Genomic DNA, 115,343 nt, shown 5'->3' with positions numbered 1-115,343 from the left:
TGGGCCCTACAAAATAACCGGATTCACTTGTTGCCTGATCTTTGCGTCCATCCCGGATCAAAGCCGCGCCTTCCTGCTCTCCGGCTTCAATGTAACTGAGTGTGCGCTCTTTATGTGGTCCACGGATGACAGGTCCGAGGAACACGCCCTCATCCATACCGTTACCGATGGTAATGCGGTCTGCTGCTTCCACCAGCTTTTGTACCAGTTCGTCAGCCACATCACCCACAGCCACAACAACCGCACATGCCATGCAGCGTTCCCCTGCTGAACCAAAAGCTGCACTCGTAATCTCTTTCACCGTCAGATCGAGATCGGCGTCCGGCATAACGATGGAGTGATTTTTGGCACCAGCCAGTGCCTGTACCCGTTTGCCATGCTTGGATGCAGTGGTGTAGACGTATTCAGCTACAGGTTGTGAGCCGACAAAGGAGATCGCTTGAACATCCTTATGTTCCAGCAACCCGTTCACAACATCATGCGAACCGTGAACAATGTTGAGCACGCCGTCCGGAAGCCCTGCTTCCTTGAACAGCTCTGCCAAGCGGCCTGCCAGCAGCGGTGTACGCTCGGATGGCTTCAGAACAAAGGTGTTACCACACGCAATAGCAAGCGGGAACATCCAGCACGGCACCATCATCGGGAAGTTGAAAGGGGTAATTCCCCCAATAACACCGATCGGGTAGCGATACATGCCCGACTCCAGCCCTGTAGCGATGTCAGGCAGTTGTTTGCCCATCATCAGATTCGGGGCACCTGCCGCGAACTCGACGCATTCAATGCCACGTAATACCTCGCCGTACGCTTCGGCATAACTTTTACCGTTCTCCAGTGTCACCAGGCGAGCGAGCTCTTCCCAATGTTCAACCAGCAACTGCTGGTAGCGGAACAGAATACGTGCACGGCGTGGAACCGGTGTGCTGCTCCAGGATTTGAACGCTTCTCGTGCTGTCTGAACCGCCAGATCCACGTCCGCTTGTTCGGACAGTGGCACATGTGCAATAACCTCTTCTGTAGCCGGATTCACCACTGGCTCCGTACGAGTTGACACTGGGGTTACCCAGGCACCTCCGATCCAGTTTTGTACCATTGTCGCTGTTGCAGACGCTTCAGAAATTCCTTTTCCCATAGCCCTGTCTCCCTTCGCTTATGTGTGATCCCTTATGTTCAACATGTTCATTGTTATAGATCTGTATGAGTGTGTTATTCAAAGTATTGCAACGAGCTTCAAGACACGGTGATCTCGCCCCGATTGCAACGTTCAATGTAGTCATTTACCTGTTCGACCGTTGGCATTGCATCCGAACAGCTGTGGCTTGAAATAACGATACTTGCTGCGCCACTGCCATAGGCCATGCTGCGCTCAATCGTCCAACCCTGCATCAATCCATACAGGAACCCGGCTGCGTAGGAGTCGCCTGCACCAAACGTTTTTACAACTTTTGCCGGGTAGCTATCCGCACGGTGGGAAAGCCCTTCACGCGTATAAGCAATGGACCCTTCCTTGCCGTGTTTGATTACAACGATGTTGGCTGAGAAATCAAACCATTTCTGTGCAGTTACCTGATCGCTATGATCCGGATTATGGTCGAATGTCTCCATCATGTCGAACTCCTCACGTGTGCCCAGGATGATATCGCATTTCTCGGCTGCAAGGTTGTAATAGACCGCTGTCTCTTCATCTGATGTCCAGGTGTATGGGCGATAGTCCAGATCAAACACAATAACTGTGCCATGTTTTTTCGCATACGTTAGTGCCTGTAATACAGCTTCACGGGATGGGCTTTGCGCGAGGGCTGTGCCTGAGATTAGCAGCACTTTGGAGTCAGCAATCAACTGCTCTTGTACTTCTTGCGCTTGTAATAACAGATCCGCTACATTGTCCCGGTACATCAGGATACTGCAATCCGTTGGGCTTTTGATTTCGGTAAAAGCAAGCCCTGTCACCGCTCCGGTGTCATCTGTAACTACATTCGATGTGTCGATGCCGTTCTTCTCCAAATAACTCTGGATGAATCTGCCCATCTGGTCACCCGCGATCTTACCGATAAAAGCCGTCTCCATACCCAGTCTGGACATGCCAATCGTAATATTGGCCGGAGAGCCGCCAACATACTTCGTGAACGTCATCGTCTCTTCCATCGGGCGATTGATCTCATTGGCGTTCAAGTCGATGCACAAGCGGCCAATCGCGGTGAAATCCTTCTTCCTGGATACCGGAAAGGATACATAGGTCATTGCATGTGAGCCCCTTTCTGTGTTGGGATTTTACATGTTGTATATGGATATCTAGACTAGTTACTCATTCCATCGTAAGGACTCGTAAACGGCTAGAGTAAATCAGTTTTATTTTCCAATCGTAACGTTATACTCTTGCTGGCCTTCTTCCTTTTTCAATTCATAGGTGTGGCCTCTGACCGCTGCAATGCTAAACGAATCAGCTGTGTTGGTATAACGACTCCATATAGTTCAAAGATCGCTTCGCATACTCATACGGGTTATGAATCGCAGGGTCCTGCTCTCCTTCAAGCATCGCCCAGCCATCGTACCCTCGTGTGATCAGTTCCTGCAGAATTGGTGCAAAATCAATGCATCCATCCCCTGGTACGGTGAACACCCCTCTACGAATACAGCCGACAAAGTCAGAGTGCTCCGCGCGTGCTTCATCCAGCACATGCGGGCGGATATCTTTCAGATGGATATAGGCGATCCGATCATAATGTTTGCGCAGCAGTTCAAGTGGATCGGCTCCGCCATAGTAGGCATGACCTGTGTCATAGAGTAGATACACGAGAGAAGGGTCCGTCAGCTCCATCAGTCGATCAATCTCATCCGGTTGCTCTACCACTGTGCCTCCATGATGATGGTATGTGAGCTTCAACCCGTGTTCGCGGGCAATAGCTCCTGCTTCGTTCAATCCTTCAGCAAGGATATGCCATTCAGATTCACTGAGTCTGAGCACTTCTTTTTCGTGCGGAGTACGTCTTGGATCAAAATGAAGTGACCCACCTACCTCCGCCGTACTAATCACCTTACTGCCCATGGATTGTAGAAATTCCGCATGTCTGCGATAACTGTCCAGCTCCGACTGACGATACGCCGGATCGGAGAGAAGTACCGATTTCCACTGGGAGACCAGCTTGATATTCCTCTTACTCAATTCCTCACGCAATATATCAGGATCGGTTGGATATTTACGCCCCATCTCTGTACCTGTCAGCCCAAGACGCTGAATGTCATCCAGAATCTGTGCACACGTTGTCGCGTCACCATGCTCTTTCACATCTTCACCGACCCAATTGATCGGATGAATCCCAAGCTGGAATGGCAGCTTGCTCATTGCTCCACGTCTCCTTTGTCGTTCAACATTGTGGTTCACTATATTAAACTGGATTAAATCGGTCTTGCTTTAGCACGGTTGGCTTGCATGGTTTGATGAGCATGAACTACCTTTTCTTCGGCAGATACCTCAGGTACACCCACATTCCACCATGACTCGTATCCACCTGCGTTGGTTCCAGGCACGACCGGAATCTCAATCAACGTACTCACTGTTTCGTTCTTCGCATCTCGGAGTGCCTGTTCCAGCTGTTCTGCTGTCTCCGCTCTATAGGATTTGGCTCCCATACTTCGGGCGTGTGCAGCAAAGTCCATTGGCATGTAGTCCCCGGTCAGTCGTCCACTCTCGGATTCCCGATAACGGAACTCATTGCCGAATCCGTCACTACCATGTTCCCGCTGCAAATTATGAATACACTGGAATCCATTGTTGTTGAATAATAGAACAGTCATCTTCTTCTGTTCCTGCAGACTGGTCACAAACTCCGAATGCAGCATCAGATAACTGCCATCCCCTACCATGGCGTACACTTCACGATCCGGCTCGGCAAGTGCTGCTCCGAACGCTCCACTTACCTCGTACCCCATACAGGAGAACCCATACTCCATGTGATACGTCTTTGGTTCAGCCGCACGCCACAGACGATGCAGATCACCCGGCAGACTGCCCGCCGCACACACAATAACGGAGGATGGATCAATTGTCCGGTTAACGATGCCAACTGCTGTAGTCTGTGCCAGCCCTGCTTCATGTTGAGCTGCATACAGCCGATCCACTTCTGCATTCCACTCAGCCCGGAGATCAGCGATTTCGGATGCGCCATATGCACATCGGTATTGTCTTTCCTGCAATTCCTTCTGCAAAGCCTGCAATCCTTCGCGTGCATCTGCCAGAATGGCTTCCCCGCCTAGCTTGGCTGCATCCATGCTGTTCAAGTTGATGTTGATGAATGAAGCTTCCGGATGTTGAAAAGCAGAGCGGGACGCCGTCGTGAAATCCGAGAACCGCGTACCGACGCCGATCACCACATCCGCTTCTCTCGCCAGCCTATTGGCTGCCAGAGAGCCGGTAACCCCGATGGCCCCCACATTTAGTGGGTGGTCCCAAGAGATTGCGCTCTTGCCCGCCTGCGTTTCGGCGATCGGAATACCAAATGCCTCGGCGAACTCCACGAGCTGGGCGGATGCCTCAGAGTACAACACACCGCCGCCTGCAACGAGCAGCGGCTTACTGCCTCGGGCAATCTGCTCCGTTGCCCGCTCAATGGCTGCCTGTACCGGGGGGCGACGATCCAGATAATGTACTTTGCGGGCAAAGAACGATTCTGGATAATCGTACGCCTCTGCCTGCACATCCTGCGGCAGTGCGAGCGTTACTGCTCCCGTCTCTGCTGGATCGGTTAGCACACGCATGGCCTGTGTAACAGCAATCATCAACTGTTCGGGACGAACAATGCGATCCCAGTACTTGCTGACGGCTTTGAATGGATCAGTGGCTGAGATTGTATAATCATTGCTCACTTCCAACTGCTGAAGTACCGGGTCTGGTTCCCGTGTAGCAAAGTTATCTCCAGGCAGCAATAAAACTGGAATTCGGTTCACCGTTGCGGTAGCTGCGGCTGTAATCATATTCAAAGCACCAGGTCCAATCGATGTTGTACATGCATAGATCTGTCTACGATTCTTCTGCTTGGCATAAGCCGCTGCCGTATGCACCATGCCTTGTTCGTTCTTGCCTTGCATATACGTCAGGCTTCCCGGACTGCGCTCCAGCGCTTCTCCAATGCCTGTTACATTGCCATGTCCAAAAATACCGATGATTCCCTTCACAAACTTGGTTTCCACCCCGTCAACCGAGATATATTGCTGATCCAAGTATCGAAGCAGTGCCTGAGCCATCGTTAGTCGAATTGTTTTCATGAATTGATCGCCGTCCTTTCCTTTACGGGTTAAGCGCTTAATCTACGTTAAGTTTAAGCGCCTTACCCCTAAAGGTTAAGCGCTTAATTGATATGGTATTACAGGTTAATGATTTACGCAAGCTATTTTTGTAAGCGTTTTTATGAAATGCGGTAAAGGAAAGATATTCTTGTGTTCGAACATGCACTAGACCTTCTCTGTTTGAACACTTCCATAATGACTAAGAACAGACTTAAAAGGGGGGGAAATATATCATGAGGATGGGATACATGCTGGTACATGCTAATCAGCCATATAATCCGTGATCTTTGTATACAATTATGATCAATATGCCTGTGAATGCAAAAAAAAGAAAGAGACGGTGAATACCATCTCTTTCTTATCAATATTTAAGCGGGTGATGGGAATCGAACCCACGCTATTAGCTTGGAAGGCTAAAGTTCTACCATTGAACTACACCCGCATAACAACAATCGGGATGACACGATTTGAACATGCGACCCCCTGGTCCCAAACCAGGTGCTCTACCAAGCTGAGCTACATCCCGTTATCTATACCGGCGAGAGGACTCGAACCTCCACGGTTTCCCACTCGATTTTGAGTCGAGCGCGTCTGCCATTCCGCCACGCCGGCAAAATATGAAGTTATAATGGCGCGCCCTGAGAGATTCGAACTCCCGGCCTTTTGATTCGTAGTCAAACGCTCTATCCAGCTGAGCTAAGGGCGCAAAATATTGGAGCGGAAGACGGGAATCGAACCCGCGACCCTCGCCTTGGCAAGGCGATGCTCTACCGCTGAGCCACTTCCGCAAATAAGGGATGCGCGTGGAGGGACTTGAACCCCCACGTCAAAGACGCTAGATCCTAAGTCTAGTGCGTCTGCCAATTCCGCCACACGCGCATATAATGGTGAGTCATGAAGGGCTCGAACCTTCGACACCCTGATTAAAAGTCAGGTGCTCTACCAACTGAGCTAATGACTCATAGAAAAACTGGTGGAGGATGATGGATTCGAACCACCGAACCCGTACGGGAGCAGATTTACAGTCTGATGCGTTTGGCCGCTTCGCTAATCCTCCAGGATTACATGGTGCCGGCGAGAGGACTTGAACCCCCAACCTACTGATTACAAGTCAGTTGCTCTACCAGTTGAGCTACACCGGCGTATTACATAGTGTTATAAATGGTGGCTCGGGACGGAATCGAACCGCCGACACGAGGATTTTCAGTCCTCTGCTCTACCGACTGAGCTACCGAGCCTTACTACATTAAAAAATGGCGGAACCGACGGGATTCGAACCCGCGATCTCCTGCGTGACAGGCAGGCATGTTAGGCCAACTACACCACGGTTCCAGATCACTTTCTCAAAGGAAAGTATAATTGCGGGGGCAGGATTTGAACCTGCGGCCTTCGGGTTATGAGCCCGACGAGCTACCGGGCTGCTCCACCCCGCGTCGTTATAAAGTTTATATGGTGGAGGCTGAGGGGATCGAACCCCCGACCCTCTGCTTGTAAGGCAGATGCTCTCCCAGCTGAGCTAAGCCTCCATATTATGACCCGTAGGGGATTCGAACCCCTGTTACCTCCGTGAAAGGGAGGTGTCTTAACCCCTTGACCAACGGGCCTTACTGGCTCCCCGAACAGGGCTCGAACCTGTGACAACTCGATTAACAGTCGAGTGCTCTACCAACTGAGCTATCAGGGAATGGTGGAGCCAAGCGGGATCGAACCGCTGACCTCCTGCTTGCAAGGCAGGCGCTCTCCCAGCTGAGCTATGGCCCCATACTCTGGTGTATTTCTTGTTGTGGTCTTGCTATGGGCCCTGGTGGACTCGAACCACCGGCCTCACCCTTATCAGAGGTGCGCTCTAACCAACTGAGCTAAGGGCCCTTATCAATTTTCGAAAAAAAATACCCCAATGGGGTTTCGCTTGGCGGCGTCCTACTCTCCCAGGACCCTGCGGTCCAAGTACCATCGGCGCTAGAGGGCTTAACGGTCGTGTTCGGGATGGGTACGTGTGGAACCCCTCCGCCATCGCCACCAAACGCGTAGCTTACATTTCAGAGTGTTGTTCTCTGAAAACTAGATTCGAAACGAAACATGCGAATTATCACTTGCTATTGGATAAGCCCTCGACCGATTAGTACTGGTCAGCTCCATGCATTGCTGCACTTCCACCCCCAGCCTATCTACCTCGTCGTCTTCAAGGGGTCTTACATACTGGGAAATCTCATCTTGAGGGGGGCTTCACGCTTAGATGCTTTCAGCGTTTATCCCGTCCGTACATAGCTACCCAGCGGTGCTCCTGGCGGAACAACTGGTACACCAGCGGTACGTCCATCCCGGTCCTCTCGTACTAAGGACAGCTCCTCTCAAATTTCCTACGCCCACGACAGATAGGGACCGAACTGTCTCACGACGTTCTGAACCCAGCTCGCGTACCGCTTTAATGGGCGAACAGCCCAACCCTTGGGACCTACTTCAGCCCCAGGATGCGATGAGCCGACATCGAGGTGCCAAACCTCCCCGTCGATGTGGACTCTTGGGGGAGATAAGCCTGTTATCCCCAGGGTAGCTTTTATCCGTTGAGCGATGGCCCTTCCATGCGGTACCACCGGATCACTAAGCCCGACTTTCGTCCCTGCTCGACTTGTAGGTCTCGCAGTCAAGCTCCCTTATGCCTTTGCACTCTTCGAATGATTTCCAACCATTCTGAGGGAACCTTTGGGCGCCTCCGTTACTCTTTAGGAGGCGACCGCCCCAGTCAAACTGCCCACCTGACACTGTCCCCGCACCGGATTACGGTACCAGGTTAGAACCTAGATACGATCAGGGTGGTATCCCAACGTTGCCTCCATGCAAGCTGGCGCTCACACTTCAAAGGCTCCCACCTATCCTGTACAGATCGTACCCAAATTCAATATCAAGCTGCAGTAAAGCTCCATGGGGTCTTTCCGTCTTGTCGCGGGTAACCTGCATCTTCACAGGTATTAAAATTTCACCGGATCTCTCGTTGAGACAGCGCCCAAGTCGTTACGCCATTCGTGCGGGTCAGAATTTACCTGACAAGGAATTTCGCTACCTTAGGACCGTTATAGTTACGGCCGCCGTTTACTGGGGCTTCGGTTCACAGCTTCGGGATTACTCCCTAACCACTCCCCTTAACCTTCCAGCACCGGGCAGGCGTCAGCCCGTATACTTCGCCTTACGGCTTCGCACAGACCTGTGTTTTTGCTAAACAGTCGCTTGGGCCTTTTCACTGCGGCCCCCTCGTGCTATTCACACTACCGGGGCACCCCTTCTCCCGAAGTTACGGGGTCATTTTGCCGAGTTCCTTAACGAGAGTTCTTCCGCGCGCCTTAGAATACTCTTCTCGCCTACCTGTGTCGGTTTGCGGTACGGGCACCATCACCTGGCTAGAGGCTTTTCTTGGCAGTGTGAGATCATGACCTTCGCTACTATAATTTTCGCTCCCCATCACAGCTCAGCCTTACAATGTGCGGATTTGCCTACACATCAGCCTCACTGCTTAGACGGACATCCATCAGTCCGCGTCACTACCCTACTGCGTCCCCCCATTGCTCATAACGGCTTACGGTGGTACAGGAATTTCGACCTGTTGTCCTTCGACTACGCCTTTCGGCCTCGCCTTAGGTCCCGACTTACCCTGAGCGGACGAGCCTTCCTCAGGAACCCTTAGGCTTTCGGCGGATCAGATTCTCACTGATCTTTTCGTTACTCATACCGGCATTCTCACTTGTATAATGTCCAGCGCTCCTTACGGTACACCTTCAACCCTTATACAACGCTCCCCTACCCCTGATGCAAAGCATCAAGCCATAGCTTCGGTGGTGTGTTTAGCCCCGTTACATTTTCGGCGCAGAGTCACTCGACCAGTGAGCTATTACGCACTCTTTCAATGATGGCTGCTTCTAAGCCAACATCCTGGTTGTCTGTGCAACTCCACATCCTTTCCCACTTAACACACACTTGGGGACCTTAGCTGATGGTCTGGGCTGTTTCCCTTTTGACAATGGATCTTAGCACTCACTGTCTGACTCCCGGAAGTAAGTCTATGGCATTCGGAGTTTGACTGAGCTTGGTAACCCTTGCGGGCCCCGCACCCAATCAGTGCTCTACCTCCACGACTCTGTTTTCCGAGGCTAGCCCTAAAGCTATTTCGGGGAGAACCAGCTATCTCCGAGTTCGATTGGAATTTCTCCGCTACCCCCACCTCATCCCCGCATTTTTCAACATGCGTGGGTTCGGGCCTCCAGTGCGTGTTACCGCACCTTCACCCTGGACAGGGGTAGATCACCCGGTTTCGGGTCTACGTCCACGTACTAAGTCGCCCTATTCAGACTCGCTTTCGCTGCGGCTCCGGCTCTTCACCTTAACCTTGCACGGGAACGTAACTCGCCGGTTCATTCTACAAAAGGCACGCCATCACCCCTAAAACGGGCTCTGACTTTTTGTAAGCACACGGTTTCAGGTTCTATTTCACTCCCCTTCCGGGGTGCTTTTCACCTTTCCCTCACGGTACTGCTTCACTATCGGTCGCTAGGAAGTATTTAGCCTTGGCAGATGGTCCTGCCGGATTCATACGGGGTTTCACGTGCCCCGCACTACTCGGGATCCGTCTCGGAGGGAACAGACTTTCAACTACAGGGCTTTTACCTTCTTTGGCGGGCCTTTCCAGACCTCTTCGCTTAACCGGTTCCTTTGTAACTCCATGTGAGACGTCCCACAACCCCAAAGAGCAAGCTCTCTGGTTTGGGCTTCTCCGCGTTCGCTCGCCGCTACTGACGGAATCACTATTGTTTTCTCTTCCTCAGGGTACTTAGATGTTTCAGTTCCCCTGGTATGCCTCACACTAACCTATGTATTCAGTTAGGTGTAACTGGAAATTACCCCAGCTGGGTTTCCCCATTCGGACACCCCCGGATCAAAGCTTGCTTACAGCTCCCCGAGGCAGTTTCGTTGTTCGCCACGTCCTTCATCGGCTCCTAGCGCCTAGGCATCCTCCGTGTGCTCTTAGTAGCTTAACCATTTTGTTCCGGTTTTGACTGCTCGCTTCCCTTGTTTTGCTTGCGCAAAGCCAAAAGTCACTCCCATTCAATACCATCACAAAAGCAATTTAACTACCGTTTTTATTTAAACTTGTTTAACACAAGTTCAGCTAAAAAGGAATGTTCTAATTCGCGTTTGTTTCGTTTCGATATCTAGTTTTCAAAGAACAAGCTCCATGCAAAAGCAAGCTGTTTTGAGAGTTTGAGCTCTCAAAACTGAGCAACGAGTGAGTGTTTTGCAGCTAAGCTGCAGTTTTGAATGTTTCCACTCGGGAAACGATTCTCCATAGAAAGGAGGTGATCCAGCCGCACCTTCCGATACGGCTACCTTGTTACGACTTCACCCCAATCATCTATCCCACCTTCGGCGGCTGGCTCCTTGCGGTTACCCCACCGACTTCGGGTGTTATAAACTCTCGTGGTGTGACGGGCGGTGTGTACAAGACCCGGGAACGTATTCACCGCGGCATGCTGATCCGCGATTACTAGCAATTCCGACTTCATGCAGGCGAGTTGCAGCCTGCAATCCGAACTGAGACCGGCTTTGTTGGGATTGGCTCCATCTCGCGATTTCGCAGCCCGTTGTACCGGCCATTGTAGTACGTGTGTAGCCCAGGTCATAAGGGGCATGATGATTTGACGTCATCCCCACCTTCCTCCGGTTTGTCACCGGCAGTCTATCTAGAGTGCCCACCCGAAGTGCTGGCAACTAAATATAAGGGTTGCGCTCGTTGCGGGACTTAACCCAACATCTCACGACACGAGCTGACGACAACCATGCACCACCTGTCTCCTCTGTCCCGAAGGAAAGGTACATCTCTGTACCGGTCAGAGGGATGTCAAGACCTGGTAAGGTTCTTCGCGTTGCTTCGAATTAAACCACATACTCCACTGCTTGTGCGGGTCCCCGTCAATTCCTTTGAGTTTCAGTCTTGCGACCGTACTCCCCAGGCGGAGTGCTTAATGTGTTAACTTCGGCACCAAGGGTATCGAAACCCCTAACACCTAGCACTCATCGTTTACGGCGTGGACTACCAGGGTATCTAATCCTGTTTGCTCCCCACGCTTTCGCGCCTCAGCGTCAGTTACAGCCCAGAGAGTCGCCTTCGCCACTGGTGTTCCTCCACATATCTACGCATTTCACCGCTACACGTGGAATTCCACTCTCCTCTTCTGCACTCAAGTCACCCAGTTTCCAGTGCGATCCGGGGTTGAGCCCCGGGATTAAACACCAGACTTAAATGACCGCCTGCGCGCGCTTTACGCCCAATAATTCCGGACAACGCTTGCCCCCTACGTATTACCGCGGCTGCTGGCACGTAGTTAGCCGGGGCTTTCTTCTCAGGTACCGTCACCTTGAGAGCAGTTACTCTCCCAAGCGTTCTTCCCTGGCAACAGAGCTTTACGATCCGAAAACCTTCATCACTCACGCGGCATTGCTCCGTCAGGCTTTCGCCCATTGCGGAAGATTCCCTACTGCTGCCTCCCGTAGGAGTCTGGGCCGTGTCTCAGTCCCAGTGTGGCCGATCACCCTCTCAGGTCGGCTACGCATCGTCGCCTTGGTGAGCCGTTACCCCACCAACTAGCTAATGCGCCGCAGGCCCATCCCCAAGTGACAGATTGCTCCGTCTTTCCAGTTTCCTTCAGGCGAAGAAAACAACTATTCGGTATTAGCTACCGTTTCCGGTAGTTGTCCCAAACTTGAGGGCAGGTTGCCTACGTGTTACTCACCCGTCCGCCGCTAAGTATCAAGGAAGCAAGCTTCCTATCAACTCCGCTCGACTTGCATGTATTAGGCATGCCGCCAGCGTTCGTCCTGAGCCAGGATCAAACTCTCCAATAAAGTATTGAAAAGAGCGATAAGCTCATTTTGAATCTGACGAGATTAAAAATCTCATTTGTGCTCCAGTCAATTCAAGCCAAGGCTTGTCTCAACTTTCGCGTTCATTCTGCAAGCAGAATGTTTACTCACTCGTTGTTCAGTTTTCAAAGATCAAACTTATTTTGTTACCGAGCGTTGTTCTCCTCAGCAACTTTTATATCTTAACACTTCCGAACCAACTTAGCAAGCTCTTTTTTTAAGTTTCTTTCGAAGCTTATTTGTTTCACCTGCAACACTTTGTTTCTCGTGTTTTTTGGCCGGATATAGAATATATCATATGTACAATACAATTACCACTTGTAAAATATCCCATTACCAAGCCAACTATATATCTAGTTCAATTTCTTTATAATCTCTTTTTCCAATGGCAATATCCTTTTACTATACCCTATATACACTCACTGGTCTAATCTATCTCAATATAGGTTGTAAACAGTCTCCTTCATCATCATTACATTCGTTCTATAAGATAAGAAACATAATACTTCTACTAAATAACGCTGCTATCTATTATGTCGGTATCAAATCTAACAATAGAACTCCATATCCTGTGGGCTTATATAGATTTTACTTTCACTTTTTATACTATTAGTCTCTGAACCTGCCCATCACTATCGTGTCGTGATACTGTCCATCCGTGTGTCGCCGATCCCTTTTCAAAATGCCTTCGATCCCGAAGCCTCTCTTTTGATATAACTCGATTGCCTTATCGTTGGATGCCAGCACGTTCAACGCAATCTTCTCTACACCAGTCTGGTCTGCCCATTCTATCGACTTCTCCAGCAGGTTCTTACCAATCCCATGTCCCCAGAACTCTCGGGCTACACACACGCCGAACTCAACTTTATGGCAAAAGCGCTTCAACTCTGTACCTTCACATCGGGAGTATCCCACAATCTCGCCCGCCGCCACAGCAACAAGGAACAGATTCCGTGACTTCTCAGTGTCCAAATGGATGATCCGCCTAAACCCGGCTGCGTCGATATACGCCTCACCCTCTTCACGATCCATGTTCTCGGTTTCCCCATCGATTTGTACACGTAGTAAAGACAAGGCCTCAGCATCCTTTTCCTCTGCTGATCTAATGGAGTAAGATAAGCCTTTAATGTTATATTCCTGCCGATCGATCATCATAAGAACCAGATCTCCTCTTCCGCTCTGTATAATTACTGTACCTGTATCGCCCTACCCCACCTCAGACGGACTCTTGCCCGTAAGCATTTTGAACACCTGGCTGAAATACGTCGCATTACGGAACCCCGTCATCTCGCTCACCTCATATACCATGTAATGTCCCGACTGCAACAGTTCCAACGCTCTCTGAATCCGGTACCCGTTCAAATAACTCACGAAATTCTCACCGGTCACCCTTTTGAACAATTGACTCAGATACTTCGGATGTACAAACAGCCCCTTGGCTATCGCTTCAAAACTAATCTCTTCGGCGTAATGAAGCTCTACATACTGTTTCACCTGCTCGATAAGTTTATTGCTTTTCTTCTCGCCCATCTCCTTACGTATCTGTTCCAGCCAGTCGCAGATAATACGATCCATCCAGTTTACCAGATCATGCAAAGCATATTTCGATTGAATTTCACGCAGAAAATCACTCATCGCCAGCGGCGGCGTTAACATAGGGTGAAGTCGGTTCCAGCTATGCATCAATGTGTCAAACAAACTGACGGCCACAACCTGTACATCCTGTATCCCAACACATTTCCCCTCTTTCAGCAAAAGGCAAATATGATGCCATATCTCTTCCGCCAGGTCAGGTCGAATATCCGTCCAAGCCTCATTCCATTGACGAAGCAATAATGAATAATCGGTCACACTTGGTTCTGTTTCCTTTGATGTTTCATAATGGTAGATACGACTTCCACCTTGAAACTCTGCTGTTTCCACCGCTTCCCTGCTCTCGAGATAGGAATCTATCACCTCACATGGGTGACTCTTGGATCTTCCGATTCCAGCACTCACTTCAATTTTCAGATACGTAAAGATCTGATCGATCATCCGCTCCACAAGTGGCAGACATTCCTCCAGATAATCTTTATCTCCTAATAGAAGCAACACAAATACCTGATCCGAATAATCAACAATCTCTACCTGACCATTTAGGCACGCCGCTTGCTCCTTCACCGTCTCCTGAATAATATCGGCCGCCCCATAGCGGAGAAGCTGCCAATCCCGTTCTTTCATTCGAGTCAAAAACACGGGGCGATTCAGTTGCAGACTAATGGCGCGTGTCTGTGAGGACATATGAATACCTATATAGTCCATGCGTTCTTTAGGCAGCTCGTCAGCCCGATATCGCGTAGTCAGCAGTTCGTGAAGAAATTGTTTGCGCAAATACGGAAGTACCCGTCCGACCTCCTGCTTGTATGTCTGCTCCAGCCGCTCATGCCGCTCTCTCACATCTTGTTCCAGTAGCACCTCCCGCAGCACAGATTCAATCTCCTCAACCTCTGCCGGCTTCAGCAAAAAGTGATTCACACCCCAACGCATGGCTGCCCGGGCGTTCTCGAATTCGTCATATCCACTAAGAATGATGATCGGCAAGTGGGGATGATCACGGCGCAACGTCTGTGTGATCTCAAGCCCGGTCATCCCCGGCAGGTAGACGTCAGTCATAACGACATCTGGATGCATGCGGTGAAACAGCTCCAGCGCATCCAAGCCATTGGAAGCAGTGCCTGCAATGCTGAGGCCTAGAGAAGGCCAATCGATATGATCTGTTAATGCCTTTACAATATGAGGATCGTCATCAACAAGCATAATGGTCTTCATCATTTTTCACCGTCCAGCCATAGATTTAATTGCTCGTCGGTCTCAATACGCGGCAGCGTAATGGTCACTTCCACGCCACCTGACGCTCTATCGCTCAGTTGAACACCATATCTCTTCCCACAATAAAGCTGAATGCGCTGATGTACATTCCGTACGCCGATGCCACACGTCTCTTCGAGTTTCCACCCCTCCGGCAAACCCCGCCCATTATCCGTGATACGAATGACGATATCCTCATGCGGGCCAACCTCTTCGTGCATATACACCTGAATTCGAAGTGTGCCTTCTTCAGGGTGCCCGTGCATAACGGCATTTTCGATGAAGGGCTGCAAAATGATTTTGGGAATGTAACAACCGCGAATATGCGGATCGATCTGCTCCTGATATTGAATGGAGAACGGTAGCCGCTCTGACTGGATGTTAACGTAGCAACGGGCATGTTCCAACTCATCACGAACCCGTATAAACAATCTCCCTCCACTCAGTCCGATCCGTAACAGCTTACTGAGTTGTACAATCATACGACTGATATCCTTGGCTTCGTAATCGAGTGCGCGCCAGTGGATCATGTCGAGGGTGTTGTATAGAAAATGGGGTTTGATCTGGGCCTCAAGCAAGCCCGTCTGGGCTTCACGCTTGGCCCGGCTCTCATCCTTCACCTGTTCCATCAGCGTCGTGAGCTGTGAAGCCATATGATTAAAGCCATTAAGCCAAGTGGGCATATTCCTCCGTAAATGAGAGTTGGACCCGGGTATCGAAGTCCCCTTTCTCCAGTTGTCTCATTCGCTTGATCAATTGTCGTAAAGGCCGGATGATCTGCCTTACAAACAGGTACGCCAGCACAGCCGAGCATAATAGTCCAAGTACGGCGATGCCAAGGATCTGCCAGCCCGCTTGTCTGAGCGGAGATAACAGTGTATATACCGGAATAGTCTGTACAAGGCGCCACTGAAGCATGGCTGGCCTGGAGTACAGCACCAATTGAGCACCTCCGGGTTGGCCGGAAACCACTTCGTATCCGTCTGCACCAGGTTGGACATGTTCCTGAATCCATGCACTATCTATAATAGAAGAAGATGAATTTACAGCTCCACCCGGTTCCTGTACTGTACTCGCTTCATTTCTTCTATCCGCTCGTTCCTTCTCCCCTGCTGGATCAACTCTCCCCATCTGCATTACGACATTACCAGCGGTATCTACCAACAGGACTTTTCCATCAAGCACCATGGGTACATCGGCAAACCTGCGTACGATGTCCGCTCTGCTCAGTCGAATGAGCACATAGGCAACCGTCCCTCCACGACTGTCGAAAATCCGTTGGGCGTATCCGACCAGGGATTGGCCTGATTCGTTCTCACGCAGCGGAACCCAAGCGGCATCAGCCTTTTCAAGCGTAGCAAACCAAGAGTCGTGTGCGATGGTGTCCACCGGAAATATGCGATCAGCCATAGTCACTGTCACTTCATTAAAGACATCCGTATACAGTTCAATGGAAGTGATGCCTTCACTCACGACCATGGTATGATCCAGAATTCGAGAGACCTCTCTCCGCTGGTGAATCTGTGCAAGCCTGCCCGTATCAGCCGTTTCGAGCAGACTGGACAGTTCCCGATTGCTTGCCAAGGCATAAGCGGTTCCAGTTACCCCTGTGATAAAATCAAATCCCCGACGTGTGCTTTCGTTCAGAAGAGCCAGACGTGCTTTGCTAATCTCGGCAAATGTGACCGTGGAGAAAGACTGATATGCCAGCCAGACCACAACCGAGACGAGCAGGAGGTTAAACGCAATAAAGCAAGTCACCATCAACGTGGAGAGCTTGCTTTGTTGCAGCTTTTGATTAATGAATGAAGACCATCTTCCTTTCCCCATGGAAAAATCAACTCGTTTCGTCTTGGAATTACCCTTTGAGCCCAGAGGTCGCGATTCCTTCCACGAAGTACTTTTGACACACGATAAATACGATAAAACATGGCACCAGTGACAACACCGACATGGCAAACATCGGACCCCAATCGGATTGAGAGCTGGAATCAAGGAACAAACGCAGACCCAGCGGCACGGTGTATTTGCTCACGTCACTCAGGTAGATCAACTGACTGAAGAAGTCGTCCCATGTCCACAAGAACGTAAAGATCATCGTGGTAACCAGCGCTGGGAAAGCAAGTGGAATGATGATTTTGGTGTATATTTTCACAGGACCGCATCCATCGATGGTGGCCGCCTCATCCAACTCTTTGGGCAATCCCCGGAAGAACTGTACCATGAGGAAAATGAAGAAGGCGTCAGTCGCCAACCATTTTGGCACGACAAGCGGCAGATACGTATTCACCCACTCCAGGTGGTTGAAAAGGATATACTGCGGGATCAGCGTCACATGATGGGGCAGCATGATTGTCATAAGCATCAGGCCGAAACAGATAGCTTTGAAACGAAAATTCAGCCGAGCGAACGCATACGCCGCCATAGAGCAGGAAATCACATTACCCAGCACAGCTCCAAGCGACAGGATGACAGAGTTGGTCAGGAAGCGGGAGAATGGATTGCCCTGAATACCCGACCAGCCATTCATGTAATTTTGCCAATTCCATTCCTGTGGCCAGAACCAGGTCTCTGTAAAGATCATATGTCCCGGTTTGAATGAGCTGCCCAGCATCCAGAGGATCGGGTAGAGCATGATAAAGGCGATGCCTGAGATCAACACATGTTTGCCGACGACCCATGCTGTAGAGTTCCGTTGTCCAATCATGATTTCCCACCATCCTCATAGTGCACCCACAGCTTGCTGCTGCGGAATACGAGCAATGTAAATACGCCAATCAGGATGACCAGCACCCAGGCCATCGCGGAAGCGTAGCCCATCTGAAAGAATGAGAATCCTTTTTTGTACAGATACAGAGAGTACATTAAGGTTGAATTCACTGGCCCTCCGCTACCGTTACTGATAACAAAAGCCTGTGTGAACGATTGAAACGATGTAATCAGCTGCATCACGAGATTGAAGAAGATGACAGGTGACAGAATCGGCAACGTTATATAGAAGAATCTCCGAAGAGGACCTGCACCATCTACCGCTGAGGCTTCATCATACTCGGGTGGAATCTGCTTCAGGCCAGCCAGAAAAATAATCATCGACGATCCAAACTGCCATACGGATAACAGGACGATGGAGTACAGGGCATACTTCGGATTCGCAACCCAATCGGGAGCTTTAATACCTACCATGGCAAGGACACTATTGAGCAGCCCATCCCCACCCAGCATTTTACGCCACAACATCGCAATCGCCACGCTACCCCCAAGCAATGTCGGGATGTAATACACCGTCCGGTAAATACCGAGTCCTCGAATCCCTTTGTTGAGCAACATGGCTACCAGCAGCGCAAAGATCAACTTGACCGGTACGGATACAGCGACATACGTGAAGGTGACTTTGAGCGACTGGGTAAACAGTTTATCCGATGTAAACATCGTGGTGTAGTTATCCAGACCGACCCAGGAAGGGGCGGCCAGGATACTGTAATCAGTGAACGAGAAGTATAACGATACCAGCATGGGACCAAGGGTTAGAAATAACAATCCGACAAGCCATGGGGCGAGGAACAGAAGCGCTGCTCCATTGTGGGCATATCTCCGTTTCACCCGCCGGGTAGTTACACGCTCGATTCGGGCTTGACTGACCTGTGATGTCGTCATCTTCGCAACCTCCCCGCAGAATTAGAAGTCTGAGACAGTTTCAATTATTATTGACTCGATCCAAGCGTAGCCTTGGCTCCTTCAATAAACTGGGCAATGACATCTGGAGTACTGCCTTGACCGAAGGCGATCTGCTCGCTTGCGCTCTTGAAACTCGTGTCCACTTCAGCAAATCCTTGCGGGTATGGCGGGTCAATCTCGCTGGAGTTCTTCGATACCGTATCGATAAATTGGAAAATGACTTGCTCTGCTTCCGGCAGCGTAGGTTGCATCTGTTCACGAATACTGGAATTGACCGGTACCCCACGTTCAGAACCAAGAATAGCGGTTGCTTCTGGATCATTGACCATGAAATCAATGAACATGGCAACTTCCTTTGGATGTTTGGTTTTGCCATAACCGGAGAGGAACTGGCCTGGCTTCAGATATTCACCGATTTGCTTTTCACCTACACCATGCGGAAGAACCTGTATGCCAAGCTTATGATCCTGGTTTTTGTTCACCTGCTGGAATGTCAGCAATTGATTAGACCATGCAAAATCCATCGCAGCTGTACCCAGCGAGATCGGGCGTGTCTCCAGCGCATTGGTTGTGGATGCCGTTATCTCCGCTGTGGTCACTCCACCATTCTCGCGTAGTGCGCTCCACATATCGAACCATTGCTGAAGCTCCTCGCTGGTAGCTGTCATTGTGCCACCATCGAACAATCCTTTTCCGGATTGCCGGATAAACACTTCAAACATGTTCGTTGTACCGGAAATGTCTGCAGATCCATAGAACCCCTCACCTTTGGCTGCGGCGATCTTAGTCGCAATATCCCCAAAATCCTTCCATGTCCAGCTCTCTTGTGGTTCTTCGATTCCTAATTCCTGAAATACGGTGGCATCATAGATGACACCCGGTGCGTTAACTCCGAGGGTAATCGCATATAATTTATCGTCAATTGATCCGGCTGTAATCATGCTCTGATCATGGTCCTCTGTCCGCAGCTCTTTGCTCTCTGCAAACGGGGTCAGGTCAAGCAAGGCCCCACGCCGGGCAAAGTCAGTCAGAAAGGCGTAATCCATCTGGATGATATCAGGTGCATTCGAACCAGCTACCTGTGTAGTCAACTTGTCAAAGTAACCGTCCCAACCGGAATATTCAGGTTTAATGGTGATTCCCGGATGTTTCTCTTCAAACAATTGGATGACTTTGGTCGTCAGATCATGTCTAGTCTGTGATCCCCACCAGGTCATGCGCAGTTCAATCTTGCCTGATGAATCTCCTTCACTTCCACTTGCTTCTCCAGAAGAAGATGGTGTATCGGTGGCCTCTCCAGAACAGGCTGTAGCGAACAATAACAGGGACAGGCAGAACAGGGTTACCCACTTTTTTGTAATCATCATAAATGAATTTCCTCCCCTTCTTGCATTTATGGAATCGCTTACAAAATCTATTGTATCGATCCATTGCTGCACATGACATAAACAAAAGTAAGCTTTCCTGTCAAAAAAGTAAGGAGTTACAGGAATCAAAAACCACCAGGAATGATATTCCCGGCGGTTCCGTTCCCGTATCGGTATGATTATGGGTATACATGCATGATACGTGAGAAAAAGATAGCGGGTTGATATGGAACGAAAGTATGAACATCAAATCACGGCATTTCTTTCTACGGGCCATTGAATGGTCGGAAAAGCTCGATGTTCAGCTATAAAAATGTGTTTCCTGCGAGTCTGTCAGGAATGTGAGACGGCAGGTGAAGACACCCTGTGCTCAGCCAGATGTTTCTTCATTTTTGCCACTTCAGTTCCTGCCAGCATCATAATGCCTATTCCGTGATTGTCATTGGTGACGGTACGCAAGTCCTGATCATAATACTCTGCCGTAAACGCATATCTCGAACCGCTGCACACACCATGCACATTCCCTTGACGATCGATTGCTTTGCAGATGAGTCCCTTCCAAGCCCGCTCGGCAGCTGCGACATAAACTTCAGGGTCTTTGAACCAGCCAAAACGCACACCTCTCGCAAAACCATAGGCAAACATCGCCGTGCAGGAGGCTTCTTCATACGTCTGCGGAACATTCAACACCTGATGCCACAACCCGCTTTCCCCTTGAAGCGCTGCGTACCCTTCACACAGCTCATTGAAGAAATCTATTAAGGCTGGACGCTCGGGATGCTCTGCCGGCAAAGCTTCCAATACCTCCGTCAAGGAAAACAGTGTCCAGCCATTTCCCCGTCCCCATGGAATCTGCGTTGCCTGTTCGTATTTGAAATCATACACATGGGACATGATCTTGAACTCAGGCATAAACAGATACTTCCGATACAGTGAAAATTGTCTGGCGGCTTCATCCAATGCGGCCGAGTTGCCTGTCACCCGTGCATAACGAACGAGAAACGGCGTACTCATGTAGAGATCATCTGCCCACATGGTATTCTCGGCATACTCCCCTACACATGTGCGATAAAATGCCCCATCCTCCTGTCGTTCCAAACGGAAAAGCATGAAATCGGCGATCCGTTCAGCAATCGGAAGAAACGTTGGTTCATGACACTCGGAATACGCTTCCAGCATGGCTGAACCAAAAGAACCGCAGTTATCCAGCATTTTCAGCATGACCAATTGTTGATTGACTGCCGGGAAACCATACTGCTCCCGATCCCATAATGAGTACTCATACATCTGGGTACATGCCTGCACATGCTCAGCCGCATAACGTGTAATGTCCGGTCTTTGCAAATAACGCCCCGTCCGTAATAGACCATATACAGTGACACCCAATGGATAATCCCAGCGACCATAATTAGTCACACTGCCCACTGTCCATTTGTTGCTTAACATCGCGTTCTCATAATAAGGTCTGATCCAAGCATCCGGTCGATCTAAGCGCCAATACGTCTGTTCTAGACCCGTTTGATACACTCGGTCCGTTCGAGTCAGATCCGCCAAGTCCGGTTCAACCTCCGATTCAAAAGGTCCAACATATAACCAAGACTCTCCATTAGCACCGTGCACACGCTGAGGAAGTTCCAGTGAGAGCGGCTTGCCCGACACGGTTGCGTTCAAATTAAAATGCCAAGGTCCCGCCGCCGTATCATTGCATTCACTTCGGACAATCAGGTCACTCCGCCCAAAAGAGGCTGGTACATCCACCTCGAACGAACCCGCTTCCTTCACTTGCGCCACAGGCTTGCCACTAATCCATATACTCAGAGAACCGGAAGATTGACCTGACAATCGCACCGCATTCCCGGTTGAATCGTTATTGTTCAGATGGGTCCAAGCATAAGCATGTTTTCCAGGAAGATTTCCGAATATTCGTTCGAAAGCTGGCTTGGTTTTATCTTCATCAGACCAGCCTGTCTCAGGCAGCCAGTTCAAGCTGTAGTCCGATTCTTTTCCAAGCAGGTCCGGTTGTTTACTCGTGGCTGGGTTCGGTTGGGAGAACACCCACCCCGCTTGCCCCTGTCTCTCCTGAAATGGAGCAAATACATTCAAAATGCGCACTTTTCCTTCATCTGACCCAAACTGGCAGCCAAATCCGGCAGGGGTGTTTTTCATCTCCAGCCAAATGGTGTTCCAACCAGGCTTGATATCGATGCTGAGCTTCACCGTTGCGTCTGGACTAATCTCATCCATTACGGTAGAGCGATAGACCAACTGCTCATTGAAATAGAAACGAACAGGCCCATAACAGCGGACCAACACGTCCAGATTCCGGTCCTCGTCCCCCCAAACCAGTGCAGCTGCGTAGGATATATGGTCTTTAGGCGTACCAGGAAAGCGTTTACCTAAATTCAGATCATAAAGCCCTTTTTCATTTTGCAAAATACCAGACTTCTGGAATACCCGATATACAAAATCAGCCTGCGCATTGGCTCCAATATACCTCTCGGCTAGTACCTTCAACACCTGATCCTGATCTTCTCCAAATCGGTAATACATGCTCTGCGGTTCACTGAAATAGGTCGTCATCGATGGCACACATCCTTCTTCTGTTGAAATAAATTCTTATATCATAGCATTCATACCGTCCACACTAGAGCACTAAACTAATATGCAGTAATAAAGTATAGCGCTTAACCTAGGTGGGTAATCCCCTTACCGGGAAATAGGTATGTCCCTTGGTTATCTTCTGAATAGCCGAATAATAATCCCAGTATAACTGACATGTTCTGTGGTGGCTACAGATTTTTGATTACGCTTACAATTATATTGGATTTAGTCGCCTTTTCTCTCTAGGTTAACTTAAATTTAAACAATGGTTTAAAAACAAGAAAACGTTACCGATATAAATACTAGATTGAAAAATTCCACTTTTTGTATCGGGAAGGAAAGATGCACATTGAATACTCTTGAATCTCTGGTAAATGCTATGCCTTTTGTTAGCCAAATGTTCCGTGACGACATATCCATATCCATTAATGATCATGAGAAAGTATTGTATTTTTCCGAGGCAAAAAGTCTGGAGATTGGCGTGAAGGTTGGGGATGAGCTGCATGATGATTATAAACATTTCAAAATGCTGACTAACAGAGATTCCCGTACCGTGGCACGTATGCCTGGTGATCTGCAGGGTAGACCTTTTGATTCCATTCTAATCCCTATTAAAGAGAACGATCAGGTTGTGGGTATATTGGGTGTAAACTACGCGTTGGATAGTCATATGACACTGGAAAATCTGATTCGTGAAAATGAAACAACCATTAATGCTCTCGTTGGTGGCATTCAGCAGATTGCTGCACATTCCGAAGAACTCTCCGCAACCTCGGAAGAGATTCTGCGTAACTCCAAAAAAGCTTCAGAGAACTCGGTCAGTGTAGGTAAAGTAACAAACGTCATTCGTGAAGTATCGGAACAAACCAACCTGCTTGGACTCAACGCCATGATAGAGGCAGCTCGTGTGGGCGATCAGGGAGCCGGCTTCGGTGTAGTTGCCAGTGAAGTACGCAAGCTGTCCGATCATACGAAACAAGCAGCGGCTGATATCGAAACATCCCTCGGTAGTGTACAAGATTCCATGAAGCATATGGAACAAGAGATCGGTCAGATTACAACCGCAACAGTGGATCAGGCCAAGCTTGTTACCGAGTTCATGGAAAGTATCGAACAACTTAGCGAGACAAGCGCGAATCTGAAAAAGTTTGTACATCAGATGCTGTCGCTCGAGTAACAGTCCAGTTCCGCAGCAGAAAGAAAGAATGAATGATATGATATGAAATGTACATAGACACAGAAAATGATTTAGAATGTGAAAAGCCTCCGGCAACTTCCCTTAACAGGAAGTCAGCGGAGGCTTTGTTTCGTATTTGCGGTGATATCACCTTTATAGTTTATGGTCACACGGCTGTTATATCTCTACAGCGACACCAAAATGGTCGGACACGACCGGCCCGTTTTTACCGTTCAAGACCACGGTAGAAGATTTAGCCTGAATCGGACGATTGGAGAAAATATAGTCGATCCGAAGATCGCGTTTGTTATCTGCCCAGCCGGCAATGGCCTTCACCACAGTTGCTCCTTCATCCTTTTGCAATGCTGTGGTGTACAGGTCATTCCAGCCTTTGCTCATCATATAATCATAACCTTCATCACGCACTTCCGCGACATTATTGAAATCACCCATTATATATAACGGCTGATCCATGTAGGGGGCAAGCTTGCTCTCCGTTAACTCCCACTGTCCCTTGAAAGGTTCCTGCGCATCATCCCACCAGTTATAATGTCCGTTCACAAACCAGGTTGCTTCACCTTGGACGACCGTCTGGATTCCCACAATCTTGCGTGTACGATAGTTGTTATAATCCCGCATGTGGGACACGTATTCCCCAAAAGCCTGCTTAATCGGCGTCCGGCTAAGGATCGCCAGTCCTTCATCGTACTTTTGGAACCCAACATGAGCGGGAATCCACGTCCAGTAATATTGCTCTGTCAGCTGCTGAAGCAGGACGTAGGCATAGTTGTCTTTTTTAATCACAGCGTCGGATTCAGTAACATAATACATCTTCAGTTCTTCTTCAGAAAGCGCCGCTTCCTGCATGGATTGGTTGACCTCCTGCATGGAGATTACATCGAATTGATGTGTATTAATAAAATCAGCCAGTTGACTGATCTTGTTCAGTTGATTCTCTTCCGCCCAAGCGTGTGTGTTTAACGTAAGTATTTTCATATGCTCTCTCCTGTTGTGTGTAATATGGCCGTTTCCCCGGCCTGCATCGTTCCTGAAAGGAATACATACCATAAGCATACACAATATGGTGTAATCATGCATTCCGTCCGCCAGCAGAACCGACGTGTTCATCCTGATTCCAGTTGGTCTAAAATAACTTCAAATTCTTCATAACCCATGCACGGATTGGCTCATAACTGATATGATGGATACAACAAATTTACAACATCACGTCATAGACGTGGTGATTACTGAACCTATGTTTACCCCAGGAGATGGAATGATGAACATACCGAATAACATGAGGATGGATGATGCGCAGTGGCGACAGTTGATCAGGCAGGTTGCGGAGCATTTTAATAACCTGACGATCATGCGCGGATTCCAATATTATAAACAGAAACGTGTCGGACCATTAACCTATTCCGAACAACAAGGGATCTCGGCCGTTGTACAAGGATCGGAAGAGTACGAGGTCACACTAAGCATGCAGTCCCTGACTACAAGTCATTGTACCTGCCCGGTGAGTTCCGTATGCAAACATATGACGGCTGTATTAATGAGTTATGCCGAGCAACTGGAGCGACCTGTGCATGCGATTGTGAATGCGCACTCCAGTACTGCGCTCAAACAAACGACCAAACCCGTCGGTGCCATGTCCGCAGGACTATCCAGCTATACAGATGCCGATGAACAGCAGGATACGGACATTCCGGACAACCAATACAGCCAGATCAAGGAACGTGCAACAGAGCTTGCTGATCTCGAAATCTCGGAATGGCACGAGCTATTCCACTCCTGTCTGAGACGGCTGGGTACTGGCACAGCAAGCACGTCCTACGTACAGGAAGCAACGGACGAGCTATATGCCATTAAGCCAAGACTGAACGCTGCAATGGACCAACTTTTTGAACTACATGTACAGCTGCACCTCATCCGATTCTGCGTGCCACCGGCCCGTAACTCCATCACGCATACTCCCGTGTACTTGAGTTACCCTGCCCAGCTCGCGGTGGATGCACTTCTGAAAGACATTGAGCGGATCTTTAACCATCCACTAGACCTCTCGGGTCTAAAGGGAAACAAGCTTGAACAACTTTGGAGCAGACTGGCCGAAACCTCAGCTTATTTACGCAAACAGATGATGCCTGAGACAGCCAGCATGATGTTCTTCACCCCGATCTATCGACAACTTTGGTTGAACTGGATTGTACCTGAGCTTCAAGGGTCGCGGGACATGTTAGTGTCGGAACAGGCCATCTTAGATGATATAGAGCGCAATATAACCGCCGCTTCGCCACCTTCCCAGTCAGGTGGGAGTGTCTTGGGTAGCGCTCAGAGTAATGAAAGTGGTATTGATAGACCAAGCAAAGCAGTAACACTGCCTTTACCACTCTTACTCGCGCAGAGCTGGATGTACTTCCATGTAGGGCAAGATGATCAGGCATGGCAGCGACTCATCCATGGAAGCTCAACCTACGGTTTCCCGCCAGAACAACTGTTGCATTTTCTCCATGTACTCGCAGACTCGGCTGAATGGAAGCGGCTTGGGGATTGGTTGGTACAACTTGGTCCCTTGCTGTCGAATCGGCGTAATACGCCTTTGAATGATTACATGCATCTGTGGGACACGGCTATTCAACATCTGCCTGATACAGAGAACCGAATGTGGGACACGCTTGTCAGTATGCTTCCCCACTCCCGCCCCGCCTACGAGGATGCTATGCATTCGCGTGGACAGTGGCGCAGGTGGATTGATTTTCAGCTGAGTACAGGGACGGAGCCTCTCGAATTTCGCGTAGCGATGCTGCAACCGATCGAAAAAGATGCACCCGAACTGCTGCTTCCCTTCTATCATCAGGCAGTGGAGCGTTATATAGGACACAAAAACAGGGACGGATACAAAGCGGCGGTGAAGCTGCTGAAACGTCTGTCCAAAATCTATAAAAAAATGAAGCAAGAAGCGCACTGGGAGCAATTCATCACCACACTCGCCGTTCGTAACAGTCGGCTGCGCGCCCTGCAGGAAGAGCTTCGGAAAGGTAAACTGATCTCATGAGCTTAATTCATCCTTACACTGAAACGATTGAGGTTCACGTCGCTTTAACCGGATATGGCGATGCTTTGTTTTACGGAGCACTCAACACACACCACTTTGTACCGGGACAGTCGCTTAAGCAGCGATTGTTCGCTTGGCATGCGCCTTCCTTCTACGGGACCGAACTGGAAGTTCGGCAGATTGAGGAGATTGAGCTGGTTGTTCTGCCTGCGGAAGAAGTGATTTCCTTCTTTGCCGAGATGCATACGCTGCTTCATATTGAATGGAAGTGGGACGAGCAAGCGGAACATCTGATTCGACTAGCTCCAGCACTGGCATCCTCCATAGAGAAACGAAAATACGTACCTAGCTTCGAGGCATACCGTGCAGGACAGCTTCAGTGGACCTGGGACCCGGATAGCTTGAAAAAGCAGGAGCGGGCATCGCTTACCAAGGCGATTCAACAAACGGACGAGAGTTATGCCGAAGGACTCGGGGCGGCTTACTCCGCCTTCGTATTCCAACGCTGGTACAGTTCAGAGGAAGCGGCAACCGATCTGCGGCGTGAATTCCCGCAGTTGTTCCCAGAGCGTGGCACTCTACCCAAGACAGCCGGGATGGATGCTCAGTCCTGGCTCGTATCCATTGGCTGGAAAGCAGATGCCGCACCATTCAGACCCATGCTGCAATTGCAGGAGCCGGACGAGGATGAGCCATCTTGGCGGCTGCGACTGGTGTTGCAGAACAAGCTGGATGCCGCTGTATTGGTGCCCGTCATGCTGGATTCACGGGGCAGACTTGAAGGCGAATGGCCAGAGGTATGGACACCGTTCATTCTGGATCGCTCCGCCGGATGGCTGGATCAGTTGCGTGCACATCTGCCGCGTCTTGGAAGCTCCATTAGTGGTAGGCGGGATGTGCTGAGTGATCCTTTGGGAGATCAGGAAGCCTGGCAGTTCCTGACGCAGGATAGCGGCAGGTTGCTCGCAGCGGGCTGGCAAGTTCTGCTGCCTGGTTGGTGGGAAGCAGCCCGTAAGAAGAAACCAAAGCTACGTGCTAAGGTGCAGCCGGAGGAAGGCAGTGAACGGGGACAGTCGTTCTTTGGACTGGACTCGATTATTCATTTTGACTGGCGAATTGCGATTGGTGACACCGATCTCAGCGAAGATGAGTTCGCCGACCTTGTTGCCCGTAATGAACGATTGGTTCGCTTCCGTGGAGAATGGGTTCCTCTCGACCCCGACCTGCTGGAACAGATACGTCGTGCCATGGGCGGTGTAGATCGGGAACAAGGACTCTCATTCCAGGATATTCTGCACCTGCATCTGCTGCACAATGAGCAACGGGAATATCGCAACCAGAAATGGAAGGAAGGACAACAAACTGAGGAAGAGCAGCAACCACAGGATGATCAGAACATTCGGCTGGAAGTAGAACTGAATGAGCACCTGAACCGGGTTATTGCACAACTCGGGGGTGGACAAGGCGGCGCACCTTCCCTGCCCATTCCGACAGGACTTCATGCCGAGCTGCGATCGTATCAGAAGGAAGGTTTTGCATGGCTTGGTTTCCTGCGCAGATTCGGCCTTGGGGCATGTCTTGCCGATGATATGGGTCTCGGAAAAACCATTCAATTCATCACGTATCTGTTACACATCAAGGATCATGAACCACGTAAGCCGGGACAAGCCCCGGTACTTCTAATCTGCCCAACTTCCGTACTGGGCAACTGGCAAAAGGAAATTAGCCGCTTCGCTCCCTCCATTCATGTCAGTCTGCATTATGGCGCACGCCGATTAAGTGGAGAAGAATTCCGGGAGCAGACCGAGCAGGTGGATATTATTATCACGTCCTTTGCTACGGCTACACTGGATCAGGAGATGTTACAAAACTATACGTGGTCATGCATCTGTCTCGATGAAGCACAGAATATCAAGAATGCTCAGACCAAACAGTCGCTGGCTGTCCGCAGTTTCCCGGCGAAACACCGCATTGCCATGACAGGTACGCCGATCGAGAATCGGTTATCCGAGCTGTGGTCGATCTATGACTTTATCAATCCAGGATATCTGGGCAACGCCCGGGCATTCCAGACTCGCTTCATCAGTGCCATTGAAAAAGATAAAGATGAGCAGCGCATGCAGGATCTGCAGCAATTGGTGAAACCATTCATGTTGCGCCGCAAGAAAAAAGATCCCAATATCCAGCTAGATCTGCCGGACAAAAACGAGATGAAAACCTATATTCACCTCACGGGCGAACAAAGTGCATTGTATGACCAATCCGTGCAGGCCCTGATGGATAAAATGAAAGAGCTGGAAGGTATCAAGCGCAAAGGCGCAATCCTATCGGCGTTAACCCAGCTCAAGCAGCTGTGTGATCACCCACTTCTGCTGACAAAGGAAGCTTTGCCGGAGGAGCTACCCGAAGACGGTGCACTGACATCTGCTTATGATGTGTACAGCCCGCAGGATATGGCGATGCTGATCAGCCGCTCCGCAAAGCTGGAACGACTGATGGAGCTTGTCCGGGAATTAAGGGACGAGGGCGAACGGTGCCTGATTTTTACCCAATATATCGGTATGGGACAGATGCTGCAACAAGTACTACGTCAGGAGTTGCAGGAGCCTGTATTGTACCTGCACGGGGGTACGTCCAAAACGGCGCGAGATCGCATGATTGAGGAATTCCAGTCCCGTACATTGCCTGAGGATAAGCAACCATCCGTCTTCATTCTGTCCATCAAGGCTGGCGGTGTGGGATTGAATCTGACCGCAGCCAATCATGTGTTCCATTTTGACCGCTGGTGGAACCCGGCTGTTGAGAATCAAGCTACCGACCGGGCTTACCGAATGGGCCAAACCAAAGATGTTCAGGTGCATAAATTCATCTCTCTTGGCACATTGGAGGAGCGTATCGACGAGATGTTGGAGAGCAAGCAGCAGCTCAGCGATAATATCATCACAAGCTCCGAAAACTGGATTACCGAATTGTCGACGGATGAGTTGCAGGATCTGTTCACTCGGCGTCGTGACTGGTCGGGCTAACTTGGATTAGATGAGATATATCATAGAAAAAGAGAAATACAAAAAGAGCGAAGTTTCGGAATTTAAATTCCGGCTTCGCTCTTTTTGTGTTGTTACAGTTAATCATCCGTTCTTAACGCATGTTACCGATGATGGATGATCTTGAATCCTGCATTTTTTTGACAAAGTTCGTCATGACATCAAACGCTTCATTGCGCTTGTTGGACATGGACTGCAGACGAAGCATGTCCATCTGTTGGGAATTGCCCGCTGCATCAATTTGGCCTTTCAGCTTTTGAATAGCTGCTTCATCCCCGTTTTGCTGGGCTATCTGCAATTGAGAGTTCAAATCCGCGATCAGTTGATTACGGTTCTGAACTTCCTGAATTTGCGTTTGCAATTGCGCATCCAGCAATTTGGTGCGTTCGCTCTGAACCATCATCAAAGCCGTTTCGATATCCATACTGCTGATGTTGACAGGTGTTACGCCAGAAATGTTGGAGACTGAAACTGTGCTCGCTGAAGCTGAAGAGACGATGGATACTGCAGCAACAGCAGCAACTACTGTTGAAGCGAAAAATTTGCCTGAACGTTTCATGAATGTTCCTCCAAGTATATATGTAATATGTACCAGTTTTTCGTTGGCATCTTCCGCCATTCTAAATCAAAAGAACTAGTTGTTCAATCAAATTAACTTCAAATTTGAATTAATTAAGATTCCCCTTACACACGCCTACCTCGGCTTACAATTTGAGTAAATTAAGCAGGGCATAATAAGTAAAACTATATTTTTACGGCATATTTACTACTACTAGTTTGTTCCTTACTCCTACGCATGAAAGTCACATTGGAGAACGACGATACGTTCATGATTTTACTTTAGAAAAAGGTTATGTTATATTTGATAATAGATTTTACACAATCTAATTTTGTGATATTTAATATAAATTGATGATATATATTTTACGGGAGGTTTTTATATGAAAAAGATTCTGGTTGTTCTAACAAATGTAGATAAGTACGCAACAAAGGACGAGCCTACTGGCTTGTGGCTGAGCGAAGCAACTCACTTTATTGAAGAGTTTGACCATAATGACAATGTTCAGATCGATCTGGTTAGCCCTAAAGGTGGGAACGTACCACTTGATCCGAAAAGTCTGGGCGACTCTCTGGATGAGAGCACCAAAGCCTATTTCGAGAACGAAACGTTCATGAACCAATTGAAAAATACGTTGAAACCTGGCGAAGTAAACGCGAGTGACTACGATGCAATCTACTTCACAGGGGGTCACGGTACGATGTGGGATTTCCCGGACAATGCCGAACTTCAAGAGCTTTCTCGTGATATCTATGAAAAAGGTGGCGTTGTATCCGGCGTGTGCCACGGGGTTACAGCCCTGCTGAATGTGAAGCTGTCCAACGGCCTGCTTCTAATCAACGACAAAACCGTTTCCGGCTTCACGAATGAGGAAGAAGCATTGGCTCAACAAACTGAGTATGTTCCTTTCCTGTTGGAAGATGCGTTGAGAGAACGCGCTGCACAATATGATAAAGCTGCTGCCTTCAGTTCCTATGTCACAACAGATGGCCGTGTGGTCACAGGACAGAATCCGCAATCCAGCAAAGCTGTAGCTGAAAGTGTTAAACAACTGCTGGGTCTGTAAAATAAACCGATCGATCCCTCTCCTCCCCTAGGAGATCATATAGATGTACAAAGCAAAACAGCACGTGATCCGTCATAATCTGACAGAACACATGCTGTTTTTTCTAGTGATTTGTTGAAGCAGAAGCTTCCGTCGCTGTTCCTCCAGCCAAACGCTTCACGATATAAGGCACGGTCACTGATGTCAGGATCACGGCAAACGCAATCTGGGCGATCGCTGTGTCAACATAAGGCGCATACACCGGATTGAACCCGGCAGCCATCGAAGGCACCACCATGGACAATCCAGCAACCGAACATGTCGCAGCCGCTGCGTAACCGGGCCGTCTTAATATCGCGCGATCGATTCCAATGAGCGGCAGCATGCAGATCAGCAAAAATAACACCGTGACCAGCAAACCGGACAGACTGGACTGAAATGCAATGCGCAGATCAATATTGGACCCAAAGCTTGTACCTAGGAAAGGCAGCAGAATCAGTGTTCCCGGAGCGAACATCTTCTGTATATTTCTGTCCAGGTTACCAAGCAGTATCCCGATCAAGAAAGGTACTAGCGTAGCAAGTACACTGAGGTAATCGATACCGACACCGCTTGCCGAATTCAATATCATAACCGGAATAATCGGTACGGCGATTAGATTCAGAATGCCAAACGCAGCACGATCCACATCATCTCCGTACGTGTTCATCAAGGCCAGATATAATCCCGGATTACAACTGGTCAGAACGGCAATGAAGGCTACCGCAGAAACACCCCCGAACCCACTTATGCCAAAAAAGTGTACAAACGCCCAGCCGAACAGGCAGCTGATGAGGATACGTGAAATACAGAGCACCCCTGCTCTCTTCAAAGTCACCAGAAGCTGTGACAAGTTAAGCTGTGTTCCTGATATCAGTAAAATCATACCGATCAGCACCATGGTACCTTTCGATGTGAACAGCGCTGTTGTTGGATCTCCGATCTGAAAAAACGATGGAAACACCGTGTTGATGACCGCGGCGGCCAGCATAGGAACAATCAGCAAGCCGCCGGGTATTTTTTTGATACGACCCATAATGTTCATGCTCTGTTACAGTTCTGCTCCGTTGGTACGGATCACATTCTGATACCAGAAGAAGGAACCCTTACGATATCTTTCGAGCGTACCATTGCCATAGTCGTCCTGATCCACATAGATAAATCCGTACCGTTTGCTCATCTCAGATGTCCCTGAACTGATCATGTCGATTGGTCCCCACATCGTGTATCCCAACACCTCGACCCCATCCGCAATGGCGAGTCCCATCTGTTCGATATGTTTGCTCAGGAAATCAATCCGGTATGGATCGTTGATCGTTCCGTCTTCGTTCAGCTTGTCGTAGAAGCCTGAGCTGTTCTCCAGAATAAAGACAGGCTTTTGATACCGATCATAGACGAGATTCAGCGTATAACGCAGGCCAATCGGATCAATCTGCCAACCCCACTCGTTAGCGGGCAGATGCGGGTTTTTATATACACTGTGTACATTGCCTGCCGTTAGTTCGAGCTGCTCTGTATCACTGCTGGAAATCATCGAGTTGTAATAAGACATCCCCACGAAATCAGCCGTATGTGCTTGAATGCTATCCAGATCGCCATCCTCGATGTGCAACTGGATCTCCTTGTTTTTGAAATACGTTTTACTATAGTAAGGGTACTCGCCTTTATTGAGCACATCGAGATAGAACTGATTTTTCATCTGATCATCCTGCTGCATCTGAAGCGCATCCTCCGGCTTGCAAGTGTAAGGATACGTTGTGAAATAAGCCACCATACTTCCGATCTGGTTATTCGGATCAATCTCATGAGCCATCTTGGTTGCTCTGGACGCAGCTACAAATTGATGATGCAGCCCCTGGAACAGCATTTCTTCATAATTTGGAGCATCATAATCAATGATTCCCAGCGTTTTGGCCGATGCTTTCACGCTCATGTTGATCTCGTTGAATGTCACCCAATATTTCACTTTGCCCTTGTAGCGATTGAACAACACATCACAATAGTTCACATACAGATCGATCAGCTTGCGGTTATACCATCCTCCGAACTTGTCCATCAGTACAATTGGCGTATCAAAGTGACTGATCGTGATCAAGGGCTCCATACCGTGTTTAAGACATTCATCAATGACCTGATCATAGAACTCTAATGCCTTTTCATTCGGAACAGCATCGTCGCCACCTGGAAATACTCTGGCCCATGAAATGGAATAACGAAATACTTTGAAGCCCATCTCGGCAAACAAGGCGATATCCTCACGGAAGTTATGATAAAAATCAATCCCCCGACGCTTCGGATATTTTACGGTATCCGGGTCATTCTTGGCCTCTTCAATCATCTCCCAATTCACTCTGATCTGCTTGGTCACTTTGCGGTCGTTCTTCTCGTTAAACTTCATCACTTCTGGAATGGTCAGGCTCTTGCCATCCACATTATAAGCTCCCTCGGCCTGACAGGCAGATAGTGCACCGCCCCATAAAAAATCTTTTGGAAAATTGGAATTTGTCATTTTAGTTTCCTCCTGTTATTACGTATTATTAAGGCCTTATTTCAAGTTTTATGGGATCAGCTTCATTAGCGCTTCGCTCTCCCGAATCGGGCCGTTGGTCGCTGTAGTCAGCACATCTCCATACTGTTGCATGTTGGTAACGACAATGGACGTAATGGTGTTATAACCTGCTGAGGTAATGCCTTCTGGATCAAATTCCACCAATAAATCACCGGCCTTGATTGTCTGCCCCTGTTCGATATGGGCGTTAAAATATTTCCCTTTCAGACTGACGGTATCCACCCCGATATGAATCAGGATCTCGACACCATTCGCAGCTTTCAATCCGATGGCATGTTTGGTGCGATAAAGTGCTTCGACTACTCCGTCAAATGGAGCGTATACCTTGCCATCTGTCGGAACAATCGCAATCCCTTTACCCATTAACTCTTGGGCAAACGCCTGATCTTCCACCTCAGAGATTGGTTTGATCTCCCCTGTCATTGGACTAACGATAAGCATGTCCGAAGATGTGGATGTCTGTGATGATACGGATGCTGGAGTCACCTCTGTGGCAACGGCTGGCTGATTGCTGTTTACTTTATCCGTAGCTTGCTGCTTCGATTTACTTCCTTCAGTATCTTCCTTAATGCCCGCTAACAGCGTGAACACAAACCCGAGTACAACTGCGGCAATACAACCAATAACGACATACATGTAACGATCCGATGAATACGTGCCAATGGCCAATACACCTGGAAGTGAAATTGCATTCGCTGTTGTATGCACCAAACTGTAGAATCCACCGACTAATCCGCCTGCTAGACAACCTGCGAAAAACGGACGTTTGTATTTCAGCGTTACACCATAGATCGCCGGCTCAGTAATCCCGAACAAAGCGGTGAATCCACTCGAAGCAGCCGCTGACTTCATCGTTTTACTCTTCGTTAGGACAAACACACCGAAGGCTGCTCCAGCCTGAGCCAAATTCGCCGCCAGTGCCGTTGGTAACAGCACGGTTGCACCCAGTGTAGCCACTTGTTGAACCTGAATCGGCATGATGGCATAGTGCATACCAAACATGACCATGATCGGTTTGAAAAATCCAAGAATCGCACCAGCAAGAACACCTGCGGTTGAGAACAATGAGTTAATGCCGTTGGTCAACCAGTCACCGATATATGATCCTACTGGGCCAAGCACGATTAGTTCCACTGGAATCATAATGAACAAAACAATCATTGGGGTAAGCAGGACCTGTAGAAACTTGGGAATCACTCGATTGACGATCGGATACACATAACTCATAATCCATACCGCCAGAATGATTGGAATGACGGAAGAGGAATATTTCATCAATAGAATCGGCATACCGAGAAAATCAATACTGTTTACACCCGTCTCAGCAATCTGAGCCGCAGCGTTCAAAATAGTTGGATGCATTAGTCCCGCAGCAAGAGCTACCGCCAAATAGGGATTGGTTTTGAAACGATTTGCTGCACTAACAGCCAGGAAGAATGGCATGAAGTAGAAAATACAATCCCCGATCATGTTAATGATCGTCAGGAAGCCGGAGCCTTCCAGGTAACCCATTGCAGTTATAACGGTAGCCAAACATTTGATCATCCCGCAACCAACAAGTGCTGGCAGAACAGGCGTGAATATACCTGCGATGGTTTCAAGCACTACACTAACGGGGTTACGTCTCTTTTTCGGCCCACTGTCTGTAGACTCCGTAAGCTCGCCAATCTTGTCAGAAGTTAGATTCTTCACTTCACTGTATACCGCGTCTACTTTGGCACCGATAACCACCTGAACCTGTCCACCGGAATTTTGTGCCTTAAGCACGCCTTCGAGCTGATCCAGCGCCTTGAGGTCTGCTTTGTTATCATCTTTCAATACGAATCTTAAACGGGTTGCACAGTGTGTTAGCCCGGATATATTTTGCTCGCCGCCAACGAGATCAAGTACGTTTTTAGCCAAGTCTTTGTTGTTCATGACCCTTCTCCTCTACATGAGTAAATTGGATATATAAAAAATGACCAAGCCGGGGAATCGTCATTCCCTACGCTTGGTCATGCCTGATCGAATCAGTAACAGTCCAATATGGATTATTCGGTTAGTTCCTTCATTAGGTTCATTCCGTTGGTTCATTCGAAATCAATCGTTGGATATGCAGAATCAGATATAATTTTTCATCATCCGAACAGGTCCAGCCATAGTTATTTTTCAGAAAGTCCGCAATCTTCTCCACACAAGCGAGTTCCTTTGGAAACTTCTCCTTCACCATCAGGAACAGCGATTCATTCTCGTCTTTGAGCGATTTACCGCTCATCTGCCTCAGAATGAAATACCGGATATGTGTGGCAAAGCGCATGAAATGGATGGAATCCTCCTGAAAGTCAATTTTGAGAGCATATTTGATCACAGACAGAATCTCGCCCGTAACTGTGGTTACCTTAGTGGTATCCGTCATCTCTCCCGAGCCCACCTGCGCATTAACAAAATGCAGAGCAATCAGTGTTGTTTCGGCTGTTGGCAGAGTGATATCCGTTTTTTCCTGAATCAGCTTCAGCGCAGCCTCCCCCACCCGGGTCTCATCCGGATAGAGTGTCCGCACTTCCCATTCCAGCGGATTTTTGATACGGATGCCTTCTTTGGTTCGGGTTAATGCAAAACTGATATGGTCAGACAGGGTGAGAAGCAGATTCGGGTTAAATGTTTTATTCAAAATCTGACTGCCCAACTTGATGACTTCCTCCGCGAGATAAATATCCTCAATCGGAATACTGTTCAGCAGATCATACATCCGGATGTTCTTCGGTGCCACGAAAATTTTCTCCACCAAGTCCGTCTCCGTCAGCTCATAAGGGGTTTTCAGAAATCCTACACCCTTGCCTACGACAAAAACCTCTTCGTTATGTTCATTAATAGCGATGGCTACGTTATTGTTTACTTTCTTGATAACCTTCAATGTTCTCACCCCCCAACAAAAATAAAAAAGACCGAAAGCGATTACAGTAAAGCAATCGAATTCGGTCATGCCTGGTTTCCCCAGTAACAGTCCGTGTTATGAATATAAGTTTATTATAGTGCTGTTTTTGAAAAAGTCAATCATCCAATCTTAGGGAAAAATCAGACACTCTTATCATTGAAGGGAACGCAGAGACCCGATACGTCAGATATAACAACGCCCTTTTTTAAAACTATAAAAAGAAAATGTGACCATATGCCCTACCCGCCAGTCTAATTCATATAAAAACCAGCCAAGTGCTGGCTTCATCCCTCCAATACGAAAGGAGCTGTTATCCATGGGTTCAACCGATCTCGTTAACCAGGCCATCCAAGGAGATCGTGAAGCCTTTATCCGGCTTATTCGAGACATTGAAAACTCTTTGTACAATACAGCAAAATCCATGCTGCGAAAAGAGGAGGACGTGGCCGATGCCATTCAGGAGACAATTCTGAACGCATACAAATCGGTGCATACACTCCGGGAACCCCGGTATTTCAAAACCTGGCTGTTTCGTATCCTCATCAATGAATGCAACACGATGCTGTCCCGCCGCGCTCTCTCCACCGCTTATGCGGAAGTACCTTCAGATAAGCGGGAGCATTCCAGTCCCTACGATGAGGTCGATATGCGAGAAGCGGTAGACCATCTGGAGGAATCGAAACGAATTGTTGTCGTTTTGCATTATTTTGAAGACCTGTCCCTCCGTCAAGTCGCCGATGCCCTGAATATTTCCGAAAGTGCAGTGAAAATGAGACTTACTCGGGCAAGGCAGGAGTTATATCAGAAATTCAAAAATTTTCGGGAGGTAAACTTACATGTCAAACCCGTTTAATATCGATCAGGAATTAAAGAACCAAGCGAAGGAGCGTCCCCTGATGTCTGAACTCGTTCGTAACCGGATTGATGCCACTCTGGAATCTCTGCCGGTGTCGCCAGACACATTGAAAACGGAACAGACTTTGCGCTCCAGTCGTCAGAACAAGCGATGGCACAGGGCTGCAGCTGCGACGATCGCAGCCGGAGTATTGGGCGTGACCGTATTTGCATCCGGCTTTGTATCACCGGCCATGGCTGCCTCCTTGCGCAATATCCCACTCGTGGGCAGCCTCTTCAGCTCGATAGAAGCCGATATGGGTCTGCGAACGGCGGGCAACGAAGGCTTGACTACCCCTGTTAACAGCAAGGTCGCTTACCAAGATGTGAAGATGGAAGTGCTTGAAGCGGTATATGATGGTACACGTGCTGCGTTTCTGGTTCATTTCACTGCGCCTAATCTGAATCATGGCGAATATGACAATGGCAAGGACATCGTGAAACTGAGCAGCGGAATTGAGGATGTCTTTTTAAAAGTCGACGGGACCCGTCCGAATAGCGGACTGTTCTATAGTTCGGTAGGAGAAACGCAGCCAGATACACTGCTCTTTGAGCAGGTCATTTCCTCCGATCAGGGAACGGCACATTGGCCGGATCAGTTTGACGCCAAAGTTCAATTGACATTGCAGGGTATTGATCATGAGTTCGAGCTGACGGTTCCATTTACCAAATCAACAGATAACATTCATCGGGTTCTGCCTAACACAGCCATGACCAACGATCTGTATACGGCCGCTGTTACGGAAGCTGAGGTTACCCCTGTCACCACTCGCCTAACTACTGTTATCAATTTGAATGATAAGCATACTCTTACGGCAAAAGAGCAGGAACAGCTGAGTCACATCGGATTTGCCGTCTATGATGATCAGGGGCGGCAACTGACCTCACTTAGCGGCGAAGGCATATACGAGGGTAACCGACTGAAATCGGAACGCATATATGCCACAACAGCCAAGGATGTAAAATATCTGATAGTGAAACCTTTTGAGATCAAGGATGACTTCGCTGAAGAGGTTAAAGATAAACAATTCATCAAGGGAATGGAAATGAAGATTCAAATTCAATAGCCTAATATCATTGCCTTATCGAAGGAGCCATTCCATGTCCATCCAATATTCAATCTCATCTCTCATCGTACTTGGTCCGTTATTCATTCTGTTCCTGCTCGCCCTGATGCTCCATACCAGGGTGAGCAAAACCAGGTACACGGTCAGGCATTATGTGTCGATGCTTGCATTTGCCATATATATGTTGGGCGTTATGCATTTTGTATTTTTCCCTATCGACGTGAACATCGGAATCTATGCCAATCAAACGCCATGGTATCAAAGCATTCAATGGATTCCGCTCCTGACCGTGGATGCACCAAGCTTTCTCCTAAACATTGTGCTGTTTATGCCACTAGGGTTCATGCTTCCTTTCATAAAGCCTTGGATTCATTCGATGAGAACAGCAGCATCAGTAGGATTGGCTCTAAGTATCCTCATTGAAATAACACAGCTCATGCTCCGAGTAACCTTGGGCAACGGTCGCAGCACCGATCTGAACGATATAATAGCCAATACAACGGGAAGTGTACTTGGTTTTATCATCCTGAATCTGTTCACCAAAAGTTCCATCGGCCAGCGACTAATGGCCCTATAGGAGTCACCACGGGGAGTATCATCCAAAAATATGCAGTAAAATGAATATGAGCATGCATAACATCCCTTGAAGGCAAAACATGGTCCATACACCAAGATGAAAAAAGTCGTGTGCTATGGTACAATGAAGGAATTGTGTATTCAGAGACAGACATGTGGATAAAGGCCATGAACTACGGATTTCTGATGCGCTTTTATCCATTCATCATGCTGCCATTTTAGGGAGGCTTATGGAACAACCATGCTCATTATTGGTATCGCCGGAGGAACCGGCTCCGGTAAAACGACGGTAGCTCGCTCCGTCATAGACCGTCTGGGATCAGCTAAAGTTACGTTTATATCCCAAGACAATTATTACAAAGACCAGTCGCAGCTCACACCTGAGCAACGCCGACTCACCAATTACGATCACCCGTTTGCCTTCGATAATGATCTGTTGATTGAACATCTCACCCTGTTGAAAAAAGGCCAAGCGGCGTATGCTCCCGTATATGACTTCACCATAGATAACCGTGCTGCCAATGAGACGGTTGAACTGGCACCGAACCATATTGTCATTGTAGAAGGACTGCATGTGCTGATTGATGAACATCTTCGCAGTCTGATGGACATCAAAGTATTTGTTGATACCGATTCCGATGTGCGTATTCTACGTAGAGTACTGCGGGACATTGAAGAACGCGGACGCACGATCCAATCCGTGTACAAACAATATCTCGAAACGGTAAAACCAATGCACGATGCTTTTATCGAGCCATCCAAAAAGTATGCTGATATCATTATTCCAGAAGGCGGACATAATGAAGTAGGTATTCAGATGTTATCCATCCTCACCGAGAAATACCTCACCGGAGAGAATTGGAACGGCGCTTAATTTGTTTCAAAGCAACACAACAGAAATCCAGGTTACGATACAGCGTAATCTGGATTTTTTGTTGATTTTTCATTTATAATAGTCCCCAATAGTTGAAAGGAGATCTACCCCTATGGCTACTTTTGAAGAGTTCATACAGCATGACATCCGGGTTGGTACCGTGGTGGAAGCCGAACCATTCCCCAAGGCTCGCATACCCGCTATTAAAATGACGATCGACTTCGGACCACTTGGCCTGAAACGTTCCAGTGCTCAGATCACCCAGCGCTATACCCCTGACATGATCATCGGCAAACAGGTCGTTGCTGTAGTTAATTTTCCACCCCGGCGGATTGCCGGTTTTGTCTCTGAAGTACTTGTGCTTGGCGGCGTGCCTGGTGAAGGCGATGTTGTCTTACTTACACCGGATAGCCCATTGCCTAATGGAACACCGATAGCGTGACTTTATTTTGAGTAAGAAGAATATGGGCTTTTCAAATGTTTGGAAATCGAGTATTCTTGATTTATTGATTATTGATGGAACTACATATGTTGGAGACCTTAAAGCATAAGGCTATGAATCTGCGGATTCGTGGCCTTTTTTTGTTTTTTTTGAGGAAATATAGGTCTTGAGAATTAGTAACAGTTGGGTGGAGAGGAGGAAATATATTGATAAATCATACCAACAGCCTAGTTATACATGGTAGAATATTGATTATTATTACAAATTTAGTATCTAGTAGCCTGAAAAGTACATATCAAGGAGAGAAATTCACAATTGAGAGGAGTAAAATTCATGAAAAAAATGATGATTTCCGGCGTAACGGCATTAGCTTTATTAACAGGGGGTATCGTAGGTTTTGGAGGCGTTGGGAGTTCTGTAGAAGCCGCTCAAGCTGCAACTACATTCAAGGATGTTCCTTCTACACACTGGGCATCTTCAGCAATTAATTCGGCCGTGGAACAAGGTTATTTCAAGGGGTATGCCGACGGGACATTTAAACCAAGCTCACCGGTCACCAAAGCTGAAATGGCAAGTATCCTGGGACGTTTATCCGACCAGCCTAATGCAACAACACAAGAACAAAACAATTTCACAGACATACCCGAGTGGGCAAAAAGTGGTGTCTCTACTGCTATAGCAAAAGGTTTTATCAGCCCTTCTACTTACAAGGGAAAATTGGATGCACAAGGCGCTCTTCAACGAGGAGAAATGGCTACTTGGTTGACGCAAGGGCTGACCGTGGTTGATCCTGAGTACAAACAAGCACTCTCTGATGTGACCAACACCGTTGTGCCTGCAAAGGAATATTTCACAGGTAAACTCGCAAACGCTCAAAAAAATGCAGTAGCCGTTGCCCTGGGAACAGGACTCATGAGTGTGGCAAACGATAAAACATTTGGCGTTGATCGTACCACCACTCGGGCGGAAGTAGCAGTATTGATCGCCCGTTATGCAGCAGTTGCCAAGACAAAACCTGCCGATTTTCAGGGTCTGAATGAGCTGCGGGCGGTGGGCTTGACGGGGACGAATTTGAATATTATTGCGCCTAAGTATCAGAAAACACCAGAGAAAAAATTTTCACCCAACATGGACTACAGTGAGGTTACAGACGACTTCTCGAAAGTTCGCAATAAAAATATTATTACAGATACTAAATATGCCGATCTCAAGATAAAAAATTGGATTATTGTTAATACCTATGCGAAGGATGCGGAAAGAAGTATTTTTTACCCTGTTTTTGTAGATGAAGGATACACCCTCGTAAGAGGAGCTTATTATTCTTTTGCAGAGCTTGAATTGAGCGTGAAAAGTACTACTATGAATACACTTCAAGCCGGAAGTTTACTTAATTCGGCAACGATTAATCCCATGAACTCTCCAAATTCAAAAGCCTTTGCAGCATATGCTGGGCCTGTAATTAATGATTTCACAAAAACTAGAGGTGTATTCGCTGTTAATAATCCAGTCTACTGGAGCAGAGGACTTCTACATTTTGATAAAGAGCTGATTTCTGCTGTGAGTCTTGTGACCAAAGAAGGACCCGCTTACAGCGTTATAGCCACAGATTAGAGGGATTAAATTTGACGAGGAAAAAAGCTATTAAAAAAATGATGTTGTTCGTGTTATCACTCGTAGTACTTGTATCATCAGTAACTCAAGTCTCTGCAGGTGGAGGGCCTGGAATTAAACCTGAATTAAACACATTCCATATGGAGCCTTCTACACCTGCGAAGTCACAAAAAAAGGTTATCCCTGTTGAAGGGAAAAAGAAAACTAATATAGGTGTATATATTTACCAAATTGATAATCTAAAATGGAAGGTTGATGGCCATTGCAATAACATCGAGCTAGAAAACGACCCTACCAAAAATCTTCCGGTATCTTCAACAATCTGTGTCGATCTTGATTTGAATAAAGATGTTTATATTCCGACTGAGTACTTTGATAAAGTAGGTGAATCACATTCTTCTGCGGAAATAGCTGATAAATCTAACGAACCTCACTACATGGATAATACAGCTTACTATGAGCCTGGGTTGCCCATTTTAGTTTCTGTTGAATCTTTTACAGGTCGTAACACAAAATTCACCACTCAAATTGGTGGTGCTATTTCACCTATCAAAACGGAAGAATATTCCCCATCCAAATGGAATGCTGACTATCAATTCAACACAGATTTATACTGGGGTGCTGTAGCTGAAATAACCAAAGAGATCAACCTAACCGCTGGTGGACAAATTAGCTTGAACCAGTCCAAACAACTTAATGCTACGGTCAAGACGAAAACTGGAGATGGAAACTTTGGAGCGGAGACCAATGTTAACACTGGCAGCGGTGGTACAACGACATGGGAATCATCCAATCCTGGTGTTGCTACCGTTAGTAACTCCGGAGTAGTTCAAGCAGTCAGCAGAGGAACCACAACCATTACCGTATTGTGGGAAAAGGATGATTTTGAGCTAACTACCACAACAAACATCGGTGTTGAAGAGAGCCCAGGTACTGGCGAAGGCGACGGTAACGGAGGCGGTGGAGGTTGCACACCAACGATTGGACCACCTTCTGCTGGAACCATTATGAGCATGAATGATCTCGATCCAAATACCAACGGTGTTATCAAGTCAGATAACAGAGATAATGAGACATTCAATGTGTTAAGAGGAATCCCTACTTCCGAGTCACTCTACACAAATGCCTTTGCTGACAATTATCTATTTAAACAAGCTTGGGCGAAAATGAGCGGTAAAGTTACATACAACTGTAATGTCACAATCTCGTACGACAGAGAGTGGACAGTACCTGGACCAGATGAATGTGATGATGATGGTTGTACACCAGGGCCACCTGTACCCGCGAACGACACGGTACCCAAGCCATACAACTTCCAGATCACAAGAGACTACTCCTACTGGAAAATTAACAATCTGGAAGTATACAAGATCGCTAAAGCAACCATGAACAATTATGCTTTGCCCGGAGAGACCGTTACGATGAGTCCTGCAGGATATACACCACCAACACTGGAGTCTAAAAATGATGAATCCGTAGAAAGCCATGTACGACCAGGGCAAACCACTTCAATCTCATATAATCCACCCAAATTAACAGGTGGTTTGAACCAACCTCCCAGTGTGCCTGATGATACATCACGGTTAAAAGGAATGGCTGAATCCAACACACCTCAAAGTAAAGTGAATAATGATTTAGTGAAATTCAACAACACAACCATTATGAATGCTGTGGAAGCAACCAAAGATGGACCAACGCCATCCAATATTCCTAATCCAACGATGATTGGGCGTGATGTGCTATACAAACCGGGTAATATGATCAGCAATTCCCTGCTGAATAAAGCAAACACCACAAGCTCTGGTGAGATCTATTATGATTTGCTACCGGGTAACGTGAATGGCGGCGCCAATAAAATATTACCGATTAACGGCATCAACACGGTCACGGTACATACCCCTGTCATCAACTACGCCTGGGTATCGGATGATCAGCCGCATAATCAGAAAACCGTACCAGACCCAACCAGCGCTGCACTCATTCTGGAACGTCCGTTCATTGTGCGAATTCCCACATCGGGACAGCACTTGGACGCAGCGAGTTATCCCGGTTATGGAAATCGGGACTATGCTAAATATTTTCGAATCAAACAGGTGCAATTCCCGTTTGATGTCTACAACGCAGATCGAAGTCAGTTTATTCCTGCCAAGACATGGGTCGATATTCCGGTCAATCAACTGGACACCACATTCAATCTCCCTGTATGGGTAGACGAAGGCAAATATCACATTGCATTCCGTAATATTGCAGAGAATGCACCTGCAAACTTTACCGAGCAACAGGATGCCAATACCAATCTGGCACATCATGTTGCTGCGGACACCGTACCAGTAGATGTCATCGGAAGGTTATATGATTTTCACGTCACGGATATCTCCGATTACAATTGGGAAAATGTATTTCGCAAGCGATTGGGCAGTCCCGAACCAACAGGCTATAGCTACTGGACCGGGATGAATAACATTGATGGTGATCCACGAGGTAATCTGGCTCCATTTGTATTGCCCATCCGACCAGGAAGCCATCCGGTGCAGGGATTCGCTAATGCAACTGTGAAGACAGGGTACCATTTTAAGTTTGATCTCAAGACTAAGGGCAATATGTTTGGTAAACAGGATGGTATTCGAATTACACCCACTTTTGCTTTTGTGAGTAAAGACGGGGCCTCCCGGCAAGAAGTGGATCTGTACTACCATCGAGGTCAGGAACGCCTGATCCGTATCGGATCGGCACAGGATCTGGAGAAACGATTTGTTGTCCTGAACTCCCGGCTTCGAAATGTACCCGGCACAGAGTTAGGCGATACAGCGCGTTATCAGTATACTTATGAACTGTCAGCGGAAGAACGCAGCCAGCATACGTTGGCAGAACATATGGTTCGCCTGGTCGATCAGATTTCTCATCAAAAAACATGGGTAGGTCGTTATGACTGGATGATCCTGTCTGCTCCAATTCGGACACTCATTGGACCCAAAACGGACATTCCTTCCGGGGTCAACGTGGCCCGGGCCAATGCATCAATCCAGCGCTGGTACGGGGAGTACAGCTTACCTGCCGATGTATATGCCGTACCAAAAGGTACAGATCTCGAACCTCTTGCTCGACAAAATCAACTGGATGAGAAATCGAATGTTTTTCTAAAGAATGGTTATATTGTGGTTAACTTCAACATGGAGAGCCTGCGGAATGGAAATACAGAGGCGCCCCATCTGCAATATATTCACGCACCTCTGATGAATCAATGGCAGATGGAAGGTTTCAACAAAACGCCAACAGACAGTCAAGGCAGAACCTGGCCCCTGAAGGATGGCGATATTGTCTTTTACCATGCTGATCAGTCCAGCCGGAACGATTTTCAATCCCAGGTACCACATTAGTTTAAATCTCTCATGTCAGTACGACTGGCTAAGCAGATGTAGCCAACTGCATATGGACCGAAGAGTCTATATGCGGAGTACCTCTCCAAAATAAGACTGAATATCTGTAGAGCGATATTCACCCATGAAGCAATCAATAAATATATGATGAAATAGCCATGAAGTGCCAGACTAAGTACTATACAGCCTGTGCAAAACTATGGTGTACTGAATGACATAGGTGTACTGAACCACATACGATAAAGCATTCACAAGTGATTCCAGTGTCACATCCCAACTACACACAACATGCCTTTATACAACAAAAAGGTTATCCTAAAAGTCATCTATGGACTTCTGGGGTAACCCTTCTTGCATCATTCTCATTTTATAACCTTACTTAGACTATAAAGAAAACCCGCACATCCGTATTATCCTGACAAACTTTCTCCAGGAGACAGGTAGGTTAGCAGGAACGTCAGGAACGTGATGCCGAACAATACGACAACCAGTTGTAATAAACGCTTAACGATATATCTGCTCAAGTGCTCAAACGTCCTTGCCCACAACTTTATGTATGTGCCATGATGTTCTCCGTCCACAGCTCCGCTGAAAACTTATAAATTCTATCAAAAAAGGCGTCCCTCTCCGTGTTACTGGATGAGGACGCCTTAAATAAACAGATTTTCAGAAAAAATCATGCTCTCTAAACACCTTCCTATCTCCCGTAGGGTACTACTGTGTTTGTTAAACCTGGCAGGTCTCCTGGCTCCAGAATCATCGTCACTTGCAGCTCCTTCCCGGTCTAAACCAGTGGATTATCGCTACCTGACTCCTCTGTTACAATAGCGGGACCTCGCCGGTATTACACTGGCCTTCCCTATTAAGCTTCCACCCTGACGGGCAAAGCACCAAGTTCCACATATTCAATTACACTTCTGATCAGTATGGCGGGATGACGAATAATGATCAAAACTTTTCTTTCAAATTTGAAACACTGGATACGTCTAACCGCGAATTCTCGATCCCTTCGGAGACACACCCGTCACACGCTTAAACATCTTTGAAAATAATAATGGGTCCGTATAACCCACCGAATGGGCTACTTCACTGACCGACAGCCCTGGATTCTGAAGAAGTTCGGCTGCCCGATTCATACGGTATTCCAGGAAAAAGGACTGTAGCGACATGCCATATCGCTCTTTGAACAATCCCGACAGATACGTGCGATCCAGCCCCACGGCGTGGGCAATATCCAGAATGGAGGTTCGCTGGCTGTACCTGTTCTCCATAAACTGCACCGCCTGCCGGATATACTCTTCTTTGTTCGAAAGAAGCTGTCCCTCCTCTTCCTCTACCGGTGACGATGAGATCAACTCCGCTATCAAGCGGTACAAGAGACTCTGGTTCAACACATCGCCTCCCGGACGCATGGAAGCCTGAACCATCTCCGTATACAAGTGTTCCATTGTATTCGTATCACAGGCATCATACACTGGATGCTCCGGGCTCAATCGGGCACGTTGCATGAATGCCTTGGCTTGCACACCTTTGAATCCAAACCACGAATACGTCCAGGGATCCTTTGGATCTGCCTCATAATGAATAAGCGTGTCCGGAAGTATGACAAAACCCTGTCCCTGAGTCAACTTGTATTCTTGGTCCCCCATGTACACAATCCCCCGTCCTTCATGGATGTAGTGCACAATGTAAGAATCACGTACACCTGGTCCCCAATAATGCGCAGGATCACATGCCTCCCACCCGAAAAACAACAACATCAGCTCCATCTGTGTCCAGCCTGCGGGAACCACATTCATCTCAATGCGACTCATTTTTCGCCCTCCATCCTGACTTCGTTCCGCTTATCTCTTCATTAAGACTATTTATATTATAACAGCTAAAGTACTTCCATATTAGTTGAAAGCGGAAACAAAAATGGGATTATGACATGTTTGAAAGGGTTTGAGCCATAGTTATATGTGCCGAATCGGCCTATAGTTGGGGTACAACATTTTTCAGGGAGGCTAAACTTAAATGAATAAAATTACGTTCCTCGGTGCAGGCAGCACCGTCTTTGTTAAAAATGTATTGGGTGATGTCATGATGACCGAAGCACTGCAAGATTTTGAGCTGGCATTGTTCGATATCGATGCTGAACGCTTGAGTGATTCAGAGCGTTTGTTGACCAGTCTGGCCCGTTCACTCGGAAGTCGTTGCGTCGTGAACGTATATCATGACCGCAAAGAAGCGCTGCGCGGGGCCAAATATGTCATCAACGCCATTCAGGTGGGTGGGTATGATCCATGCACCATTACGGACTTCGAGATTCCGAAGAAATACGGACTGCGTCAAACGATTGCAGACACACTCGGTATCGGCGGAATTTTCCGTAACTTGCGGACGATTCCGGTCATGCTGGATTTTGCCCGGGATATGCAGGAAGTATGTCCGGATGCATGGTTCCTGAACTATACCAACCCAATGGCCGTGCTTACTAACGTCATGAACGTACATGGTGGGATCAAAACCGTAGGATTGTGTCATAGCGTGCAGGTATGTGTACCGCATCTTTTTGATGCACTGGGGATCGATCAGACGGGTGTCGTAGCCAAAATTGCAGGCATCAACCACATGGCGTGGCTGCTCGAAGTTACCAAAGACGGGCAGGATCTGTACCCCGAGATCAAACGTCTGGCGAAGGAAAAACAGAAGGAACAGCATGACGACATGGTTCGTTTTGAGCTGATGCAGCGTTTTGGCTATTATGTAACGGAGTCCTCCGAGCACAATGCTGAGTACCACCCTTACTTCATCAAACGGAATTACCCGGAGCTAATCGAACGCTTCAACATTCCACTGGATGAGTACCCACGCCGCTGTGTGAACCAGATTGAAGGCTGGAAAGAGATGCGTACCAAACTGTTTGCCAGCGAAAATATTGAACATACCCGCAGCCGTGAATACGCATCGCATATTATCGAAGCGATGGAGACGAATAACCCGTACAAGATTGGCGGAAACGTTATGAACAACGGACTGATCACCAACCTGCCTCGCGAGGCTTGTGTTGAGGTACCTTGTTTGGTCGATGGATCAGGAATCAGCCCTACGTACATTGGGGATCTGCCTCCACAACTCGCGGCACTAAACCGGACAAACATCAACACGCAACTGCTGACGATTGAAGCGGCAATCACTGGCAAAAAAGAACATATCTATCATGCCGCCATGCTTGATCCACACACAGCTGCAGAACTGTCTATCGATGACATCGTAGCCATGTGTGATGAGTTGATTGAGGCTCACGGCGACTGGTTGCCAAAATACACGTCATAATATAAAAGCACCGTTTCCTTTGCTGCAAAAGGGGACGGTGTTTTGTTCGTTCCATAACGCTCACCCGCTGAATGGTGCATCACATCATGGTTAAGAAATGTCTCGCTCCCTTAAACCTTATTCGGCAGGGAGCAAAAAGCGATAACCGATGCCCGGCTCCGTCTGAATATATCGGGGATTTGTCGGATCTTCATTTAATTTTTTACGCAGATGTCCCACATATACCCGGAGGTAATGGCTGTCAGACTCATGATGATGCCCTCCCCATACTTGCTGCAAAAGCTGACGCTGGGTGATGATCTTTCCCGCATTGGAAGCAAGCACCTTCAGCATCTCATATTCCGTTGGGGTTAATTTGACCAAAGTTCCCTCCAGTTCGACCTGCCTTTGGGCCAGATCAATCGTAAGTGATCCGAAGCGCAATATGGGCTCATCTGTCGTTTTGGCTACATGACGCAGCGCCACCCGAATACGGGCGACCAACTCACCCATCCCGAATGGTTTGGTTACATAATCATCTGCACCACCATCCAACGCGGTAATTTTGTCTCCCTCCTGATCCTTCGCTGTCAGCACAATAATCGGTACCTGTGACCATTCGCGAATCCGGCGAAGGACCTCCATACCGGACATGCCCGGCAAACCAAGATCAAGGATAATCAGATCCGGATGTACAATACTGGCCTGAATAACACCCTCTTCGCCATCCCCACACTCGTGGAGTTCAAATTGGTGTGCCTGAAGGGTGACCTTGAGCAATTTGCGAATCTGCGGCTCATCATCGATCACCAGTATGCGAGCCCCTAGTGGTACGTTCATGTTATTCTTCAACCTCTCCTTGTTCTGAATAGGGAAACCGCGGTCCGTGAGCCTCCATGGGGATATCTATGCGTATTCTCGTTCCTCCGCCCGAATTCGGCTCTGCTACTATAGTACCTCCGTGGACCTCCACAATGCCTTTGCAGATGGCCAGACCAAGCCCTGTCCCGGTGACATGCTGAGTCGACTCTGAGCGATAGAACTTATCAAATATACGTATTCTTTCCGCTTCCGGTATACCGATACCTTGATCAGCCACCATGATCGTCAATTGACTTGGACTCTTGTCACTCGTCACAGTGATGACAATCCGGCTCTCATCAGGCGAATATTTGATGGCGTTGCTGACGATATTGACCAATACCTGCTCCAGCAATACTTCATCTCCGTAAATGAACACCGGATCATCAGGAAGTTCAACTTGAATGTTACGATTGAGACTGAATTCCCGAACCTGTGTCAGTACAACGCTGATTATATCTTCCACGTCACACCATTTCCGGTTCAGTTGCAACATACCGCTCTCCAGCCGAACCATACCCAGCAGATTCGTGACGAGACGATTCATACGCAAGGCTCCATCCCGAATGTTGCCTGTTAATTCTCTCCGATCCTCGGGTGTAAAAAGAGTATCATTCTCCAACAATCCCGTAGCCGAGCCGATAATGGCGGTTAGGGGCGTACGCAATTCATGAGAGACAGAGTCCAGCAGCGCTGTGCGTATGCGCTCTGATTCGGCAGTGATCTGTGCCAATCTTGCCTTTTCCGCCAGCTTCACTCGGGCAATGGCACCTGCGGCCAGTCCGCCGCATGCCTCCAACAGACGAAGCTCTTCTTGCTGCTCATGACCCTCACCAGCGTCCATGCTCACGGCGAGCACGCCATGAATCTGCTCCTCTGTGCGTAGCGGCACGTAAAGTCCGGTAGATTCCCGCAAAGTGGATGATCCCTTACCGGCGATCTGTCCGTGAAGATATACCCATTTGGCAATGGCAATCTCCGACTCCCCATTCCCCCACCCATCCTTATCTCCTTCTGATGCGGAAGAGCTTGTAACCAGCAGATCACCCTGTTTATCTGGAAGATACACAGCGGCCGGCTTACCCAGGGTAAGCGATACTTGGGTTGCAATATTAACCAGCAACGTATTCAGATCCGTAATGGCTGTCATCTGACGACTCAATGCGTACAGGGAGTTAGTCGTAGCTTCACGTGCTTTTACCATCTCCAGCTGTTGTCGCAATCGACCTGCAAGACTGGCTGTCAGGATTGCCACCGCAAGATACACAACAAAGGAGATGAGATATCTCAAATCCTCAACCGTGAAGCTCAGATATGGCGGTACAAAAAAGAAGTCAAACATAATGACGCTAATACTCGCAGCATATACAGCTGGTCCCATTCCCCAGTACACGGCACTCACCAAGACGGGAAACAGGTATACAAGCCCAACATTAACCAGATCACCACTCATGCCGATGGCATGAAACAGCAAAGTTAGCAGCGTCACCCCGAGGGTCACCCATACATATGCATATGCCGGAACCCGTTTCCCATGGGATTCCCGCGTTTCTTTTTTTATCCGTTCAGACAAAATCATTCACATCCCGCTCAGTTCATAATCATAATCTGCAACGATTAACACATCCAGATGCCGCGACAAGCGTACTAGTCGGTTGACCACCGAACCTGAGCCGCGGTAGCCATTCAGCCACCACACCCTTCTAGCCTGCCCGACCACCAACTGGGTTGCTCTCGCCTCCGATGCCTTTCTGGCCAACATCTCAGGTACATCGCGCAGCCTTGGACTGTGATGAATATGAAATTGACCACCAAGCCGAATCGTCAGCTGCTCCAACGCTTCCAGATGGCACTTCACTTCGTCACTCATGGACTCACCGATGTGGATATGGTGTACATGCCAGATGGCTTTTAGACGAAAAGCCATGCGGAATCCGCGCCGGATCAGCCGCTCGGCATGACGATCACTGCTTACACATACAAAGACTGCTTCCTGTCTGCGCCAAGGTCCTCGAAGTGCAATTTTGGCCTGCTGTGCTTCAAGCCGTTCATCCACATCGTCCGCCAGCTCGCGCAGGGCAAGTTCTCGCAAGGCAATCAGATTGCCGATTTTGAAAAAATTCGCAAGGGCTTGCTCGACCTTGGCAGTTGCATAGATTTTACCCTCCCTCATGCGCTGCCGCAAGGCCTGGGGCGCCACATCAATCAACTGCACCTCATCCGCCATCTGAATGATCCGATCGGGTACGGTCTCGCGGACACGAACACCGGTAATATGTTCAACGGCATCATTCAGACTTTCGAGATGCTGTACGTTCATTGTGGTAATCACCGAGATGCCTGCATTCAGCAGGAGCAGAACATCTTCATAACGCTTTTGCCGAACACTCCCGGGTACATTCGTATGCGCCAGTTCATCCACAAGCACCACTTCTGGGCAAAGATGCAGAATGGCTTCCGTGTCCATCTCTTCCAGACGAGTTCCCTGATAAACGCGTTGTGCGCGAGGGATCACAGACAAGTGACCCCTCTGCTCCACAGTTTCCGCCCGCCCATGTGTCTCCAGCAAGCCGATCTGCACATCGATGCCCTTGCGGAGCAAGTCATTGCCTTCCCGCAGCATCATGTAGGTTTTGCCTACACCTGGTGCGGCTCCGATATATATTTTGAATGTGCCGCGCTGAATCTGACCAATCTGTTCCTTCATTTCCTGCTCGCTTAGTCTGCGGTATGTCAGTGACTCCACATCGTTAACTTTAGCCGGAACCACACGTTCACCCTCCCGGGCCGCTCGATCAGCAACCAGAAACAGGTCGACACCACGTAATCTGCGCAGCAACGAGTTAACAACGGACCCTTGCCACAGTTCCTGCCAGCGTGTACGCCGGGAGTGTCCCATCACAATGCGGGTAATCTGGTGCTCCATTGCGTAACGCGCCAGCGTAGATGGGATGTTGCGACGGTGTAATATAGACAACTCCTCCATATGGCCGCCAAACTTCTCTACCAGCTTCATCATATTGCGCCGAAATACGGTTGCCTCCTTGGTTAATGGCTGCTTCATATTCCGGAAAACAACGGCACACAAATCACCATTCAGCCGTTTGGCAATCTGTTGCCCACGCCGGATATAGATGGAGCCGTTCCAATGATATTGGGTGGATACCAGAATCCGCTCCATGATGCCTGTTGTGACGGTAATTCCCATCTCCTCTCGATGCTCACGCAGGGATTCATTCACCCCTTCCGCAACCAATCTCAGGGCCAGTTCGCGCAGAATACCCAGATTGCCTTGACGGAACACAGCTTCTCCCTCATGCCCCTTCAGATGACCTTCTGCCAGACGGCTCAGTATGGTTTCCGGCGTGACATCAATCAACTTCACTTCATCCGCAAGCTCCAATGTATCGGCAGGCACCGTATATTCTGCTGCGATCCCCGTAAGTTGCCGTGCCAGCTCTGTATAACCTTCCAGCTCATACACATTCACCGTTGTCATGATACTGATGTTGTTTCGGAGCAAGAACTGAATGTCCTCCAGCCGGGTAGCATAGCGAGCGCCTTCTCTGTTGCGATGTGCCAAACCATCCACCAGCACAACCTCCGGATTACGCGCTAATAGTGCATCCAAGTTCAGATCCTTCATCTCTACATCATCATTCTGGCGCACCCAGTGAATGCTTGGAATTCTTTCGAGTACGCCAAGTTGCTCCACCGTTTCCGGTCTGCGCATTGTGGAGACGGCGCAAATAACCACATCAATGCCCTGCTCACGCAACGTATTCCCTTCTCGTAACATGTGATACGTTTTGCCCGATCCGCTGACTGGGCCGATGTAGATTTTGAGCGTACCCTGCTGCAGTTTCGTAATCATCTTCAGCATCTCTTCCGGTGACTTGCGCTTGAAGCTGTCTTCCATCCGTCCATCTCCCCCTTTTCTTTAAAAATACGATGAAAAAATGGAGAAAGCCCCTCCCGATATATCGTGAGCAGGCTAATTACATTCGTCCTTTATTTCAGTTCTGCTGTCAGCGCCAGATTCAGAGCCGTTACATTCACACGCGGCTCCCCGAATATCCCCATCTGCCGGCCTTCCGTATGCTCATTTACAATTTGCATAAGCTGCTGTTCACTAAGCCCCGTAGCTTTGCTAATGCGCGGGATCTGTGCCTCAGCGGCTTCGGGAGAGAGATCTGGATCAAGTCCAGAGCCTGAACCCGTCACGAGATCAGCAGGGATCTGCTTCAATCCTGGGTTTTCCTGCTGGAGCTGAGCAATCTTTTCCTTCATCTCGCCGATATACTCCTCTGAAGCTACGGCGCGATTCGAACCGGCTGAAGCCGTTGGGTCATAACTGGCATTCGATGCCCGGGGCTGGAACAGCCCCGGCGATTGGATTTCCTGTGCCAGCAGTGACGAGCCGATGATTTTCTTATCTTGTGTAATCAGACTGCCGTTCGCCTGCGCAGGAAAGAGAAGTTGGGCTACGCCAGTCGTTACGAGCGGGTAGATTAGGCCACATATCAGCATAAGTACGACGGATAACCGTATAGCGGGCAAGAACATGTTCATACAGATCACTTCCTGGATTCATTAGGATAAAAGAATAATGTTGATAAGCGTTGTTATCTCGTTAAAGAATTCCTGACAGAACCAAGTCAATCAGCTTAATGCCGATAAAAGGTACAATCACACCGCCTACGCCATAGATAAACACATTGCGCCCGAGCAGCCTTTCGGCTGACATCGCCCGGTACTTAACCCCTTTCATCGCTATGGGAATGAGCAGTGGAATAATAATAGCGTTGAATATTAGTGCCGACAGGATCGCAGACTGCGGTGAAGCCAGATTCATAATATTTAGCGCCTGAAGCTGCGGCATAGCGAGGATGAACATGGCTGGAATGATGGCAAAATACTTCGCGATATCATTGGATATCGAAAAGGTTGTGAGCGCGCCGCGTGTAATCAGCAACTGTTTGCCAATGGAGACGACCGACAATAGCTTGGTCGGGTCGGAATCCAGGTCAATCATATTAGCCGCTTCTTTGGCCGCCATGGTGCCAGAATTCATCGCCAGGCCCACATCGGCCTGCGCCAGAGCAGGAGCATCATTCGTACCATCGCCCGTCATAGCGACGAGTTTGCCCTCCTGCTGCTCTTTTTTGATCGCCGCAATCTTGTCCTCGGGCTTCGCTTCGGCAATAAAATCATCCACGCCCGCTTCCAGCGCTATGGTCGCTGCGGTCAGTGGATTGTCGCCTGTACACATAATGGTCTTAATGCCCATGGCGCGCATCTCAGCGAACTTCTCTTTCAGCCCTGGCTTCACAGTGTCTTTCAGATAGATCACACCATAGATTCGTTCATCGATAGCCACAGCAAGCGGCGTGCCTCCAGCCTTCGCAATACGATTTGCAATCTCATCCAGATCATCGGGTATGCGGCCTCCTTCGGAAGCAATATAACGTTTGATCGCATCCACGGCACCTTTACGAATCTTCATATCGTTACTCAGATTGAGACCGGACATCCGAGTCTCTGCTGTGAATTCCACATTTTCTGCATTCGCATACTCCGTCTCAGACCAGCTCTGACCTTGTTTGCCTGCCAATTCCACAACAGAACGTCCTTCCGGGGTCTCATCCCGCACAGAAGCCTGTAAAGCAGCTTGCGTCATCTCTGTAGCAGTAATGCCCTGAACGGGAATAAACTCAGATGCCATGCGGTTTCCGTATGTGATCGTTCCTGTTTTGTCCAAAATCAACGTATCGATATCTCCGGCCGCTTCTACCGCTTTACCCGACATAGCGAGTACATTGAACTGCGTAACACGGTCCATCCCGGCAATACCAATGGCAGACAGTAACCCACCAATTGTGGTTGGGATCAAGCAGACGAGCAGTGCGATTAGGGTCGCCAGATCCAGTCGAATACCCAGGTAATTCGCCATCGGGACCATCGTCAGAATGACGATCAGAAAGATCAGGGTTAATACGGCGAGCAGGGTTGTCAGCGCAATTTCATTGGGTGTTTTCTGGCGCTGAGCACCCTCAACCAGAGAGATCATCCGGTCAAGGAATGACTCACCCGGATCGGTCTGAACACGCATGATGATATAATCGGACACGACACGTGTACCTCCGGTAACGGAGGAGAAATCGCCTCCTGCTTCCTTGATAACCGGTGCGGATTCTCCCGTAATGGCCGATTCATCAATGGAGGCCAATCCTTCTGTAATTTCACCATCCGTTGGGATCAGTTCACCGACTTCCACGCGGACCATATCACCTTTTTTCAACTGGGTCGAAGACACTTGCCGGATTGTTCCATCCTTCTGCACCAGATTGGCCAAGGTGTCGGACTTCGTCTTGCGTAACGTATCCGCCTGCGCTTTACCTCTGCCTTCTGCAAGTGCCTCCGCGAAGTTAGCGAACAGCAACGTGAACAGCAGAATGAAAAACACGGCGATGTTGTACCCGCGCCCGGCCTCGGATGCGGTGAAAAGATCGGGATTAATGCATAATAAGAGCGTAATGAATGTACCTACCTCGACAATAAACATGACCGGATTTTTGATCATGACCACCGGATTTAGCTTTTTGAACGCATCCAGTGAAGCCTGAAGTATCATATCCTTGCTTAACGACCGTTTCGATCCCGGATCACGTTGAATATTACCGCGATTGTTGTCCGGCTCATTGCCCTTCGATCTGAACATTTCTGTATCCATGTGTTGCATCGTCTGTTCCTTCTTTCGTTCGACTGCATTCATCGTACACTGCCACCTCCATACGTTACGTCCTTGCACCAATTCCTCTGTTGCTCCCCTGTTATATCCCTCATTGAATCATCGCCAGATGCTCTGCAATCGGTCCAAGAGCAAGCGACGGGAAGAACGTAAGCGCGCCGACAACAACGATCATCATGACCAAGACGCCAGCAAATAAAGGCGTGTGTGTACGCAGCGTACCTGTAGTTACCGGTACAACCCGTTTCGTAGCGAGTGAACCCGCAATAGCCAGCATGGCGATCATCGAAACGTATCTTCCCAGCAGCATAACGATACCAATCGCGATGTTGTAAAAGTCTGTATTGGCATTTAGTCCGGCAAAAGCCGATCCGTTATTGGCCGCACCCGAGGCAAAAGCATAGAGAACCTCGGTCAGGCCATGCATGCCCCCGTTCGAGATGGACGCAACAGCTTCAGGCCGCATAAGCGCGAGTGCCGTTGGCGCAAGAATAATCAAAGGATGAATGAGCAACGCAATGGATGCGAGCTTTACCTCTTTCCCCTCGATTTTTTTGCCCAGAAACTCAGGTGTTCGTCCCACCATTAATCCACAGATAAACACAGCCAGAATCACATACAACAGTCCGTTGATTAGCCCTACTCCTTTGCCACCAAACACGTTATTGAGCATCATCTGAGCCAGTGATACCATGCCTCCAAGTGGAGTGAGCGACTCGTGCATATTGTTGACCGAACCTGTTGTAGCCGCTGTCGTGACTGCCGTGAATAAAGCCGATTCGGGTATGCCGAATCTGACCTCTTTCCCCTCCATATTGCCTTGAAGACCCACTGCATCCAGCGCAGGTACACCGCGATATTCGGAGACAAATACAGTGGTCAACATCACAAGGAAAAGAAAACTCATCGCTGCGAACAATGCCCAACCCTGCTTCCGGTTATTGACCATCAAGCCGAAGGCGTATACCAGTGCAGTGGGTAACAGCATCATACAGACGATATGCACCAGATTGCTCAGGGCCGTCGGATTCTCGAATGGATGTGCAGCATTGGTTCCAAACCAGCCACCACCGTTGGTGCCAATGTGTTTGATCGACTCCAGTGAGGCGACCAGTCCACGTGAAATGGTCTGCTGCGCGCCTTCCAGCGTGGTTGCGTTCACCGCTCCCGCGAGCGTCTGAGGCACCCCCTGGAATACAAGGAACAAGGCTACGATGAAGCTCAGCGGTAAAAAAATCCTCGTAATCGACCGTACAAGGTCGACGTAAAAATTCCCCAGTTCATCCCGGCGGCCTATCAGCCCGCGAATGAACGCAATAGCCACCGCGAATCCCGTCGCTGCGGACGTAAACATCGGGAACGTCACGGCCAGCATCTGTGACAGATACGACAGGGCGTTCTCGCCCGTATAAGACTGCCAGTTCGTGTTGGTCATAAAGGATACCGCCGTATTAAATGCTTGCGCCGCTGGCATATTGCCGATACCATCCGGGTTAAGTGGCAAATACTTTTGCAGCCGCAGCACCAGAAACATCAATACCAACATTACAAAGTTGGAGAGGAGAACCGCCGTAAGGTACTTTTTCCACCCCATGGATTCGTTCTCGCGTACTCCCATCACGCGATAGAGCAGTCGTTCCGGCCCGCCAAAAACCCGATCCAGCCCCGTTCGCTGTCCATCGAACACGTTCACTACATATTTCCCCACCGGTTTAACCAACAGCAGGATGATCAGTAGCGTCACTGCTACTTGCACTACACCGATACCCATATCCGCATTTCCTCCCTATTCGACGTTCCCTTGTTCCCGTATTACGCACATCGCCAGCATCAGAATTTCTCCGGCTTCACCAGCACATAACCGAGATAAATCACCAGTGCGAGCACAATCATGCCGATGACAATCATCTGGCTTCCCCCTCTCTACCCTCAAGCCTTCTCGCAGAATTTCAAGAATCCCCAAAATACCCCAAACAGCAGCACCACCAATCCAATCATCGTGGCATCATTTACCATGCGCCCTTCCTCCCTCTCTCTACCGTTCTCTGCACCTGCTACATGTAAAATCGTAATACGAAACGCTGTAAAAAAGGGGTAAAGAAATGCCTCCACAGGTGTAAAAAAAGCGTAAAAAAGACCCGATCTCCTCAGCAATGGGCTGAAAAGAACGGGTCTATCATCATTTTTATACGGAGCACTCCATTACGTGTCAATCTATTACCTACCCGTCATTTCAAGAACTGCGTGTAGGCATTTCCCTAACATTTTGAATACTAGTTTGTGGCTTCTTCGTCATGTACTTGTTAAAAAAGTCGGTGTTTATTCCTGTCATATGATGAAAGAAGGAAGTTTCCGCTTTCCAATCCTCCTCAATCATATAACGAATATCCACAAGACCTTTATTGGAAAGCAGGTCAATAATGGTTTTAATTCGCATCGGCTTTTGAAGTGGAATCTCCCTGTCGAAAGGCTCCTTTTCCAGATATCCTCTTCGGTGCATCGCCGCATAGAAATTACGATGATCTTTAGCTTCCATCATTCCTAGATGTGCTGCTCTGTATCCCAGCACTTGTAGGGAAGTCTTCCATTTATTTTTCAAGTCAAGATATTGATCGGGATTCGTCTTATAAGTGATTTCATTCATGTCCGATGAAAACTCTTCTTCGGGCAATAAAAATGCACCCGCAAACAGATTAGCTTCATTTTCAATCAATTTGTGTTCTTTTCGGTCCAGATTGACAAATTCAAGACGATAATGAAGCAACAAATGACCAAGCTCATGTGCAATATCGAAATTCCTACGAACCGCAGAACGTTTGATGTTGCCCAGTATGATAAACGGACGATCATTTCGTGTCCAAAGGCTGTACGCATCAATTTCTTCACCAATCGCTTTTTCAAAAACATATACACCACTTTTTTCGATCCGGAACATCAGGTTCTCATTCGTGGATGGCTCCATATTCAGCCGTTGTCTCGCAAGATGGGCAACATAATGGATCTGAGTCGTACGATCATCGTCTGTATGGTTCATATACTCAATTGCCTCTTCCCGCAATTGGATAATATTCAGTGTGGGAAGGCTGATCTGAGCGGTAATATAATTAATGAACGTGTCCAGATATTCTACATGCTTTGCTTCTGTCTGTGTCTTGGATATCACATTCATCACTTTCGAACGATAGGCAATGTTCATAACATCAATGTTGGCTGCGTTATTACGCTGTGTAAGCATATCTTTCGTATAAAAATACTTGCTTTTCACACTGAAAATGCGTTTCAACTCATTCACAATTGGCACCTTCGGAGAGGTATACGCATTTTCATATTGCCAGACTGCTTGTTCTGTCACACCTAATTGTTCGGAGAGCTGTTTTCTCGAATACCCATGCATGATCCGCAAATTGGTCAAATTTTCACCAACGAACATGCTGCTCCCTCCTTACTGAACGACACAGGGAATCACCCCCGCTGTTCTCCTTCCAAAATTTCAATATCATAAGCTGCCGGATCAACGATATCTTCCACATCAGGCGTAAGCGCCTCCCGTTCACTATCATCCAGTTCAGCACCAGAGATGAGGTCCGATAAATCTTCTATAAAATAAGCAATATTATCATGCGGATTAGGCAGATAATGCTGAACCTTCGAAATTTGGTATGCATCATCAATAGCATAAGTGAGTATATGAAACTCATTATATGTAGATGCAAGATGTTCAAGTTCTTCTTTCACACGGCTGACCTGACTCTCTGAGATTGGAAAAGAAAGTTGCTCAACCCTCTCCAACTCACCATGTTCATTACGGCGTGGTTGAATCAAAGAAAATTCCAGATCGTTATTAATCTTGGAGAGATCGTGTAAATAGGTACGGAAAGCACCTTTGTTGTCAACGCCCGTAGGTAGCTTGGCACTGGAAAAACTATTCTCATTAAAGTAGGCTGCGTTCTTTATCAGAAACAGAACTTTTGATTCTTCATGTGTGAACTGGAGATAATCCCATGTTAAACCTGCTTTGGATTTCTTGTGAATGAATCCTTGTTCACCGCAATAATCTGCGATTTTGCTCTCAATAAAATTTCCCTTTGTCCAGGCAAAGGCTGAACTAATCTTCATGTTTCTCTTCCGATCTTTACGGTGATCAATATATTCGCGGTATCCTTCAACAATAGCATCAACAAGCATCTGACTATGTTCCGACTTGAACTTATATTGTTCCATATAGATCACTCCGATTCATAAATATGAAGACAAGTTATATTTTAATCGAAGTTCGTGTGCAAAGATATGATTTTTTTTGATATTTTTAAAGTAAACCTATCTCATACACTTCATCCAAATGGATTCTGTGCCCACTGCAATAATCTCTTTTTTGTGATTTTGCCATGAGAGGTATGATGGACGATTTTTCCCTGATCGAGCAGAAGTACCTGGGGTGACTCATGGTGAACCTCTGTCTCTTCCGCAATATGGCGGGACAACGAGCGATTTTCAATCACTTTGACGATGCGGTAATCCATAGGCTGTTTGGGATCTGATGCATGGGTGCCTACAAACGCCATAAACTCTCTGTACGCTCTCGCACTGGTCGGACAAGTTGTGCTGTGTTTCAGGATAAGGACCGGATGAGCCTGCGAGCGATGAAGTGCATCTTCCCAGTCATCCGTTTTGTGCAATTCACGGACATGTTCGCTGAGCATATGTTCCGAGTCTGACCCTGCACGTTTGCTAACCACCGAACCAATCACAATGCCAAGCGCCAAGCCAAAAGCAATCCCGAGTCCAAGCTGCTGCGTAGCCGTACCAATACTGACTCCCATAGCCATTCCTATAGCAAGCCATACGGCTTGATGATTTACTTTTTTCTTCATGCAGATCTTCCCTTCCTGAAATATGTATATCAAGGCAACCTTCCCACCCTATATTCTGATCAAATTATAGCATAGGCCTCTGTGAGCAATCGTTAATAATCTTCATCTCCGGGTACAGATTTCAGTGATTGGATTTATGCAAAATGCTCATTTGTGATACACTGGTTGTAATTTGGAAACGATGAACATGAAGAATGGATTGGAAGGGCGGAAATTCCATATGACATACGCATTTATGATTGAACCGCAGGATTTTATTGCGCTGGATAACGAAGACGAGCTGATTGAGAAATGTCAGGAGTGGGGCTTGCTTTCCGGTAAAGCAACCAAACTCAAAACGTTCTATTATAAAGGAAACGGATTAAACATGCCGTGCACTATCATTGGATATGTGGATCACATGGCAGCTGTTATTCAACTGGATAATGGGCAAAAGCATTGTATTCACCCGTCTTATCTGAAGGAAATGCAAGCTTCCAGTTACAGCGCCAGAAGCATAAGTAATGCCGGGTCAGATCGAAGCACAGAATCGACAACTTCGGATACAGTTGCACCAGTCTCTGCTGATGTTACACCAACTCCAGATACCCTGGTAAACCCGGATGAAATGCCGGTGGATCTGGATGATTCGGACGATACGGACACAGATGAATTCTCCTCTGGGCTGAAGGGTGATCCGGATGGGTTAGTAGAAGAGTATGTTGGACCTCAGTCTGGGGCAGCCAGTGAAGCCAAACCCAAAGCCAAAACAGCGAGCAAAGCTAAGAGCGTCAAGATTGATCTGCCCGAAGGCAAAGTGAAGATGAGTGCCGTTGTCAAAGAGTTTACCACCGTACCGAATCACTTCTCGGACAATGACGATGAAGTCATCATATATGAAGCAGTTACCATTACGGAGCCAGACGTCATCGATGTTGGGGAAGCCTGGTCAAGCCATAGTGCCACCGTTAAGAAACAGGAACTGGAAGTGGGAGATGTCATTACGTTTGAAGCAAAAATTATCAAGAAGAAGCTGACACGTAACCCGGTTCCCTATAAAATCAACAATCCTTCCAAGATTCAGAAGGAAGATTAATCAAGGAAGATTAATCACGATTCATTACAAAAAAGCAAAAAAAACCTCCACAACTGCTCAAAGCAGACCGCGGAGGTTTTTGCCATTTGAAGTTTATATTAGCGAAGAGTACACTCTTAAGCTTGTCCCGGCGTAGCACTGATCTGAAACTGTACGCCAAACTTATCGACAACCGAACCGTAGGCTGGACTCCAGAACGTTTCTTGTATCGGCATTTTCACTTCGCCACCATCTTGCAGTTGGTTGAAAATCGCTTTGGCTTCTTCCGCCGTATCCGTGTTCACTGTAACCGTAATATGATTACCTACAGTGTGCGGCATGCCTGGAAACGTATCAGACAACATTAATACCGAGCTGCCAATCTGCAAAGAAGCATGCATAATACGGTCTTTCGCTTCTGGCGGGATCGGGTGATTCGGGTCAGATGGACCGTCGCCAAATGTTTGTAACGCCAGCACTTCGGCTCCAAATGCCTTTTGATAAAATTCTACCGCTTCACGTCCATTACCGTCTGTTACCAGATACACATTCAAGCTGATCGACATGCGTTCTTCATCTCCTTGGGCTCATGTAATTTATACGATTCACGCCACTTGCGACATGAGTATATATGAACAGGTTGTCCTTTGACAAGCGTATATTTCTACACTCATCTCTGCGGACCTTTACACGATTAGGGTTACCAACATATTCTTAATCCATCCCTCTCTCCACTACTTCTTGCGCCTGCGTATATAGTAGAGAACCGTGATCAAGACACCCGGAACCAGTGCTGCAAAACTGGCATAGATCAGACACCATTTCAACAGGGTACATATCGGAGTGAGTTCAGCAAGCACAGGTGTACGTTCAGGATAACGATACATGATCAGGGACGCACCTATATTTTCAAGCATGTCCATAGCCCAACCTAAGACCGGAATCAGATTCACCCAACGCCAGCGACTCTTTATCGGAAGCACGCGATAGAGTATCGATAACAGAACAACCAAGAGGGACAGATAGGCCAAGGGCCATATGAGGTCAAATGTGAACCGTGCCTGAATATAGGCGCTTCGCCCTGCTTCTCCATACTGCTCAGCCATCTGATAAAGATCATCCGCCGTGTACAGAAACGATGAATCCGGGGACTGCCCACCACCTGTGGCCTCCTCCGACTTTGCCGCCTGCCAGGGCAGAATGAATGCAATAAAACAGGCAAAAACAACAACCGCAGCTACAACCCATTTCCAATTCACCCGCTGATAGAACCAACCTGACACTTTATTCAGCACATTCTGTCCCCTTTCCGATAAAAAAAAGACCACTCTCCCGAATCCTATCGGTAAAATGGTTGTGTTCAATCCTATGAAATTATCGAGCTTGAACGATGTTATCTATTTCACTTTTCAATAAGAGGTATCGGTGAACACTTCTCATGATCGGGACCTTCGTTAGTTTGTTCTTGTCCACGTACAGTTTCATCTGGTCTTTGGTCAAACCAAGCAAACTTCCAGCTTCCGATACCGTCAACACTACCTCTGGGTTCGTAGCATTAAACGTCCTCTTTACTTTCTGATTCCAGTCCTCGAATACCTGCATAGATCAGTGACATCTCCTATCCATAGCCAGTTATTATCAGGCTGAATATATCCAGTATACCACACTTGTGCTGCTCGTAACTTAATCCTTGCGCAGAACCATATTCTGATAGGCATATTCCCTGCTTGACCCTGACGTTAACTCGAGGGTTTATACTGGCTTCAGGAGGGGATTAGCATGAGTATGTCACCTGAACATGTAACCAAGAAACGACGCAGCAGTGGAATAGCCATTATTGGAATGAGTTGGTTAACGATGACATTGGGTTTGTTTTTTGCTACACTCGCAGGGGAGCTTGTCGGCACTATTGGTGCTGCTGATTGGATGGTTCATCTCACCCAAGCTGTTGTCATTATTAGTATCGTCTTACCCGCACTGTTCATCATTCGAAGACACTTCCATATGAAGTCCATTCTTCTTCCTCTGACAGGAAAAAGCATAGTTCACTTGCTCTCTGGCGCATTATTTGCCACTTCTCTGGCCTTCATCGGGTTGGCGATAGCCAGTATGAACAACTGGATTACGATTACGGAGTGGCACTTCTCAGCTGAGTTCTTGCTTGCTGTCGTACTTAATAGTTGTATTGCTTTCTTGTATGAGGCTTTGCCAGAGGAACTATCCATGCGAGGCATGGTCTATGATGGATTACGCTTCAGACTGCGACTTCCTGTGTTTTTCGCTTATGTAACTCAAATCATACTCTTTCTGCTGGTTCCGATGAGTGTCAGCCTATTGCAAGAGCTCGTCGGTATGGATGCCGGAAGCCGGATAACCTTGGATTATATGATCTTGCTCTTGACCTATGGTATTACGTTACAGCTTCTGCGCAGTTTGACCGGATCTTTATGGGCCTCCATCGGATTTCATGTCGCTTACCTGGAAGTAGCCAGATTCGTTGTTATGCCAGGTGATAGACCCGCATTGTTAAACTATACCGCGCAAGATAACGGGTTGGCCGAAATATTTATTTTGTATATGATGATAATCTTCGTCGGTGGGATCATTCTGGCGGTGCTCAATGCATGGCGCTGGTGGAGAATACAGAAATCATGAGGGAGGGATCTGCCTGTTGTATACCGTTGGACAACTATCCAAACATACCGGAGTGTCCATCCGAACACTGCATTATTATGAGAAGCTGGGTTTACTGCGACCGGCCCGTAATGAGAACAATCAGTATCGCTTATATGGTGAAAAGGATATTTTACGGCTTCAGCAGATTACCATTCTGAAGAAAATGCATTTTAAATTGAATGAGATTGGAGAATTCCTCGATCAGGATGCTGCTCGCTCTGAACCAGAGAGTACCCTTACTTTATGGAATAATACGTTGGAACAACAATTGGCCGTCGTTAAGGAACAGCAGGAGAGATTAAGCAAGGTCGAGCATCTTCTTTTTTCAACCCTATATGCCATCAGAGCATCCGGTACAATCAGTCTGGATGAAATGTTGGGTTTCATCCGTGAACTGGATCAGCCTCCGGGCAAGTTCCGTCAAGATGTTTTTACACATGAAGAAATGGAATCGTTACCTCTGAATAATCAGAACAATTCAATATCCCTGGAATGGGCCGATATTCTTAAAGAAATTCATACATGCAAGATGGAACCTCCGGATTCCGAAGCCTCACGGTTACTGGCCATCCGAATCTCTGATTATGCTGAAAGGGCTTTTCAAGGGAATGCAGAATTGGCAGAAAAATATTGGGATTATATCGCCCCAGAGGATGATCAGTCAGCTCGTGTATATGGTATGACAACGGAAACCATGCGTTACATCGAAATGATCCTGGATCGATGGGCAGTCCAGAATCCTGATGATCAACAATAAGGGCCACTTCGAAAAGTGGCCCTTGATCCATTCCTTCTTTATGCTTCGTTACGCCTCTTCCCAGAAGCGACGCAGGTTGTCCATGGCGATTTTGGATGCGGACTTACATTCCTCCATGCCTTCGAACTCCACCGTAATGTGACCATCATAACCGAAGTCTTTGATCAGCTTTACAATTTTACGAATTGGAATGTCACCTTGTCCAACGATGGCCCCACGCAGGAAGTTGCCGTAGGCTGTGGTGAACCATTCACCCTCACCCGGATGCTCATCATAAGGACGGAAGTAGAAATCTTTGAAGTGGACCAGAGAAGCGTACGGCAGATTTTTCATGACACCGATAATCGGATTCTCATCCACGCACATGAAGTTGCCAATATCGAGTGTTGTTTTGAAGTTCGGACGATCTACAGCATGCAGAACACGCTGCACCCGATCACTCGCCTGTACACTGAAGCCGTGATTTTCAATGGTAGTGGTGATACCAAACTGCGCAGCATAATCCGCAATAATCTGGCTTCCCCGCACCATCAGCGGCAGATGTTCCTCGAACCAGGCAATGGTCATCTTCTCTTTCGGCAGGGTAAACGCCGTGACGTCATGACGCATATGTTTTACACCCATCCGGTGAACGACATCCACATGTCTTTTGACCCGAGCCATCTCTTCAGCAAATGCCTCTTCCGTCTCCTGCACAAAATTGGCTGGCATCGAGTAGTTGGACAGTTCAATACCTGCAGATGCCGCCCGTTCCCGAATCGCATCAGCCAGATCATGATTATCCTCCACGGTATAACCGTAAGGAACCATCTCCATATGCTCGCCGCCGTTCGCCGCAATCCAATCGATCACATCCAGCACCGTCATCTCACCCGAATTCAAATCGTTCAACAAACTATACGTGCTCAGGCCCACTCTCATCTGCTCAACTCCCTATCGATATTGTTGGATAAATTGAACTGCCTTGCGAATGTCTCGCTCCGGCTGATCGCCTACCTCACGCTCAATCGTCAGATAACCGGTGTACCCAATCTCCTGAAGAGCTGCAAAGTATCCGTCAAAATCAACGCCACCCTCGCCCAGTGGCACCTCACGGAAGAAGGTTCCGGAAGAGACCATCTCGGCAATCTTATCGTGATCCATAGGTGCATAACCGACTGCACCGTATACATCTCTTGGGTCCACTTCCTTCAGCCGCACCCCATCCTTCACATGGGTATGTACGATGTAATCCTTGAGCAGATGAACGCCCCGCGCCGGATCATCTCCGGTCACCATCACCATATTCGCCGGGTCAAAATTCACCGATACTCCGTTGGTCGACAGCGTATCCAGAAATCCTTTCAAATCAGCAGCCGTTTCCGGTCCTGTCTCAATGGCAAAGTATGCACCAACACTTTTGGCATATTGGCCCAGCTCCTCACAAGCAGCGTGAAGCGTAGCGTAGACTTCCGATGAAGAATCATGTGGAACAATACCGATATGTGTTGTGACGATGTTGGTGCCCAGATCCAAAGCGAGATCCACGATTCGCTTCGACTTCTCTACTTTCCACGGATTATCTTCCTTGACCTGAAACCCATGTCCACCCAGATCGCCGACCAATGCTGAAATGTCGAGACCTAGAGAATCGATGTAACTCTTTAACTCTTTGCGCGCCGCAGGCGACAAATTTTCGGGGTCCATCTCTCCCTTGACGGCGTAGATCTGCACACCTTCTGCACCTACGTCTTTGGCTTTGTTCAACCCTTCCCGTACGCCTACACCAAAGCTATCCACGATGACACCGATCTTGTTCGTTAATTTCATGTCATACCTCCCGTGATTGAATGAGTAACTCTACGTTCTCATATAAATGTAAGGTTCGACTCATTACTGATATCAACAAGTTTCACCGACTTGATCTCATACGGTTTAAAGGTCAGTTCGAATGCTCCATTCACACTAGCCAACGGATGGATCTCATCCTCCAACAGATTAATGATGGACGCTTTGATTTCCTTTTCAGCCCACTGGACATGCACCGTTTCTCGACTGCCTGATGATTCGTAGAAACGTAGTACCGTTCCCGAGCCATCTTCTGCAGGCTTAATTGCATCCAGAATGACATGTTCACTCTGGAACTGAATCCAAGCGTGTTCTGCTGGCAATGGACCAGAATGCTGACTCGCTGCCACAACCTCCAACGGATGGTTAAGCTCCATCGCCCGGCTAACCACGGCAGCTTGTCGCCAATCCCCCTGATGGGGCAGAAATGAATACGTGAACTCATGATCGCCCTGATCGGCATGTTCATCCGGCCATTTCGGGGCACGAAGCAGGGACAGACGTATCGTCCGATCCTTGATGTCATAGCCGTACTTGCAATCATTCAGCAAACTCACACCGCTGTTGCCCTCCGAGATATCCGCCCAACGATGTCCGCAGACCTCGAACTGTGCCTGCTCCCAACTGGTGTTGTTATGAGTTGGACGCTCCAGCGCTCCAAACGGGATTTCATAGGCTGCTTTGGCTGCCACCAGATCCACCGGAAATGCCACCTTGAGCAGCTTATGGCTCTCATTCCAGTTCACTTTTGTATGGAAATCAACACGCCGCTGGTAACGATGCAAAATGATATCCTGACTGATCTCCGATTGATTCAGCTTCCAGACAAAACGCAGTACATCTCGCGTAGCCCCGTGCTGTACAACCTCTCTGGAGATCAACTGCACTTCACCTGCGCGCTGGGATTCAAACCGTGGATCGATATCCCATGCATCCCAGTACGTCGGTTTGTCATGGAAAAACTGCCACTCATTCGCCCGATCACCGGGCTTCAGCCAGTCGCGTCCTACCGTTTTGTCATACCATCTGGTAATCTCTCCCAAGTCATTGAACTCAAGCGTGTAAAATTCCGTTTCCCACGTGGAAGGGAAAAGTTCTTCTTCCCTTAATGGAAGGATAACATCCGGTGCCTCTCGTAGCCATATCGTTGTATACCCAAAAGCAGGAATCGACGGAACATGCACGAGCAGTGTATACTTGTCTTCCTTTTGTTCGAGATCACAGGCCAGACGGTTACCTTCACGATCGAATGCTGCCATCCTGGCGAGGTGAGCATCCCCTGTAATGGTGATATTTTCTCCACGTTCCCAGCCGAGGCTGTTGAATATAATGTAGGGCAGACCATCCACTTCATCTGTTGCAATGTTCTCCGCAAGGGTATCCAGCGTTTCCCGCAGTGCGGATGTACCTAATGCAAATACCTTTGTGTACTCCTCAGTGGACGTTACGTAAACTTCTGGAATCGACGTTCCCGGAATAATGTCATGGAATTGGTTGAGCATAATCAACTTCCAGCCTTCATCCAGATCATTCTTCTTTTGTACGGCGTAAGCCCCGGCAAATTGCCCCCAGATCTCCGCTTCCCGGTACAATACCTCTGCTTTTCGGTTACTACGTTTGTTCCTTGCATGGGTCGTATAGGTTCCGCGATGCAGTTCCAGGTACAAGTCCCCGTGCCATTTTGGCAACGTCGGGTTGTTTAACGATATATCTTCAAAAAAAGCCCCTGCTGTGCTGAATTTGCTGATTGGCTGTCCAACCATCAAATGGGATCGCTCCGCAAACTCCACCATCTCATTCGTCACGCCGCCACCACCATCGCCATGTCCGTAAAGCAACATTTGCTCAGGGTGTACATCCTTTTGTTTAAATGATTGCCAATGTTCATCCACATCTTTGGGACGCGTATGTTCATTCACCCCATGATTCAGATATGCCAGCACGGAAGTGCCATCTATGCCTACCCAGTCGAAGAGGTCATACGGAAACGCATTGGTATCATTCCAATTCAGCTTGGTGGTCATAAAATAAGGAATATTGGCGAGCTTCAGCATCTGCGGCAAGGAAGCACAGTAACCAAAGGTATCTGGCAGCCACTCAATGTTGGAGCGTTTGCCAAACTCCGCCTGGTAGAAGTTCTGCCCATACAGAATTTGCCGAACCAATGACTCACCACTCGGAATATTCAGATCCGGCTCCACCCACATGCCTCCAACCAACTCCCAGCGGCCTTCGGCAATACGGGCTTTAACTCGCTCGTACAACTCCGGGTAATGATCCTTCACGAAGGCATACAACTGCGGCTGGCTCTGGGAATACACAAAATCCGGGTACGTGTCCATCAAGGTACACATGGTCGAAAACGTGCGACTGGACTTGCGAACCGTCTCACGTACAGGCCACAGCCAGGCAATATCAATGTGGGATTGTCCAACCAGATGCATGAAGCCACTTCGATATTCCTCCGGGTCTTCCTGCTGTACCGACTGTGCTAACCCATATTCGAAGTTCTGTATCCAGGCTGCATCACTCCAGCGTTCCGGGTCATTGTACATGTCATCCATCACCTGATGAATGGCCTGAACAAGTGCCATCCGCTTGGGCTCCTTCTCGTTATATGCCCGGAGCGACTCGGCGAGTACCGTAACGCTGTACATCAGGCTCTGCAGTGGCTGATTAATATGAACCAATGCTGCCCGAATGCCCTGAATAGGCGGCTGAATAACAGCTTGTCGGTTGAGTGGATCATGCGGCTCTGGAATCGGATCATAGAGTTCAATCTCCAACTGCGGTGTATTGCCAACACGACTCCTCGGAAGGGGTACGAACCAGTGATTCCGATCCAGTCCATGATAAGGCATGCCATTCACCTTCAACAGCCCTTCTCCTCCGGCATCGAAGATCAGACCAATAGCCTGATCTTGCCATTCCGCCGGAATCTCCACACGTTTGCGCAGAAAATACGTCGTTCCGTGTACGCTGTTCAGCGGATTCAAGTTTTGCATGGCCTTGTTTGCCTGCTCATCTTTATTTTCATGTGCCTGCTCGTACTCGTATTCCCCTGGCCGAATGTATCTGGCCCTCTGCATCTCCCACACTGGAAGCTCGATCGTATCCAGCCATTGCCGCTGTTTCAGATCTTCGATGAATCGCTGAATTCGAATCATACCTCCACCCCCACCTTCTGGATCTGCAGACTGCAAGCGGTCCAATCTGTGGAATTACGGCCAACCATGAGCCTGAATTCACCCGGTTCTACGACAGACTGGAGACGGGAGTCGATCAGTGCGAGATGTTCTTTTTGCACAGGGAACGTAACGGTATGAGTCTGTCCTGGCTCCAGATGGATTTTACGAAAACCCTTAAGTGACATTTCAGCCCGGGTGACCGAAGCCGACATATCCGTGATGTACAACTGTACAACCTCGCTTCCCGATACCGCTCCGGTATTGGTGACTTCAACCATCACCTGCGCTTCATCTTCTGGCCCAATTACGTCTGGTATTACTCTTACATTCTCGTATTTGAATTCGGTGTAGCTCAGTCCATATCCAAACGGATACTGCGGCGCCAGATCCATCTCCAGATACCGCTTGCCACGAGTGCGTTTGGCATGATAATAGACCGGAAGTTGTCCAACATGCTTGGGAATGGAAACCGTAAGGCGACCCGATGGATTCACATCGCCAAACAAAATATCTGCAATCGCGTTACCGCCTTCCTGCCCGGGGTACCACGCTTCCACAATCGCATGGACATGCTCATCAATCCAAGGTTCAGCAATGGGGCGGCCGTTAATATACACGACGATAACGGGTTTCCCCAACTTATGTACCTCCTGTACCATCTCCAATTGAACACCCATGAGATTCAGGGAAGCCCGGTCAATGCCCTCACCACACTCCATGTCGTTCCATGGATCATCGGTCACCACTGAAGCACCTGTCCGCAAATCGATCGTACCTTCACCAAAATCGCGGGCGCTGGAACCACCCATCACCATCACGATGACATCCGCCTGTTCTGCACAGGCGAGCGCTTGTGCAAAGCCCTCTCTGGAATCGCCTTTAATCCGGCAGCCAGGTGCGTACAGCACCTGGCCCGAATCCGCGCCAAGCTTGCGCGTAATACCATCCAGTACGGTGACAATCTGTTCTCTCGGCTGTGGCGAGGTATAGTCCCCAAGCTGGTTATAGATATGGTTCGCGTTCGGACCAATAACAGCTAGCTTCGTACCTGTTTTGGCAAGCGGAAGGGTATCCCCCTCATTTTTCAGTAAAACAATCCCCTCTTGTGCAACTTCCCTCGCCAGCTGATTGTGGTCTTCACATCCGATAACCCGCTCTGCAAACTCTGGATCAACGAAAGGTTGTTCAAATAACCCAAGTCTGAATTTCATCTCCAGCACCCGCCACACAGCCAAGTCCAGATCCTTCTCTTCGATCAGTCCCTGCTCCAACGCCTGAGCGAGATGTTTGCGATACATGTACCCGGACATCTCCATGTCTACCCCTGCCTGAAGGGACTGTGCTACAGCCTGCTCCCCGTTCTCAGCGGTGTTATGTCCATGGACCAGCATCTGAATGGCACCAAAATCAGTAATCACAAACCCATCAAAACCCCACTGCTCACGCAGAAGGTTATTCAGCAGATACGTACTGGATGTGCAAGGTACGCCATCAATCTCGTTATAGGCGGTCATCACGGAGCAAGCCCCGGCTTCCACTGCTTTTTTGAACGGCAACAGATCTATTTCATGTAATTCACGTAATCCCATATGCACAGGTGCTGCATTACGCCCACCCTCCGAGCTGCCATAAGCCGCAAAATGCTTGAGTGTCGCGACAATCGTCTGGTTGGAATCGAGGCGATCACCCTGTAGTCCCTTCATCGCTTCTACTGCAAATTCACCGATTAGGTATGGATCTTCGGCAAAACATTCCTCCGTCCGTCCCCATCTCGGGTCACGTACGACATCAAGCACCGGGGAATACGTTGCCGCTCCCCCCTGGCTCCGGGTCTCCACAGCTATGGCTTCACACATCTTGCGGTATAACTCCATATTCCATGTGCTGCCCACCATTAACGGTACCGGAAAAACTGTTGCCCCGATCGCCATATGCCCGTGGGAACATTCTTCTCCGAACAAAATGGGAATGCCCAGCCGGGAATGCTCCATGGCATACTGCTGAATGACATTCGTGGCAACGGCTCCCTGCCGTGGAGTAAGCCCCGTTTCAAGTGTCACTTCCGTCCATGGATCGGCCCGAAGCACACCATACAGAGAACCAACACCGCCCTGTTCCATGTCCGCTTTGAACTCTTCCGTCACCTGTACTGTACCATCAGCTGCTTTATCATACGTCTTCCATCCCATCGGCTGAATGAGTTGTCCAATCTTCTCTTCCGTTGTCATCCGTCCGATCAGATCCTGAACCCGCTCCTGAATGGGAAGCGAAGCATCTTTATAGTCCATATGCACATTCTCCTTATGCGTTCGGAATTAGTTAGGCGGGTGCACTTACATCACATGGCTTTGCGGTAGTCACTTGGTGCCACACCCACCACGTTCTTGAAAGCCCGGTTGAAGGAATTATAGTTTGTGTATCCCACTTCCTCACTGATCTCCTGAATAGCCTTATCGGTCTCCTGCATGAGCAGCTTGGCTTTTTCGATACGATGACTAATGAGCAGATCCACAAACTTCTCCCCAATCTCATCCTTGAAAAGCTTGCTCAGATACTTCGGATTAATATCGAATAGATCACTAAGGTAGTTCAGTGACAGATCAGGATTGTTGTAATGCTCTTCGATGTATTTGCGAATCTCCAGAATATGTGATCTGTGTTTTCGGGAACAATGCAGCGTCTGCATCTGCAGCGCCAGTTCCCTGAACCCTTCCCAACACAGCTTACGCAGATCGTCTAACGTCTCCCAGCCTTCAAGCCTTGGGAGAAGTGGGGTGAATATAGCAGCCCATGACTCCTGATACTCCCGTGGAAGTTCGGCGAATTCCCGATTGTAATGTTGAAATAACAGTTGGATCGTATTCATAATCTCCTGCCGGGATAGAACGGACTCACTGATTTGTTCAAAGAGTCTTTCAAAATGCTTTTCCCAGACATCGTCCGATAAACGCATCGCCTGTACCAACAGTGAGATGGTTTTCAGGAACTCATACACATCATTGGTCGAATTCGGCACATCGCTACACGGAATGATACGATTTATCCCCAGTACAGCCTTGTACTCCAGCGCGTGCACGGCTTCTTTCAATGAAGCTCTCAGCCCCCGAATATCGACAGCAACCCGACCAACACCAATGGTCACGGTGAAGTTCAGATACTGATCGATTCTGTCCAGATAACCAGCAAGCAATCGATGTTCAGTCTCCTCAGCTTGTTCCATTTCCGGAATCCAGAGGATGGCGTACAGACGCTGATCGGAGATCCATTCAGCCCATACTTCCGTCCCTTCATGGCGTGCACTCTCTTGCAGAATACTGGATAACACAAATTTCAGGAGGGATTGGTCCTGATGATGATACTCCGTCACAAATGTATCATACCGATCCATTTCAATTACCATGACGGCCCAACGATGCTCCAGCTCAGGCAGTTTGAACTTCTTCATCTCCGCTGTCAGCTCCGTGCTCGTAAAGTCTCGTGTGCCCTCCAGCAACTCCTGAAAAAACATTTTTTTCTGCAAAATCAGATTCTCTTCATGCTCCTCCTGATATTGTCTCGTCTGATCAATCATGCGTTCCAGTGTTGTATGGATGAATCGGAACTCATTCTCCTTGCCATAGTTCAGTCCAGATTGTTTCTGTGAAGAGACGGTCTGAATTAACGTGACAATCTGCTGAATCGGCTTGTAATTTCTACGGGTCACATAGATCACCCACACCACACCGATCAACACAACCACTATCGCAAAGGCAAACCAGATATTATAAAATTGCAGAGTCCACTTGACGATTTTTCCATTGTTGAGACCTGTCTGCACCTTCCAACCACTATAACTCGACGTAAATTCGGAGAAGACTTCTCCCGACGTGGTTTTAGTAGAAGCTGCGACCCCTCCTGGCATGCTGCTATCCCACAGATTGCCGCCCGAACGGTTGAAGATGTTCACAAACGTAAATTCCGGATCATACATCTGCATAATGGATTTTCTCAGGGTACTCAGGTCCACATTTGTCACCACAAGTCCTTTGCCGTTTCCTACACTTCGCACAATCGTAATCACCTGCTCCGTCGCTTGTGAAGGAAAAGCCTTGAACGCTCGTGCTCCTGCCCACTTCTGTTCATCCCTTGACCGGCTATCTGCAATAAAGTCTGCATCCGGGAACTCTTCAATCGGAACAGCCTTCCCGTTACTGAAGACCGTGCCATCCCCGTATCGAACGAGATAAATCGAATCAATCAGCGGATACTCTATTTTCAATTCATCAACCACCTGGACCGCCTGAATGCCGGCATACACATCTTCGCTGCCAGATACCGAGAAATAATTCTTCAAGTTAGGGTTGGTCAAAATCTCACGCAGTACCTTGAAATCAATGGAACGCAAGGAGTTGTCCAGATATTGCGTTACCTGTGATGCTAGGAATTCATTGGCCTTGAGTGCTTCCCTACGGTTCTGTTCATTGAATACCTGGAAGAAAATAAAAAATAGAATGGTCGTCACAATAAAGAAAACAGGCAGATACGATAACAGCAAACGCCTAAACCAATTGTTGTTCATCTCCGAGATCCCCCCACCGTTACTGTTCATGCTGAATGACGACAAACACCTGTGCTGATCGCTAATTTCCCATAAATATTCAGTACATTATATCGGATGACGTGGGGTTGTCATAGGAGAAGACCGTCCCGGTCACGGGTGACAGACGGGACAGCCTCTATATTGAATCCTTCTATTATTGATTTTTCTCAATGGCACGCTGGTAGATCTCAAGGTAATTACTCAGTCCGAGACCATCAAAGCCTTTGACATACGAATCCCATTCCTTATCAATGCTCTTGCTGCCAATAATGAACTGTGCCATATTCGTCTGCACATAATCCTTAATGGCTGTAGTCAGTTGTGCTGCTGATTCGGTATCCTCTGGACGAATAAATACGTTCGCAGGGTATACTTCTTTGGGTGCATAAGGTTCATACACATTGGTAGCTTGAGCCAGACGTGTACCATAACCCTCTGCCTCTAAAGGGTTCTGTCCTTCGGCAAACAGATTACGGAACGTGTTGGACAAGTCATGGGCTCCGATCTGTGACCAACTCTCGTTCACAACAACGTTTGGATCACGCTCAGGCAGGTTGTAGTAGCTGTATTTGGCCGGCTCGCCATTGATGTTTTTCTCATCGGCATCTGCCTTCTTCCAGCCCTTGCCTTCGGTTGGGCCATACTCCGCGTACAGCGCACCTTCCTCACTGAACATGTAGTCTACAATTTTGATGGCGGCAATTTGTTGTGCTTCTGTCGCTTTGTTGGTGATGGCAAACTCAAACTCACCTACGCTCTGTGTAGCGCCTGTCGTATGCACTCCATCTGGTCCTTTCAATGGAGGAACGATCTCCCAGTGTTGGTGACGGGTGATGTCTTTGTCATAAGTATTCACGAGATAACTGACCAGCGCTGTTGTAATGGAGCCGACCACTTCGTCGCCTTCCTTGTTCCCCAGCTGTCCTATCGCCTGATCGTTCTGTGTAAAGGAAGCCGGGTCAATCAGGCCATCTGCATAGAGCTTGTTCATGTACTCCAGCCCTTTCTTCCAGCCTTCCTGATTGGCGGCAAAACTCACCTTGCCATCGTTCACGATCAGGTATTTGTCGTTATCATTGTATATAAAACTATTCATCAGGTAGGCATCAATGTTGCCATTCCATACATACTTGTTCGGTGCGCCTGTAAGTGGAATCTCGTCCGCTTTCCCGTTACCGTTTGGATCTTGTGTCTTAAACGCCTTCAGAACGGTATACAGTTCATCAGTTGTGGTTGGCATTTTCAGGCCCAAATTATCAAGCCACTCCGTGTTGATCCAGTATTTCTGTGCATACGTACAGTGGTAACATTCATTGAAGATAGGCAGCGCATAAATGTTGCCGTCCGGTGCCGTGATGGCTTCTTTGAAGTAAGGTTTCTCTTCCATAATCTTGGTCAGATTCGGACCATACTTCTGAATTAGATCTTGTAGCGGAAGGAACACGCCCTGTTTTCCATAGGTTTGAAGGTCTGAGGTGGTGAACTTGCCGTGAAGAAATACTTCCGGATAATCACCACTAGCCAGCAGCAATTGTCTGCGATCCTGCAAAGCGTCTGTTGGGGCCAGATCCCATTTTAGGGTAACGTCGAACTTGTCTTCGATAAATTGGGTGAATTCATTCTCTTCCATGGACGCTTTGCCTTGCGGAGCAAAGAGGGTCATGGTTACAGGACCACCGCTCTCCCCGCTACCGTCGCTACTTCCACCCGATTCCTCGGATGAACTGCATGCGGACAACAAAGCCATCGAAGCAAAGACCAGAAACAACATCGAAATCCAAGATTTTCTCAATCTGACTCCTCCTTTTTGTTCATAACGGCAAATTATTGACTTGTACTGCACGTGTATAAAATCGCTCCCGGAAGCCGGCGTGTTCCTTCCACCTCCTTTCAAAAGGCAACCGGGCTTAACTCACTAGGATTAACCTTTGAGGGAACCAACCATGACCCCTTTCACAAAATGCTTCTGTACAAATGGATACATGATCAGAATTGGAATGCTCGCGACAACAATCAGTGCATATTTCAACACCTGCTCGAACCCTTGGTCCCGCATCTGTTGGCTGGTATTGGCAAGCATCGCCGGATCAGCCGCGTTCAGGATAAGCAGATTGCGAAGCACGTATTGCAAAGGGAACAACTTCTCGGAACGCAGGTAGATCAGTGCATCAAAGTACGCATTCCAGTGACCTACGGCATACATCAGTGTCATGACCGCTAGAATAGGCTTCGATAAGGGAAGAACCACGCTGATCAGATACCGAATATCCCGGCAACCGTCCATTTCCGCGGCCTCGCCAAGCTCTTCCGGGATGGAAGATTGGAAGAAAGTCCTTGCCACGATGACTTGGAACACCGCGAGCGCCCCGGGCAGCCACATCGCCCAGCGTGTATCGAGCAGGTGCAAGTCCTTCATCAAGAGGTAGGTGGGAATCAGACCACCATCAAAAAACATCGTAATCATCATGAAAATAATGATGGCCCCTCGTCCATAGAACGATTTGCGTGACAAAGGATATGCCAGCATGACGGTCAGCACTACGTTAATGAACGTACCCACCACGGTGTAAATGATCGTGTTATAGAAACCGAGCATAAGCTGTTGGCTTTTGAAAATGGAGATGTACGCCTTGATGTTAAAGTCTACCGGGAACAGCCACACCTGACCGGATGTCACGGCTCGTGAAGAGCTAAACGAAGAACTGATGATATACAAAAGCGGGTAAAACACCGTTAGCAGTATGGCGAACAGAAAGATGTAGTTGAATGTCATGAAAATGCGGTCACCGAGCGGGTCCTTGATCCGGTTACGATTAATCAGGTTGAACATGGATAAGCTCCTCCTTTACCACAAGCTGTTCTGGGAAACTTTGCGCGATATGCCGTTGACGATAACCAGCAGGATCAGGTTGATAATGGAGTTGAAGAACCCTACTGCCGAGGAGAAACTGAAATTCGCTCCGATCAGACCCACCTTGTACACATACGTGGAGATGACCTCCGAAGCGCTTGTGTTGAGCGGATTCTGCATCAGGTATATTTTCTCAAAGCCCACGCCCATAATGCTGCCCAGACTCAGAATCAGCATGATAACGGTGACTGGAACGAGCGATGGGAGGTCGATGTGCCATATTTTACGAAGCCTTGATGCGCCGTCCATCTTTGCTGCTTCATAGAGAGATGGATCAACACCAGCAAGGGCGGCAATGTATATGATTGATGAATATCCCATGCCCTGCCATACTCCGGACCAGACATAGATCGATTTGAAGTATTCCGGGATGCCCATGAAGTTGGTCATCGGGAAGCCGAGCAGTGTGAACAGCTTGTCTACTACGCCCACATGCGGGGAGAGCATTAGAATGATAATGGATACCATAACAACCGTGGAGATAAAATGCGGAGCGTAGGTGACCATCTGCACGGTCTTCTTGAAGTAACCCGTTCGAATCTCATTCAGCGCCAGCGCCAGCAAGATGGGAATAGGGAAACCGGCGATTAAGGAATAAAAGCTGATACCTATCGTGTTTTTGATTAAAAGCCAGAAGTTTGGAGATTGGAAGAAGGCCTCAAAGTGTTTGAATCCGACCCACGGGCTTCCCCAGATTCCTTTGACTACACTGAAGTCCTTGAAGGCGATCTGGACACCCACCATAGGGATGTACTTGAAGATCAACAGATACAACACCGGGGGCAACACGAGCAGGTAGAGCTCCCAGTGTTTCTTGAGGCTTTTGATGAATGGATGCTGCCGCTTGGGCTCCACATGTTTCCTCTGTTGGAGTTCCATCTTGGCGGGTATGCTTTCCGTAGCTCGACTCATATGCGTCACTCCTTCTACACCTCAAGTGTAATAATACATTACATTTACATCCCTTAAACATCCTTTTTTCTGTTCTTAGTTCCTTGTTCAACATAGATGATGTAAACATTCATATCAGGTAGCGCTTTCTTGATTTGATAGTACATCGCCCGATAAACTTTTATCAATTTGCAATTTTCTCCGACTTCTCTTTATTCCACAAACCCTTGTGTGACAAGCGATTGCGAGCCGTTTCTATTGGGAATTGTGTCCCTTATGTATGAATATAAAAATCCCGGAGGTGGTTATATCTCCCCCGGAATTGACATGGCGTTCTTTACATGCAAGTTCAAAAAGTTAACGATTCAGCACCGAGAAGGTTGCGAGAACCTGAAGGAGGAGGAGCGGAGTGTAGGCAAACCTACATGAGCACCGGACTCCGAAGGTGAACGCAAGATTCGATGTCGAGTTCACTTCGTGGACTACTTCGTGATCAATTGGGGACTTTTTGAACAACCTCTATGCGCTTGTGACCAATCTGAACGTATGTGTGATGGGTGCTTCACTCGTTGCAGCGGATTGTGGCAGATCCACAAGAAGTCCATCTTCCGTCTGCCGATACGAAAGTACGTCATCGCTACCGACAAGTTCGATCCGCTCTACCTTTTCCAGATAAGGAATGACCAACTGTGGTTGTACGGTCTCATTCTCGTTTCGGTATATACGGAAGGCATATACGGTGTTGATCTCTTCTTTCTGTGTGAAAGCCCAATCTTTCGTAAAATATGGCCCGCAGATCCGGGTTCCATAGACGCCTTCTCCATGAGTACCCAACCATTCACCGAGGCCCTTGATGCCTCGAATTGCCCCTTTTGGCAGACGCCCATCGGGTTGTGGTCCTACATTCAGCGCCAGGTTACCACCTTTGGATACAACTTCGAGTAGAATATGTGCCAGCTGTCTTCCCGTTTTATACTGATCATCGAATCCGAAGGCAAAGGAGTTCCCCACGGTAATACAGCTCTCCCATGGAATGTTCATCGGATGTTCCGGTATGGTCTGCTCGGGGGTAACGATATTCTCATACGGCCCACCCACGGTGCGATCTGCAGACAGAAGCCAAGGTTGTGTGGTCTGACGCGCCCTTTCCACGACTTCTCCCAGCCTGATATCCTGACCATGACGACCTTCGCGCACCCAGCCAGCATCCAGCCACAGACATTCGATTCGCCCGTAATTCGTCAGCAGCTCCATGATCTGCTCATGTGTGAACTCCACGAATTTCTCCCACAGCCACGGATACTTATGGGGATCATACGAGGGGCCGCGCCACATATGACGTCCACGCTCCATGCCCGGTGCCCAGTAATACGGGGTATGCCAGTCCGCTTTGGAGAAATACGCTGAGATGCCCAGTCCTTTGGCCCGGAAAGCGTCAAATAATGCTCGACAGATGTCCGCATACTTATGGGTATGAAAAGGCGTGTCCTTGCCGGTAATCCGGTAATCCGTCGTCTTGGTATCCCACATACAGAAACCGTCATGGTGCTTGGTGGTGAACAGAAAGTATTTGAACCCGTTATCTGCCGCCATCTGTGCCCATTCCTCGGGCTGGAAACGAATCGGATTGAAAGTTTTGTTCAGATCGAAATATTCCCGCTTGAAGTCTTCCATGTCATCCGTCCAGTCGATGTCATCGCGCGACCAATCGCCATCCTCGTCACTCAGCGCCCAGGATTCCACGAGGCCAAGCTGGGAATACGGCCCCCAGTGCATCATCAGTCCCAGCTTCTGATCCTTGAACCACTCCAGCCGCTCATTCAGCAGCGGATCTTCCGGTTTGATCCACTCTTCCTCTTTGCTAAAATTGTGCACGCCGGCTTCGACAATCTGCTCTTCCTGCTCCAGTACGGTTTCTTTGGTTTCGCTCATCCTGTTTCATCTCCTTAGGATTTCATTGTCAAACGCTGAACACATAGGTTTACACTCGGCCACTGCGCGGTCAGAATAATCTTCCGATCGCTGTTACCCCCAGATTTTTTGATTATTTCCCTAAAGGGAAAATCCGGGGATAAAGGCGAGCGCTTCGCTTCTTCAGATTTCTTCTGCCCTCTCCGTTATCGTGTAAACGTTTAATTCAACTAAGAAGGACATCTAAATCCTGTCATTTTTAGTGTGGTAGGATCTTCCGAAACTTTTAGCTATGCTGCTTCGGATTGGTTCTGTACCTTCCGTTTTGGCGTAAACGGTTCGTGTAACTATTCGGGGACGTAGTCAATATCTCCGTATTGCAATGCTCCTTTTACAGCATGATTTCGCGGCCTTGGCGTGCTGATTCGTAGATGGCGCAGAGCATCTTCATTACCTCGACGCCGTCTTCGACGGGGCTAAGTGTTTCTTTGCGTCCCTGCGTGCTGTCGATAAAATGGTTAATTTCATTGCGGAATGATCCCATAAAGTCGAAAGATTTGAAATCTACCTGCGGCGTCATGTTCAAAATAGTATTGAATTTCTCACCGATGATCGAAATCTCCGGCTCCAACTCGGCACCGCCTTTGTCGCCATATAGTTTGACCGAGGTCTCATCCGCTTTGGCATGAAGTGTAAAGCTGACATCCACGAACAGGCTAGCGCCGTTCTCAAAACGAATCAGGGCATTCGCCATGTCTTCAACAGTGTTCTGATTTGCATCATAGTCCGCTGCTTTGTAGAACGACAGATTGTTAATGTTCGAGCGGTTCCCCAACCGGTTAGAGACGTTAGCGGAGACGGACTTTACCTTCGGTCTGCCCATCAGATACCAGCAGATATCGATCACATGCACCCCGATATCGATCAGCGGGCCGCCGCCGGAGCGGTTGATATCCGAGAACCAGCCACCCGGATTGCCCAGACGACGCAGACTGGAGGCTTTGGCATAATAGATCTCGCCCAGTTCACCCTCGTCGATAAACTTCTTCAGAATCTGTGCATTGTCGCTATAGCGGCGAACAAAACCGACCTGCAGCAGCTTTCCGCTGCGATGAACGGCCTTCTCTACTTCGAGCGCATCCTCCACCGTTTGGCAGAGTGGTTTCTCACATAATACGTTTTTGCCCGCGTCGAGAGCAGCAATGCTAATCTCGGCATGCGAGTCGTTCCATGTGCAGATGCTGACGGAATGAATCTCAGGCAGGGCGAGCAATTTCTTGTAATCGGTAAACACGTGAGGGGCATTATATTGCTTCGCCACTTCTGCGGCACGTTCTGCATTCAGGTCACAGATAGCGTATATTTCAACGTCCGGGTTACTGGCATAGGCTTGCAAATGGCAATCGGATATGGATCCGGCACCGATAACGGCGACTTTCAATTTGGACATAGTGCTGATTCCTCCATCGTTTTCATATGAATTGACTCAGGAAATTATAATATTCGGCTTACCGTAACGACGGTGAATGCTTGGACTTTCGGCCGCTGTTGTCTGCAAATTTTTTTTATTGACCGCTCTAGCGGTTGAAATCCGCAGACAAAGGCGGTCGCTAACGCTCCTACAGTTCCAAGCTTCCCCTCTGTTACTCACGCCTTCTTTAGAATTTGATTCAATTTTATTCATTTAAAACAACTACTCAGCCCTATGCCTCTTCCCATAGGCGGCGGACGTTATCCATGGCAATGCGTGAGGCCGTTTTGCAATCTTCCATGCCTTCAAATTCTACCGAGATATATCCGTCATACCCGGATTGTTTCAACACACGGAATACCTCAGGCATGTCGATATCGCCATGGCCCACAATGGCGCCGCGCAGGTAATTGCCATGCGAGGTTTGGAACCAGCCTTCACCCGGATTCCGGTAGGAAGGTCTCCAGTAGAAGTCTTTGGCGTGCACGATCGACGCATACGGAATGTTATTCTTTACGGCACTCACCGGATCTTCATCCACACAGAGGAAATTGCCAACATCCAGTGTGGTCTTGAAGTTACTTCGCGCCGTCTCGTGTAACAAACGCTGAATGCGCTCACTCGACTGCACATAGTACCCATGGTTCTCCACACTTGTTGTGATTCCAAAATCCGCTGCATAATCGGCTATCCGCTGACAAGCCTTCACCAGTACCGGCAGGTCGATCTCGAACTGGGCTACGGTTCCTTCTGTTGCAGGGCGGAAAGCCACGTCATGACGCATTAGCTTCACACCGAGCGCTGCTGCCACATCCACATGTCGCATCACATTTTGGATCTCTTGCTCCAACGCTTCAGCGTCCTCCTGCACAGCAAAGTTAGCGGCGATGGCATAATTCGAAATGTCGATCCCGACCTCTTTTGCCACAGCTTTAATCTCATCAATTAATTCCGGATTATCGATCAGACTGAATCCCATCGGAACAATCTCCACATGTTCACCACCCTGATCGGCGATCCAACGAATGGCATCCGGTACGGTCAATTCTTTGCGATCCAATGCTTGTTGCAGACTGTAGGTGCTGAGTCCAACTTTCATTCTTCATCATCCTCTCATGTAGTCGATGTCCTTACCCAACGTATACCTTTTTCCGGCGGACACGACAATTGCCAATAATCGTTTGGCTCTACTTTTTTCCTTTTCTAGCCCAAATCCGGTGTATCCACAAACGTTACGGCCTGATCATCCGTCTGATGTAGCTCGAATACCATGATTTCATTCTCACCTTCACGAAGGAGCGGGGCTGGTACATACAACGTTTTTTGCGGTCCTTTATTCCAGTAGCGTCCCAGATTGAATCCGTTTACAAATACAACCCCTTTGGTCCAGCTATCCAGTCGCAGAAAAGTATCTCTTACATCCGTGATATTAAACTCTCCTCGATAAAAAGCTGGCCCCTGTGCTTCGCTAATCGCATTACTAAATTGCAAATCCGACAGATCGGTTAATGGCAGACAATGAATCGTCCAATCATATAAAAATTGAAAGCCATGTCGCACCCCCTCCGTAATCCCCTTCGGATCTCTCAGGTATGGGCCATAGTTGATTCGCCCCATATTTTCGACAAGGATCAATAGTTCTGCGCCCTCTGGCGGCACTTCAAAGGATACCGATAATTCCGTATTGCCCCGTTCGAGCACACCTTGAAATTGCCCATCAACAAACACAAGCGCACGGTCACGAACCTCCTGAACCACCAGTTCCTGTCGCTCCCTTGGCCCGGATATTCGGGTTTGATAACAAATAAAGCCATAATCCTGACCCAGCTTCTCCATCGTTTCCGGATTCGTACGCTGCACCGGGGCTGATATCCGGTCCAACTGCGCCAGTAATGGCGCCTGCTGGTTCAACTCCACTCGCCCATAGGCGATAGTCCCCTTCGATTTTGGCAGCACAAGCTCACCCAGATCTTCGCCGCTATACTGAGCAGTAAGGTCCCTCACCGCATGGAACTTCGCTGTCGGCTCCCCGGATTCACTGAGCAGTGAATCATAGTCGTAACTTGTAATCGTCGGTTCATATTGATCCTTCTGCTGACAGTTCGCCCCGTTATAAAATCCAAAGTTCGTTCCACCGTGGAACATATAAAAGTTAACCGAAGCTCCTGCTAGAAGCATCTCCTCAAACACACCAGCCACATCTGCGGCTTCTCGGGTATGATGCGACTCACCCCAGTGATCGAACCAGCCGTTCCAATACTCCATGCACATTAAAGGTTCGTCCGCCTGATATTCACGCAGCTTGGCGAACGCTCCCTCCGTACCTGATCCAAAATTGACTGTAGCCAGATGCCCCGGGACTGATCCCGCTTGCAGCATGTGGTCTGTCGGTCCGTCCGAGGTAAATAACAACACATCCATACCGCGCTCCACCATGCCATCACGTAAATATCGCAGGTAACTCGCATCATTCCCGAAGCTGCCGTACTCATTTTCAATCTGCATCGCGATGATCGGCCCGCCATTAGTGCTAAGAAGGGGTTTTAATTTGGGCAAAAGCACATCATAATAACGATCCACATTCGCCAGAAATTTGGCATCATTACACCGCAGACGAATTTCATCATCGGCAAGCAGCCAGGCAGGTAATCCGCCAAACTCCCACTCGGCACATATATAGGGACTTGGGCGAACAATCACATGCAGACCCACATCTCCCGCAGTGCGAATAAATCGTTCCAGATCAGCTATGCCTTCAAAACAATACTGCCCCTGCTGTGGCTCATGAACATTCCATGGCACATACGTTTCCACTGTATTGAAACCGCAGACTTTCAGCTTGAGTAACCGATCCTCCCAATAGTCGAGGACCACTCTGAAATAATGGATGGCACCCGACAAAATCCGAATGGGCTCGCCATCATACATAAATTGTGAACCTTTATACGTCAGCACCGCCATTTTACACCCCTCCCCGCTCGCTCAGATATATGCCTAACCCGGACAACGTAGGGCACCATCTGGATTCATGAATGCAAAATCGCATCTTTCTCGATGTGACCTGTGGGAAACAACATATTCGCTTATACCCCACCACCGTCCCCTTGTAGAACTCTTCCCAACCACCATCTGCCCTCAGTGACTCCAGTGTAAAACGCTCAATCCGTTGGCCTGTCTGGATATATTCCATCAGCACCACCCGGTCAAATGATCTTTCTTCCTGCAAATCCAGCTCGATCCAGGCCTGTTCCGTTCCTTGGTGAGGACACCAATACGTATCCCGTCGTTCCGTCAGCACTTCCGATACGGCATGTTGTTCATCCATCGTCTCCGATGCTTTTACCAGCGCCTGCAAGGCGAAATTTTCCTGAAAAATGGTGCGCAGCGAATCTCCCAATTCCTGTAGTCGCTCGACATCCGTTTCGTGAATGAGACCACGCGTATCCGGTGGCAGATTGAGTAAAAAGGTAGCGTTGCCCCCCACTGTGCCGTAATAGACGGTGAGCAATTCTTCCAATGTTTTGACCTGATCATCTTCACTGGCATGATAGAACCATCCTGGGCGAATCGAGGTATTCACCTCGGCAGGGTACCAGATCAGTGGCTCACTTTGGAAACGAATAACCTCTCGGCTTCCCAAATCACTGTCCTGCGTATTGATCCTTGTGGCAAACTCACCATCATCCACCTGTTGTGATTGCTCCTGAATCTTCTCATTATCCTGCATATGCGCTGGCACAACGCTCCATTCCGATTCCCGTGTATGCCCCGCCTCATTGCCGCACCAGCGAACATCCGGGCCACATACTGAGATGACAGCCTCAGGCTGAAGTTCACGAATAAGCGCATAATAGGCGTCCCAGTCATAGACCTGCCTTTTGCCATTCGGACCCTCCCCACATGCACCATCAAACCATACACAGAAGATGTCGCCATAATTCGTAAGCAGCTCGCGCAACTGTTGGAGGAAAAACTCGTTATACCTCTCGGAATCTCCGTAGGAGGCTTCATGACGATCCCAAGGAGACAGGTACACGCCAAACCTCAACCCATCCTCACGGCAGGCATCGGCAACTTCCTGAACCAAATCCCCCGCACCATTCCTCCACGGACTAGCCGCGACCGTATGTGCTGTAAACTGACTTGGCCACAAACAAAATCCATCATGATGCTTACACGTCAAAATTAGCCCCTTCATCCCCGCAGCCTTGCATGCCTGCACCCATTGCGTTGCGCTCAGTTCAGAAGGATTGAAAATCGCCGGGTCTTCATCCCCAGTGCCCCATTCCTGATCCGTAAATGTATTTACCGTAAAATGAATAAACGCGTAGAACTCCATCTCCTGCCATCTCAGCTGGCGTTCGGATGGGCTGACCTGTGCTGCGGACTTAATCCATTCGGCTGGTTGCAGTTCATAATTCATGGCGTATCACTCCTTTTATTTAGCGCATCCCTATATCATTGGACCACCCTTGCTCGTACCGCCACTCAGTGCACTACTGTCCATGAGCGGCTGTGATGCAAGCAATAACTTCTGCTTGGCTTCTGCAACCAAATGTGGATCAATGGGATAATTAAAGCTGCCTTTGTACCTCACGCCTGATCCCATATGGATTTCCGTGATACCCGTCTGACTCACTAGCTTTTGAATCCACTCTATGGTGACCCCCGACCCTGCCATAACAGCGATGTTCAAGGTTTGCCCCAATTGCTGGAGTTGTTTCAGTTCTAGCATCGCTTCAGGCGCTGTCCGTTTTCCTCCCGATGTAAGCACACGCTCCACATTGCCCAATGTGTTAATGGTCTTGAGCGCCTCAGTCAAGCTTGTGCTCACATCAATTGCACGATGAAACGTAACGCCCAAACCCTGAGCTTCGGCCATACATAATTGCATGGGTAAAAGGTCCACTTCACCATCTCCGGTGAGGGCACCGATTACGATGCCAGCGGCTCCAAGTTCCCTCGCCACGCGTACATCCCGGGTCATGGCGTGGATGTCATCTGCGCTATAGCGGAACGAGCGGCTATGGGGACGGATCATGACATACACCGGAATGGATACCTGGGACACCACATGCTCCATGACGCCATAACTGGGGGTAAGTCCTCCTTCAGACATCGCAGACACCAGCTCAATCCGATCAGCCCCTCCCTCCTCAGCTACTTTGGCATCTGCCGCATCTACAGCGATGACTTCCAATACAGGCTGTCTCTTCATAAGGTCGCTCCCTTCACTTCATCGTTGAATATTCTAGAACCGTTAACCCGTATCGATAGACATCACTCGAACTGCACACAGCCTAATCCATGACATAAAGGACCGACTGAACGCATCATCAGCGCTCCTGCGGTCCTTCTTCATCATTAGGGCGACGGTCAGCTTCCCGGAACGCAATCCGAATAGGCTGACCTTCCTGAACGATATATGGTTTGTCGGTAATGATCTTCATGATTGGATTCTCCTTTGGGGACCGGAATGGGCTAGCAAATAGAGAGCGCAACGGATTTCATCACTTTATCTAATGAATTTTGTTATTTTTGTTATTTATAGTGTTATTATTTATTAGCAATAGTCTAAAACGTTAGGATCAGAACGTCAATACAAAAAAAGACACCCCGAGGGTGTCTTCATGTTTTGGATAACCTCCTGGTTATCCGAGCTTTTTCTATTTTCTACGCCGAGCCTTCGTCATTCGATTAAACATGATCAGTGCCGCAATGATCATGGCTATCATGGCAATATTACTTGCCACTTCTTGTGATAGTCCGAAAAGAACTCCCAGGTTAGTCACCAGGCCTCTCACAATCAGCGCAACCACAACCAGCAGGATTGGACTCAAAAAATTATAATTTCTCATTCCTCGCAACACCCCTGACCCCATTGTTCAGAACTACGAATCTCATAACACTATCATAACAGTAGCTATTCTGTGTTACAACAAAGGACACCTGCGTACAGTGTCCTTTGTCATATGCCAACGTATTCTATTTTGAATGATAGAACAACCTTTCGATCGCTCTTGTCACCTGATATTTCCGATTATCTTCTACACCTGTTTGAATTCGATCCAGTCAATCTGGAGCCCTGGTTTCGTGAAGTCCAGTTTCAATTCATACAATCCTGCTTCAAGATCTACTTTGACAAGTTTCTGTCTGATCCATTTGCCTTCCGTACCATTCGTTTGAATGGTGGTTACCAACTGGTCATTCAGGAGCAGGTTACATGCACTTTGAGCAAGTTCCGGCTCAGGGGACATGATCTGTACGATAATCCGATAATGGCCTGCCTCATCCACTTTCATGTAGACTGGTTCAGCTACCGCAGGTTTCACCTGTGCGTTCTCAACCAGCGCCTGAGCTTGTGCAGCAGATAGGGATGCATTCGCTTGGAAAGAAGCGATATTCTCTACAATCTCATGTTTGCGGGATGACACCGGTGCATTCATGATGAACTTGCAGATATTAATCGCCGAGCGTTGCAGCTCTCCGCGAGTCAATGTTCCATTTTCCAAGGATTCAATCGTGTTATCGTCCCAGCCGTTAATCTCTGCGCCATAGTTCGGTACAACCATGTAGAGATCATTCTGCGCACGAATCATCCAGTTCGTGTATTTGCGATCAGCTTCTCCACCCTCGGTCACATCATTCATAATCGCCCACCAGTCGGTCATTACGATACCCTCGAAATTCCATTCGCCGCGCAGGATCGTCGTATTCAGGTCGTAATTGGATGCCGCCCAGTGCCCGTTAACCGGGTTGTAGGAAGTCATGATGGAGTTTGCTCCGCCTTCTTTTACAGCGATTTCGAACCCTTTCAGGTAAATTTCACGCAGTGCACGTTCGGAGACAACAGCATCTACTTTACTGCGGTGTTTCTCCTGATTGTTGCAGGCAAAGTGTTTCAGTGTGGCATTGGAACCACCCTTCATGATACCTTTCGTACATGCTGCGGCAAATACACCCGAGATCAGTGGATCTTCGGAGAAGTACTCAAAGTTCCGGCCATTAAGCGGGCTCCGGCGGATATTGAGTCCAGGTCCGAGCAGGGTATCCACCTGATTTCTCAGCAATTCCTGTCCTTCCATCACATACAACTCTTCAACAAGATCCTTGTTCCATGTCGCCGCAAGCAACGTACCAATGGATACCTGTGTCGCCTTCTCGCCACTATCCATACGAATACCGGACGGGCCATCTGCCGTACATGCTACCGGAATACCGTAGTTAAACAGGCTGTCGCTGACACCACCAAAAGCAGATGCCGTCCCCGAAGTAACGAGCGGACTGCTCATGCCTTCACCACGGACAATCGCCGCCAGATCCTGATCACTCAGTTGAGCGATGAAGGTTTCCAGACTCACTTTGCCAGCCTTAACGTCACTCAGCTTGTGGCCCTGATTACCCGTCTGCTCCAGCGTTTGCGGGAGATTCTGCTCAATCCGGTTCGCCATGGATATCTTACGTTTCGGTACTTCTGCATAAGTCAGTTCATAAGATCCATCTTCCTTGCGCGAACCTGGTTTCATCCGTGTGAAATCTTCAGTTGGGGCCATCGCTTCTTGCAGTTGCTCCACCAATTGAAGGGATTCAATCACATAGCCATCCTGCCCATCAATGCTGATATGCTGCACTTGTTTCACACTGGTTCCTACATGCAGTCGGTATGTACCTTCTTCCAATACGTACGCGGAAGCAAGACCTGTAACACCTGCATCATCGTAAGATGCCATGGCATGGATCGGGAAGCTGATCGTCAGAATTTCTGACTCGCCCGGCTGCAACAACCCTGTTTTTCCAAAAGCCACCAAAGCCTTCACCGGTTGTCCCAGTTTGCCTTGTGGTGCCTCATAATAAACTTGCACAACCTCTTTGCCCGCATATGTTGTACCTGAGTTGGTCACATTGACACGAACTTCAATGTAGGTTTCGCCGTCTTTGGACACGGATTTTGCTTCTTCGTGCTGGGCCAAAAACGTCGTATAAGACAGGCCGTAACCGAATTCAAACTGAACGCGCTCAGGTCGAAACGTTTCGAAATAACGATAACCTACATAGATATCTTCCTGATACAGGTTCTTAAACTCATTGCCGTAGTTGCTTGTCGAAGGATAATCTTCGATGGAATATGCAATCGTATCTGTCAGTTTACCGCTTGGTGTAACGTCCCCTGCCAGCACATCGGCAATCGCGTTGCCACCCTCCATACCGCCATGCCAGGAGTAAATTACGCCTTGGATCGGATGTAGATACGTTTCGTTTAACCAGCTCATGTCGATGATATTTGAGACATTCAACACAACGATTGTGTGTTCAAATTGCGAAGTAACTTGCTTCAACATCGCTTTCTCATCTTCTGTCAGTTGGTAACTTCCTGGCGCATCCGCATTATCCTGGTCTTCTCCTGCTGTACGTCCAATCACGATAATGGCTTTGCTGGATTTGCTTCTAGCCTGTGCAACAAGTTCATCCGTCAAAGGCATTTCTTTCTGATTCCATGGCTCGGCCGCCCATACTTTTCCGCCATCATCAAATGGATTTTCCTCAATCCACTTCTCATAGACAGCTGCCAGCTCTTCATTGACCGTTATATTCTTTTTGCTGCGAAGACCATCCAATAGATTCGTTGTGTAGGCCACATGAACACTACCGCCTGAACCCGTGCCGCTCCGATAATAATTGACTTGAATCCGTCCAAAAACTGAAACGTTTTCGTTTTCACGAAGTGGAAGCACTTGGCCTTCATTTCTGAGTAAAACGGCTCCTTCTGCGGCAACCGTACGACTAAACTCTGCAAACCCTTCCAATGGAACTCCGATTTGATGTGTGCTCAATGATTTCCCTCCTGATTGTCATCCCCATATCTACGAATCGCTATATATCAAATGAACTAACAAAACGTACGCTCATTTGATATAAAAGATATTCTATGATCTGGTAGATTCACTTGTACATAGTCTCATATTAACAGATTCTATAGAAGAAATTAAATTAGATTTGTGCTTTATTTATATTATTAAAAAATGTCCAGGATTAGCGGCATAATAAAAAGCCACGGACGCCTGTTGTCCGTGACTTTTCTTGATTTTAGATCACTATTTCAAGTTGTAAGTTTCGCATACACCAGGAAGAATAACATCTCTTCGCCCATGATGACATAACCCGGAACCCGATAGATCAGATCAACAAGGACAAATGCCACCAGCAACCCTACCATCACTGCCAAATGACGTGGCCGGAGTCGTAGATGTGCGTGTCTATAACGGTGGAACACAAGTGAGGTCGACAAGAAATATAGCAGCGTTGATCCAAACACAAACCCTAGCATGAACACATAGTTTAACTGATTCTGATATAACAGCTGAATTGAAGCAGCGATCATGCTCATGGAGATGTAGATGAACAGATGGCCGTATATGATCGCTTGCCCGGCAGTCTGAATCTCTTTGCTGACCTTTTTCTCCACGTTGTCGAAGTACTGCCACCACATCGCAATGACAAAGATGGACGTAAAGGCGGCAAACAGGATGGATTTCATATCCCAATGATCTGCTTGCAGCACAGCGATAATGCTTACCACCGATTCACCAAGCAGGATAAGTGTAAAGAGTGCGAAACGTTCCAACAAGTGATGGGTCTGAACGGGCACTTTCACCAAGTTTTTACGTCCAATCAACGGAAGTACAATATCCACGGCAATCCCCACATACAAAATCAAGTAGCGTAACCAGGAATCGAAGAACAATGAACCTGATGAGATCAAGATCCCAATGAGGAAACAGATACCCAAGTAACGAGCGGCTTGCTGTTGATGCTCGCTTTTCGACTTGTGAACCGTCAGATACTGAATCGCCGTAAATGCCCGTGAACCGATATATCCAACGAAGAAGGACAGGTAGTATTGGTCAAAATGAGTAGAAAGGCTCGCCGTCATGACCATAACGGACAGAAGCTGAAGGATGAGGAATATTCGATGGATCAGGATGTCTTGACCATAGCGGTTAATGAACAAGGTCTGACCGACCCATGCCCACCAAACAGGGATAAAAATAAGCACAAACTTCATTAAATATTCAAACGTAATTACTCCATGTTCGGCATGTAACAAGACATGACCCGCTTTGGCGACCGCTGCTACAAAGAGCAGATCGTAAAACAGCTCCAGCCAGGTAACCTTTTTCTCCATCATCCTTCGTTGCTCCTTTAGGTTTTTCATTTACACATACACTTCGATGACAGAATAACCCTCCAATCGCTGTTATCCCCAGATTTTTTGATTCCCTTTTCCTAAGGGAAAATCCGGGGATAGCGTATACTTCCGATGTAGCTTTCTTTCAGAAAGCTTTTAGGCGAACGCTTCGCTTTTTCAGGTTTTTTCTAGAACTCTTATTAATTCGCAGCTGTAGCAGGTACGAGTGTTCTTACTTCAATCGGTTGCAGATTGTCCTCAATTTGAGGGCGGTATTTCTCAAACCATTCAGGCAGCATCAATTTTTGTCCAAGCGAATCAGCAGGTTCATCTTTGGCAAAGCCCGGAGGATCTGTAGCAATTTCAAACAGAATGCCGCCAGCTTCTCTGAAGTAGATTGCATTAAAGTACTGACGATCCCGCACTGGAGTCGGTTGGTACCCGTAATCACGTACAGCTTCGCTCCACTGTGCATGCTCATCATCGTCTTTGGCGCGCCATGCAATATGGTGCACGGTTCCTGCGCCACCCATACCCAGAGCCATACGGGTCACTGGAACATCTACGACATTACCGATATCCCCGCTGGACCGGAAACGAGCATAATCTTCATTTTCACTCACTCTGACAAATCCCATGATTTTCTCAAGAGCATCCATCGTTCTTTGCGGGTTAACACTGAACAGGACAGCACCACCGAAACCTTTGATTGCTTTATCTGTTGGAATTCCTTCGTGCGCCCAAGTGCTGGTTGCTCCCTCTTCCCGTTCAACAAGCTCAAGCCGCAGGCCTTCGCCATCTTCGAATTGAAGCAGATCTTCATTGAAGCGACTTGTTTTGGTTACCTCAATGTTATACTGTTCCAGCCGATTCTGCCAGAAGCCAATCGACCCAGGAGGAATGACATAGGAAGTGATGCCGACCTGACCTCCGCCAATTTTACCCCGTGGTGATCCAGCCGATGGGAAGAAGGTAATGATGGTACCTGGGCTTCCGTGTTCATCGCCAAAATACAGATGATATACATCAGGTGCATCGAAGTTGATTGTTTTTTTCACCAGACGAAGTCCCAGAACTCCGGCATAAAAATCAACGTTGGCCTGTGGATCTCCTGCGAAAGCTGTAATATGGTGAATACCTGCTGTTTGAATAGTCATGATTAATTCCTCCTTGGTTTGGTAAGCATGTTTTGAATTGAGTAGGTGTTATAGATATTTGAGTTAGTTAAATGAGTCAGTTAATTGATTTATAGTAAGTTTGTATTATCTTTAAATTAAGATATATGATCTAGCGAATTATATTCTAGTTTTTATTTTGATTGGCCTGTTTTTGTTTTAATTTATCAGGAGTCACGTCATCGCCGTTTGGATCATAGATGGTTGCATTCAGCAGAATGTCGTTGACCGAACCGCGAAAAGTTTGCAGATATTCCTGGCGAAGACGAACCTGTTCCTCTTTCTCCATCTCCGTCAATCCGCCCTCTTTGGCTTTTCTTGAAAGTTCATTTATTCTGGTCAATGTTGGGATCATCATCTTGATCTCTCCTTGTGTAATGGATTAAAGATATTTGTTTTGGTGTTATTTATATTCAAATTAAATATCTTAAGTTAAAGATAAATGATTTGTGATCGGTTGTCAATACTTTTATACAAACTAAAATAATGAATCCAAACAAAAAAGGGCTAGCTCCGCAATAACTCAACCACTGCTGGACTAGCCCTTTTTTGTTTGGATTTAATTAGCCCAGCTTTTGACCACAATTTGGACAGAAGTTGGCTCCTTCATTTTTGGCTCCACAGTTCGGGCAGAAGTTTGGCTTCTGGTTGCCTTCTGTAGATGAAGAGTTCCCTGAATCACCGTTGCTATTTCCCGCTGGTTTCTGGTCGTTATTTTGATTCTGAGACGAATTGGAGTTATTGTTCTGGTTTTGGGCTTGGTTCTGGTTCATGTTTTTCATCATTTCATTGGCCATGTTCATACCCATCATCATGCCCGCCATATCTGAAGCCGCGCCGCCGCCCTGTACTTTACCGGATGAGATGCCGTCTGTCATGCTGACCTGCTGATACTTTTGCAGATTACCAATCATCTCATGCGAAGCGGTCTTTGTAATCATATCCTGAATCTCTTTTGGATAGTTGAAGCTCATCACTTGGAAACCGGTAATCCCAATGCCGATGTCCATCATCTGCATATCCAGATCTTCCTGAATCCCTTTGGCAATATCCGATGCATTGGCCTGCAGGTTGAACATATCCTTCCCTTCGCGGCTAATCCACTTCATTAGAAGCTGATCCAGCACAGAAGTGATTCGGATTTTGACATCCTCCACCAGATAACTCTGCTTGATGCCTGCAATCTTATCAATCAGGGTTACATAGTCACTTACTTTAAAATTAAATGTACCGTTGGCCCGAATCGGCATCCCGCCCGGGAGCTGTGGTGTTGGAATCAACACCGGACTTTGTGTGCCCCAGCGCACGGTGAACTCTTTAGTATTTACAAACAAGACTTCGACCCGCATACCACTGTTGAATCCGAATTTGAATCCTTTTAGTGTAGAAAGGAATGGAATGATCTCGGAATCGATATTAAATGAGCCTTCGTCCTCGAAAATGCCTTCCACTTTACCGTTATTCAGGAAAATGGCGTCCTGACCCGAACGGATGATCAATTTACTCCCCTTCTTGATCTCCCGGTTGCTCCATTTCCAAAATATCATGTCATCTCTGAATTCTTCCCATTCCACCACATTCGAAAACTGATTTCTGAAAAATCCCATACTAATTCCCATCCCTTCTAATTAAAAAATCCGCATACTCAGTAGTGACTAGAACGAACCTCTACTTCCACTGTGTGAATGACCGCCTCGGGAGGTACCCCCGCCTCCTCCACCACCGTTGTTATTGTTCTTCTCGATCTTGCGCTTGGTTACGGTTGTGCGGATATAACGATCCTGACGATCAATTACACTGGAATTGCTTGAATCCTCATACGTTGCACGATTGACCGTGACACGTCCCCCGGAACGATAGGTCATCATACCAACAACAATACCGCCAAGAACCACAGACACTCCCAACTGAAACCAACCGTTAAACAAAATATTGTTCGGATTCACACCGGGTTCATACCCCATATATTTGTAAGAGAGCTCAATATATTTCTCAAATGCGAGTTTATAATCCCCACTGGACAATTCAGAGGTAATTCGGGTACGGATAGCATCAAGCCGCTGATCGCTCAGATATTCTTTTGCCTTGTAAAATCCAGCCAGATACACTTCACGATTATTCATATCCATCGTCAATATGACTGCATTACCAAATTTCTTATCGTAACCTAATCCCTGCTCATCATAAAAATCTTCTGTTAAGAGCATAACATCCTGATTCTCAACATTATTTGTTGTCAAAATTACAAAGTCCGTCTGCCGTTCCGCGCCATACTGATTCGCAAGTAGATTCAATTCACTTATCTCCTGCTCACTCAGCAGGTCGGCCTCATCGTAGATGAGATTTTTGTTCTCCGCTGCGGATGCCGATGACATGGGAATCAACGGAGCGACAAGGGTGATCATAAGTAAAATGAGCGCAGCCATCACGGCCAGAGGGGTTCTTTTTCTCATAAGAATCCACCTCCCATCATCCAGGAAACCAGCTTCAGTGACAGCAACGAGACCGCAGAGACTCCTGCGAACCATCCGGCCACTTTGGCTTTGCTGATCGGTGGTTTCCCGACCACTTTCCCTGTCTGACCATTCATGGCAAAGGTATACTGTGCCCGATTGAAGTCATAGTTGACCATCCATACCGGGAGCAGCACATAATCCGCATTTTTGAGTGTGGTATCAATCTGTTTGTCCGTGTAGCTCACACTGCTATAACCGGATACGGTTGAAGCAATATAAGAGTCGATGTACGATCTCGTTTTATCCTTGGCCCGTGGGAAAAGTTCCTCGTCCGTATAACTGTATTTTTCCGCAATGTACCCCGCCAGATACGGTGTCTTGAACAATTTCAACTGATTATATGGAAAAGGCTCGAGCTTATCCATCAGTTCATCCTTCATTTTCTCCGATGCATCGATGGGCAGGTTCACGTAATTCAGCCGAATCCGGCGGTATATATCGAAATGCTGTGTTTCCGTGTAATGGTAATCGCCCTGGGTGTAGGATCTGACCTTGGTGCCACGACCATGCACTTCGATTTTGTTATGTAACTCATACAACCAGAACGGCACGTACATGCCGGTAATGCTCTGAATCCGATCGGCGGACATGAAGCCACTTGGTGTTAATAGGCCATTTCTGCACCACTTTTTGAAAGCCTGCTTGGCTTGATGCTTGTTGATCGAAAAGGGAATCACCATCGCGGGGGCCAGATTGCCCGTCAGCCGATCACTGAGTACAACCGCTGCACCGCAGAAACTGCATGTCGTCGCACTAGTCTCCGGCTCCGTCACGATGTCAGCTCCACAGCTGTTACAGTGGTATTCCTTGACCTCATTCTCGATGAATACTTGTCTCTTCAAAGGATCGGGGATCTGCTCTATGTTGTCCTGACGGCCGCAGCTGGGACAGGATAATGCACCTGACACACTGTCAAAGATCATACCACTGCCGCAGTTTGGACATTTATATTCAATAACCGGCATCTGCTCACCTCAATGTTAACGAAATGGTGTAACGTACTACTTATTCTTCAGCTTTTCCTGAATCGTTGCGAGTTCTTCCTCCGCACTTGGCGACGCATTCTCATTATTACCCGCATCTGCGTTCATGTCCCTCTCCAACTGGGCAATTAATTCGTCCAAATCATCTTCCTGTGTCCCAGCACGAAGTTCTGCCAAAGCCTCTGCTTCGTTCAGCGCCTGATTCGCCTTGTCTTCCATGGCCTTCAATGCAGCATCAGCTCTGCCCGCAAATGCATTCCGTTCATTAGCCTGTTGCTGCGCCTTTGCATCTGCCATGCGACCTTTCAGTTCTGCGTGCCTTGCTTCCAGTTGTCCCAGATCTGCAACCAATTTATCATTCATATGCTTCATCATCTTCGCTTTAGCGGAAGCACGTTCATAGGCAACCTGTAATTCGTTCAATTTGTCAGCCAGCTTCACTTTCTTCTCCAGAAAACCGCGTGCCTTATCTTCGTCTCCCGACTCCGCCGATTTTTCCGCATACCGCTGTAACTTCTTGACCTCGGCGCTGCACTCATCGAATGCTCGCTTCGCACGGCTCTCATCTGACAGCACCGCTGCCGTCTCAGCCTTCACCTGGCCCAGATCACTGCTCAGGCTGCGCATATATTCATTCACACTCTTCTCCGGGTCTTCCGCCCGCGACAACATGTGGTTCACATTCGCCTTCATCACGTCTCTAAACCTCGATAAGATTCCCATTACTTGTTCCTCCTCCGAAAAGTTCATATGTATACTATAATACATGAATACGCCCACATACGTTTCACATTTCACGATGGCAGCTGGAGTTACTACGATTCAAAGTCGTACTATAACAACGTAATATAAGAAGGGACGAGCACTTATAGTGTCGCCTTATAATCAAAAAAATCACTCATAATTATCAGTATCAATCTTCCTCAATCACAGTTCGTTAATGAATTGTATACTTTCATCTGTGATCCGATCTCGATCGGTATTAAGGTTTTAATTTTGCTCCCATTCTACAAATCCCTAACTAACTACGGTTCAACCGGAAGGCTCTCCACCGCTGTAAAAAACACATCCAGTAGCTCAACGTTGTACGTAATGCGGACATATTCGGTTATTAACGCCACATCCTCTTCCCTCTGATACTCCAGACATGGACGGCCCTCACTCCAGAGCACCCTGCACGGGTACTTCCCGACAACATCCTTAATGATCTGATCCGGCTCAGCTACTTTATGAATGTCTCCCATATGAAATCTCCTCATTTCTCTACACTTAACGTGTGCAATTATCGTTAATTTTGAAATACATAACAATTCGGTTCAGTGCACTTCATCACATTCGACTCGGAGAGTTATCGCGGCATATCACACAGGCATTTTACAGATGTGACAGTGTTGGTTCCCCCATAGGTGCCATTCCTTCGCAAGTTGGCTATAATAAGGGGATCAAAGTTTTCTATAAAGGCAGGAAAAATATGCGTACACGAGTTCACTTTATTGCTCCCTACGAATCGATGATTCCTATTATACAAGAGTGCATTCCTCGCTTTCCCCAGTTAGCCATTCAGACGGACGTGGGCGACTTGGCGAACGGTGTGGAATTAGCAACCCAAGCTGAGAAAAACGGTGCAGAGATTATCATCAGCCGCGGCGGAACCGCCCAACTCATTAAAAAAGCAGTGACCATTCCCGTCATTGATGTGCAGTTATCGGGCTATGATATGATTCGTTCACTTACCCTGGCAAGCCAGTTTAACGGCCAAACAGCCATTGTTGGCTTCTCCAACATCACCTCTGGTGCACAATCGATTATTGATCTGATGGATCTGCCCCTCAAGGTCTATACCATACATAGCTCGGAAGATGTGGCACGATTGCTCCTGGAGTTGAAGGCTTCCGGGTACCGACAGATTGTCGGAGATGTGATCACCGTCAACACCGCGAAGACCTATGGTCTGGAAGGATTGTTAATCCAATCGGGCCAGGAATCCATCCTTAGAGCGATGGAGGATGCACAGCTGGTCTATCGTTATTTGAGCAAAAATCATGCGATATCGATCATCCTGAATGACCTGGTTACACGGGAACATCCCAATTTACTTATTTTAAATGAACGGAATGAAGTTGTATTCGAGAATCTGACCGATTTTGAGAAAAATCCGCTGACCGATAATCACATATATCTGACCAACACCAGTCTGGAATTCCATCAATCCCAGATCCAAAATGTGTTCATGGTGGACGATTACCAGCTCACGGTTAACGCCTATGAAACGACCCTGGACAACAAGAACTACAAGGTGTATATGCTGGAAAAAGGACAACCCTATGCCTTTGCACAATTCGGCATAACAACTTTTACGGATGCATCGATGGAGCCCATTGTTGCTGATTCCCCTGCCATGCAGGCGGTATTACAGAACATTCGGGCACTTTACGAGAATCACGAACCGATCTATCTGCAGGGTGAAGCAGATTCCGGTAAATCTTTTCTGGTCAAACATATTCATCAGATGTACTCCGGTGGCGGACTGTTATTACAGATGGATCTCACGCAAGTTCCGCCCGGTCATTTGCATAAGATACCACTCGCCAAGGTTAGAAATGTAGAGATTAACCAAATGGAAACACGTATGGAAGATCCGGAGTTGCTCGCCTTTATCCAGAGTTGCCTTCAAAACCAGATAGGGGTGTTTATACTCGGGGAACAGATATTAAACCCGCAGTGGTCACTTGATCTTGAGCTCAATACAATCATGATGCCAAATCTTGCGGATAGACCAGAGGATCTGGCCCCACTGATGCAGCACTTCCTTACAGATTACTACCAGAAATACGGAACTACTGCGGTGAGGATAAAAGAAGATGCACTCCAGCTGATCCGGGATCAGATCACGAATATGAACGTCAACCAGTTGAAACACCTGATCAAGCAGGCTGCACTCAATGAACAGGATTATGTAATTACCACGGCTACCTTGTCCCGCTTGCTGGATCAGCAACCTTCTTCAAGCCCAATGAAGTTGAACGGTACGCTGAAGGAGATTGAGAAAGAAGTTATTCAGTTCGTGCTTCAGGAGGAAAATAACAATCAATCGAAGGCAGCAGAGCGTCTGGGGATTAACCGGGCCACATTATGGCGTAAACTTAAAGATTAACTTTAAGTTTGCGTCTTTTTTATCGCTTCTATGTGTTGCATTTTTAAACAGTTAACCAAGTATTTAAAATTTACAATAATTTATTGTTGCTATATTAAACGATATGGGATAATATAATCCCTGCAAGCGCTTCATAAAAACGATTACTTCATAAGGAGCTACTACTATGAACATTAAAGCAACTTTAGATCGCATCCCTGGCGGTATGATGGTCGTTCCCCTGTTACTTGGTGCAACCATCAATACATTCTTCCCGAATGCCCTACGCATCGGTGGATTCACGGAAGCTCTCTTCGTTAACAGTTCCAGTACGTTGATCGCGCTGTTCCTGTTGATTGCGGGTACACAGATTACGTTCAAAACAGCGGGCTCATCCGTCGGCAAGGGCGTTACCTTGCTGGTCGTCAAGTGGGCGATCGGTGCAGCACTCGGTCTCGTTGCCATTCTATTTGCTGACTCAAGTGGGTTATTCCTGGGTCTTGCCCCACTGGCCATTATTGCAGCAATGACCAACTCGAACGGTGGTTTGTACATTGCACTCGCTGGTCAATACGGCAAAGAAGATGACAAAGCAGCCTATCCGTTCCTCGCACTCAGCGATGGTCCATTCCTAACCATGGTAGCGCTCTCCATCTTCGGTGCGATGGGCTTTGCCAACGGCATGTTCTCTCCTATGGCATTCGTTGCTGTATTGCTTCCGCTCATCGTTGGTGTCATTATTGGTAATCTGGACCGCAATCTTGCGGAGTGGCTGCACAAAGGCAGCGACAAACTTGTTCCGTTCTTTGCCTTCTCACTGGGTATGGGAATCAACTTCTCGTCGATCATCCAAGGTGGACTTGGTGGAATCATGCTTGGCGTTCTGACCGTTCTTCTCACAGGTGGAATTGGATTTCTGCTCTTTAAAGCCATCGGCTGGAATCCCATCGTGGGTGCTTCCGAAGGTTCAACTGCCGGGAATGCCGTAGGTACACCTGCTGCCATCGTTGCTGCTAATGCTTCATTTGGCCCGATTGCCGAAATTGCAACGGTACAGATTGCAGCGAGTGTTGTTACTACGGCCATCCTGTTACCGATCTTCATCGGGTTCCTCTCCAAACGACTGGAGAAATCAGGTGGAGTCGAGAAATACAATCAACGACCAACCACATAAATGGGTATATCACCTGATTTAATTTGCTTAATCTGTGCTTAATGGATGATCTGAACGGACTTTTTATTAAATTGTGCTTACAAGGAGGGATGACTGCATGAAATTAGCCATTATTGCAGATGATTTGACCGGTGCCAATGACAGCGGGGTGCAGCTTGCCCGTCACGGCTTGAAGACCAGTGTTCTTTTTAATATGGATGAAGGCCCTCTTACACGTTACGATGCCGTCGTCTTTGATACAGATAGTCGTTCCATATCCTCGCAGGAAGCGTATGACCGTGTATATCGGGCTGCTGAATTGTTGACGAACAACGGATTTGAGACGATTTTCAAAAAAATGGACTCCACCATGCGCGGTAATATCGGCATCGAGATTGATGCTGTATATGATGTCGTAAAGCCGGACTTTATGATGATTGCCCCGGGATATCCAAAAAATAACCGGACGATATTGGAAGGAATTCATTACCTGAACGGCGTCCCGCTGGCAGATACTGAAATTGCCCATGATCCGAAGACACCTGTAACGATTTCCTACCTTCCGGACTTGTTGAAACAACAGACCAAGTACGAAGTTGGCGAGATCACCGTCGCCGATCTGGAAGCCGGGCAGAATCATATTCGCACCAAGCTAGAACAGTTGAAAACAAATAACATCCCGTATGTAATGGTGGACTCCACCGAAGAAAGACATCTGGAACTGATTCTGCAGATGACTCGCGAGTTGGAGTATACGTTTACTTGGGCAGGTTCGGCGGGTATTGCCAATTATCTCCCCGCACATTACGAGTTGGAATCCAGGGCTGCGTCACTTGATATCCCGGAGAATCCCGGTCCAATCCTAACCGTGGTTGGCAGCGTGAACAAAAACTCCCGCGAGCAGCTGCATCGCTTGATGCGCAAGTCCCGCGTAGCTTCAGTCTCCTTCCATTCCTTCAAAGCGGTATCCGCAACCGCAGACCGCGCGGAAGAGATGGAACGTGTCTATAACGAGGTCCGAGACAAAGCGCTGGAAGGACAAGATGTTGTCCTCTACTCCACCGCTGAACAAGTGGATATCGAACTGGCACGGGCAACGGGCGAAGTTCGTGGTCTCAATCACACGGAAGTCAGCAACGAGATTGTACTTGCGATGGGTGAGATCTGTGCCAGACTGCTGGAAGAGGGACTGTTCAAAGGGGTATCCATGACTGGCGGCGATACGGCAAAACAAATCTGTCTGAAATGGAATATTAGCGGCTTCGAGCTGCTGGATGAGCTTGAAATCGGCGTGCCAATCTCCAAGTTTATCGGGATTGATGATCTGCATGTGATTACCAAAGCAGGCGGGTTCGGTAAACCGGATGTCTTTATCCATGCGATTCAAAAATTAAAAGGAGGTATTCTCGTATGAAACCTACAATTGGAATTACGATGGGCGACGCAGCAGGTATTGGACCGGAGATTATTATGAAAGCACTGGGTCATCAAGAAATGTACGATCAGTGCAATCCACTCGTTATTGGTGATGCAAAGATTCTGGAGCGTGTGTTGCCAGTCATCGGCTCAAGTCTGAACGTTAACGCGATTCAAGAGCCTTCTGAAGCCAAGTATGAATTCGGTACTGTGGATGTGATTGATCTGAACCTTGTTCCTGCGGATCTGGAATATGGTAAAGTATCTGCCGTGGCTGGGGATGCAGCATTCCAGTTTCTCGCCAAAGCCATTGATCTTGCCAAAAAACAGCAGATTCACTCCATCTGCACCGCGCCTTTGAACAAAGAAGCTCTGCATCAGGGTGGGCACCTGTATCCGGGGCACACCGAGATTCTGGCAGACCTGACGGATACGCAGGACTTCTCGATGATGCTGACCACGCCTAATCTGCGCGTTATTCACCTGACAACACACATGGGTCTGATCGATGCCATTGCGAGTATTAACCCGGAAAGAACCTACACCGTTGTGAAGCTTGCTCATGATACGTTGAAAAAAGCAGGCTTTGAGAATCCGCGCGTTGCCGTATGCGGAATCAATCCTCATGCCGGAGAGAACGGCTTGTTCGGTAACGGTGAAGAAGAAGAGAAACTGCAGCCCGGCATTGAGCGTGCGCAGCAGGAAGGCATTAACGTCGTTGGTCCACTGCCGGCGGACACACTCTTCTTCCGCGCTGGTCGCGGTGACTTCGATATCGTTGTAGCCTGCTACCACGACCAAGGCCATGCGCCGATCAAGGTAATGGGCATCGAGGAAGGCGTAAACATCACCGTTGGCCTGAAAGGTGGCATCATCCGTACATCCGTTGACCACGGTACGGCATTTGATATCGCTGGTAAAAACATCGCCGATGATAAAAGCATGCTGGCTGCCATCCGCTCTGCTATTGAGCTGGCACCAAAGGATCAATTTTAAGAGTAGCTTTATATAGAAGTAGAAGGCAAACCCTCTGTAACTTAGAGGGTTTGTCTTCTTTGTATATGGTCCCCAAGTTTATAATTAAGCGAAAAGTGATTGGCTTGAGCAACCCGATTACAATATGACCTTCCCAATCGCTGGTATACCGGATTTTTCAATTGGATTAACACCCATTATTAAGACAGCTGGTCTGTTTTGTAGGATGCCTATCAAACATATGCTAAACTGGTCATAGTAAACTAAAGAAGCGCAGTACTTCTTCATTAACAACACTCATCGATCGCCTGAAATTTACACATAGATTTTAAACGATAAAAAGGAAGAGATTTTATGGGAAGAAAACAATCTTTTACTGAGACAGAGCTACTGGACACAACAAAAAAATTAATACTTGAGCATGGCTACGACGGTTTTCATCTCAAGCTACTCTCACAGCATCTGTCTGGAGCCCGGAGCACGATATATCAATATTACGCTAATAAAGAAGAGATTGTTGCTGCTTGTATGAAGCGCTCCATATCAACCGTATTAGAGAATTCATTAGCCATTGATGAGACAGATCCAATGGATGCTCTCGAACAATTGCTCCTCATTTACGCAGAAGAATCTACGCTCCATCAACTTTTGGGAGATGCCAGTAAAATTAATACGACTAATTCTTCCGCAGCAGCGAGAGATATTGAATTTATTGAGAAAGCACATATGACTCTTAAAATTCAATTATCACGCTTGTTTGAACGCGCTCAGCAGGATCAAGCCCTGCGACAAGATATTCCTCTACCTGTACTTATTGGTGTTTTCTTCAACTTAATTAATACGCCTAATATGCTAAATATCCCTACGCCTGATTGGGGAAAGCTGCTCTTCCAAATGTGGATCGGAGGAGCCAAGAGCTAACTTTATTCTTGGATTAAATTTGACACATGTGTCATTTATATCGTTTAATTATACAAACCACGTTGCCACACCTCTAATTTGACACATGTGTCAATAAAAACGAAAGAAGGAGTTGAACAGATCATGTTTTTAGCTATGAAGGAATTAATGCATAGTAAAATAAAATTCCTAATGATTATTATTATTTTCGTACTAATGGCTTGGTTAGTCTTTATTTTATCCGGTCTGGGGAATGGATTATCTACGCTAGCTGCCTCAACATTCAAGACCATGAAGGCTGATTATGTCATCTTTGAAGAAGGGTCACAGTCTTCAATGAGCAAGTCGCTGCTGTCAGATCAATTGGTTGCTGAGGCAGAAAAGCTGCCAAATGTGGATGCTGCTGCACCCATGGGAAGTACGATGGCAACGGCACTGAAAGAGAATAACACCAAGAATGAAGATAAGGTAGATATAGCGATTATAGGAATTGACCCAGGAAGCTTTTTGGAACCAGCTATTGTAGAAGGTGAAAGCCTGTCTTCCGAGAACCCTACGGGTGTCGTGGTGAATTCAACCATGAAAGATGAGGGCTATCAACTTGGGGACACGTTTCAACTGGATGGAACGACTGAATCATTGACAATTATCGGATATGTGGAGAATCAGACCTATAACCACGTCGCATCCGTATTTACTCCAATGGATGAATGGCGGAAGATTACCTTCGCGGCTCCAGGTTCGGATAAAGGAGTTACAGGACCCGTGAATGCGATCATGTTACAAGGCAAGGATATCGAGCCAAATGTAATTAATAACATGCTATCAGGTACGGATACGGTCACCCGAGCGGCAGCCGTTCAAGGTATGCCAGGGTACAAAGAAGAGAACGGTACAATACTAATGATGCTTGCATTTTTGCTTGCGATCTCCGCATTTGTGCTTGGGGTATTCTTTTATGTCATCACGATGCAAAAGACCAATCAGTTCGGCATTATGAAAGCGATCGGTGCCAGTAACCGATTCTTGGGGAAAACCATTATCTCGCAAGTGTTTGTACTTTCACTGACTAGCATTGTTATTGGAATCTTGCTGACCTATGGGACAGCAGCGATCATGCCAAAAGGTATGCCATTCAAGCTGGAAACCAGTCTTGTTGTCACGTATTCTGTTATCCTGCTCATTATCGCTATGTTAAGTTCGATGGTTTCTGTTCGTAAAATTACAAAGATTGATCCGCTCAAGGCGCTCGGGAGGGTTGAATAATGGTTAAGGGATTGCACATGAATGAAGTCACCATGTATTATGCCGAAGGAAACAATCAAATCACTGCACTCGATCATGTATCCATATCAGTAGAGCCGGGAGAATTTGTTGCTGTGGTTGGACCTTCCGGTTCTGGTAAAAGTACGTTCTTATCTATTGCTGGAGCCATGCTTAAAGCCTCTGAAGGAGAGGTTCAACTAAATGGGAATAACATCTCTGCACTTACTGAGAAAGAACTGTCTAATATTAGGTTACAAGAAATTGGGTTTATTATGCAATCTTCGAATTTGGTTCCCTATTTAAATGTTCTTGATCAATTGCTCGTGGTAAAAAGAATGTCTGGCAAGGTTGGAAGGCAGGATAAGGAATTTGCCTCTAAGCTGTTAGAGGAACTGGGTCTGGGTTTGAAGTTGAACAGTTTCCCAGAAGAGCTATCAGGTGGTGAGAAGCAACGGACAGCAATAGCTCGTGCTTTAATGAATAATCCCAACATCATTTTGGCGGATGAACCGACAGCAAGTTTAGATACCAAACGAGCACATGAAGTGGTCAGTCTAATTGCACACGAGGTGAAATCACGCCAAAAAGCAGCCATTATGGTTACCCATGATGAGCGCATGCTTGAATATTGCGATAAAGTATATCGGATGAGTGATGGAGGATTATCCCTGGCAGAATCATGAATATATGGACCAAACAATATACCATTTCTCTTCTCTATTCTTTCTTTTATAAAAAGCTTCTATTCAGAAAAGAGTAACATGTTAAGTAGATTTTAGGTCTGTCCATCACTTTCCTCGTCCCTCTCACTCTAGGCTCCCAAGTGGTTCGGGTCTCTCACCCACAAGCATAACTTCACGCTCTCTCTGCGAATGTCTGCTTCGGCTATGCACTTGGTGACATTCCGTTCTGTTTGTTGAAGATGCGATTGAACTGGGAAAAGCTTGTGAACCCACACTGTGCAGCAATATCTGTGATTTTCTCACTCGAATTCAGCAGCAATTGCTGGGCATTCCGAATACGGGTCATCTGCACATACTCCGTGAAGGTGAAGCCGGTAACCTTATTGAATTGGCGAGACAAGTGATGGGCACTTACATAAAAACGCCTGGATACCTCGTCCAAAGATAAATCCTGTTGATAATGGCTGTGAATATAAGAGGCAATGGCATACATGCGCCTGGACATCGTTGATCCAGTCTCTTCACGCACATACCCGTTCTCTGGTGAGTAACGATGAAGAGCACAGAGAAACTCCACGAACTTGCTATGAATCATAACCGATTGAAGGACAGAAGGCTGCTGCGATATAGCAAAAATATCATTGATCGGCGCGAGGACTTCCTTGCGTCTTTCTTCTGTAAATCGGAATATCGGGACCGGTTTATTAAAAATCGAAAACAGCTCTGTGTAACCGCTCTCAAGACCAGGTGTATTACGTGGCATGGCAAAGGTGATCATCAATCGTTTCGGCGGAGCACCCTTCGGATATTGCGTTTTATGCAGCAATGAAGGCCGCAACAGAACGATATCCAGAGGCTGGATCTCATATAAACTGCCTTCAATGATGTGCGCAGCCGTGCGATCGAGAAGGATACAGATTTCATAGAAATCATGGAAATGCTGAAATTCCATATTCAGTTCATGGGAGCGCTCGTCATAATCCAGATGATAAAAAAGTGAATCTCCAGGCTGGTTCACATGGATCGCATATCCTTGCTCGTATGCCAAAACCGATGGTGTCATGGACATGCCCCCTATCCTGATTCTAATGATTTTATTTTAGCATGAAATGCAATAAAAAGACGTTATTTTCAGCATACAATACATAGTTTCGCCCATTTCTCTTTTGTTATGATAGAGTTGATATGTTAGCGCTTGCAGTATTATCACTCCAACAACGACTACAGCCTGTACTTACTACAAACCAAGGTGGGAAACCAACATGAAAATGAATTCCTTGTATACTCGAATCCATACCATTGTGAAACACTTGGAACGTGCACGACTAACCTCAAAGACATATATCCCTGAGCTTTATCATAAAGAAAGTGGTTACCACTCCTGGGAACTGGTGCATGAGGACCCTTCCTCCTGGAACGTATTTCGTAAGGGTGATGGCTGGGGTGGTAAAGATGTACACAGCTGCTTCAAAACCAAGATTCGCATCCCGGATCATATGGAAGGAAAAAAGGTCGTGTGTGCTATCGTCACCGGTGCTGACGATATCTGGAATTACGATAATCCGCAGTTTCTGGCATTCCTCAATGGGGAATTAATCTGCGGTCTGGATGTTAACCATACGGAGATTGACTTGACTCCATCCGCGGTGAAGGGCGAAGAGTTTGAGTTGGCATTATATGCGTATTGCAGTACGTCTGCCGCGGATGTTTTTCTAAATGTATATATCGCCGAGCATCATCAGCAAGTCTCCGATTTGTATTATGATCTCAAGGCTGCGCTGGATGCTGCGGATCTGCTGCGTGAGGATGATCTGGAGCGGCTGAAGTTGGTCGAACATCTGAATAAAGCCGTGAATCTGCTGGATTTGCGTCAGGAAAACAGTGCAGAATTCCATGCGTCGGTACTGGAAGCGCGCCGATATCTGCAAGATCATGTCTATGGTGATATCCGCCCTGCCGGTGATCACATCCCTACCGTGCACTGTATCGGACACACGCATATCGATGTGGCATGGCTGTGGACGCTGGATCAGACTCGGGAGAAGGTCATTCGCAGCTTCGCCAGTGTACTGTATCTAATGGACAAGTTTCCAGAATACACGTTCATGTCCTCTCAGCCCCAGCTGTATGCGTACCTGAAAGCAGATTACCCGTCCCTATATGAGAAAATCAAGGAAAAGGTGGCCGAAGGCCGCTGGGAAGCGGAAGGTTCAATGTGGCTGGAAGCCGATTGTAACCTGATTTCGGGTGAATCTATGATCCGTCAGATTATATACGGGAAACGTTTCTTCAAGGAAGAATTCGGCGTGGAGAACCGTGTGCTCTGGTTGCCGGATGTATTTGGTTATAGTGCAGCGATGCCGCAGATTATGCGCAAGAGCGGCATTGATTATTTTATGACAACCAAAATTGCCTGGAATGATACCAACCAGATTCCAAACGACACGATGTACTGGCGAGGAATCGACGGATCAGAGGTCCTCACCCATTTCATCACAGCAACAGACTATGACAAACATCCTGATTTCAGGCAGCGCCGCTTCGAAACGACCTATAATGGACGGTTTAATGCTTCGCAAGTAAAAGGCACGTGGCAGCGATACCAGAACAAAAACATCAATGCAGATGTCCTGCAATGTTTCGGATTCGGGGATGGCGGCGGCGGACCAACCGAAGAGATGCTGGAGCATGGCAGACGACTCGATGTCGGATTGCCAGGTGTACCCGCGGTGAAACGTACCTTTGTACGCGAGTTTTTCGAGAAGCTGGAGCAAAATCTGGCGGATGTTCCTTCCGTTCCCCGCTGGTCGGGTGAGCTGTATCTGGAGTATCACCGGGGTACCTACACGTCCATGGCGCGCAACAAACGGTACAACCGTCATAGCGAATTTGCACTGGCCGATGCCGAGCTGTATGCCATGATTCATCGTCAGGCGAATGCACTGGCAACCTATCCAACCGATGCACTGGAGCATGCATGGAAGCTGACGATGCTGAACCAGTTCCATGATATTCTCCCGGGCAGCTCCATTGAGCAGGTATATGTGGATTCCAAAGAGCAATATGAAGAAGTGCTGCGTGTCACGGATGAGCTAAAAGACAGTGCACTTAACGGCATCGCAAGCCGAATTACATCTGATGGGGAAGCCATTGCGGTATTTAACACCACCGGATTTGTACGGACGGATGTGGTTGAGCTGCCTGCTTTTGCAAGAAAAGTAACCGTCTACGATGGAGATCACCCTGTACCAAGCCAGCGGACTCCCGAAGGCGGACTTGTGTTCCTTACAGAGAACGTGCCTGCATCTGGATATAAATCCTTCCGAATCACACCGGATCTGACAGACGAGCTTGTTGCGGGAGTTTCGGTTGCACAGTGGGAAGCAGATCGGCGCCATATCCATACACCTTGGTACGATATTCACCTGAATGAAAGTGCTGAGTTCACATCCGTATGGGACAAGTTGGAGGGCCGTGAGCTGCTCCAGTCTGGCAAGCGTGGTAACGTGCTGCAAGTGTTCGAGGATCGACCTGCGGAATACGAGGCATGGAACATTGACGATTATTATGAACAGCATATGTGGGAGATTAATGACCTGCAGTCGCTGGAGTGGGTTGAAAGTGGGCCGGTACGTTCCGTGCTTCAAGTGAAGCGACAGTTCCTGGACTCGGTCATTGAGCAGACGATCATCTTCTATGCGCACACACGCCGGATTGATTTCCGTACGTTTGTGGATTGGAAGCAGGAGCATTTGCTGCTGAAAGCCGCCTTCCCGCTCGATATCTGGAGTGAAAAGGCCGTCTACGAAATCCAGTACGGCAACGTTGAGCGTGCTACCCACCGTAATACGAGCTGGGATCAAGCCCGGTTTGAAGTATGCGGGCAGAAGTGGGCCGATCTGGCGGAGAACGGGTACGGTGCTGCTCTGCTGAACGACTGCAAATATGGATATGACATTCATAACTCGGTGATGCGACTGTCGCTGATCAAGAGCGCAACGTACCCGAATGAAAATGCCGACAAAGAGCAGCACGTATTCACCTACGCGCTCTATCCGCATCAGGGCGACTTCCGTGAGGGACGTGTCATCCAAGCCGCTTATGATCTCAACCGTCCGCTGGTTGCCCGTGAAGTAAGACCGCAAACCGGTACCTTGCCGGGAACATGGTCACTTGCATCGGTCGATCAGGATAATGTCGTGCTGGAGGTTATCAAAAAAGCCGAGAACAACGATGATATGATCATCCGTCTCTATGAAGCACACGGCCGTCGCAGCTGTGCTTCCCTGCAATTGCCTGAAGGAGCAGGTGCTACGGCGTACGCTTGTGATTTGCTCGAGAACAACGAAGTAGAATGCGCCGTGGAAAATGGTCGATTTACTTTTGATATCAAACCGTATGAGATTCTGACCTTCCGTATCCCTGCCGGACACTAAACAGAACTTACGTAACATGGAAAACTGCAACAATGCTTACTATGCTTCAACAATAAAGGGCTGCTTCCTGTCATATCTGACATGGGAGCAGCCATTCATTTGTCGTTCTTTAAAATTCTTCGTACTCGCTTGGGTCCTGATCCCACAACCGTCCATCCGGACGATTAAATGCAGAGATGAGCTGCATCTCTTCTGTGCTCAACTCAAAATCGAATATATCGATATTTTCCTGCTGATGCTGCAGGGAGCCGGCTTTCGGAATTGGAATGGAACCCAGCTGAACATGCCAGCGCAGAATGATCTGGGTTGGCGTTTTGCCATGCGTTTCCGCGATCCGAAGAATATTCTCATCCTTCAGAATATCCTGTACGGCATCATTGCCACGTCCGATTGGACTCCAGGACTCGTTCACAATGCCATGCTTTGCATCTTGTTCTCGCTGATTAGCTTGGTCGAAGAACGGATGCAGCTCAATCTGATTCAGACTCGGCGCTATCCCCGTTTCCTTAATCAGCCGTTCATTGTGCTCAGGCAGGAAGTTGCTAACTCCAATGGATCGGATATATCCACGTTTTTTGGCTTCGATCAGCGCTTGCCATGCCTCGACATACATGTCCTTTTTCGGATTGGGCCAGTGAATCAGATACAGGTCGTAATAATCTAGATCCGCTCTGTACAGGGATTCCTGGATTGCCACAAGTGCTTTATCATGAGCGTGATAACGCCCCGGCAGCTTCGAGGAAATAAGCAGATCCTCTCTGGCGATGGAGCTTTGCTTGATTGCTCTGCCCACCGTTGCCTCATTCTCATAGTTATACGCCGTATCAATTAATCGATAACCCGCATCCATTGCCGACGCAATCGATTTAACGCCTTCTTCACCTTTTAAACTATAGGTACCAAATCCAATTGCAGGCACTTTCAAGCCATCGTTCAATGTATATTCCGGAATATGATGATTCATCTGAAGACTCTCCTTTGCAAAAGGTATACGAACAATATGGTAAAAATAATGCCCCTCTCCGTTTATCTACCCCTCCATACGCGCTTGAATCAATTGGAAGTTAACACTCCGTTTTAGTCGGGTGACGGCTTCCTCGTCTTGCTCTCATGAAAGGCAGTCTCCTTTTCATTCAAACGAAGAGATGGGCGTGGCCGATAACGGCTGATTGCCTATAAAGTTCTTAATGGCCATAACAGCCTGCTTATACCCGCCAGCATCGCGTAACGTTTTCCCAATAACCCCTGCCTGTTCCCTGTAGGAGGCATTGCCGAGCACTTCTAATACTGCGTTTCTAAGCACATCGGGTGTAAGGTTATTTTTGTCCACGATGACCCCTGCTCCCAACTCCTCTACCCGGCCTGCTACACGCGGCTGATCCGATGTTAACGGGAGCATGATTAATGGTACATTGTAATACAAAGCTTCGCTGGTACTGTTCATGCCTGCATGTGTCAGAAAAGCATCTACACACTGCAACAATTCCAGTTGAGGGACATAGGGTCTTATGATGAAATTGTCAGGAATGAGATCAGCAATGGGCTCTATATCGGTATCCTTCCCAGAAGATAATATAAACTGCACAGGCAAATTACGAAAGGCCGTAAAGCAAAGCTTATAAAAATCGAGATCTTTATTTAAAATGGTTCCCATCGAAATATAAACGACCTGCTTATAAAGAGCATGCAGAGATTCATTTGCAAAAGCTGGCGCATCCTTACGAGGAATAATGGACGGGCCAGTGAACACAAAGCTGTCGTCCAGCTTGTCCCCCATGGGTTGAAAATAACGACTTGTATACACAATCTTCAGTTGTCCTGAATGCCCTGAAAGTTCCGCCAGGGAAGGTACAGCCACATCGAACTGGGAAGCTATTTGCTGGGACATTTCCACGATGCTGTTATATAACTCCTTGACCTCCTCCGTATCATCTTTCAGTTGATTGTCTGATCCAAGAGGCTCCACAAAAACAAAGGTGCTGGTTGAACATACCGTTGGTATACCTAGCTTCTCACCTAGAATTTGTCCTCCCCAGCCTATGATGGAGTCAAAAATGATATAATCGTAGGTTTCATGTTCGATCAGATTCAGAACATCTGGTATAAAGCGTTGAATCACTTTATTCAATATCATATATAAAAATTGGTAAGGATGCTTGAGTTCAAATGGCTTCATACCAGGGTTGTTGAGCAGGGTTGCCTCGTTGAAGGAGTAGGCCTTAAATTGTGCGCCTAACGCTTCAATCTTCGTCCGGTATTTTTCGGTACAACAGTAGACCACTTCATCACCGTTCTCTACCAGTTCCTTGATTAATCCAAGCGACGGATTGATATGGCCTTCTGCAGGGATCATCACAACTAATACACGTGCCACGGCACTCACCTCCATTAAATTTTCCAATGAACTCAAGTGGGGGATATGGTAACCCATTCTTCCAGACCATTGGCTTGAATAAATAAAACTCTACTACCTCATTGAGGCGGTAGAGTTCCTATTCATGAGACGGAAGCATTAAAGTCTATGATACCTAACGTTGTTTTACTCTCACGAGCTGGTCACGGCACCCAGACATCCCTTTTATAAAAGGTTACGCTGTAAGCATCGGTATCGCTGTATCGTCCATCTTTGCTTACCACTTTAAAATATACATTATTGTAGTCGACAAGAACGGTATCCGCTCCTGACGTATTCGTAGAAGAAGCAACCAAATTTCCAGCGCTGTCATAGGCGTACAAATCGTAATCATAGCCGGAAGGAGAACCAAGCACGACCGATTTGCCATGCCCTCTGAATGTAAAGTAGTCTACATCTGTCGGGGAAGATAGATAAGACCAAGCACTTCCACCCCAGTATGCCGGACCGTAGGGAGTGGCCACCGTTTGCGTTGGGATTTTATACGCGCTGCTCAAAGTGTCATTCGACTCGTAATTATCCGCCAAGGCCGTACCCACAATCGATCCTGATAAAAGCGTCATCATAATAACAGAATACAATGTTTTCTTCATTTCATTCTCCCTCCATTTCTTTTGAAAAGTTAGCACGCCAAAGAGACTCCATGCTTTTCCCTAGTTCATAGACACACCTGATCAGAAAAAGCTCCAAATCACCCCTTTCAAAATATGGAATTAATTATAATATAATGAAAAATATATGTATTGTCCACTTATATTTACAGTATCTCTGTTTTTCTAACTGCATTTGAACACGATTCCAGAACTGTGACGTGTTCTCACCCATGGCCGAATTGGAGGTGCATCCAAACGTAAAAAAGACCACCAATATGGTGGCCGTCACATCTATTTTGATAAATCTTCTTAATACTCTCGCGCATATTGCTTATCCTCTTTCAGCTGCACAATGTCATGTCCGGTTGGATTCTGGAAGGCCCGTAGTCCAAATGTTGACGCCACCGCGAAGATATGGTCAAAGATATCCGCCTGAACGTTCTCATATACACCCCAGTTGATATCATTGCTGAATGCATAGATTTCCAGAGGCAGCCCGCGATCTTCCGGTGCTAATTGTCGCACAATCATCGTCATATCTTTATTGA

General features: G+C 47.8%; 84 protein-coding genes, 17 tRNA genes, 3 rRNA genes and 1 riboswitch (2 of these 105 running past the window's edge). Of the genes, 23 read left to right on the top strand and 81 right to left on the bottom strand.

The features are described 5' to 3' along the window. The 32 genes from AC4E8D_RS01620 to AC4E8D_RS01465 form a co-directional block, all read right to left on the bottom strand. Window positions 1–1,129 carry the 5' portion of a CoA-acylating methylmalonate-semialdehyde dehydrogenase gene (locus AC4E8D_RS01620; protein WP_313771506.1) on the bottom strand. It extends 347 nt beyond the left edge of the window, so only the first 1,129 of its 1,476 coding nucleotides appear in the window; the start codon lies at window positions 1,127–1,129; its stop codon lies beyond the left edge, outside the window. 98 nt (window positions 1,130–1,227) lie between these two features. Then, a complete protein-coding gene (iolC, locus tag AC4E8D_RS01615) occupies window positions 1,228–2,238 on the bottom strand; it encodes a 5-dehydro-2-deoxygluconokinase (RefSeq protein ID WP_047841171.1) in 1,011 nt (336 codons plus the stop codon). A 199-nt stretch (window positions 2,239–2,437) separates the two neighbouring features. Then, entirely contained in the window at window positions 2,438–3,340 is a 903-nt protein-coding gene (gene iolE, locus AC4E8D_RS01610; protein ID WP_221824328.1) for a myo-inosose-2 dehydratase, read from the bottom strand. A gap of 53 nt (window positions 3,341–3,393) precedes the next feature. Beyond that, a complete protein-coding gene (iolD, locus tag AC4E8D_RS01605) occupies window positions 3,394–5,259 on the bottom strand; it encodes a 3D-(3,5/4)-trihydroxycyclohexane-1,2-dione acylhydrolase (decyclizing) (protein WP_490205774.1) in 1,866 nt (621 codons plus the stop codon). A 392-nt stretch (window positions 5,260–5,651) separates the two neighbouring features. Further along, a tRNA-Gly gene (locus tag AC4E8D_RS01600) sits at window positions 5,652–5,722 on the bottom strand. A 10-nt stretch (window positions 5,723–5,732) separates the two neighbouring features. Continuing rightward, window positions 5,733–5,806, bottom strand: a tRNA-Pro gene (locus tag AC4E8D_RS01595). 7 nt (window positions 5,807–5,813) lie between these two features. Beyond that, a tRNA-Leu gene (locus AC4E8D_RS01590) sits at window positions 5,814–5,892 on the bottom strand. A 17-nt stretch (window positions 5,893–5,909) separates the two neighbouring features. Next, window positions 5,910–5,986: transfer RNA gene (locus AC4E8D_RS01585), tRNA-Arg, on the bottom strand. A gap of 7 nt (window positions 5,987–5,993) precedes the next feature. Further along, window positions 5,994–6,068 (bottom strand) — tRNA-Gly (locus AC4E8D_RS01580). Window positions 6,069–6,078: 10 nt separating this feature from the next. Beyond that, window positions 6,079–6,159, bottom strand: a tRNA-Leu gene (locus AC4E8D_RS01575). Between the two features lie 6 nt (window positions 6,160–6,165). Beyond that, window positions 6,166–6,241 (bottom strand) — tRNA-Lys (locus tag AC4E8D_RS01570). Between the two features lie 10 nt (window positions 6,242–6,251). After that, window positions 6,252–6,337: transfer RNA gene (locus AC4E8D_RS01565), tRNA-Tyr, on the bottom strand. A gap of 9 nt (window positions 6,338–6,346) precedes the next feature. Then, window positions 6,347–6,422 (bottom strand) — tRNA-Thr (locus AC4E8D_RS01560). A 20-nt stretch (window positions 6,423–6,442) separates the two neighbouring features. After that, a tRNA-Phe gene (locus AC4E8D_RS01555) sits at window positions 6,443–6,518 on the bottom strand. Between the two features lie 16 nt (window positions 6,519–6,534). After that, window positions 6,535–6,612 (bottom strand) — tRNA-Asp (locus tag AC4E8D_RS01550). 27 nt (window positions 6,613–6,639) lie between these two features. Continuing rightward, a tRNA-Met gene (locus AC4E8D_RS01545) sits at window positions 6,640–6,713 on the bottom strand. Window positions 6,714–6,730: 17 nt separating this feature from the next. Then, window positions 6,731–6,806, bottom strand: a tRNA-Val gene (locus AC4E8D_RS01540). 6 nt (window positions 6,807–6,812) lie between these two features. Next, window positions 6,813–6,884 (bottom strand) — tRNA-Glu (locus AC4E8D_RS01535). A gap of 4 nt (window positions 6,885–6,888) precedes the next feature. Further along, window positions 6,889–6,964, bottom strand: a tRNA-Asn gene (locus tag AC4E8D_RS01530). 1 nt (window position 6,965) lies between these two features. Beyond that, window positions 6,966–7,041, bottom strand: a tRNA-Ala gene (locus AC4E8D_RS01525). A gap of 34 nt (window positions 7,042–7,075) precedes the next feature. Further along, a tRNA-Ile gene (locus AC4E8D_RS01520) sits at window positions 7,076–7,149 on the bottom strand. Between the two features lie 38 nt (window positions 7,150–7,187). After that, a 5S ribosomal RNA gene (gene rrf, locus AC4E8D_RS01515) occupies window positions 7,188–7,304 on the bottom strand. Window positions 7,305–7,379: 75 nt separating this feature from the next. Then, window positions 7,380–10,307: ribosomal RNA gene (locus tag AC4E8D_RS01510) — 23S ribosomal RNA — on the bottom strand. 311 nt (window positions 10,308–10,618) lie between these two features. Then, window positions 10,619–12,171 (bottom strand): 16S ribosomal RNA (locus AC4E8D_RS01505). The 16S, 23S and 5S rRNA genes sit together here with 17 tRNA genes alongside, the layout of an rRNA operon. A 627-nt stretch (window positions 12,172–12,798) precedes the next feature. Next, the gene (locus AC4E8D_RS01500; protein WP_221822242.1) at window positions 12,799–13,344 is read right to left on the bottom strand and encodes a GNAT family N-acetyltransferase; all 546 of its coding nucleotides are present in this window, start codon (window positions 13,342–13,344) and stop codon (window positions 12,799–12,801) included. A gap of 51 nt (window positions 13,345–13,395) precedes the next feature. After that, a complete protein-coding gene (locus tag AC4E8D_RS01495; RefSeq protein WP_221822244.1) occupies window positions 13,396–15,000 on the bottom strand; it encodes a response regulator in 1,605 nt (534 codons plus the stop codon). Further along, window positions 14,997–15,689 carry a sensor histidine kinase gene (locus AC4E8D_RS01490; RefSeq protein WP_490205773.1) on the bottom strand — a complete coding sequence of 231 codons (693 nt, stop codon included), beginning with the start codon at window positions 15,687–15,689 and terminating at the stop codon, window positions 14,997–14,999. Before AC4E8D_RS01490 ends, AC4E8D_RS01495 begins: the two co-directional genes overlap by 4 nt. A gap of 13 nt (window positions 15,690–15,702) precedes the next feature. After that, complete coding sequence (locus tag AC4E8D_RS01485) at window positions 15,703–16,866, bottom strand: HAMP domain-containing protein (protein ID WP_490205772.1); 1,164 nt, start codon at window positions 16,864–16,866, stop codon at window positions 15,703–15,705. A gap of 28 nt (window positions 16,867–16,894) precedes the next feature. Further along, window positions 16,895–17,743 (bottom strand): carbohydrate ABC transporter permease, encoded by an 849-nt coding sequence (locus AC4E8D_RS01480; RefSeq protein WP_192136130.1) that lies wholly within the window; start codon window positions 17,741–17,743, stop codon window positions 16,895–16,897. Beyond that, entirely contained in the window at window positions 17,740–18,690 is a 951-nt protein-coding gene (locus AC4E8D_RS01475) for a carbohydrate ABC transporter permease (RefSeq protein WP_260632850.1), read from the bottom strand. The genes AC4E8D_RS01480 and AC4E8D_RS01475 overlap by 4 nt, the downstream gene beginning before the upstream one ends. A 47-nt stretch (window positions 18,691–18,737) precedes the next feature. Further along, complete coding sequence (locus AC4E8D_RS01470) at window positions 18,738–20,078, bottom strand: ABC transporter substrate-binding protein (RefSeq protein WP_221822248.1); 1,341 nt, start codon at window positions 20,076–20,078, stop codon at window positions 18,738–18,740. Window positions 20,079–20,411: 333 nt separating this feature from the next. Beyond that, window positions 20,412–22,658, bottom strand: a complete 2,247-nt coding sequence (locus AC4E8D_RS01465; protein WP_221822250.1) for a glycoside hydrolase family 88/105 protein — start codon at window positions 22,656–22,658, stop codon at window positions 20,412–20,414. A gap of 370 nt (window positions 22,659–23,028) precedes the next feature. Between AC4E8D_RS01465 and AC4E8D_RS01460 the strand changes: the two genes are divergently transcribed. After that, window positions 23,029–23,856 (top strand): methyl-accepting chemotaxis protein, encoded by an 828-nt coding sequence (locus AC4E8D_RS01460; RefSeq protein WP_449003729.1) that lies wholly within the window; start codon window positions 23,029–23,031, stop codon window positions 23,854–23,856. A 177-nt stretch (window positions 23,857–24,033) separates the two neighbouring features. Here AC4E8D_RS01460 and AC4E8D_RS01455 read toward each other — a convergent pair whose 3' ends face one another. Next, window positions 24,034–24,852, bottom strand: coding sequence for an endonuclease/exonuclease/phosphatase family protein (locus tag AC4E8D_RS01455; protein WP_449003730.1), 819 nt, complete (start codon window positions 24,850–24,852; stop codon window positions 24,034–24,036). 280 nt (window positions 24,853–25,132) lie between these two features. Here AC4E8D_RS01455 and AC4E8D_RS01450 point away from each other — a divergent pair, with 280 nt between their 5' ends. Then, window positions 25,133–26,911, top strand: coding sequence for an SWIM zinc finger family protein (locus tag AC4E8D_RS01450; RefSeq protein ID WP_486094897.1), 1,779 nt, complete (start codon window positions 25,133–25,135; stop codon window positions 26,909–26,911). A gap of 5 nt (window positions 26,912–26,916) precedes the next feature. After that, window positions 26,917–29,937 (top strand): DEAD/DEAH box helicase, encoded by a 3,021-nt coding sequence (locus tag AC4E8D_RS01445; protein ID WP_449003758.1) that lies wholly within the window; start codon window positions 26,917–26,919, stop codon window positions 29,935–29,937. Window positions 29,938–30,049: 112 nt separating this feature from the next. Here the strand turns inward: AC4E8D_RS01445 and AC4E8D_RS01440 are convergent, their stop codons facing one another. Beyond that, window positions 30,050–30,514 carry a hypothetical protein gene (locus AC4E8D_RS01440; protein ID WP_076210297.1) on the bottom strand — a complete coding sequence of 155 codons (465 nt, stop codon included), beginning with the start codon at window positions 30,512–30,514 and terminating at the stop codon, window positions 30,050–30,052. 382 nt (window positions 30,515–30,896) lie between these two features. On the opposite strand from AC4E8D_RS01440, the gene AC4E8D_RS01435 reads away from it, so the two are divergent. Continuing rightward, window positions 30,897–31,580, top strand: coding sequence for a type 1 glutamine amidotransferase domain-containing protein (locus AC4E8D_RS01435; protein ID WP_339306489.1), 684 nt, complete (start codon window positions 30,897–30,899; stop codon window positions 31,578–31,580). A gap of 103 nt (window positions 31,581–31,683) precedes the next feature. Here AC4E8D_RS01435 and AC4E8D_RS01430 read toward each other — a convergent pair whose 3' ends face one another. The 4 genes from AC4E8D_RS01430 to AC4E8D_RS01415 form a co-directional block, all read right to left on the bottom strand. Further along, entirely contained in the window at window positions 31,684–32,643 is a 960-nt protein-coding gene (locus AC4E8D_RS01430) for a 2-keto-3-deoxygluconate permease (RefSeq protein ID WP_490205771.1), read from the bottom strand. 6 nt (window positions 32,644–32,649) lie between these two features. Then, window positions 32,650–34,107 carry a glycoside hydrolase family 1 protein gene (locus AC4E8D_RS01425; RefSeq protein ID WP_490205770.1) on the bottom strand — a complete coding sequence of 486 codons (1,458 nt, stop codon included), beginning with the start codon at window positions 34,105–34,107 and terminating at the stop codon, window positions 32,650–32,652. A gap of 48 nt (window positions 34,108–34,155) precedes the next feature. After that, on the bottom strand, window positions 34,156–36,084 hold the full coding sequence (locus AC4E8D_RS01420) for a beta-glucoside-specific PTS transporter subunit IIABC (protein ID WP_221822262.1): 1,929 nt from the start codon (window positions 36,082–36,084) through the stop codon (window positions 34,156–34,158). 139 nt (window positions 36,085–36,223) lie between these two features. Next, on the bottom strand, window positions 36,224–37,069 hold the full coding sequence (locus AC4E8D_RS01415; RefSeq protein ID WP_490205769.1) for a PRD domain-containing protein: 846 nt from the start codon (window positions 37,067–37,069) through the stop codon (window positions 36,224–36,226). Between the two features lie 328 nt (window positions 37,070–37,397). Here AC4E8D_RS01415 and AC4E8D_RS01410 point away from each other — a divergent pair, with 328 nt between their 5' ends. The 7 genes from AC4E8D_RS01410 to AC4E8D_RS01380 all read left to right on the top strand — a co-directional run bounded on the left by AC4E8D_RS01410 (window position 37,398) and on the right by AC4E8D_RS01380 (window position 45,922). After that, window positions 37,398–37,934, top strand: a complete 537-nt coding sequence (locus AC4E8D_RS01410; protein WP_221822264.1) for a sigma-70 family RNA polymerase sigma factor — start codon at window positions 37,398–37,400, stop codon at window positions 37,932–37,934. Next, on the top strand, window positions 37,918–39,042 hold the full coding sequence (locus AC4E8D_RS01405) for a DUF4179 domain-containing protein (RefSeq protein ID WP_221822265.1): 1,125 nt from the start codon (window positions 37,918–37,920) through the stop codon (window positions 39,040–39,042). Before AC4E8D_RS01410 ends, AC4E8D_RS01405 begins: the two co-directional genes overlap by 17 nt. Before the next feature lie 34 nt (window positions 39,043–39,076). Then, window positions 39,077–39,619 (top strand): VanZ family protein, encoded by a 543-nt coding sequence (locus AC4E8D_RS01400; RefSeq protein ID WP_221822266.1) that lies wholly within the window; start codon window positions 39,077–39,079, stop codon window positions 39,617–39,619. Between the two features lie 240 nt (window positions 39,620–39,859). Further along, window positions 39,860–40,492, top strand: a complete 633-nt coding sequence (gene udk, locus AC4E8D_RS01395) for a uridine kinase (protein ID WP_036616377.1) — start codon at window positions 39,860–39,862, stop codon at window positions 40,490–40,492. Window positions 40,493–40,604: 112 nt separating this feature from the next. After that, the gene (csaA, locus tag AC4E8D_RS01390) at window positions 40,605–40,934 is read left to right on the top strand and encodes a chaperone CsaA (protein WP_076210279.1); all 330 of its coding nucleotides are present in this window, start codon (window positions 40,605–40,607) and stop codon (window positions 40,932–40,934) included. A 333-nt stretch (window positions 40,935–41,267) separates the two neighbouring features. Continuing rightward, complete coding sequence (locus AC4E8D_RS01385) at window positions 41,268–42,545, top strand: S-layer homology domain-containing protein (RefSeq protein ID WP_490205768.1); 1,278 nt, start codon at window positions 41,268–41,270, stop codon at window positions 42,543–42,545. 437 nt (window positions 42,546–42,982) lie between these two features. After that, window positions 42,983–45,922: a DUF5704 domain-containing protein gene (locus tag AC4E8D_RS01380; protein WP_490205767.1), complete on the top strand. Its 2,940-nt coding sequence runs from the start codon at window positions 42,983–42,985 to the stop codon at window positions 45,920–45,922. 717 nt (window positions 45,923–46,639) lie between these two features. Beyond that, window positions 46,640–46,832, bottom strand: a riboswitch (cobalamin riboswitch). Between the two features lie 76 nt (window positions 46,833–46,908). On the opposite strand, the gene AC4E8D_RS01375 is transcribed toward AC4E8D_RS01380, so the two are convergent. Further along, window positions 46,909–47,736, bottom strand: coding sequence for an AraC family transcriptional regulator (locus tag AC4E8D_RS01375; RefSeq protein ID WP_221822268.1), 828 nt, complete (start codon window positions 47,734–47,736; stop codon window positions 46,909–46,911). Window positions 47,737–47,938: 202 nt separating this feature from the next. Here AC4E8D_RS01375 and AC4E8D_RS01370 point away from each other — a divergent pair, with 202 nt between their 5' ends. After that, entirely contained in the window at window positions 47,939–49,240 is a 1,302-nt protein-coding gene (locus tag AC4E8D_RS01370; protein WP_036616368.1) for an alpha-glucosidase/alpha-galactosidase, read from the top strand. Window positions 49,241–49,357: 117 nt separating this feature from the next. Here the strand turns inward: AC4E8D_RS01370 and AC4E8D_RS01365 are convergent, their stop codons facing one another. The 10 genes from AC4E8D_RS01365 to ytxJ form a co-directional block, all read right to left on the bottom strand. After that, window positions 49,358–50,059: a response regulator gene (locus tag AC4E8D_RS01365; protein WP_221822269.1), complete on the bottom strand. Its 702-nt coding sequence runs from the start codon at window positions 50,057–50,059 to the stop codon at window positions 49,358–49,360. Window position 50,060: 1 nt separating this feature from the next. After that, window positions 50,061–51,659, bottom strand: a complete 1,599-nt coding sequence (locus tag AC4E8D_RS01360; protein ID WP_260632853.1) for an ATP-binding protein — start codon at window positions 51,657–51,659, stop codon at window positions 50,061–50,063. Then, the gene (locus AC4E8D_RS01355; RefSeq protein ID WP_490205766.1) at window positions 51,660–53,999 is read right to left on the bottom strand and encodes a histidine kinase; all 2,340 of its coding nucleotides are present in this window, start codon (window positions 53,997–53,999) and stop codon (window positions 51,660–51,662) included. Between the two features lie 92 nt (window positions 54,000–54,091). After that, a complete protein-coding gene (gene kdpC, locus AC4E8D_RS01350) occupies window positions 54,092–54,652 on the bottom strand; it encodes a potassium-transporting ATPase subunit KdpC (RefSeq protein WP_237178291.1) in 561 nt (186 codons plus the stop codon). A gap of 61 nt (window positions 54,653–54,713) precedes the next feature. After that, the gene (gene kdpB / locus AC4E8D_RS01345) at window positions 54,714–56,714 is read right to left on the bottom strand and encodes a potassium-transporting ATPase subunit KdpB (protein WP_490206457.1); all 2,001 of its coding nucleotides are present in this window, start codon (window positions 56,712–56,714) and stop codon (window positions 54,714–54,716) included. A gap of 208 nt (window positions 56,715–56,922) precedes the next feature. Further along, window positions 56,923–58,602 carry a potassium-transporting ATPase subunit KdpA gene (gene kdpA, locus AC4E8D_RS01340; protein ID WP_490205765.1) on the bottom strand — a complete coding sequence of 560 codons (1,680 nt, stop codon included), beginning with the start codon at window positions 58,600–58,602 and terminating at the stop codon, window positions 56,923–56,925. Between the two features lie 59 nt (window positions 58,603–58,661). Next, entirely contained in the window at window positions 58,662–58,724 is a 63-nt protein-coding gene (locus tag AC4E8D_RS01335) for a potassium-transporting ATPase subunit F (protein WP_353884092.1), read from the bottom strand. A 340-nt stretch (window positions 58,725–59,064) separates the two neighbouring features. Continuing rightward, on the bottom strand, window positions 59,065–60,261 hold the full coding sequence (locus AC4E8D_RS01330; protein ID WP_490205764.1) for a spr1629 family repressor/antitoxin: 1,197 nt from the start codon (window positions 60,259–60,261) through the stop codon (window positions 59,065–59,067). A 32-nt stretch (window positions 60,262–60,293) separates the two neighbouring features. Further along, complete coding sequence (locus AC4E8D_RS01325; RefSeq protein ID WP_490205763.1) at window positions 60,294–61,052, bottom strand: spr1630 family ClpXP-sensitive toxin; 759 nt, start codon at window positions 61,050–61,052, stop codon at window positions 60,294–60,296. A 110-nt stretch (window positions 61,053–61,162) separates the two neighbouring features. Continuing rightward, on the bottom strand, window positions 61,163–61,702 hold the full coding sequence (gene ytxJ / locus AC4E8D_RS01320; protein ID WP_490205762.1) for a bacillithiol system redox-active protein YtxJ: 540 nt from the start codon (window positions 61,700–61,702) through the stop codon (window positions 61,163–61,165). 220 nt (window positions 61,703–61,922) lie between these two features. Here ytxJ and AC4E8D_RS01315 point away from each other — a divergent pair, with 220 nt between their 5' ends. Continuing rightward, window positions 61,923–62,777: a hypothetical protein gene (locus tag AC4E8D_RS01315; protein ID WP_490205761.1), complete on the top strand. Its 855-nt coding sequence runs from the start codon at window positions 61,923–61,925 to the stop codon at window positions 62,775–62,777. Between the two features lie 116 nt (window positions 62,778–62,893). Here AC4E8D_RS01315 and AC4E8D_RS01310 read toward each other — a convergent pair whose 3' ends face one another. The 3 genes from AC4E8D_RS01310 to AC4E8D_RS01300 form a co-directional block, all read right to left on the bottom strand. After that, a complete protein-coding gene (locus AC4E8D_RS01310) occupies window positions 62,894–63,322 on the bottom strand; it encodes a VOC family protein (RefSeq protein WP_221822277.1) in 429 nt (142 codons plus the stop codon). A gap of 168 nt (window positions 63,323–63,490) precedes the next feature. Further along, window positions 63,491–64,051, bottom strand: a complete 561-nt coding sequence (locus AC4E8D_RS01305; RefSeq protein WP_339181214.1) for a hypothetical protein — start codon at window positions 64,049–64,051, stop codon at window positions 63,491–63,493. 79 nt (window positions 64,052–64,130) lie between these two features. Beyond that, window positions 64,131–64,358: a hypothetical protein gene (locus AC4E8D_RS01300; RefSeq protein WP_017691180.1), complete on the bottom strand. Its 228-nt coding sequence runs from the start codon at window positions 64,356–64,358 to the stop codon at window positions 64,131–64,133. 177 nt (window positions 64,359–64,535) lie between these two features. Between AC4E8D_RS01300 and AC4E8D_RS01295 the strand changes: the two genes are divergently transcribed. Beyond that, window positions 64,536–65,411, top strand: a complete 876-nt coding sequence (locus AC4E8D_RS01295) for a CPBP family glutamic-type intramembrane protease (RefSeq protein ID WP_339181212.1) — start codon at window positions 64,536–64,538, stop codon at window positions 65,409–65,411. A gap of 16 nt (window positions 65,412–65,427) precedes the next feature. Beyond that, the gene (locus AC4E8D_RS01290) at window positions 65,428–66,189 is read left to right on the top strand and encodes a MerR family transcriptional regulator (protein ID WP_221822284.1); all 762 of its coding nucleotides are present in this window, start codon (window positions 65,428–65,430) and stop codon (window positions 66,187–66,189) included. A 48-nt stretch (window positions 66,190–66,237) separates the two neighbouring features. On the opposite strand, the gene AC4E8D_RS01285 is transcribed toward AC4E8D_RS01290, so the two are convergent. The 24 genes from AC4E8D_RS01285 to AC4E8D_RS01170 all read right to left on the bottom strand — a co-directional run bounded on the left by AC4E8D_RS01285 (window position 66,238) and on the right by AC4E8D_RS01170 (window position 99,071). Continuing rightward, a complete protein-coding gene (locus AC4E8D_RS01285) occupies window positions 66,238–67,110 on the bottom strand; it encodes a sugar phosphate isomerase/epimerase family protein (RefSeq protein ID WP_449003744.1) in 873 nt (290 codons plus the stop codon). A gap of 12 nt (window positions 67,111–67,122) precedes the next feature. Further along, on the bottom strand, window positions 67,123–67,998 hold the full coding sequence (locus AC4E8D_RS01280) for a sugar phosphate isomerase/epimerase family protein (protein ID WP_449003745.1): 876 nt from the start codon (window positions 67,996–67,998) through the stop codon (window positions 67,123–67,125). Between the two features lie 38 nt (window positions 67,999–68,036). Then, on the bottom strand, window positions 68,037–71,183 hold the full coding sequence (locus tag AC4E8D_RS01275; protein WP_449003746.1) for an alpha-mannosidase: 3,147 nt from the start codon (window positions 71,181–71,183) through the stop codon (window positions 68,037–68,039). Beyond that, window positions 71,180–73,492, bottom strand: coding sequence for a glycoside hydrolase family 3 N-terminal domain-containing protein (locus AC4E8D_RS01270; RefSeq protein ID WP_221822291.1), 2,313 nt, complete (start codon window positions 73,490–73,492; stop codon window positions 71,180–71,182). Before AC4E8D_RS01270 ends, AC4E8D_RS01275 begins: the two co-directional genes overlap by 4 nt. Window positions 73,493–73,542: 50 nt before the next feature. Further along, window positions 73,543–75,792, bottom strand: a complete 2,250-nt coding sequence (locus AC4E8D_RS01265; RefSeq protein ID WP_490205760.1) for a helix-turn-helix domain-containing protein — start codon at window positions 75,790–75,792, stop codon at window positions 73,543–73,545. 145 nt (window positions 75,793–75,937) lie between these two features. Further along, window positions 75,938–77,575, bottom strand: a complete 1,638-nt coding sequence (locus AC4E8D_RS01260; RefSeq protein WP_221822293.1) for a type 2 periplasmic-binding domain-containing protein — start codon at window positions 77,573–77,575, stop codon at window positions 75,938–75,940. Between the two features lie 129 nt (window positions 77,576–77,704). After that, window positions 77,705–78,613 (bottom strand): carbohydrate ABC transporter permease, encoded by a 909-nt coding sequence (locus AC4E8D_RS01255; RefSeq protein ID WP_017691189.1) that lies wholly within the window; start codon window positions 78,611–78,613, stop codon window positions 77,705–77,707. A 15-nt stretch (window positions 78,614–78,628) separates the two neighbouring features. Then, entirely contained in the window at window positions 78,629–79,606 is a 978-nt protein-coding gene (locus AC4E8D_RS01250; RefSeq protein WP_074093076.1) for an ABC transporter permease, read from the bottom strand. Between the two features lie 498 nt (window positions 79,607–80,104). Beyond that, entirely contained in the window at window positions 80,105–81,517 is a 1,413-nt protein-coding gene (locus AC4E8D_RS01245; protein ID WP_490205759.1) for an alpha-L-fucosidase, read from the bottom strand. Between the two features lie 370 nt (window positions 81,518–81,887). After that, the gene (locus AC4E8D_RS01240) at window positions 81,888–82,946 is read right to left on the bottom strand and encodes a Gfo/Idh/MocA family protein (protein ID WP_490205758.1); all 1,059 of its coding nucleotides are present in this window, start codon (window positions 82,944–82,946) and stop codon (window positions 81,888–81,890) included. A gap of 253 nt (window positions 82,947–83,199) precedes the next feature. Beyond that, on the bottom strand, window positions 83,200–84,066 hold the full coding sequence (locus AC4E8D_RS01235) for a sugar phosphate isomerase/epimerase family protein (protein WP_490205757.1): 867 nt from the start codon (window positions 84,064–84,066) through the stop codon (window positions 83,200–83,202). A gap of 104 nt (window positions 84,067–84,170) precedes the next feature. Beyond that, window positions 84,171–85,928 carry a glycoside hydrolase family 35 protein gene (locus AC4E8D_RS01230; RefSeq protein WP_490205756.1) on the bottom strand — a complete coding sequence of 586 codons (1,758 nt, stop codon included), beginning with the start codon at window positions 85,926–85,928 and terminating at the stop codon, window positions 84,171–84,173. 1 nt (window position 85,929) lies between these two features. Further along, the gene (locus tag AC4E8D_RS01225; RefSeq protein ID WP_490205755.1) at window positions 85,930–87,390 is read right to left on the bottom strand and encodes an alpha-L-fucosidase; all 1,461 of its coding nucleotides are present in this window, start codon (window positions 87,388–87,390) and stop codon (window positions 85,930–85,932) included. A 30-nt stretch (window positions 87,391–87,420) separates the two neighbouring features. Next, entirely contained in the window at window positions 87,421–88,185 is a 765-nt protein-coding gene (locus tag AC4E8D_RS01220) for a copper homeostasis protein CutC (RefSeq protein ID WP_490205754.1), read from the bottom strand. 448 nt (window positions 88,186–88,633) lie between these two features. Further along, the gene (locus tag AC4E8D_RS01215) at window positions 88,634–88,825 is read right to left on the bottom strand and encodes a hypothetical protein (RefSeq protein ID WP_017691199.1); all 192 of its coding nucleotides are present in this window, start codon (window positions 88,823–88,825) and stop codon (window positions 88,634–88,636) included. A gap of 189 nt (window positions 88,826–89,014) precedes the next feature. Next, window positions 89,015–91,798 carry a glycoside hydrolase family 3 C-terminal domain-containing protein gene (locus AC4E8D_RS01210; protein ID WP_490205753.1) on the bottom strand — a complete coding sequence of 928 codons (2,784 nt, stop codon included), beginning with the start codon at window positions 91,796–91,798 and terminating at the stop codon, window positions 89,015–89,017. Between the two features lie 266 nt (window positions 91,799–92,064). Then, the gene (locus tag AC4E8D_RS01205; RefSeq protein ID WP_076210224.1) at window positions 92,065–93,153 is read right to left on the bottom strand and encodes a low temperature requirement protein A; all 1,089 of its coding nucleotides are present in this window, start codon (window positions 93,151–93,153) and stop codon (window positions 92,065–92,067) included. 200 nt (window positions 93,154–93,353) lie between these two features. Beyond that, window positions 93,354–94,310, bottom strand: a complete 957-nt coding sequence (locus AC4E8D_RS01200; RefSeq protein ID WP_221822302.1) for a ring-cleaving dioxygenase — start codon at window positions 94,308–94,310, stop codon at window positions 93,354–93,356. Window positions 94,311–94,455: 145 nt separating this feature from the next. After that, window positions 94,456–94,683: a DUF896 domain-containing protein gene (locus AC4E8D_RS01195; RefSeq protein ID WP_221822498.1), complete on the bottom strand. Its 228-nt coding sequence runs from the start codon at window positions 94,681–94,683 to the stop codon at window positions 94,456–94,458. A 208-nt stretch (window positions 94,684–94,891) separates the two neighbouring features. Continuing rightward, window positions 94,892–95,935 carry an SPFH domain-containing protein gene (locus AC4E8D_RS01190; RefSeq protein ID WP_490205752.1) on the bottom strand — a complete coding sequence of 348 codons (1,044 nt, stop codon included), beginning with the start codon at window positions 95,933–95,935 and terminating at the stop codon, window positions 94,892–94,894. Between the two features lie 48 nt (window positions 95,936–95,983). Then, complete coding sequence (locus AC4E8D_RS01185) at window positions 95,984–96,781, bottom strand: TPM domain-containing protein (RefSeq protein WP_490205751.1); 798 nt, start codon at window positions 96,779–96,781, stop codon at window positions 95,984–95,986. Next, complete coding sequence (locus AC4E8D_RS01180; protein WP_339306440.1) at window positions 96,778–97,809, bottom strand: TFIIB-type zinc ribbon-containing protein; 1,032 nt, start codon at window positions 97,807–97,809, stop codon at window positions 96,778–96,780. The genes AC4E8D_RS01185 and AC4E8D_RS01180 overlap by 4 nt, the downstream gene beginning before the upstream one ends. A 36-nt stretch (window positions 97,810–97,845) precedes the next feature. Next, complete coding sequence (locus tag AC4E8D_RS01175; protein ID WP_339306438.1) at window positions 97,846–98,550, bottom strand: PspA/IM30 family protein; 705 nt, start codon at window positions 98,548–98,550, stop codon at window positions 97,846–97,848. Between the two features lie 302 nt (window positions 98,551–98,852). Next, window positions 98,853–99,071: a hypothetical protein gene (locus tag AC4E8D_RS01170; protein WP_221822307.1), complete on the bottom strand. Its 219-nt coding sequence runs from the start codon at window positions 99,069–99,071 to the stop codon at window positions 98,853–98,855. 227 nt (window positions 99,072–99,298) lie between these two features. Here AC4E8D_RS01170 and AC4E8D_RS01165 point away from each other — a divergent pair, with 227 nt between their 5' ends. The 7 genes from AC4E8D_RS01165 (at window position 99,299) to AC4E8D_RS01135 (ending at window position 107,353) form a co-directional block, all read left to right on the top strand. Further along, a complete protein-coding gene (locus AC4E8D_RS01165; protein ID WP_490205750.1) occupies window positions 99,299–100,981 on the top strand; it encodes a PrpR N-terminal domain-containing protein in 1,683 nt (560 codons plus the stop codon). A 166-nt stretch (window positions 100,982–101,147) separates the two neighbouring features. Beyond that, on the top strand, window positions 101,148–102,134 hold the full coding sequence (locus AC4E8D_RS01160; protein ID WP_169482134.1) for a 2-keto-3-deoxygluconate permease: 987 nt from the start codon (window positions 101,148–101,150) through the stop codon (window positions 102,132–102,134). A 97-nt stretch (window positions 102,135–102,231) separates the two neighbouring features. After that, window positions 102,232–103,527 carry a four-carbon acid sugar kinase family protein gene (locus tag AC4E8D_RS01155; protein ID WP_221822309.1) on the top strand — a complete coding sequence of 432 codons (1,296 nt, stop codon included), beginning with the start codon at window positions 102,232–102,234 and terminating at the stop codon, window positions 103,525–103,527. Continuing rightward, window positions 103,524–104,525, top strand: a complete 1,002-nt coding sequence (pdxA, locus tag AC4E8D_RS01150; protein WP_237178320.1) for a 4-hydroxythreonine-4-phosphate dehydrogenase PdxA — start codon at window positions 103,524–103,526, stop codon at window positions 104,523–104,525. The genes AC4E8D_RS01155 and pdxA overlap by 4 nt, the downstream gene beginning before the upstream one ends. 333 nt (window positions 104,526–104,858) lie before the next feature. Beyond that, window positions 104,859–105,425, top strand: coding sequence for a TetR/AcrR family transcriptional regulator (locus tag AC4E8D_RS01145; RefSeq protein WP_221822311.1), 567 nt, complete (start codon window positions 104,859–104,861; stop codon window positions 105,423–105,425). 123 nt (window positions 105,426–105,548) lie between these two features. Then, window positions 105,549–106,670: an ABC transporter permease gene (locus AC4E8D_RS01140; protein ID WP_221822312.1), complete on the top strand. Its 1,122-nt coding sequence runs from the start codon at window positions 105,549–105,551 to the stop codon at window positions 106,668–106,670. Beyond that, window positions 106,670–107,353 carry an ABC transporter ATP-binding protein gene (locus AC4E8D_RS01135; RefSeq protein WP_221822313.1) on the top strand — a complete coding sequence of 228 codons (684 nt, stop codon included), beginning with the start codon at window positions 106,670–106,672 and terminating at the stop codon, window positions 107,351–107,353. Before AC4E8D_RS01140 ends, AC4E8D_RS01135 begins: the two co-directional genes overlap by 1 nt. 202 nt (window positions 107,354–107,555) lie before the next feature. Here the strand turns inward: AC4E8D_RS01135 and AC4E8D_RS01130 are convergent, their stop codons facing one another. Further along, window positions 107,556–108,416, bottom strand: a complete 861-nt coding sequence (locus AC4E8D_RS01130; protein ID WP_490205749.1) for an AraC family transcriptional regulator — start codon at window positions 108,414–108,416, stop codon at window positions 107,556–107,558. Window positions 108,417–108,615: 199 nt separating this feature from the next. On the opposite strand from AC4E8D_RS01130, the gene AC4E8D_RS01125 reads away from it, so the two are divergent. Beyond that, entirely contained in the window at window positions 108,616–111,789 is a 3,174-nt protein-coding gene (locus AC4E8D_RS01125; RefSeq protein WP_490205748.1) for an alpha-mannosidase, read from the top strand. 109 nt (window positions 111,790–111,898) lie between these two features. Here AC4E8D_RS01125 and AC4E8D_RS01120 read toward each other — a convergent pair whose 3' ends face one another. From AC4E8D_RS01120 to AC4E8D_RS01105, 4 genes are all read right to left on the bottom strand, one after another. Next, window positions 111,899–112,753, bottom strand: coding sequence for an aldo/keto reductase (locus AC4E8D_RS01120; RefSeq protein ID WP_221822316.1), 855 nt, complete (start codon window positions 112,751–112,753; stop codon window positions 111,899–111,901). A gap of 165 nt (window positions 112,754–112,918) precedes the next feature. After that, on the bottom strand, window positions 112,919–114,163 hold the full coding sequence (locus tag AC4E8D_RS01115) for a macrolide family glycosyltransferase (protein ID WP_221822319.1): 1,245 nt from the start codon (window positions 114,161–114,163) through the stop codon (window positions 112,919–112,921). A 182-nt stretch (window positions 114,164–114,345) separates the two neighbouring features. Further along, entirely contained in the window at window positions 114,346–114,795 is a 450-nt protein-coding gene (locus AC4E8D_RS01110) for a hypothetical protein (RefSeq protein WP_221822321.1), read from the bottom strand. A 309-nt stretch (window positions 114,796–115,104) separates the two neighbouring features. Next, window positions 115,105–115,343, bottom strand: the 3' end of a protein-coding gene (locus tag AC4E8D_RS01105) for a mechanosensitive ion channel family protein (RefSeq protein WP_221822323.1). 1,015 nt of this gene lie beyond the right edge of the window; only the last 239 of its 1,254 coding nucleotides appear in the window; its start codon lies off the right edge, out of view; it ends in the stop codon at window positions 115,105–115,107.

The organism is Paenibacillus sp. SRL342, assembly GCF_984798905.1.
Note: the sequence above shows the minus strand (reverse complement) of the source record. Positions and strands in the feature narration are given on the sequence as shown.

Bases quoted from the DNA above. Each gene is read 5' to 3' on its own strand.
- iolC (WP_047841171.1), bottom strand. From the start codon at position 2,238: ATGACCTATGTATCCTTTCCGGTATCCAGGAAGAAGGATTTCACCGCG.
- iolE (WP_221824328.1), bottom strand. From the start codon at position 3,340: ATGAGCAAGCTGCCATTCCAGCTTGGGATTCATCCGATCAATTGGGTC.
- iolD (WP_490205774.1), bottom strand. From the start codon at position 5,259: ATGAAAACAATTCGACTAACGATGGCTCAGGCACTGCTTCGATACTTG.
- AC4E8D_RS01500 (WP_221822242.1), bottom strand. From the start codon at position 13,344: ATGATGATCGATCGGCAGGAATATAACATTAAAGGCTTATCTTACTCC.
- AC4E8D_RS01495 (WP_221822244.1), bottom strand. From the start codon at position 15,000: ATGATGAAGACCATTATGCTTGTTGATGACGATCCTCATATTGTAAAG.
- AC4E8D_RS01490 (WP_490205773.1), bottom strand. From the start codon at position 15,689: ATGGCTTCACAGCTCACGACGCTGATGGAACAGGTGAAGGATGAGAGC.
- AC4E8D_RS01485 (WP_490205772.1), bottom strand. From the start codon at position 16,866: ATGGGGAAAGGAAGATGGTCTTCATTCATTAATCAAAAGCTGCAACAA.
- AC4E8D_RS01480 (WP_192136130.1), bottom strand. From the start codon at position 17,743: ATGATTGGACAACGGAACTCTACAGCATGGGTCGTCGGCAAACATGTG.
- AC4E8D_RS01475 (WP_260632850.1), bottom strand. From the start codon at position 18,690: ATGACGACATCACAGGTCAGTCAAGCCCGAATCGAGCGTGTAACTACC.
- AC4E8D_RS01470 (WP_221822248.1), bottom strand. From the start codon at position 20,078: ATGATGATTACAAAAAAGTGGGTAACCCTGTTCTGCCTGTCCCTGTTA.
- AC4E8D_RS01465 (WP_221822250.1), bottom strand. From the start codon at position 22,658: ATGACGACCTATTTCAGTGAACCGCAGAGCATGTATTACCGATTTGGA.
- AC4E8D_RS01455 (WP_449003730.1), bottom strand. From the start codon at position 24,852: ATGAAAATACTTACGTTAAACACACACGCTTGGGCGGAAGAGAATCAA.
- AC4E8D_RS01450 (WP_486094897.1), top strand. From the start codon at position 25,133: ATGATGAACATACCGAATAACATGAGGATGGATGATGCGCAGTGGCGA.
- AC4E8D_RS01440 (WP_076210297.1), bottom strand. From the start codon at position 30,514: ATGAAACGTTCAGGCAAATTTTTCGCTTCAACAGTAGTTGCTGCTGTT.
- AC4E8D_RS01435 (WP_339306489.1), top strand. From the start codon at position 30,897: ATGAAAAAGATTCTGGTTGTTCTAACAAATGTAGATAAGTACGCAACA.
- AC4E8D_RS01430 (WP_490205771.1), bottom strand. From the start codon at position 32,643: ATGAACATTATGGGTCGTATCAAAAAAATACCCGGCGGCTTGCTGATT.
- AC4E8D_RS01425 (WP_490205770.1), bottom strand. From the start codon at position 34,107: ATGACAAATTCCAATTTTCCAAAAGATTTTTTATGGGGCGGTGCACTA.
- AC4E8D_RS01420 (WP_221822262.1), bottom strand. From the start codon at position 36,084: ATGAACAACAAAGACTTGGCTAAAAACGTACTTGATCTCGTTGGCGGC.
- AC4E8D_RS01410 (WP_221822264.1), top strand. From the start codon at position 37,398: ATGGGTTCAACCGATCTCGTTAACCAGGCCATCCAAGGAGATCGTGAA.
- AC4E8D_RS01405 (WP_221822265.1), top strand. From the start codon at position 37,918: ATGTCAAACCCGTTTAATATCGATCAGGAATTAAAGAACCAAGCGAAG.
- AC4E8D_RS01400 (WP_221822266.1), top strand. From the start codon at position 39,077: ATGTCCATCCAATATTCAATCTCATCTCTCATCGTACTTGGTCCGTTA.
- udk (WP_036616377.1), top strand. From the start codon at position 39,860: ATGCTCATTATTGGTATCGCCGGAGGAACCGGCTCCGGTAAAACGACG.
- csaA (WP_076210279.1), top strand. From the start codon at position 40,605: ATGGCTACTTTTGAAGAGTTCATACAGCATGACATCCGGGTTGGTACC.
- AC4E8D_RS01385 (WP_490205768.1), top strand. From the start codon at position 41,268: ATGAAAAAAATGATGATTTCCGGCGTAACGGCATTAGCTTTATTAACA.
- AC4E8D_RS01380 (WP_490205767.1), top strand. From the start codon at position 42,983: ATGGATAATACAGCTTACTATGAGCCTGGGTTGCCCATTTTAGTTTCT.
- AC4E8D_RS01375 (WP_221822268.1), bottom strand. From the start codon at position 47,736: ATGAGTCGCATTGAGATGAATGTGGTTCCCGCAGGCTGGACACAGATG.
- AC4E8D_RS01370 (WP_036616368.1), top strand. From the start codon at position 47,939: ATGAATAAAATTACGTTCCTCGGTGCAGGCAGCACCGTCTTTGTTAAA.
- AC4E8D_RS01365 (WP_221822269.1), bottom strand. From the start codon at position 50,059: ATGAACGTACCACTAGGGGCTCGCATACTGGTGATCGATGATGAGCCG.
- AC4E8D_RS01360 (WP_260632853.1), bottom strand. From the start codon at position 51,659: ATGATTTTGTCTGAACGGATAAAAAAAGAAACGCGGGAATCCCATGGG.
- AC4E8D_RS01355 (WP_490205766.1), bottom strand. From the start codon at position 53,999: ATGGAAGACAGCTTCAAGCGCAAGTCACCGGAAGAGATGCTGAAGATG.
- kdpC (WP_237178291.1), bottom strand. From the start codon at position 54,652: ATGAACATGTTCTTGCCCGCTATACGGTTATCCGTCGTACTTATGCTG.
- kdpB (WP_490206457.1), bottom strand. From the start codon at position 56,714: ATGATACTTCAGGCTTCACTGGATGCGTTCAAAAAGCTAAATCCGGTG.
- kdpA (WP_490205765.1), bottom strand. From the start codon at position 58,602: ATGGGTATCGGTGTAGTGCAAGTAGCAGTGACGCTACTGATCATCCTG.
- AC4E8D_RS01330 (WP_490205764.1), bottom strand. From the start codon at position 60,261: ATGTTCGTTGGTGAAAATTTGACCAATTTGCGGATCATGCATGGGTAT.
- AC4E8D_RS01325 (WP_490205763.1), bottom strand. From the start codon at position 61,052: ATGGAACAATATAAGTTCAAGTCGGAACATAGTCAGATGCTTGTTGAT.
- ytxJ (WP_490205762.1), bottom strand. From the start codon at position 61,702: ATGAAGAAAAAAGTAAATCATCAAGCCGTATGGCTTGCTATAGGAATG.
- AC4E8D_RS01315 (WP_490205761.1), top strand. From the start codon at position 61,923: ATGACATACGCATTTATGATTGAACCGCAGGATTTTATTGCGCTGGAT.
- AC4E8D_RS01310 (WP_221822277.1), bottom strand. From the start codon at position 63,322: ATGTCGATCAGCTTGAATGTGTATCTGGTAACAGACGGTAATGGACGT.
- AC4E8D_RS01300 (WP_017691180.1), bottom strand. From the start codon at position 64,358: ATGCAGGTATTCGAGGACTGGAATCAGAAAGTAAAGAGGACGTTTAAT.
- AC4E8D_RS01295 (WP_339181212.1), top strand. From the start codon at position 64,536: ATGAGTATGTCACCTGAACATGTAACCAAGAAACGACGCAGCAGTGGA.
- AC4E8D_RS01285 (WP_449003744.1), bottom strand. From the start codon at position 67,110: ATGAGAGTGGGCCTGAGCACGTATAGTTTGTTGAACGATTTGAATTCG.
- AC4E8D_RS01280 (WP_449003745.1), bottom strand. From the start codon at position 67,998: ATGAAATTAACGAACAAGATCGGTGTCATCGTGGATAGCTTTGGTGTA.
- AC4E8D_RS01275 (WP_449003746.1), bottom strand. From the start codon at position 71,183: ATGATTCGAATTCAGCGATTCATCGAAGATCTGAAACAGCGGCAATGG.
- AC4E8D_RS01270 (WP_221822291.1), bottom strand. From the start codon at position 73,492: ATGGACTATAAAGATGCTTCGCTTCCCATTCAGGAGCGGGTTCAGGAT.
- AC4E8D_RS01265 (WP_490205760.1), bottom strand. From the start codon at position 75,792: ATGAACAGTAACGGTGGGGGGATCTCGGAGATGAACAACAATTGGTTT.
- AC4E8D_RS01255 (WP_017691189.1), bottom strand. From the start codon at position 78,613: ATGTTCAACCTGATTAATCGTAACCGGATCAAGGACCCGCTCGGTGAC.
- AC4E8D_RS01250 (WP_074093076.1), bottom strand. From the start codon at position 79,606: ATGAGTCGAGCTACGGAAAGCATACCCGCCAAGATGGAACTCCAACAG.
- AC4E8D_RS01245 (WP_490205759.1), bottom strand. From the start codon at position 81,517: ATGAGCGAAACCAAAGAAACCGTACTGGAGCAGGAAGAGCAGATTGTC.
- AC4E8D_RS01240 (WP_490205758.1), bottom strand. From the start codon at position 82,946: ATGTCCAAATTGAAAGTCGCCGTTATCGGTGCCGGATCCATATCCGAT.
- AC4E8D_RS01235 (WP_490205757.1), bottom strand. From the start codon at position 84,066: ATGAAAGTTGGACTCAGCACCTACAGTCTGCAACAAGCATTGGATCGC.
- AC4E8D_RS01230 (WP_490205756.1), bottom strand. From the start codon at position 85,928: ATGGCGGTGCTGACGTATAAAGGTTCACAATTTATGTATGATGGCGAG.
- AC4E8D_RS01225 (WP_490205755.1), bottom strand. From the start codon at position 87,390: ATGAATTATGAACTGCAACCAGCCGAATGGATTAAGTCCGCAGCACAG.
- AC4E8D_RS01220 (WP_490205754.1), bottom strand. From the start codon at position 88,185: ATGAAGAGACAGCCTGTATTGGAAGTCATCGCTGTAGATGCGGCAGAT.
- AC4E8D_RS01215 (WP_017691199.1), bottom strand. From the start codon at position 88,825: ATGAGAAATTATAATTTTTTGAGTCCAATCCTGCTGGTTGTGGTTGCG.
- AC4E8D_RS01205 (WP_076210224.1), bottom strand. From the start codon at position 93,153: ATGATGGAGAAAAAGGTTACCTGGCTGGAGCTGTTTTACGATCTGCTC.
- AC4E8D_RS01200 (WP_221822302.1), bottom strand. From the start codon at position 94,310: ATGACTATTCAAACAGCAGGTATTCACCATATTACAGCTTTCGCAGGA.
- AC4E8D_RS01195 (WP_221822498.1), bottom strand. From the start codon at position 94,683: ATGATCCCAACATTGACCAGAATAAATGAACTTTCAAGAAAAGCCAAA.
- AC4E8D_RS01190 (WP_490205752.1), bottom strand. From the start codon at position 95,935: ATGGGATTTTTCAGAAATCAGTTTTCGAATGTGGTGGAATGGGAAGAA.
- AC4E8D_RS01185 (WP_490205751.1), bottom strand. From the start codon at position 96,781: ATGAGAAAAAGAACCCCTCTGGCCGTGATGGCTGCGCTCATTTTACTT.
- AC4E8D_RS01180 (WP_339306440.1), bottom strand. From the start codon at position 97,809: ATGCCGGTTATTGAATATAAATGTCCAAACTGCGGCAGTGGTATGATC.
- AC4E8D_RS01175 (WP_339306438.1), bottom strand. From the start codon at position 98,550: ATGGGAATCTTATCGAGGTTTAGAGACGTGATGAAGGCGAATGTGAAC.
- AC4E8D_RS01170 (WP_221822307.1), bottom strand. From the start codon at position 99,071: ATGGGAGACATTCATAAAGTAGCTGAGCCGGATCAGATCATTAAGGAT.
- AC4E8D_RS01165 (WP_490205750.1), top strand. From the start codon at position 99,299: ATGCGTACACGAGTTCACTTTATTGCTCCCTACGAATCGATGATTCCT.
- AC4E8D_RS01160 (WP_169482134.1), top strand. From the start codon at position 101,148: ATGAACATTAAAGCAACTTTAGATCGCATCCCTGGCGGTATGATGGTC.
- AC4E8D_RS01155 (WP_221822309.1), top strand. From the start codon at position 102,232: ATGAAATTAGCCATTATTGCAGATGATTTGACCGGTGCCAATGACAGC.
- pdxA (WP_237178320.1), top strand. From the start codon at position 103,524: ATGAAACCTACAATTGGAATTACGATGGGCGACGCAGCAGGTATTGGA.
- AC4E8D_RS01145 (WP_221822311.1), top strand. From the start codon at position 104,859: ATGGGAAGAAAACAATCTTTTACTGAGACAGAGCTACTGGACACAACA.
- AC4E8D_RS01140 (WP_221822312.1), top strand. From the start codon at position 105,549: ATGTTTTTAGCTATGAAGGAATTAATGCATAGTAAAATAAAATTCCTA.
- AC4E8D_RS01135 (WP_221822313.1), top strand. From the start codon at position 106,670: ATGGTTAAGGGATTGCACATGAATGAAGTCACCATGTATTATGCCGAA.
- AC4E8D_RS01130 (WP_490205749.1), bottom strand. From the start codon at position 108,416: ATGACACCATCGGTTTTGGCATACGAGCAAGGATATGCGATCCATGTG.
- AC4E8D_RS01125 (WP_490205748.1), top strand. From the start codon at position 108,616: ATGAAAATGAATTCCTTGTATACTCGAATCCATACCATTGTGAAACAC.
- AC4E8D_RS01120 (WP_221822316.1), bottom strand. From the start codon at position 112,753: ATGAATCATCATATTCCGGAATATACATTGAACGATGGCTTGAAAGTG.
- AC4E8D_RS01110 (WP_221822321.1), bottom strand. From the start codon at position 114,795: ATGAAGAAAACATTGTATTCTGTTATTATGATGACGCTTTTATCAGGA.